The sequence below is a fragment of the Roseateles sp. genome, assembly GCF_965229315.1.
In the GTDB taxonomy this organism is placed as follows: domain Bacteria; phylum Pseudomonadota; class Gammaproteobacteria; order Burkholderiales; family Burkholderiaceae_C; genus Pelomonas.
In genome coordinates, this window is sequence record NZ_CBDDJA010000002.1 from 926,838 (window position 1) to 1,040,250 (window position 113,413).

Sequence of the window (113,413 nt, forward strand, 5' to 3'; positions counted from 1 at the left end):
CCCGCCAGCGGCGCCAGCGCCAGGACAGCGGCGCCGGGCTGGTCGTGTCGTCCAGATGGGGCACGCAAGGCGAGAGCACGGCATTGCTGGCAAAGCTGGCCTGTTCGGCGACGCTGCCGCCGCGCTCGAAGACGTGCACCCGCAAGCCCTGTGCGGCCAGTTCGTAGGCGGTGGCCACGCCGGCCAGGCCCGCGCCCACCACCGCGACGCTGCGGCTCACCAGCGCACCTGGCGCACAGCCGCGGTGGGGGCGTCGGCGCGCACGGTGAGGCGCCGTCGGCTGAAGAAGGCCATGGTTTGTGTATACTCTGCGGGTTTTGCCGGGGGATGCAGCTGTCTGGGCTGCGCTCGACCCGGGAAAAACGGTTGTGAGGGGTGTGCTGCCAAGGAAATTGGCGCTGCTCGTTGCAACAAATCGCAAACCGGCCACGCAAAGGTGTTGCGGTCTGCGGCAGTCCGGGAACAGTCGTTTCCAGATGCTGCAACGCAATTCGGGCCGGATTTTAGACACAACCTTCGGAGTAAGACCCATGTCTGTCACGATGCGCGAGATGCTGGAAGCCGGCGTCCATTTCGGCCACCAAACCCGCTTCTGGAATCCCAAGATGGCCCCGTATATCTACGGCCATCGCAACAAGATCCACATCATCAACCTCGAGAAGACGCTGCCCGCGTTCAACGATGCGATGAAGTTCGTGCGCCAGCTCGCTGCCAAGCGCGGCACGATCCTGATGATCGGCACGAAGCGCCAGGCCCGTGAAGTGGTCGCCCAGGAAGCGCAGCGCGCCGGCATGCCCTACGTCGATGCCCGCTGGCTCGGCGGCATGATGACCAACTTCAAGACGGTCAAGACCTCGCTGAAGAACCTGAAGGACATGCAGGCCCAGGTGGATGCCGGCACGCAGCCCGCCATCAAGAAGGAAGCCCTGCTGTTCCAGCGCGACATCGCCAAGCTGGAAAAGAACATCGGCGGCATCCAGGACATGACCGCGCTGCCCGATGCCATCTTCGTCATCGACGTCGGCTATCACAAGATTGCCGTCGCCGAAGCCAAGAAGCTCGGCATCCCCGTCATCGGCATCGTGGACACCAACCACTCCCCGATCGGCATCGACTACGTCATCCCCGGCAACGACGACTCGGCCAAGGCCGTGGCGCTGTACGCCCGCGCCGTCGCTGACGCCGTGCTGGAAGGCAAGGCCAACGCCACGAACGAAGTGCTGGCCGCGGTTGCCCCGGCTGGTGACGAGTTCGTCGAGGTCTCCGAAGAGGCCTGAAGCCCTTCCGTCCTGTCTGAAAAGGGGCCGTCACGGCCCCTTTTTCCAACCAAATTCTGGAGAAGAGAAATGGCTGCTATCACTGCAAGCATGGTCGGCGAGCTGCGCGCCCGCACCGACGCGCCGATGATGGAATGCAAGAAGGCGTTGACCGAGGCCGATGGCGACCTGAGCCGCGCCGAAGAGATCCTGCGCGTCAAGCTGGGCAACAAGGCCGGCAAGGCCGCCTCGCGCATCACGGCCGAAGGCATCGTGGCCTCGGCCGTCGTGGGCGGCAATGGCGCGCTGATCGAAGTGAACTGCGAGACCGACTTCGTCTCGAAGAACGACGCCTTCCTGGCGTTCGTCGGTGCCCTGGCTGGCCTGGTGGCCGAGCACAACCCCGCCGACGTGGCCGCCCTGTCGGCGCTGCCGCTGTCGCAGGAGGGCTTCGGCCCGACGGTCGACGACGTGCGCAAGGGCCTGATCGGCAAGATCGGCGAGAACATGACGATCCGCCGCTTCCAGCGCTACACCGGCAGCAAGCTGGCGACCTACCTGCACGGCACCCGCATCGGCGTGGTCGTCGAGTTCGAAGGTGACGACGTCGCCACCAAGGACGTCGCCATGCACATCGCCGCGATGAAGCCCGCCGCGCTGTCCAGCGCCGACGTGCCGGCCGAGCTGGTGGAGAAGGAGCGCAAGATCGCCACCGAGAAGGCGGCCGAATCCGGCAAGCCGGCCGACATCGTCGCCAAGATGGTCGAAGGCTCGGTGCAGAAGTTCCTGAAGGAAGTCTCGCTGCTGGACCAGGTCTTCGTGAAGGCCGCCGACGGCAAGCAGACCGTGGGCGCCCACCTGAAGGCCGCCAACACGACGGTCAAGGGCTTCACGCTGTATGTCGTCGGTGAGGGCATCGAGAAGAAGGTCGATGACTTTGCGGCCGAAGTGGCGGCCCAGGTGGCAGCTGCAAAGGGTCAGTAAAGACTCTTGCTAAATGAAAGGGCGCCAAGTTGGCGCCCTTTAAACTTGCGGCCCACCAGCGGCCTGTCGAATTCCGAGGACACCATGCCCGCGTACAAGCGCATCCTGCTCAAACTCTCCGGCGAAGCCCTGATGGGCGACGACGCCTATGGCATCAACCGCGCGACCATCGTGCGCATGGTGCAGGAGATTCGCGAGGTGGCGCAGATGGGCGTCGAGGTCGCCGTCGTCATCGGTGGTGGCAACATCTTCCGTGGCGTGGCTGGCGGCGCGGTCGGCATGGACCGCGCCACGGCCGACTACATGGGCATGCTGGCGACGGTCATGAACTCGCTGGCGCTGGCCGACACGATGCGCCAGGAGGGCATGACGGCCCGCGTGATGTCGGCCATCGCCATCGAGCAGGTCGTCGAGCCCTACGTGCGGCCCAAGGCGCTGCAGTACCTCGAAGAGGGCAAATGCGTCATCTTTGCGGCCGGCACGGGCAACCCCTTCTTCACGACCGACACGGCCGCGGCGCTGCGTGGCGCCGAGATCGGTGCCGAGATCGTGCTGAAGGCCACCAAGGTCGACGGTGTCTACTCCGCCGACCCCAAGAAGGACCCCGACGCGACGCGCTACTCGCGCATCAGCTTCGACGAGGCCATCGCCCGCAACCTGCAGGTCATGGACGGCGCCGCCTTCGCGTTGTGCCGCGACCAGAAGCTGCCGATCAAGGTGTTCAGCATCTTCAAGCCCGGCGCGCTGCGGCGTGTCGTGCAGGGCGAGGACGAGGGCACGCTGGTCCACGTTTGATTCAGTCTTAGTCAGTTGGGGACAGCGCTGCTCGCTGACGCTCGGGTGGCCCGTCCCGCAAGGAAATCAAGATGAGCATTGCCGACATCAAGAAGAACGCCGAAGGCCGGATGGCCAAGTCCGTTGAATCGCTGAAGGGCGAACTGCACAAGATCCGTACCGGCCGCGCGCATCCGGGCCTGCTGGACCAGGTCAGCGTCGACTACTACGGCTCCCTGGTGCCCATCTCCCAGGTCGCCAATGTGACGCTGCTGGACGCCCGCACGATCTCCGTGCAGCCCTGGGAAAAGGGCATGGGCGCGAAGATCGAGAAGGCGATCCGCGAGTCGGACCTCGGCCTGAACCCCGCATCGCAGGGCGACCTGATCCGCGTGCCGATGCCGCCGCTGACCGAAGAGCGCCGCCGTGACCTGACCAAGGTCGTGCGCAACGCCGGCGAAGACGCCAAGGTGGCGGTGCGCAACCTGCGCCGCGACGCCAACGAGCAGGCCAAGAAGCTGCTCAAGGACAAGGAAATCGGCGAGGACGACGAGCGCCGCAGCCTGGACGAAGTGCAGAAGCTCACCGACCGCGTGATCGCCGAGATCGACAAGCTGGTCGCGGGCAAGGAAGCCGAGATCCTCGCGGTTTGAGCGCCCTGCCTGCCGTGATGCAAGAGCGCCTGGCGCCGCCGCGCCATGTGGCCATCGTCATGGATGGCAATGGCCGCTGGGCCAAGAAGCGCTTTCTGCCGCGCTTCTTCGGCCACAAGCAGGGCGTGGACGCGCTCGTCAAGATCGTGCAGGCCTGCATCGACCGTGACATCGAGTTCGTCACCGTCTTCGCGTTCTCCAGCGAGAACTGGAAGCGCCCCAGCGACGAAGTCTCCGGCCTGATGGGGCTGGTGCTGGCCGCGGTGAGCCGCTACCTCGCCAAGATGGGTGCGATGGGCGTGCGCATCCGCATCGTGGGCGACCGCGACGCGGTGTCCGACAAGCTGCGCAATGCCTGGAACGAGGCCGAGACCAGCACCGCCCACAACACCCGGTTGACGCTGAACGTCGCCTTCAACTACGGCGGCCGCTGGGACATCGTGCAGGCCTGCCGCAAGGCCATCGAGGCCGGGGTGCCGGTGCATGAGTTGACCGAGGCGAAGCTCTCGGAGTTCATGGCCATGAACTACGCGCCCGACCCCGACCTCTTCATCCGCACCGGGGGGGAGGTGCGCATCAGCAATTTCCTGCTCTGGCAGGCGGCCTACACCGAATTCGTGTTCTCGGACTGTCTGTGGCCCGAGTTCGGGGAGCGGGAGCTGGATGCGGCGATCGCCGCCTTCCACGAGCGCGACCGCCGCTTCGGCGGCGTCAAGGAGACGTCGTCCGCGGCCTGACGCCGCAGAGGACATGGCCATGCTCAAGACCCGCGTCATCACCGCCATCGTGCTGCTGGCCATCCTGCTGCCGGTGCTGTTCCAGGCCTCGCCCTGGCCCTTTGCCTGGGTTACCGTCGTCATGATCGGCGCGGCCGGCTGGGAATGGGCGCGGCTCAACGGTCTCCCCGGTACCGGCGCCATCGCGGCCGGCGTGGCGCTGGCGCTGGTGTGTGTGTGGACGCTGCTGCTGGGCGGCTTGAACGCGCCGCCGGCCTGGGTCTGGATGCTGGCCACCGCGGTGTGGGTGCTGGGCGGGGCGTATGCGCTGCGTGCCGGGCCTTCGGGCTGGCCTCAGATCGCGCGTGGCGGTCGGCTCGCCCTGGGCGCGTTGCTGCTGTGGGGCGCGTGGCTGGCCATCGTGCAGGCCAAGGTGCATGGCATCAACTTCATCCTCTCGGTGTTCTGCCTCGTCTGGATGGCGGACATCGCCGCCTACTTCTGCGGCCGCGCGTTCGGCAAGAGGAAGCTCGCGCCGGCCATCAGCCCCGGCAAGAGCTGGGAGGGCGTCTGGGGCGGCCTGGCCGGCGTCGTCCTGCTGGGCTTCCTCTGGGTGCATGTCATCGACGTGAAGCTGGCTGTCGACTCGCCCAGCCTGTTCACGCTGCTGGTGCAGCGCCATGGCATCGTCTCGCTGCTGGCGCTGGTGTTCCTCGGCGCGATGAGCGTGGTGGGTGACCTGTTCGAATCGCTCGTCAAGCGGGCTGCCGGTGCCAAGGACAGCAGCGGCCTGCTGCCCGGCCATGGCGGCGTGCTGGACCGCATCGACGCGCTGCTGCCGGTGTTCCCGCTGGCCCTCGCGCTGATCAGCCTCTGAATCCACCATGACCCGCCAACGCGTCTGCGTCCTCGGCTCGACCGGCTCCATTGGCGTCAACACGCTGGACGTCATCGCGCGCCATCCCGAACGCTACGAGATCGTCGCGTTGAGCGCCATGAGCCGTGTCGATGACCTGCTGCAGCAGTGCCTGGCGTGCAAGCCGCGCTTTGCCGTCATGCCCGAACGCGAGGCCGCCGCGAAGTTGCGTGAGCGTCTGCGCGAGGCCGGCAGCCCCACCCAGGTGCTGGACGGCGCGCAGGCGCTGGCCGACATCGCTGCCCACCCGGATGTCGACACCGTCATGGCGGCCATCGTCGGCGCCGCCGGCCTGGCGCCGGCCATCGCCGCGGCGCATGCCGGCAAGCGGCTGCTGCTCGCGAACAAGGAAGCCATCGTCGTCGGTGGTGCGCTGTTCATGCACGCGGTCGAGCAGGGCGGCGCGACGCTGCTGCCCATCGACAGCGAGCACTCGGCCATCTTCCAGTGCCTGCCCGAGGACCGCGCGGCCTGGGGCGAGCGCATCGACCACATCGTGTTGACGGCTTCTGGCGGGCCGTTCCGCTCTCGGGACCCGAAGACGCTGGCCGACGTGACGCCCGACCAGGCCTGTGCCCATCCCAACTGGGTCATGGGCCGCAAGATCTCGGTCGACTCGGCGACCATGATGAACAAGGCGCTGGAGGTCATCGAGGCGCGCTGGCTGTTCAACCTCACGCCGGATCAGATCCGCGTGGTGATCCACCCGCAAAGCATCATCCACTCCATGGTGGTGTGCCGCGACCAGTCCGTGCTGGCCCAGCTCGGCACGCCCGACATGCGCGTGCCCATCGCCTACGGCCTGTCCTTTCCCGAACGCATCACCTCGGGCGCCAGCCGGCTGGACCTGCTGACCACGCCCAGCCTGTCGTTCGAAGAGGCCGATGCCGTGCGCTTCCCGGGCCTGCACCTGTCGTGGCAGGCCCTGCGCGCGGCCGAGGGCAGCACGACGGTGCTGAATGCGGCCAACGAAATTGCCGTCGACGCCTTCCTGAACGGCCGGCTGCGCTTCGACCGCATCCACGCGATCAACGCCCAGTGCCTGGCCGACGTTCAACCCGGCGATTGCGCCAGCATCGAGGCGCTGCTCGACCTCGATGCCCGCACCCGCGCTCACGCCCGCCAATTGCTGTGACGACGATCCTCGCCTTTCTCGCCGCACTGGGCCTGCTGATCGCGGTCCACGAGTGGGGGCACTACCGTGTCGCCCGCGCCTGTGGCGTGAAGGTGCTGCGCTTCTCCATCGGCTTCGGCCGTGTCATCTGGCGCCGGGTCGGCCGGGATGGCACCGAGTTCACGCTGAGCGCGCTGCCGCTGGGCGGCTACGTGCGCATGCTGGACGAGCGCGACGGCGCCGTCGCCCCGCACGAGCGCGAGCAGGCGTTCAACCAGCGCCCGCTCCGGCAGCGCGCGGCCATCGTCGCGGCGGGGCCGGCCGCCAACTGGGTGCTGGCCATCGCGCTGTTCGCAGCCGTGGCCTGGCTGGGCAGCGAGCAACCCAAGGCGCTGATGGGGACGCCGCCGGCCGGTTCGCTGGCCGAGCAGGCCGGCCTGCGCGCGGGTGACTGGGTGCGGCAGGTGTCTGCGGACGGCCAGGGCTGGGAGGACGTCGATGCGCTGCCCGATCTGCAGTCGGCGGTCGCACGCGCACTGGCGCTGGGCGAGCCCCTGCACCTGTCGGTGACCGATGCGCAAGGTCATGCCTTGCGCAACCTGCGGCTGGAGATGGAACGCCTGGCCGGCCGCGCGCCCGACGCGCAACTCTTCAACGACATCGGCCTGGTGCCGTTTGGCGAACCGCTGATCACCAAGGTGACGGCCGGCGGCCCTGGTGCGGATGCGGGGTTGCAGGCGGGGGACCGTGTGCTGTCCATCGACGGTCAGGCCGTGGCGGATGCCGGTTTCCTGCGTGAGGCCATCCGCGGTGCCCACGACGGCGATCAACCGCGCACGATGGCGTGGCGGGTGGAGCGCGGCGGTCAGGTCGTGGCATTGCAGCCCACGCCCCGGCTCGCGGACGATGCGGGCCGCCGGGTCGCGCGGCTGGAGATCGGCCTGGGCTCGGCGCCGGAACGCGTGATGGTCAGCTACGGTCCGGTCGATGGCCTGTGGCGCGGCGTGCAGCAGAGCTGGGACATGGCCGCGACGACCGTGCGGCTGATGGGCCGCATGCTGGTCGGTGAGGCTTCCCTGAAGAACCTCAGCGGGCCGGTGGCCATTGCCGACTATGCCGGCCAGTCGGCCCGCGCCGGCCTGGTGCCTTATCTCGAGTTCCTCGCGAAGATTTCGCTGAGCCTCGCCGTGCTGAACCTGCTGCCGCTGCCCATGCTTGACGGAGGGCACCTCATGTATCATCTTTTCGAGGGTCTGAGTGGCCGCCCCGTCTCCGAATGGTGGCAACGGCAACTGCAGCGAGCTGGTGCGCTGATCCTGATGCTGATGATGGCCTTGGCCCTTTCCAACGATGTTGTCACCCGTCTCACGGGCTGGCACTGAAACTCCCGTTCCCCATGTCCTTTTCTTTCAGTTCGGGAGCGAAACGTCGCCCCTTCCGCCTCGGCTTGCTGGCTCTGGCTGTCACGGGGATGTTCCAGTCGGGCCTGGCCTGGGCTGTCGACCCCTTCGTCCTGAAGGACATCCGCGTCGAAGGCCTGCAGCGTACCGACCCGGGTACCGTGTTCGCCTCGCTGCCGTTCCGCATCGGCGACACCTACAACGATGAAAAGGGCGCCGCCGCGCTGCGCGCGCTGTTCGCCACCGGCCTCTTCAAGGACGTGCGCATCAGCATCGACGGCACCGCCGTCGTCGTCATCATCGACGAGCGCCCCATCATCGCGAACGTGAACTTCATCGGCCTGAAGGAGTTCGACACCGAGGCGCTGAGCAAGTCGCTGAAGGATGTCGGCATCGGCGAAGGCAAGCCGTTCGACAAGGCGCTCGCCGACCGCGCCGAGCAGGAACTCAAGCGCCAGTACCTCACCCGCAGCCTGTACGGCGCCGAGGTCACGACGACGATCACCCCCATCGAACGCAACCGCGTCAACGTCAGCTTCACGGTGACCGAGGGCGAGCCGGCCAAGATCGCCGAGATCCGCATCCTGGGCAGCAAGGTCTTTTCCGAGAGCACGCTGCTCGGCCTGCTGGAGCAGACCAGCAGCGGCTGGCTGACCTGGTACACCAAGACCGACCGCTACTCGCGCGCCAAGCTCAACGCCGACCTGGAAACCATCCGCAGCTACTACCTGAACCGTGGCTACCTGGAGTTCAACGTCACCTCCACGCAGGTGACGATCTCGCCGGACAAGCAGAGCATCAGCATCGCCATCACGGTCAGCGAAGGCCAGCCGTACACCGTCAACGCCATCAAGCTCGAAGGCGACTTCGTCGGCCGTGAGGACGACTTCAAGTACCTCGTGTTCATGCGCCCCGGCCAGGCCTACAACGGCGAAGCCGTGGCCGCGACGACGCGGGCCTTCAGCGACCTGTACGGCACCTACGGCTACGCCTTCGCCCGCGTGGACAGCCGCCCCGAGATCAACCGCGAAACGGGCCAGGTGGCCGTCACCTTCGTGGGCGAGCCGCAGCGCCGCGTCTACGTGCGCAAGGTCATCATCTCGGGCAACTCGCGCACGCGGGACGAAGTCATCCGCCGTGAGTTCCGCCAGTTCGAGGCGGCCTGGTACGACGGCCAGAAGATCAAGGCCTCGCGCGACCGCGTCGAACGCCTGGGCTACTTCAAGGACAAGGAAGTCTCGATCGACACCCAGGAGGTGCCCGGCGCCCAGGACCAGGTCGACGTCATCCTGACCGTCACCGAGCGCCCCACCGGCGCCATCACCGTCGGTGCCGGCTACTCCAGCCAGACCAAGCTGTCCTTCACCGGCTCCATCCGGCAGGACAACGTGTTCGGCTCCGGCAACTACCTGGGCATCGATGTCGCGACGGCCCGCACCGGCCGCCAGTTGCAGGTCAGCACGGTGGACCCCTACTTCACCGTCGACGGCGTGTCGCGTTCGCTGGACGTGTTCTACCGCACCACGCGCCCGATCAACACGCTGGGCGAAGAGTACGAATACATCACCAAGGGCGGCTCCATCCGCTTTGGCGTGCCGTTCTCCGAACTCGACACCGTGTTCCTCGGCATCGGCTACGAGCAGACCGACATCACCACGTCCAAGGGTCTGCCCAACAGCTACCTGCTGTTCGTCAACCAGTTCGGCCAGCACAGCAACTCCATCCCGCTGACCGTCGGCTGGCAACGCGACAGCCGCGACAGCGTCATCACACCGATGCGTGGCAGGTACCAGCGTGTCAACGTCGAGCTCAGCGCCATCGGCGACGCCCAGTTCGCGCGCCTGAACCTGCAGTACCAGCAGTACTTCGACATCACCAACAAGATCACGCTGGGCATCAACAGCGAGCTCGGCTGGGGCGTGGGGCTGGGCGGCAAGCCTTATCCCATCTTCAAGAACTTCTACGGCGGCGGCCTGGGTTCGGTGCGCGTGTTCGAGGCCGGCTCGCTGGGCCCGGTGGACGTGACCGGCTCCTACACCGGCGGCAACCGCCGCTTCAACACCAATGCCGAGCTCTACCTGCCGGTGCCCGGCAGCGGCAACGACAAGAGCTTCCGCATCTTCGGTTTCGTGGACGCCGGCAACGTCTGGGGCGACCAGGAAAAGATCAAGGCCGACAGCATCCGCGTGTCGGCCGGCGTGGGCCTGTCCTGGATCTCGCCGATGGGCCCGCTGCGCCTGAGCTACGGCAAACCCATCCGCAAGCAACCCACGGATAGAATCGAGAAATTCCAATTCCAGATCGGGACTGCATTCTGATGATGAGCAAGCTCTTGCAATCGGTGGCCCTGGCCGCTTCGATGATGGTGGCCGCCACGGCGGTGCAAGCCCAGGAACTGAAGATCGGCTACGTCAACAGCGAGCGTGTGCTGCGCGAGGCCAACCTGTCCAAGGCCGCCCAGATCAAGCTGGAAGCCGAGTTCGGCAAGCGCGAGAAGGATCTGCGCGACCTGGAAACCAAGCTGCGCGGCGCGGCCGACAAGCTCGAGAAGGAAGCGCCCACGCTCTCCGAAGCCGAGCGCAACCGCCGTCAGCGCGACGTGGTCGAACAGGAACGTGACCTGCAGCGCAAGCGCCGCGAGTGGCAGGAAGACCTGACCCAGCGCAAGAACGAGGAACTGTCCGCCGTGGTCGAGAAGGCCAACCGCGTGATCAAGCAGATCTTCGACGCCGAGAAGTACGACCTGATCCTGCAGGATGCGATCCACTTCAGCGCCCGCGTGGACATCACCAAGAAGGTGATCGACGCGCTCAATGCGCAGAAGTAACTCGCCAGCCCCATGAGCTCGACGACCGTCGCGCTCTCCGAGTTGATCGCCGCCTTGGGCGGCGATTTGCTTGGTGGCGCCGACATCCGCATCACGGGCATCGCGCCGCTGGACGAGGCGGGCGAGGGCAGCATCGCCTTCCTCGCCAACCCGCGCTACCAGGCCCAGCTTGCGACGACGCGCGCCGCCTGTGTCATCGTCGCGCCGGCACTGGCCGACGCGGCCTCTGCCCGCGGCGCGGCCATCGTCACGCCCGACCCCTACCTGTACTTCGCCCGCCTCACGCAATGGTGGGCGGCGCGTAGCCGGCCGGCGGCGACTGAAGGTGTGCATCCCAGTGCCATCGTGTCGCCCGACGCGACGCTGGGGCAGGGCGTCGAGATCGGACCGCTGGCGGTCATCGAGGCGCATGCCGTCATCGGCGACCACGCCCGTATCGGCGCGCACTGCATCGTCGAGCGCGGCGCGGCGGTGGGCGAGCACACGCGCCTGGCGCCACGCGTGGTGCTGGGCCATGGCTGCCGCATCGGCGCGCGTGGCATCGTGCACAGCGGTGTCGTCATCGGCGCGGACGGCTTCGGCTTTGCACCGTCCAAGGACGGCTACGTGAAGATCGAGCAGCTCGGCGCCGTGACCATCGGCGACGACGTCGAGATCGGCGCCAACACCTGCATCGACCGCGGCGCGCTGAGCGACACGGTCATCGAGGACGGCGTGAAGCTGGACAACCTGATCCAGATCGCGCACAACGTCCACATCGGCCGCAACACGGCCATGGCGGGCTGCGCGGCGGTGGCCGGCTCCACGACGATAGGCGCCAACTGCACCATCGGCGGCGCGGCCAACATCATCGGCCACCTGACGCTGGCGGACGGCGTGCACATCTCGGCCGCCACCACCGTCACGCGCAGCATTCCCTTGCCGGGCGTCTACAGCGGCCCGCATCCCTTCGAAGAGAACTCGAGCTGGCAGAAGAACGCGGCCACGCTGCGCCAGCTCCACACCCTGCGCGACCGTGTGCGCGCGCTGGAGAAGAAATAAATGACCGAACCCACGACCCCGACATCGACCACGCCTGCGACGACGATGGACATCCACGAGATCCTCAAGCGCCTGCCGCACCGCTACCCCATCCTGCTGGTGGACCGCGTCGTGGAACTGGTCAAGGGCGAGCGCATCCGCGCGCTCAAGAACGTGTCGATCAACGAGCCCTTCTTCCTCGGCCACTTCCCGCACCGCCCGGTCATGCCGGGCGTGCTCATCCTCGAAGCGCTGGCCCAGGCTGCGACGCTGCTGGCCATCGAGAGCGTGGGCATCACGCTGGACGAGAAGTCGGTCGTCTACTTCGCCGGCATCGACGGTGCCCGCTTCAAGCGCCCGGTCGAGCCCGGTGACCAGCTCGTGCTGGAGGTGACGCTGGGCCGCGCCAAGGCCGGCATCTACAAGTTCAACGCGCGTGCGCTCGTGGGCGACCAGCTCGTCGCCGAAGCCGAGCTGATGTGCACCATGCGTCGTCTGCAAGACTGATGCGCATCCACCCGACCGCCATCGTCGACCCTGCCGCCGAGCTGGACCCGTCGGTCGAGGTCGGTGCGTATTCGCTGATCGGCCCGCACGTGAAGATCGCGGCCGGCACCAAGGTCGGCCCGCACGTCGTCATCGAAGGCCACACCACCATCGGGCGCGACAACACCTTCTTCCAGTTCGGCTCCATCGGCGCGGCCAACCAGGACAAGAAGTACGCCGGCGAGCCGACCACGCTGGTCATCGGCGACCGCAACACCGTTCGCGAGTTCTGCACGCTGAACGTCGGCACGGTGCAGGACCGCGGCGAGACCACGGTCGGCAACGACAACTGGATCATGGCGTACTGCCACCTGGCGCACGACGTCGTCATCGGCAACGACTGCGTGCTGGCCAACAACGCCACGCTGGCGGGCCATGTGCAGGTGGGCGACCACGTCACCATCGGCGGCCTGACCGGCGTGCTGCAACGCATGCGCATCGGCGACCACGCCATGATCGGCTTCCAGGCGCATGTGGCGCAGGACGTGCCGCCCTTCATGACGGTGGACGGCAACCCGCTGGCCGCGCGCGCGGTCAACATCGTGGGCCTGAAGCGCCGCGATTTCAGCGCCGAGCGCATCAGCGTCATCCGCCAGGTCTACAAGCTGCTCTACCGCAGCGGCCACACGCTGGACGAGGCCAAGACGGCGATTCAAGCGCTGCAGGGCACGGAAGGCGGCGCGGCCGACGGCGACATCGCCAACATGCTGGCCTTCCTCGCCGCCTCCACCCGCGGCATTGTCCGCTGATCGTGAAGCCCCTCGTCCAAGGCGTACCTTGGCCGGCCTTGCAGGCCGCGCTGCAGCATGAGCCGCAGCTCTTCGGCAGGCACATGCCGCCCACCGGGCGCCATGTGTCCGGCCGAAGCCCCCGCGGGGACGGCGATGCTTGCCGGCTCGACCGGCAAGCACATCGCCAGTGCGGGCCGGCTTGGGAGCGGCGCTGCGCACGGCCCGCTGGCTTCCTGTCTCGCTGGGAGAGCTGACGTGCAGACGGCGCCCCGCCTCGGCATGGTGGCCGGCGAGGCCAGCGGCGACCTGCTGGCCAGCCTGCTGCTGCAGGGCCTGCGTGCGCGCTGGCCCGGGCTGAGCAGCGAAGGCATCGGCGGCCCGAAGATGATCGCCCAGGGCTTCGAGACCTGGTGGCCGCACAGCAAGCTGTCCATCTTCGGCTACGTGGACGCGCTGATGAACCTGCGCGAGCTGCTGACCATCCGCAAGCAGCTCGGCAAGCGCCTCATCGCGGACCGCCCCGACGTCTTCATCGGCGTCGATGCGCCCGACTTCAACTTCGGGCTGGAGACGCGGCTGCGCCAGGCCGGCATCAAGACCGTTCACTTCGTCTGCCCGTCCATCTGGGCCTGGCGGCCGGAGCGTGTCGAGACCATCAGGCGCGCGGCCGACCACGTGCTGTGCCTGTTCCCGTTCGAGCCCGGGATCCTGCACAAGGCCGGCATTGGCGCCACCTACGTCGGCCACCCGCTCGCCGACACTATTTCGGCGGAGCCGCCGCGTGCAGCATCTCGCGAGGCGCTGGGCCTGCCCGAGGGCGACACGGTCATCGCGCTGCTGCCGGGCAGCCGCAGGAGCGAGATCCAGTACATCGCCCCGGCGCTGATCGGCGCGGCCCAGCGGCTGGCCCGGCCGGGCCGCCGTTTCGTCATGCCCGTCGTGCCGGGCCTGCGCGCGCTCGTGGAGCCGCTGCTGGGCGGCGTGGACATCCAGCTCATCGACGGCCAGTCCCATGCGGCGCTGGCCGCCTGCGACCTGACGCTGGTGGCCAGCGGCACGGCCACGCTGGAGGCCGCGCTGTTCAAGCGCCCCATGGTCATCGCCTACCGTATGAACGCGCTGAACTGGTGGCGCATGAAGGGCCGCGGCCTGCTGCCCTGGGTGGGGCTGCCCAACATCCTGGCGCGCGAGTTCCTGGTGCCCGAACTGATCCAGCACGACTGCACGCCCGAGAACCTGGCCCGCGAGGCCGAGGCCTGGCTGGCCGATGCACCCCGCCGTGCGGCCGTGCATGAGCGTTTCGTCCAACTCCACCAACTGCTGCGCCAGGACACTGCGCAGCGCGCCAGCGATGCGATCGCGAGCCTCCTGCGTGCCTGAACAGGTCAGCCTCGACTGGACGCCGCCCGGCCTCATCGCCGGCGTGGACGAGGCTGGCCGCGGGCCGCTGGCCGGCCCCGTGTTCGCCGCGGCCGTCATCCTCGACGAGCTGCAGCCCATCCCGGGCCTGGCCGACTCCAAGGTGCTGACCGCGGCCAAGCGCGCCAGGCTGTTCGATGAGATCCGCGCCAAGGCGCTGTGCTGCTGCATCGCGCAGGCCAGCACCGAGGAGATCGACCGCATCAACATCCTGCAGGCCACCATGCTGGCCATGCAGCGTGCGGTGACGGGGCTGCGCCTCAAGCCGGCGCTGGTGCGCGTGGACGGCAACCGCCTGCCGGTGCTGCAAGTGCCCGCCGAGGCCATCGTCAAGGGTGACGCCACCGTGCAGGCCATCTCGGCCGCCAGCATCCTGGCCAAGGTCGCGCGCGACCTGTTCTGCGAGCAGATGCACCAGAGCCATCCGCAGTACGGCTTCGCCACGCACAAGGGCTATGGCACGCGCGAGCATCTCGCCGCGCTGAAGGCCCACGGCGCCAGCCCCTGGCACCGCCGCAGCTTCGCGCCGGTGCGTGAGGTGTGCGTGACCGTGCGCATCGGCGCGGACCCGGCATGAAGCTCGACCACGTCACCTCGCGCGACAACCCGGCCCTGGTGAGGCTGCGCAAGATCGCGGCCGACCCCGGCGGCTACCGCAAGACCGGCAGCGTCTGGATCGAGGGCGACCACCTGCTGCGCGCGGCGCTGCAGCGTGGCTGGCGGCCGGCGCTCGTCGTCATCACCGAAGCCGCGATGCAGGACGCCGTGCTGGGCGCGCTGACCGAATCCGCGGCGCGCGTGCTCGTCGTGCCGGCGCCTCTGTTCAAGACGCTCAGCGGCCTGGAGTCGCCCGCGCAGATCGGCGCCGAGCTGACGCTGCCCGTGGCGCCGGCCATCGACGCCCAGGCCGCCAGCGTCGTGCTGGACCGCCTGCAGGATGCCGGCAACGTCGGCGCCATCCTGCGCAGCGCGGCAGCCTTCGGTGTGCGGCAGGTGCTGGCCCTCAAAGGCACGGCCGCGCTGTGGTCGTCCAAGGTCGTGCGGGCCGGGCAGGGCGCCCACTTCGGGCTGCGCCTCATCGAAGGGCTCGCGGCCGACGATCTCGGCGCGCTGACGGTGCCGCTGGTGGCCACCAGCTCGCACGACAGCCAGCCGCTGCACCGCGTGGCATTGCCGTCGCCCTGCGCCTGGGTCATGGGCCACGAAGGGCAGGGCGTGTCCGCCGATCTGATGGCCCGCTGCGCGCTGCGCGTGGGCATCCCGCAGCCGGGCGGCGAGGAGTCGCTGAACGTGGCCGCGGCCGCCGCGATCTGCCTTTACGAGAGCGAACGCCAGCGCGGCTGATCGCTGGCCATCACCATCGGCACCGCTGGGCTTGCAATCGAGAATGATTCTCATTACAGTGACGGCATGCCTGCCCACCTCAACCCGCCGAAACCGCTGGCAGCCCCACCGGCCTTGACCCCCGGCCCGGGCCAGGTCCGCCACATCGACAGCGGCTCGCTGCTCGGCCCGCGCGGCGAGGTGCTCATCGTCCACCAGCAGCAGGTCTACCGCCTGCGCGTCACGTCCCTGGGCAAGCTGATCCTGACCAAGTAAGTCCTTCCCGTTCCCATCCCCCGCGCCAGCCAGCCGCTGCCAGCCCGCGCCTCCCACCGGAGTCCCCGTGCTGAAGACCGCTGTTGCGCTGGCCGTTGCCTGCGCCTGTGCCTGCCTTGCCGATGCATCGCATGCCCAAACCCCACCTGACGCAGCGACCGAGCTGCCCGAACTGACCAACACCGCCACCCGCGGCGACCGCCGCGTGGACGAGGTGCCCGCCACGGTCAGCGTGTTCAAGCCCAACCCCGGCGTCCGCGACCTGCGCGAACTGCTGCGCGACGAGGTGGACCTCGCCGTGCGCGCGGCCAACCCGCGCTTCACGCTCGCCGGCAGCTCCATCGGCCGCGCCGGCAACGAGGGCATCAACATCCGTGGCCTGGAGGGCAACCAGGTGCTGATGCTGGTGGACGGCATCCGCATGCCGCAGGCCTTCAGCTTCGGCCCCTTCGCCACCGGCCGTGCGAGCCTGCTGAACCTGGAAGGCGCGCAGCAGCTCGACGTGCTGCGCGGCCCCGCGTCCACGCAGTTCGGCAGCGACGGCCTGGCCGGTGCGCTGGCCGTGCGCACGCTGCGCGCGAGCGACCTGCTCAAGCCCGGCCGCGACTTCGGCCTGCGCGCCCAGACCGCGGCCTACAGCGGCGACGACGGCGTGGGACTGAACCTCGCGGGCGCCTGGCGCAGGGGCGACTGGGACTGGCTGCTGCAGGGCGCCACGCGCCGCTCGCACGAGCTGGAGAACCAGGGCACGGTCGGCGGCAGCGGTGCCACGCGCACCCAGGCCGATCCGCTGGACCGTGAGCGCCACACGCTGCTCGGCAAGGCGGGCTACCGGCTGAATGCGCAGCAGCGCCTGGAGGCGACGGTGGAAGGCGTTCGCCAGCACGACACGTACGACGTGCTGTCGGCCCGCACCGCGACCACCGTGGACCTGAAGGCCGACGACAAGAGCCGCCGCAGCCGCGCGTCCCTCGCCTGGACGCTGGACGATCCCAACGCGCAGTGGCTGCAGCAGGCCAGCGTGCAGGTCTATCACCAGGACTCGCGCGTCGCGCAATACGCGTTCGAGGACCGCACCAGCACCGACCGCGTGCGCGACAACCGCTACGACGAGACGCTGACCGGCCTGTCCGCCACCGGCCAGATCGGCTGGGGCGCGCAGCGCATCACGCTCGGCCTGGACGCCAGCCGCAACACCGTGGCCGGCCTGCGCGACGGCGTCAATTTCTCGGCCGGCGACACGTTGCCCTCCAAGCCCTTCCCCGACACCGACTACCGCCTCGTCGGCGCCTTCGTGCAGGGCGAGTTCACGCAGGGCGACTGGCAGTTCGTGCCCGCGCTGCGCTACGAGCACTTCTCGCTGAAGCCCTCGGCCAGCGGCTACACCGGCGCGCTCGTCAACCTCGGCGACAGCGCCGTGACGCCGCGCCTGGGCGTGCTCTGGAAGGCCGCACCCGGCTTGACGCCCTATGCCCAGTGGGCCAAGGGCTTCAAGGCGCCCACGCCGTCGCAGGTCAACAGCGGCTTCAGCAACGTCGTGCAGGGCTACAAGTCCATCGGCAACCCGAACCTGAAGGCCGAGCGCGCCGACAGCCGCGAGATCGGCCTGCGCGGTGACGTGAGTGGCTGGCGCTGGCAGCTCACCGCCTTCGACAACCGCTACGACGACTTCATCCAGCAGGACACCGTCGCCGGCACCGGCACGACGACCGATCCGCTGGTGTTCCAGTCCGTCAACCTCGACGACGCCCGCATCCGCGGCGTGGAAGCGAAGGTCAGCGGCCAGATCGACAGGCAGTGGCGTCTGGGCTTGGCCTATGCGCGCACCCGTGGCGACTACGACCGCAAGGGCGTGCGCCACGCGCTGGACACCGTCGAGCCCGCCAAGGCCTCCGTCAGCCTGCGCCAGCAGCGCGCCGACTGGCACTGGGAAGCCACCGTGCTGCGCGCCCAGGCCAAGCCCGCCGGCCGCGTCGATGCGGTGAACCCCTTCCTGCCCAAGGGCTACACGGTGCTGGATCTCGCGGCCGGCTGGCAGATCACGCCGGTGTGGTCGCTGCAGGCGCGCATCGACAACGTGACCGACCGCACCTACTGGCGCTGGGCCGACGTGCGCGGCCTCGCCGCTACGAGCCCCGGCCTCGACTCGTACACCGCCACGGGCCGCCAGTTCGGCCTCGTGCTCCAAGCTGAACTTTGAAGGAGACCCGCATGGACCTGCGCCAGGCCTATCTCGACGCACGCGCCGCCGGCGCCACGCGCCACCGCGACATCGCCGCCTCGCTCGGCATCACCGAGGGCATGCTGATCGACGCCCACGTGGGCGCGCCGAGATCTGGACATGAGAGCGGCCTGCAGGCCCAGCGCCTGAAGCGCGACTTCCCGCGCCTGCTGTCCGAGCTGAGTCGCGCGGGCGAGCTGATGGCGCTGACGCGCAACCCGCACTGCGTGCACGAGCGCACCGGCATCTACGAGCACGTCAGCGCGCAGGGCGCGCCGGGCCGCGAGATGGGGCTGGTGCTGGGCGACGAGATCGACCTGCGCCTGTTCTACAGCCAGTGGGCGCACGGCTATGCGGTCAGGGAGGGGGAGCAGCAGAGCCTGCAGTTCTTCGACGCCCAGGGCGTGGCCGTGCACAAGGTCTTCACGCGGCCTGCCACGCGGCTGGCCGCCTGGCAGGCGCTGCGCGAGGACTGGGCGGACGGCGACGCACCCGCGCCGCAGTGGCAGCCGGCGCCCGAGCCGGCCCCCGCCGAACCGGTGGCGGTGGACGCCGCCGCCTTCCGTGCCGGCTGGGCCGCGCTGCGCGACACGCACGAGTTCTTCGGCCTGCTGCGCAGGCACGGCCTGCGCCGCGCCGACGCGATGCGGCTCGCGGCGCCCGAGTTCGCGCAGCCGGTGGACCTGCATGCGGCGCGCGTCGTGCTGCAGGGCGCCGCAGCCAACGGCACGCCCATCATGGTGTTCGTCGGCAACCCCGGCGTCATCCAGATCCACGGCGGCCCGGTGCAGCGCATCGCCGTCATGGGCCCGTGGCTCAACGTGCTGGACCCGCGCTTCAACCTGCACTTGCGCGAAGACGCCATCGCCCAGGCCTGGGCCGTGCGCAAGCCGACCGCCGACGGCCTCGTCAGCTCGCTGGAGCTGTACGCGCAGGATGGCGAACTCATCGCCCAGTTCTTCGGCCACCGCAAGCCCGGCCAGCCGGAACGCTGCGCCTGGCGCGAGTTGCTGGACGCGCAGGTCGACGACCCGGCCTGGAACGAAGCAACGGCGGGGTGCGCAGCATGAAGCGTCGCTCGCTGCTGAGCGCCGCGCTGCTGCCGGCTTTCGTCCATGCGCAGCCACAGCCGCGCATCGTCAGCGTCGGCGGGGCCGTCACGGAGACCGTCTTCGCGCTCGGCGCGCAGGGCCAGCTCGCGGGCGTCGACACCACGTCGCTGTTCCCCGTCGATGCGACAAAACTGCCCCAGGTCGGCTACGCCCGCACGCTGTCCGCCGAAGGTGTGCTGGCCCTGAAGCCGCAACTGCTGCTGGCCAGCGGCGAGGCCGGCCCGCCGCTGGTGCTGGCGCAGCTCAGGAGCGCCGGCGTGCGCGTGGAGGTGCTGGACGACCAGCACCGCTTCGACGGCGTGCTGGCGCGCACCCAGCGCATCGGCGCGCTGTGCGGCCGCGAGCGCGAGGCCGCACAGCTCGTCGCCCGCCTGCAGCAGGACTGGGCCGCCCGCCCCAAGCCGCCCGCAGGCGCCCCGCCGCGCGTGCTCTTCGTGCTGGCCCATGCCGCCGGCCAGCTGCGCGTGGCGGGCGAAGGCACCAGTGCCGACGCGATGCTGACGCTGGCCGGCGCCCGCAACGCCTTGGCCGGCGTGCAGGGTTACAAGCCGCTGACGGCCGAGGCTGCGCTGCAGGCCGCGCCCGACGTCGTCCTCTGCACGACCCAAGGCCTGGACGCGCAGGGCGGCGCCGACGGCCTGCTGAAGGCGCCGGGCCTGGCGCTGACGCCCGCCGGCCGCGCGCGCCGCGTGGCGAGCATGGAGGCGCTGCTGTTGCTGGGCTTCGGCCCGCGCCTGCCGCAGGCCGTGGCCGAGCTGACGGACCGGTTGCATGGACGCACTGCTTAAGGCCCCGCGCTGGCCCGCGCTGCCGGGCTGGCCGCTCGCAGTCGCGCTGCTGGCCGTGGCCGTCGTGTTGGCGGCCAACAGCGGCGCCATCCCGCTGGGCCTGGCCGATTGGCAGGCGCTGCTGGGCGGCGAGCAGACCCAAGGTGCCATGGTGCTGGCGCAGCTGCGTCTGCCGCGCGTGGCCTTTGCCGTCGTCGTGGGCGCGGCGCTGGGCCTGGCGGGGGCGCTGTCGCAAGGCGTGTTCCGCAACCCGCTGGCCGAACCGACGCTGCTGGGCATCCCCAGCGGTGCCGTCTGCGCGGTGGCGCTGATGCTGACCGTGCTGTCCGCCTGGGCCGGTGGCCTGCCGGCGGCGTGGCGGCCGTTCGCGGTGCCGTTCGCGGTGCCGGTGGCGGCGCTGGGCGGCGCCTGGGTCATGTGCGGGCTGCTGCAGGGCGTGGCGCGGCTGCTGGTGCCCGGCGCCGTGGCCGGGCTGCTGCTGGCGGGGCTGGCGCTGAACGCGCTGGCCATGGCGGTCGTGGGCCTGTGCACCTACCTGGCGACGGACGAGCAACTGCGCAATCTCACCTTCTGGCAGCTCGGCTCGCTGGCGCTGGCGAGCTGGCCCGTCGTCGCGGTGCTGGGCGTGGCGGTGGCCGGCGCGCTCGTCATGTCGCGCCGCTGGGGCCAAGCGCTCAACGCGCTGGCGCTGGGCGAGGCCGTGGCCGCGCAGGTGGGCGTGCCGGTGGTGCGCATGCGGCGCATGCTGGTGCTGACGCTGGCCGTCCTCAGCGGCCTGGCCGTGGCCTGGTGCGGCCTGATCGGCTTCATCGGCCTGCTGGCGCCGCATGCGGCGCGCGGGCTGGTCGGCGCGGATGCGCGGCGCGTGCTGCCGGTGGCCGCGTGGTTCGGCGCCGTGCTGCTGCTGCTGGCCGACACCGCGGCGCGCACCGTCGTCGTGCCGGCCGAGCTGCCGGTGGGCATCCTCACCGCGCTGTTTGGCGCGCCGGTGCTGTTCGTGCTGCTCAAGCGGGCGCAGCGCGAGATCGGAGGCGGCTGGTGACGCATCACATGCTGTTGCTCGAAGAGGCCATGCTCACGCGCCACGGCCAGCGCTTCGGCGGCTTCGACCTGCGCGTTGACCCGGGCGAGCGCGTGGCGCTGCTGGGGCCCAGCGGCGCGGGCAAGTCCACGCTGCTGAAGCTGATGTCCGGCGACATCGTGCCCACGTCGGGCCGCGTGCTGCTCGACGGCCAGCCCGTTGCCGCCATGGACCCACTCCAGCGCGCCCGCCGCCGCGCGGTGCTGCCGCAGTCGCACCAGGTGGCTTTCGGGCTGCCGGTGGAGCTGGTCGTCAGCCTGGGCCGCTGGGCCGGTGACGATGGCGGCCGCTGGGTGCGCCAGGCGCTGTCCTGGGCCAGCGCCGGCCATCTGCTGGGGCGGCGCTACGACCAGCTCTCCGGCGGCGAGCAGGCGCGCGTGCAACTGGCCCGCGTGCTGGCGCAACTCGCCGACGTCGAACGCGGCCTGCTGCTGGTGGACGAGCCGCTGGCGTCGCTGGACCCCGGCCTGCAGCTCGAACTGCTGGACACGCTGTCCCGCTTCTGCCGCGAGCGCGGCCACGCGCTGGTGGCCGTGCTGCACGACCTCCAGCAGGCGCTCGGCGGTTTCGAGCGCCTGCTGCTCGTGCGCCGTGGCCAGGTGCAGGCCGATGTGCCGGCCGGCACCGCCGCGCTGCCGGCGCTGGAAGCGCTGTTCGGCCTGCGTCTGCAGGCCTTGCAGGTGCCCGACGGCGGCTGGGCCTTGTGCGCACGCCGGCCGGAGACGGCGGCGTGAGAAGCGCGCCGCTGCTGGCCGTGGCCGCGCTGCATGGCGCGGTGCTGGTGGCGCTTTGGCCCGGGCTGCAGCGCGCCAGCGCGCCGGCCGCACGGCGGGAGCTGGCGGTGCGGTTGCTGCCCGCTGCGGCGGCGCCCGCCATGCCCGTGCCGCGTGCCGCGCAGCCCGTGTTGACGATGCCAGCCGTGGCGCCCGTCGCGCCGCCCGGCTTCGATGTGCAGGCCGACGCCCGCCCCGTGCCCGCCACCGGGGTTGCGGCCACGGCGGCGCCGCTTGCGGTCGACTACGTCGCGCCGCCCGCGCCGCGCGCGCCGAGCGGCGAACGCACTGCCGACGCGCCGCCGCTGCAATCCGCCCGCCGCGCCGCCTGCCCGCCCGCGCCGCACCCGCTCGCGCTGCGCGAGCGCGGCATCGAAGGCGTCGTGCGCCTGCGCGTCTGGGTGGACGAGCTGGGCCGCGCGGGCCAGGTCTTGCTGGCTGCCAGCAGCGGCTGGCGTCTCTTCGACGACGCGGCCGTGGCGCAAGCCCGCCGCTGCCCTTTCCAGCCGGCATTGCGGGGTGAGCAGCCCGTCGGCAGCTGGGTGGAGTTCCCCGTCCGCTTTGCCTTGGAGACCTCATCAAATGGCTGAAGCCTGTTGCGCCGCTCATGCCGCCTCGCCGCTCCTCAACGGTTCACGGCGCCGCCGCCTGTGGGAGCTGGGCAGCCACGCGCATTGCCCCGTCGTCGGCGTCTGCGTGCCGCTGGCGCGCGTGCGCGTGCTGGCGAAGAAGCTGCTGGTGCTGCAGGGCGATGAAGACGACTACACGCTGCACTGCAGCCTCGTCACCGCGGCAGCGCGCCGCAACGCGGTGGCCGAGGCGCTGCAGAAGGACCTGGAGCAGCGCTTCGTGATCGACGTGCGCGCGGCCGCCCAGGCCAAGTGCCGCGACACGCTGATGACGTGGTGGCGACACCGCGCGGCCCGCGGCGAGATCGCGGGCGCGCTGTGGGCCACGCTGACGCACGCGCGCTGCGACGAGTGGCTGGAGATGCGCGTGCTGGGCCAGGTGCACATGCTGCAGCACCAGGTGGGTGCCGCGCAGCGCGTGGACCTGGCTCGCCACCGCGAGCTGGCCGCGGAGCACCAGGCGCTGGCACGCGAGTACGGCGAGGTGCAGCGGCGCGTCACGGCCTGGAGCCTGGAGCGCGCCCGCGAGCAGCAGGCCTGGGAGCAGGAGCGCATGCAGCTGCGCGCCGCGCAGATCGGCCTGCAGACGCAGCTGGGCCAGGCGCAGGAGCAGCTGCAGCGCGCCCAGGCCGAGCGGCCCGGCCTGCCCGAGCGCGAGGCGCTGCAGCAGCGCCTGGCCGAGCAGGTCGAGCGCAACCAGGCCTTGCAGCGCGAGATCAACCGGCTGACCTCGCGCACGCCAGCCAGTGCCGAGGCCGCGCTGCCGGCTGTGGAAGAACCGGCCGTCGTGGCGCCAGCCGAACCGGTGCGGCTGGAACGCCGCGTCGTGCTGTGCGTGGGCGGGCGCGGCGGCAGCGTGCCGCACTACCGCCAGGCCGTGGAGGGCTGCGGGGCGCAGTTCCTGCACCACGACGGCGGCAGCGAGCACAAGCCGGCGCAGCTGGAGCCCCAACTGGCCGCGGCCGACCTCGTCATCTGCCAGGCCGGCTGCATCAGCCACGACGCCTACTGGCGCGTGAAGGACCACTGCAAGCGCCACCACAAGCGCTGCGTTTTCGTCGAGACGCCCAGCCGCAGCGCCTTCGAGCGTGCGCTCGCCCAGGCCGCGGTCGCCGAAGGGACAAACGCGCAGGCCTGAGGGGAAGCCCCCACCAAGGGGGCAAACTTGCTGCCGCAAACTGCACCCGTTTGCAGTGGAGACCGCCATGCCCCCCGCCGTTGCCTCGCCCCATCAGCTCGCGCGCCGCGCCATCGCCCTCGTGCTGGCCGGCGGCCGCGGCTCGCGGCTCAAGCAGCTGACCGACACGCGGGCCAAGCCGGCGGTCTACTTCGGCGGCAAGTTCCGCATCATCGACTTCGCGCTCAGCAACTGCGTCAACTCGGGCATCCGGCGCATCGGCGTCGTCACGCAGTACAAGAGCCATTCGCTGCTGCGTCATATCCAGCGCGGCTGGAGTTTCCTGCGCGCCGAGCTGAACGAGACGGTGGACCTGATGCCCGCGCAGCAGCGCGTGGACGAAGAGAGCTGGTACCGCGGCACGGCCGACGCGGTGTTCCAGAACCTGGACATCATCCAGAGCACCGGCGCCGACTACATCGTCGTGCTGGCCGGCGACCACGTCTACAAGATGGACTACTCCAGCATGCTGGTGGACCATGTCGCCAGCGGCGTGGGCTGCACGGTGGGCTGCATCGAGGTGGGCAAGGCCGAGGCCAGCGCGTTCGGCGTGATGGCGGTGGACGGCGAGCGCCGCATCACATCCTTCCAGGAGAAGCCCGCCGACCCGCCCGCCATGCCCGGCCGCGAGGGGGTGTGTCTGGCCAGCATGGGCATCTACGTCTTCGATGCGGCCTACCTGTACCGCCTGCTCGCCGAGGACCTGGCCGACCCCGGCTCCAGCCACGATTTCGGCAAGGACGTGATCCCCAAGGTCGTGGCCGAGGGCCAGGCCGCGGCCCACCCGTTCGCCATGAGCTGCATCCTCAACCCCAATGGCGCGCCGCCGTACTGGCGCGACGTGGGCACGCTGGACGCCTTCTGGGCCGCCAACCTGGACCTCGCCTCCATCAGCCCCGAGCTGGACATCTACGACACCGACTGGCCGATCTGGACCTACCAGCGCCAGCTGCCGCCGGCCAAGTTCATCCCCGACCACAACGGCATGCACGGCATGACGGTGAACACCATCGTCAGCGCCGGCTGCATCGTGTCGGGATCGCACGTCGTGCAGTCGGTGCTGTTCAACAACGTGCGCATCCGTTCGTTCTGCAACATCCACCAGAGCGTGCTGCTGCCCGGCGTGGCGATAGGCCGCAACTGCCGGCTGACCAAGGTGATCGCCGACCGCGCCTGCGACATCCCCGACGGCCTGGTCGTCGGCGAGGACCCGAAGCTGGACGCGGCCCGCTTCGAACGCACCGACAACGGCGTCGTGCTCATCACCAAGCAGATGCTGGCCAGACTGTGAAGCCCCTCGTCCAACGAGCCTTGGCCCGGCTGCGGCGCGGCCCGGCGCTCGGCCCGCCAATGGCACATCGCGCGAAGGACCGCTGAGATGCGTGTCCTGCAAGTCAGCGCGGAGCTGTACCCGCTGCTCAAGACCGGCGGCCTGGCCGACGTGGCCGGTGCGCTGCCCGGCGCGCTCGACCAGGCGGGCGCGGATGTGCGGCTGCTGCTGCCCGGCTTCCCGGCGTTGCGCGAATCGCTGGTGAAGGAATGCGCGGTCGCGCCGCTGGCGCTGCCCTGGGGCGAGGGCCGGGCGGCGCTGCTGCGCGGGCAGCTGGCCGGGCTCGGCGACGCCACCGTCTACCTGCTGGACGCGCCGGGCCTGTTCGAGCGTCCCGGCAACCCCTATGCCGACGAGGCCGGCGTGCCCTATGCCGACAACCACCGCCGCTTCGCGCTGCTGGGCCTGGCCGCCGCGCGGCTGGCCGAGGGCATCGACGCGTCCTGGCTGCCGCAGCTCGTGCACGCCCACGACTGGCATGCGGCACTCGCCTGCGCCCACCTGGCCGCCAGCCGCGCGCGGCTGCGCTCCCGTGCCCGCAGCGTCTACACCGTGCACAACCTGGCCTACCAGGGGCTGTTCCCCGCGCCGCTCTTCTGCGAACTGGGCCTGCCACCGGATCAGTACGCCATGGACGGCCTGGAGTTCTACGGCCAGGTGAGCTTCATGAAGGCCGGCCTGCACTTCGCCGACGCCATCACCACCGTCAGCCCGAGTTACGCGCGGGAGATCCAGACGCCCGAGCAGGGCTGCGGCCTGGACGGCCTGCTGCGCCACCGCGCTGGCGACCTGCACGGCATCCTCAACGGCGTGGACTACGCCGTCTGGTCGCCCGCCCACGACCGCAGCATTGCGCAGGCCTACAGCCTGGACCGCCCCGAAGGCAAGGCCGATTGCAAGGCCGCGCTGCAGCGCGACTGCGGGCTGGCCGTGAAGCCCGACGCGCTGCTCTTCGGGGTGGTGAGCCGGCTGACCGAGCAGAAGGGCCTGCCGCTGGTGCTGCAGGCGCTGCCCGACCTGCTCGACGCCGGCGGCCAGCTCGTCGTGCTCGGCAGTGGCGACGCCCGGCTGGACCAGGCCTTTGCCGAAGCCGCCGCCCGGCATCCCGGCCAGGTGGCACGCCGCACCGGCATGGACGAGGGCCTGGCCCATCGCATCTACGCCGGCAGCGACGTGGTGCTGGTGCCCAGCCGCTTCGAACCCTGCGGCCTGACGCAGCTCTACGGCCTGAGCTATGGCACGTTGCCGCTGGTGCACCGCGTGGGCGGGCTGGCGGACACGGTGGTGGACTGCACGGTGGAGGACCTGGCCGCCGGCCTGGCGACGGGCTTCGTCTTCGACGCCTTCACGGTGGAGACCTACCGGCGCGCGCTGCGGCGGGCGTTCGTGCTGTGGAGCCGCCCCGAAGACTGGGCCGGCGTGCGCCGCACCGCGATGCAGCAGCACTTCGGCTGGGATGACGCGGCGCGGCGCTATGTCGAGGTCTACCGCGGCGTGCTGTGCGGCTGAGTGACCTGTGGCTGATCCCGCGGCATGGGTGGACACTGCGCGGTTTTCACACCGCCCTGCCGCCATGAGTCCACGCCGCCATCCACTGACCCGCCGCCTCGCTGCGGCCGCACTGCTGGCCCTTGCGCCCGTCTGGTGCCACGCCTGGGGCCAGGAAGGCCATGCCATCGTGGCCGAGATCGCGCAGCGCCGCCTGACCCCGGCCGCTGCCGCCGCTGTGGCCAAGTTGCAGCCCGGCGCCAGCCTGGCCTCGGTGGCGAGCTGGCCCGACAACATCCGAGGCGAGCGCAAGGACACCTTCAACTGGCATTTCGTCGACATCCCGCGCGGCCATCACGAGTACGACGAAAAGGTCCACTGCGCGCCCTCCGACAAGGGCGACTGCATCGTCAACGCGCTGCGCCGCGCCCAGCAGGACCTGCGCTGCGCGCCGACCGAGCTGGTGCGCCAGGAGGCGCTGCGCTTCGTCGTGCACTTCGTGGGCGACCTGCACCAGCCGCTGCATGCCACCGGCGATCTGGAGGGCGGCAACGGTTTCAAGGTGCATGGCAGCCTGCACGGCCAGACCTGCAAGGGCGCCTGCGCGCTGGAGAGCGGCAACCTGCATTCGCTGTGGGACTCGGGCCTGATCCGCCGCACCGTCTGGGACTGGGGCGCCTACGTCGACCGACTGGAGAAGACGCTGCTGGCCACGCAGGATTTCGACCTCAAGAGCGGCGGCGACCAGCCCGCCGACTGGGCCATCCAGTCCCATGCCGTGGGCGAGCTGGTCTGGAACGACACGCTGATCCCCGCCGACGGCACCATCACCGACGCCTACTACGCCGCCGTGCTGCCGGTGCTGGACCAGCAGCTGGCGCTGGGCGGCCTGCGCCTGGCACGGCTGCTGAACGAGACCTTCGCCGCGCCGTCATGCAGTGCGCCCGTCGAGACCACCCCCTGGCCCAGCGCCGAGAAGGGGCTGAAGCCGGCGGCCAACCTGGGCGAGCTGAAGGCGCAGTTCCAGGCCTACCAGCACCGCCCGGCCGGGGGCGGACCGAGCGGCTACGAGCGTGACCAGGCCCAGCCTGCCGAGGCCGCCACCGCCTACGTGACGGCCCGCGCCAGGCAGGTGCCCAAGCCGGCGCTGGTGCTGGACATCGACGAGACCTCGCTGGACAACGGGGCGCAGATGGCCCAGAACGACTTCGGCTACATCATCAACGGCGACTGCACGCCGGTGCCCGGCACTGCCTGTGGTGCGCTGGCCTGGGACGCACAAGGCCGCGCCCCCGCCATCGCGGCGACGCTCAAGCTCTACCGGGCCGCCCGCGCCGCCGGCGTGGCGGTGTTCTTCATCACCGGCCGCAAGGAAGCCGAGCGTGCCGCCACCGAAGCCAACCTGCGCTCGGCCGGCTACGACGGCTGGGCCGGGCTGGTGCTGCGCCCGGACAGCTCGCACAGCGTCTATTCGGCCGCCAGCTTCAAGGCCGGGGAGCGGGCCCGCATCGTCATGCAGGGCTACCAGATCCTCGCCACGGTGGGCGACCAGCCCAGCGACCTGTCGGGCGGCTACGCGGAGAAGGCCTTTCTGATGCCCAACCCGTTCTATCGGATTCCCTGATACCTGCGCAGACGATGGCCGCACGTCGGACGACCTTCTTCGAGAAGGTGGGCGACGCCGATGGCGGCGTGGGCTACAGGCTTTGCCGACGGCACGGCCGGAACATCTGCTTCCTGGGCGGCATCAGCGATGACGTGAGGTGGGGTGCGGCCGTGGGGGAACTGAGCGCCACGGCAGGATCACAGTGCGAGCGCGGCCACACCTGCGCCGATCAGCGCCGCACCGGCAAGCCGCCAGCCGCGCTCCCCTTCCCCCAGCAACTGCCCGCCCAGCAACGCCGCGAACAGCATGGACACCTCGCGCGCCGGCGCCACGCGCGACAGCGGCGCCTCGCGCACGGCCAGCAGCACGAGGATGTAGGCCAGCGGGCTCAGCGCCGCGACGGCCAGCACGCCTTTCCAGGTGCGGCGCAGCTCCGGCATGAAGCCCTGGGGGTCGCGCAGCAGCACGGGCAACTGCAGCGGCACGCGCAGCACGTTGCCGAAGTAGTCCAGCAGCAGCGGCGACACGGCCAGCACCTTGACGGCGTAGCCGTCGACGACGGTGTAGCCGGCGATCAGCGTGCCGGTGGCCGCGCCCCAGTACAGGCCGTGGCGCCGGCGTGTGGCCGCGGTGGCGTCCTGCGGCACCCCGCGGCCGATGAGGCGTGGCCCCATCGTGATGAGCAGGATGCCGCCGACGACGCCCGCCAGCCCCAGCGTGCCGGCGGTGCCCAGGTGCTCGCCCAGCAGCAGCACGGCGGCCACGGCCGACAGCAGCGGGCCGCTGCCGCGTGCGATGGGGTAGACGACGGTCAGGTCGCTGGCGCGGTAGCCGGCCAGCAGGCAGTTGAAGTAGGCCAGGTGCATGGCCGCGCTGGCCACGAGGCAGAGCCATGCGGCGCCGGGCCATTGCGGCAGCTCGGCCACGCCGACCCACAGCACCGCAGGCAGCCACAGCACGGAGACGCCGGCCGAGCAGGCGAGCACGAAGTGCGGCCCGCCGCCCCACGTCTTGGCGGCGAGGTTCCAGACGGCGTGCAGGAGCGCGGCACAGAGGACGAGCGCCAGGGCGTGGGCCGGCATCGGACGGATCAGTACATCAGGCGGTCCGGCCGGATGTCGCGCAGGATGGTCGTCGCGATTTCCTCGATGGACTTGTGCGTGGAGGACAGCCACGAGATGCCCTCGCGCTTCATCATGGCCTCGGCCTCGTTGACCTCGTAGCGGCAGTTCAGCGAGTCGGCGTACTTGCTGCCGGGGCGGCGCTCGTTGCGGATGGACGCCAGGCGCTCGGGGTCGATGGTCAGGCCGAAGCACTTGCGGCGGTGCGGCATCAGCGACGGCGGCAGCTTGCGGCGCTCGAAGTCCTCGGGGATCAGCGGGTAGTTGGCCGCCTTGATGCCGTGCTGCATGGCCAGGTACAGCGACGTGGGCGTCTTGCCCGAGCGCGACACGCCCACCAGGATGACGTCGGCCACGTCGAGGTTCTTGCTGCTCTGGCCGTCGTCGTGCGCCAACGAGAAGTTGATGGCCTCGATGCGGTCGTGGTACTCCTGGCTCTGCGCCACGTCCGAGAACCGCCCCACGCGGTGGTTGCTCTTGATGCCGAACTCCTCTTCGAGCGGCTCGATGAAGGTGCCGAACATGTCCATCACGCGGCCCAGGCAGTGCTCGCGGACGATCTTCAGCACCTCGCGGTCCACGAGCGTGGCGAAGACGATGGGCCGCTCGCCCTCGCGCTCGCCCCATTCGTTGATCTCGGCGACGACGGCGTGGGCCTTGTCGGGCGAGTCGATGAACGGCCGGCGCACGTGGCGGGGCTTGATGGCGAACTGCGCGAGGATGGAGTTGCCGAAGGTCTCGGCGGTGATGCCGGTGCCGTCAGAGACGAAGAAAACGGTTCTGGCGGTCATGGCGGCTCGCGGTAGTCGATGCTCGGCCATGATAGCCAGCGGCTCCGACCAGCAGCCCCGGCCCGCCACCTCAATCGACGGCTTCCGGCTGGGCCTTGAGGCGGCCGATGAGTTCGCGCATCACGTCGCTTTCCGCGGCCGGCAGCTGCCCGGCGCGCAGCAGCGACTCGCGCTGGAGTTCGCGGATCCGCCACTCCAGCTCGCCCACCACCGTCAGCAGCTCCACCTGCAGCTCGGCGTCGAGCTGCTCGGACAGCACGGCCGAAAGCGCCTCGGGGTCGTGCGCGTCCAGGCCGGTGCTGGAGAAGGCGGTCTGGATGCGCAGCAGGCGCTGCAGGCCGGCCTCCAGCACGGCGCGCAGCGCGGGTCGGGCGGTGGCGATGTGGGCCTCGATCCAGGGCCGTGCCTCGCGAAAGCGCTGCAGCGTGGCGGCGATGCCGATGACGCGGGGGATGGCTTCCTCCACCGGTGCGGGCACCGACGCACGGGCCGCCGCGGTGGGCAGGGCGCCGGCGGCCGCGGCGGCGATGGCTTCGGTCAGCTCGCGGCTGAACTCGCCGGGGATGAGCTTGGTGGCCACGCTGGCGCGCGTCATCGGCGTCATGCCGTTCTCGATTAGCGCCATCAGCCACTCGGCGGCGGCCAGGATCTGGCCATTCGCCGGAAAGTCCGCGCCGCGCACGCCGCGCGGGTAGCCGAAGCCGTCCAGCCGCTCGTGGTGCAGCAGCACGGCATTGGCCACGTCCTTGCCGGCGCCCGGCATGTTGCGCAGCACGCGCTCGCCGATGACCGGGTGCGACGCGACGTGGCGCCACTGCGCCGGCCCCAGCGGCGTGCCCGGGCGCATGTACTGGGGGTCGATGTAGAGCTCGCCGACATCGTGCAGCAGGCCGGCCAGCGCCAGCATGCGGTGGCGCTCGGGCTCGCCCGGCAGCAGGCGCCGCGAAAGCGCCAGCGCCAGCATCGCGACGCCGGCCGTGTGCTTGAGACGATCGCCCTGGTGCTCGGCGTAGACGGTCAGCAGCGACTGCACCGGCCCGCTGAGCCTGAGCGTGGCCAGCGTCTTGGGCGCGCTGGGATAGAGGTCGTGCGAGCAGACGGCCTTCAGCAGCGGGTGCTGGTCGAACAGCGCTTCGCCGATGGGCCCGAAGGCCTCGGGCATGACGCCGTCGACGACCTGGATGCAGTCCTCCAGCGGCTTGCGCAGCTTGTGCATGAGCAACCGGTCGCGCACCTTGTCGCTGATCTGCGCGCCTTTGGCCAACAGCTTGATGCCGTTCTGGCCGATGATGTCCTCGCTGGCCTGCACGGGCCGCGACTCGGACACGTGCAGGACATGGTCCAGGTAATGGGGGTTGACGTCCTGGGACGCATTAGTGGCGTTCACCCGGTCATTGTGCACAGCGCCCGGAGTTACGCCGAGGTACGCAGCGCCTAGAATCCGGCGCAATTCCTCGCGATCACGCCCCATGCGCCGCCCCATCCTCCGAGAAGAATCCAGAAATGGGTGGAGCGCCGCCTGCCTTGAGCCCATGGGCTCGGCAGCAACGGTCATGGACGGCCCGGACGACGCGACGGCCCCGGTTTTTCAACCTCCCGGAGTTTCCCCATGTCCACCCTGTTCGAGGCGACCGCCCTGGTCGTACCGTTTGAGAACCTGAGGATGACCGACGTCGAGGCAGTCGGCGGTAAGAACGCCAGCCTCGGCGAAATGATCTCGCAGCTCGCCGCCAGTGGCGTGCGCGTCCCCGGAGGGTTCGCCACCACGGCGCATGCCTTCCGGCAGTTCCTCAAGCACGAGGGTCTGGACGCGCGCATCGCGGCGCGGCTGGCCACGCTCAACACCGACGACGTCCGTGCGCTGGCCCAGGCCGGCGCCGAGATCCGCGGCTGGATCGAGGCTCAACCCTTCCCGGCCGATCTGGAGGCCGCCGTGCGCGCGTCGTTCGCGCAGCTCACCGCCGACAACCCGGGTGTCAGCTTCGCCGTGCGCTCGTCCGCCACGGCCGAAGACCTGCCCGACGCGTCCTTCGCCGGCCAGCAGGAAACCTTCCTGAACGTCGTCGGCATCGAGGACGTGCTGCACAAGATGCGCGAGGTGTTCGCGTCGCTCTACAACGACCGCGCCATCAGCTACCGCGTACACAAGGGCTTCGCCCACAACGACGTGGCGCTGTCCGCCGGCGTGCAGCGCATGGTGCGCAGCGACCTCGGCTCGGCCGGCGTCATGTTCACCATCGACACCGAGAGCGGCTTCCAGGAGGTCGTCTTCATCACCTCCAGCTACGGCCTGGGCGAGACGGTGGTGCAGGGCGCCGTGAACCCGGACGAGTTCTACGTGCACAAGCCCGCGCTGAAGGCCGGCAAGCTGGCCATCATCCGCCGCAACCTGGGCTCCAAGCTGCTGCGCATGGAGTTCGCGTCACCCGAAGAGAAGGCCGCGTCCGGCAAGCTGGTGAAGACGGTGGACACGGTGCCCGAGCACCGCAACCGCTACTCGCTGAACGATGCCGAGGTCACCGAACTGGCGAAGTACGCCCTCATCATCGAGCAGCACTACGGCCGCGCGATGGACATCGAGTGGGGCCGTGACGGCGTGGACGGCAAGATCTACATCCTGCAGGCCCGCCCGGAGACGGTGAAGAGCCAGTCGGCCGGCCAGGTCGAGCTGGCCTACAAGCTCAAGGCCCACAGCGCGGTGCTGGCCGAGGGCCGCGCCATCGGCCAGAAGATCGGCACCGGCCCCGTGCGGCTGGTGGACAGCGTGGCCGAGATGGAACGCGTGCAGCCGGGTGACGTGCTGGTCACCGACATGACCGACCCGAACTGGGAGCCGGTCATGAAGCGCGCCTCGGCCATCGTCACCAACCGTGGTGGCCGCACCTGCCACGCGGCCATCATTGCCCGTGAGCTGGGCATCCCGGCGGTGGTCGGCTGCGGCGACGCGACCGAGACGCTGAAGGACGGCCAGCTCGTCACGGTGGCTTGCTCCGAGGGGGACACCGGCTACATCTACGACGGCCTGCTGGAGACCGAGGTCAGCGAGGTGCACCGGGGCGAACTGCCGTACTGCCCCATCAAGATCATGATGAACGTCGGCAACCCGCAGCTGGCGTTCAACTTCGCGCAGATGCCGTCGGGTGGCGTGGGCCTGGCGCGGCTCGAGTTCATCATCAACAACAACATCGGCGTCCACCCCAAGGCCATCCTGGACTATCCCAACATCGACGCCGACCTGAAGAAGGCCGTCGAGTCGGTCGCTCGGGGCCACGCGTCGCCGCGCGCGTTCTACGTCGACAAGCTGGCCGAGGGCATCGCCACCATCGCGGCGGCGTTCTTCCCGCGCCCGGTCATCGTTCGCCTCTCGGACTTCAAGAGCAACGAGTACCGCAAGCTCATCGGCGGCACGCGCTACGAGCCGGACGAAGAGAACCCGATGCTGGGCTTCCGCGGCGCCAGCCGCTACATCAGCGGCGAGTTTCAGGACGCCTTCGCGATGGAGTGCGAGGCGCTCAAGCGCGTCCGCAAGGACATGGGCCTGACCAACATCGAGATCATGGTGCCGTTCGTGCGCACCGTGAAGCAGGCCTCGCGCGTGGTCGACATGCTGGCCGAGCGCGGCCTCAAGCGCGGCGTGGACGGCCTGCGCATCATCATGATGTGCGAGGTGCCCAGCAACGCCATCCTCGCCGAGCAGTTCCTGGAGCATTTCGACGGCATGTCCATCGGCTCCAACGACCTGACGCAGCTCACGCTGGGCCTGGACCGCGACTCGGGCCTGGAGCAACTGGCCGGCGACTTCGACGAGCGCGACCCGGCCGTCAAGGCCATGATCTCGCGCGCCATCCGAGCCTGCCGCGCCACCGGCAAGTACATCGGCATCTGCGGCCAGGGCCCCAGCGACCACCCGGACTTCGCCGAGTGGCTGGCGGAGGAGGGCATCGTGTCGATCTCGCTGAACCCGGATTCGGTCATCGACACCTGGCAGCGCCTGGCCGCCAAGTAAACGGGCGTTGTCTCGATGGCCCGGGTTCTTCTTGAGGGAACCCGGGCTTTTTATTGCGCATCATCGCGACCGTGTCCCGCTCGCCGCACCGCCACCTCCACCGCCGCTACGCGCTGTTCACGCTGAGCTTCGTGGGCCTCGTCCTGGGCCTGGGGCTGGCGGAGCAGCGCGGCATGCCCAAGGCGTGGATCGGTTACAGCTTCCTGATCGCCACGGTGGCGATCTATGCCGTCATCGGCATCCTGTGCCGCACGACCGATCCGGCGGAGTACTTCGTCGCCGGGCGGCGCGTGCCACCGCTGTACAACGGCATGGCCGCCGGCGCGGACTGGATGAGTGCCGCCACCTTCATCGGTCTGGCCGGCACGCTGTACGCGAGCGGCTACGCGGGCCTGGCCTATGTGCTGGGCTGGACGGGCGGCTTCGTGCTGGTGGCGTTGTGCATCGCGCCCTACCTGCGCCAGTTCGGGCAGTTCACCCTCGGCGACTTCCTCGCCGAGCGCTTCGACAGCCGGGCGCTGCGGCTGGTGGGCGCGAGCGCGGCCATCCTGGTGTCGTTCGTCTACCTCGTGGCGCAGATCTACGGCGTGGGCCTCATCACGACGCGGCTCACGGGCCTGGGGTTCGAGGTGGGCGTGTTCGTGGGCCTGGGCGGTGTGCTGGTGTGCTCGTTCCTGGGCGGCATGCGCGCGGTCACGTGGACCCAGGTGGCGCAGTACCTCATCATGATCGTGGCTTACCTGGTGCCGGTCATCTGGCTCAGCGTCAAGCAGACGGGCTGGCCGCTGCCGCAGCTCGTCTACGGCCAGCAACTGCACCAGCTGGCCGAGCGCGAGCGCGAGTTGATCAGCGACCCCGGCGAGCTGCAGGTGCGCGCCATCCACCAGCAGCGCGCCGATGCGGCCGCAGCCAAGCTGACCGACGTGCCCAGGGCGCTGGCCGACGAGCAGGGCCGGGCGGCCGCGAGCGTGGCCGCGCTGAAGGCCAAGGATGCGCCGCTCTCGCAGATCCAGGCGGCCGAGAAGCAGCGTGCCGCGCTGCCCAGCACGCCCGCCGAGGCCGAGGAGCGCTGGCGGCGCGAACAGGTCGGCGAAGCCCGGCTCGCGCAGCCGCTGTCGGGGCTGGCACCCCACACGCAACCCTTCGCCGGCAACCCCGACGGCAGCCCGCTGGAGCGTGACCAGGCCAGCCAGTCGCGGCGCAACTTCATCGCGCTGGTGCTGTGCCTGATGGTGGGCACTGCCGGCCTGCCGCACCTGCTGACGCGCTACTACACGACCAGCTCCGTCGCCACGGCGCGCGAGTCGGTCGCCTGGTCGCTGGTGTTCATCTGCCTGCTTTACCTGACGGCGCCTGCGCTGGCCGTGATGGTCAAGACGGAGGTGTTCAACAGCCTCGTGGGCACGAGCTTCGACCAGCTCCCGGCGTGGATACGACAGTGGCAGCGTGTGGACCCGACGCTGCTGTCGGCGGTGGACCTGAACGGCGACGGCCGCCTGCAGCTCGGCGAGTTGCGCCTGCACCCCGACCTCGTCATGCTGGTGATGCCGGAGCTGGGCGGCTTGCCCTACGTGGTCTCCGGCATGGTGGCGGCCGGCGGGCTGGCTGCGGCGCTGTCCACCGCGGACGGCCTGCTGCTGGCCATCTCCAGTGCGCTGTCGCACGACCTTTACTACAAGGCCATCAACCCCGAGGCGTCGCGCACGCGGCGGGTCACGCTGTCCAAGGCGCTGCTGCTGGCCGCGGCGCTGGCAGCGGCGGCCATGGCGGCCAGCCGGCCGGCCGACATCCTGGCCGTAGTCACGGCCGCGTTCTCCATCGCCGGGTCCACGTTCTTCCCGGCGCTGGTGGCGGGCGTGTTCTGGCGCCGCGCCAACCGCCAGGGTGCGCTGGCCGGCATGCTGGTCGGGCTGGCCGTGTGCCTGGCCTACCTCGTCATCGCCCATTCCGGCGCCCGGGCGATGGTGGGACTGGCGGGGCCCGTGCAGCTCTGGTGGGGCATACAGCCGGCGTCGGCCGGCGTCTTCGGCATCCCGGCCGGCGTGGTCGCGCTGGTGCTCGTGAGCCTGATGACCGCCGCGCCCACGCAGCGCGACCGCGATTTCGTCAGCGCCTTGCGCAGCAGGCCGGCGCGCTGACGCGTCTTGCCCCGAGACGGCGATTTGGGCATTCGCGGCTTCCAGGCTAGAATCTTTGGTTCCCCCTTGCCGTGCCACGTGTCGACGCCGTGGGGCGGCTTCCGCAGCCTGGCAGTCAATGTCGACAGCGCCAGGCTGGAATCCACAAGGAGTACGAATGCGTCACTACGAAATCATCTTGCTGATCCATCCGGATCAAAGCGAACAGGTTCCGGCCATGCTGGAGCGCTACAAGGGCCTGATCACCACCGGTGGTGGTGTGGTGCACCGGGTGGAAGATTGGGGCCGCCGTCAACTGGCGTACCAGATCCAGAAGCTCGCCAAGGCCCACTACCTGTGCCTGAACATCGAAGTCAGCAAGGAAACCCTTGTCGAGCTCGAGACCGGCTTCCGCTTCAACGACGCCGTGCTGCGCCACCTCACCGTGGTCCAGGACAAGGCCATCACGACCCCCTCGGTCATGATGAAGGCCGTCGAGCGCGAAGAAGCCCGCAAGGCGCCGCAGCAAGAAGCGGCCTGAGCCCAGGTCATCGCTAACGAACCAGGTTTTTCATACAGCGTGTCTTTGGCGTGAATCAACTTCACCTGAAGGCGCAGATCCAGCAACTCGGACAAGTTCGCTACACCCCCGCCGGGCTGATGGCCCTGGACGCAAGCCTCAAGGCAGAGTCCGAAGTCATCGAAGCCGGCAAGCCGCGCAAGGTCTCCCTGGAGATCAAGGCGGTCGCGGTGGGCGAAGTGGCCAAGCAGTTGCAGGCGCTGGGAGTCGGTGGCCAAGCGGTGTTCCGCGGCTTCCTGACCCACCAGCGCAACGGCCGGGGCTTCATCGCCCACGTGACCGTGATCGAACCCGCTGCTGCAGAACCCGGAAGTATTTGAATCCGGATAGATTTAACAGAGGTCCACTATGCCCCCGCCCCGTGGTAAAGGTCGTTTCTCCAAGGACAAGCGACCCAAGCGCAACCAGCAATCGCTGCTGTTCCGCCGCAAGCGTTTCTGCCGCTTCACCGTCGCCGGTGTCGAGAAGATCGACTACAAGGACATCGACACGCTGCGCGACTTCGTCGCCGAGAACGGCAAGATCACGCCCGCTCGCCTGACCGGCACGCGTGCGTTCTTCCAGCGTCAACTGACGGTCGCCATCAAGCGCGCGCGCTTCCTGGCCTTCCTGCCGTACAGCGACCAGCACAAGGTCTAAGGAGCTGACGACATGCAAGTGATCCTGCTCGAAAAAGTGTCCAACCTTGGCAACCTTGGCGACGTCGTCAAGGTCAAGGACGGCTACGCCCGCAACTTCCTGATCCCGACCAAGGCCGCCCGTCGTGCCACGGAATCGGCGATCAAGGAATTCGAAGTCAAGCGCGCCGAACTTGAGAAGGCTGCGGCCGCCAAGCTGGCCGAAGCCCAGAAGCTGGGCGAAGCCATCGCCGGCAAGACCGTCCGCATCGCCCAGAAGGCCGGTGTGGATGGCCGCCTGTTCGGTTCCGTCACCAACGCCGACATCGCCGACGCGCTGACCAAGCTGGGTTCGCCCATCGCCAAGTCGCAAGTGCGTCTGCCGAACGGCCCGCTGAAGACCGTGGGCGAGTTCCCGGTCGGCGTTGCCGCTCACACCGACGTCGTTGTCGAAATCACCGTCCAGGTGGTTGCCGAAGCCGAGTAATCTGGCTTCCCCCGATGGCGCGGCGCTACAAGGCGCTGCACCATCTCAAAGAAGGCCGAGGCCCCTTGGGGGTTTCGGCCTTCGGTCTTTCCGGGGTAAGTTGTCCCGCTCGGCCCACCGGCTGTTCCCAGCTCGTCCACAGCGTTATCCACAAGCGATGTCAGCGATCTTCCCCACCTTCTCCTCCGCCGCGCCGCAAGACGATGAGGTCGCGCGGCTGCGCGTGCCGCCGCATTCGGTCGAGGCCGAGCAGAGCGTGCTTGGCGGCCTGCTGATCGACAACTCCGCCTGGGACAAGGCGGCGGATCTGCTGACCGACAGCGACTTCTACCGCTTCGAGCACAAGCACGTCTACACAGCCATCGGCAAGCTCATCAACGCGGGCAAGCCGGCGGACGTGGTCACCGTGTTCGACGAACTCACGTCCGTGGGCCGCGCCGAGGAGTGCGGCGGCCTGGCCTACCTGAACGCGCTCGCGCAGAGCGTGCCCAGCGCCGCCAATCTGCGGCGTTATGCCGAGATCGTCCGCGAGCGCGCCATCCTGCGCAAGCTGGTCGCCACCAGCGATGAGATCGCCACCGCCGCGATGAACCCGCAGGGCCGGGCGGTGACGCAGATCCTGGACGAGGCCGAAGGCAAGATCTTCCGCATCGGCGAGGAAGGCTCGCGCAGCCGCCAGGGCTTCCAGAGCATGGACCAGCTCGTCGTGCAGCTCATCGACCGCGTCAATGAACTGGCCGAAAGCGGCGCGCAGGACGTGACCGGCGTGCGCACCGGCTTCTACGACCTGGACCGCCAGACCGCCGGCCTGCAGGGCGGCGACCTCATCGTGCTGGCGGCGCGCCCGTCCATGGGCAAGACGGCGTTTGCCGTCAACATCGCCGAGAACGTGGCCATCAACGAAGGCCTGCCGGTCGTCATCTACTCGATGGAAATGGGCGCCTCGCAGCTCGCGCTGCGGATGGTCGGCTCCATCGGCCGCATCGACCAGAGCCACCTGCGCACCGGCCAGCTCAAGGACGACGAGTGGGGTCGGCTGTCTGAAGCGGTGGACAAGCTCGGCAAGGCCAGCATCTTCATCGACGAGAGCCCGGGCCTGAGCCCGTCCGAGGTACGCGCCCGCGCGCGACGCCAGGCGCGTATCTGCGGCCAACTGGGCCTGATCGTCATCGACTACCTGCAGCTGATGAGCGGCAACGGCGGCGGCAGCGACGAAAACCGCGCCACCGTGCTGGGCGAGATCTCGCGGGGCCTGAAGGCGCTGGCCAAGGAGCTGAAATGCCCCGTCATTGCGCTGTCGCAGCTCAACCGCTCGGTGGAGCAGCGCCCCGACAAGCGGCCCATGATGTCCGACCTGCGCGAGTCCGGCGCCATCGAGCAGGATGCCGACATCATCATGTTCATCTACCGCGACGAGTACTACACCAAGGACGAGTGCAAGGAGCCGGGTGTGGCCGAGATCATCATCGCCAAGCAGCGTAACGGCCCGGTGGGCACGGTGAAGCTGATGTTCCAGCGCATGCACACCAAGTTCGAGAACCTCGCGCCCGGCTACGTGGGCGCGGAGCGCGACGAGTACTGAACGCGGCGCAGCGCCAGGCCTGCGTTGCAGCGAGCGAGGTGACGGAGTTGCCGCCAAACGCAAATCGTTCGCGCATCGACGGGTTTGAGTGCGTCTTGCACCGCGGCACGGCGGAGTAGAGTCGAAAGCACGCTTCGGAGTGCGCAAAACAAGGCAGTCACTCGCCCATGCAGTACTTGGCATCCAGTTATTCCCCGTGGGTCGTGGCCGCGTCGCTGCTGATTGCCAGCTTCGCGTCCTATGTGGCGCTCGACCTCGCCAAGCGTGTGCGCACGCGCGAGCGCGGCGTGGCGCTGAGCTGGTGGATAGGCGGCTCGCTGGCGATGGGCACGGGCATCTGGTGCATGCACTTCGTGGGCATGCTGGCGTTCTCGCTGCCCATCGCGCTGGGCTACACGGTCGCGCTGACCGTCGCCTCGTGGGTGGCCGGCGTGGCCGTTTCGGCCGTCGCCCTCTACGTGGCCAGCCATGGCGAGCTGACCTGGCGCAGCCTGGCCGGCGGGGCGCTGGCGATGGGGCTGGGCATCTGCGCAATGCACTACACCGGCATGGCCGCGCTGGACATGTCGCCCGGCATCGTCTGGAACCTGCGCGTGGTGGCCGCGTCGGCGCTGATCGCCGTGGGGGCTTCGGCCGCGGCGCTGCTGATCTTCTTCTGGATGCGCACGCTGGCCGAACGCCGTGCGGTGATCTTCCAGCCGCTGGCCGCCCTGGTGATGGGCATGGCCATCTGCGGCATGCACTACACCGGCATGGCGGCGGCGAGCTTTCCTGAGGGCACGGTGTGCCTGAGCGCGGACGCGCTGGGCGGGCCGCAACTCGGCATGATGGTGTCGGTGTCGTCGATCGCGCTGCTGACGATGACGCTCTTCACCTCCATGCTGGACGCGCGCATGCGCAGCTCGCTCAAGGTCGCCAACGTGAAACTGGCATCCGCCAACGAGGAGCTGCGCCGCCGCGCCTTCCAGGACCCGCTCACCGGGCTGCCCAACCGCATGCTGTTCGAGGATCGCCTGGCCCATGCGCTGCAGCGCCAGGCGCGTGCCGCCGAGCAGATCTCCGAGCGCAACGCCAGCAAGGTGGCGGTGCTGTTCATCGACCTGGACGGCTTCAAGCCGGTCAACGATTCGATGGGCCATGCCGCCGGCGACGTGGTGCTGCGGGAGGCCGCCGCCCGCGTGAAGGCCGCGGCGCGCGACGCGGACACGGTGGCCCGCATCGGCGGGGATGAATTCGTGCTGCTGATGGAAGACGTCACCAGCGTGGCGGATTGCGTGGGCCTGGCCCGCCGGGTCATCGCCTCGCTGACGGCGCCCCTGGAGATTGGTGGGCGGCGTGTGGCGCTGTCGGGCTCCATCGGCATCGCCGCGTGCCCCGACCATGGCGACAGTGACAACCTCGTCATGCGTGCCGACGCCGCCATGTACACCGCCAAGCGTGCCGGTGGGGGCACCTACGCGCTGTACGAGGCCCACATGGACGACGGGACGCAGGAGCAGCTCAACCTGCAGAACGACCTGCGCCATGCCATCGACAACGGCGAGTTGCAGCTGCACTACCAGCCCAAGATCGACGGCCAGCATGGCCAGATCCGCGGCGTGGAAGCGCTGCTGCGCTGGAACCACCCGGAGCGCGGCCTGTTGACCGCGGGGCTGTTCATCCCCATCGCCGAGCGCTTCGGCCTCATCGGCTCACTGGGCAACTGGGTCATCGACGAGGCCTGCCGGCAGATGCGTGCCTGGGCCGACATGGGCTTGCACATGCGCGTGGCGATCAATCTCTCGGTGCACCAGTTGCGCGAGGAAGACCTGGCGGCGCGCATCGGGGCGGCGCTGGACAGGAACCTGCTCGACCCGGCGCAACTGCTGTGCGAGATCACCGAGTCGGTGGCGATGGAAGACCTCAAGAGCACCCAGCGCGCCTTCGAGGCGCTGGAGCGCATCGGCGTGTTCCTGTCCATCGACGACTTCGGCACCGGTTATTCCAGCCTCAGCTACCTGCGCCAGCTGCCCGCCCGCCAGCTCAAGATCGACCAAAGCTTCGTCGCGGACGTGGAGGGCAGCGCCGACGCGCGCGCCATCGTCAGCGCGGTCATCCAGCTGGCCCACGAGCTGGGCCTGCGCGTGGTCGCGGAAGGCGTGGAAACCAAGGCCCAGCGCGACATCCTGCTGGGCCTGCACTGCGATGAACTGCAGGGCTACTACCTGGCCCGGCCGATGTCGGCCGAGACGCTGGAGGCCTGGACGGCAGGCCGCAAGCCGGCCGGCGCGGCAGACTTCTCGCCGTCGGTGCTGGGCGAGCAGCTGCAGTAAGCCGGTGGGGTCCACGCCGGGCTGACCCTGCCGGGTGCGCACGCGGGCGCATCCGACCTCAGAGAAACCGCGCCAGTTGCTCCACGTCTTCTTGAAAAAGCTGGCCTGCTTCGGCCGCCGCGACGCGCCCGTTGCGGCCCCGCACGACCGTGACGGGCAGCCCTTGCGGCTTGGGCAGCACCGCCTCGATGGCGGGTGTGATCCAGCCGCTGGGGAAGTCGTAGCCGCGCTTGTCCAGATAGGCTTTGGCGGTGGCCGCATCCTTGTCGATGGACAGGCCCAGCACCTGGAGCCCACGGTCCCGGTGGGCGCGCCACAGCGTCTGGATGTGCGGCGTGACCTGTGCGCAGAACGGGCACCAGCTCGCCCACCAGTAGACAACGGTGACGCGGCCATCGGCCTGCGCCGCTGTGAACACGCGGCCGTCCAGCAGCGTCAGGTCGGGCAACTGCAGCAGCGCGCCGATGGCGGGCATGTGCTTCAGGCGCTCTGCCGCGAAGGCGGCCGGGGCCAGCAGCCCCAGCCCCGCGCCGGCGCACCAGGTGCGGCGGTCCATCAGCGCATGCCGGCGACGAGCAGGCGTTCCTCGGCGGGCACGGCCTCGTCGCCGTCGAGCTCGACCGCCAGTTGCGTGCACACGGCACGGCACAGCATCGCGACCTTCTCGCTCTGCAGCCGGTAGTAGATCTGTGTGCCCTCGCGGCGCTTGCCCAGGATGCCCGCCCGGTACAGCGTGGACAGGTGCTGGGACATGTTGGGCTGCGTCGTCTCGATCTGCGCGAGCAGCTCCGACACGTTGCGCTCGCCATTGCAGACCGCGCTGATGATCTTCAGCCGGATCGGCGTGGCCAGCACGCCGAACAACTCGGCGGCAGATGCGAACACGCGGTCTTCCTCGTTGGGGATGGTGGCGTCGGTCATCACAGCGGCGGGCGTGGAACTTCGGAAAATCACTGTATCAGCAAGCGCCGATGTGTCGCCTGGCCCATGGAGAATGTGGCTGCCCCTTGACCTGCCTCAAACTGACCGACATGGACGAATCCGCGCTGCCCGCCCTCATGCACCAGATCCTCTGGGCGGCGTTCGGCCTGGCTGTGCTGTTCGGCGCGCTGAGCCAGCGCACGCGCTTCTGCACGATGGGCGCGATCTCGGACATCTACGCGATGGGCGACTGGCGCCGCGCGCGCATGTGGATGGTGGCCAGCCTCGTGGCCGTGCTGGGCTTCAACGGCATGGCGGCGCTGGGCGTCATCGACCCGGGCGCCAGCATCTACACCGGCCCGCGGCTGCTGTGGCTGTCGGCCGTCGTGGGCGGCCTGCTGTTCGGCTTCGGCATGGTGCTCGGCTCGGGCTGCATCAGCCGCAACCTCGTGCGGCTGGGTGCGGGCAACCTGAAGTCGCTGGTGGTGCTGGTGGTGGCGGCCATCGCGGCGGGGGCGACGCTGCGCGGCATCACCGCGGTCGCGCGGGTGGCGAGCGTGGAGAAGGTGTTCATGGAACTGCCCGGGGGGCAGGCGCTGCCGGCGCTGCTGAACGTGTCGCCCGTCGCCGTGGCCGCCGTGCTGGCCCTCGCGCTGGCGGCCTGGGTGCTGCTGTCGCGTGACGGCCGATCGGCGGACGTGTGGCTGGCGGGCGTGGGCGCGGGCGCGCTGGTCTCGGCGCTGTGGTGGGTGTCCGGCCACCTGGGTTTCCTGCCGGAAGACCCGCGCACGCTGGAGCCCGTCTACCTGGCGACCAACTCGCGGCACATGGAGTCGCTGAGCACCATCGCCCCCATCGCCTACGCGCTGGACTGGGTACAGATGTTCAGCGACCAGAGCAAGACGCTCACGCTCGGCATCGTCAGCGTGTTCGGCCTCGTGGCCGGCTCGGCGCTGATGGCCTGGCGCGAGCGCAGCTTTCGCTGGGAGGGCTTCGCCAACGTGGGCGACCTGGGCGTGCACCTGGCCGGCGCCGTGTGCATGGGCGTGGGCGGCATCGTCGCGATGGGCTGCACCATCGGCCACGGCATCACGGGCATCTCGACGCTGTCGCTGGGCAGCTTCATCGCGCTGGCCGCGATGGTGGCCGGCGCGCTGCTGGGGCTGAGGTTCCAGGAGTGGCGGCTGGACCACGCCTGAGCGGCGCCGTCAACGCGCGCGCGAGCGCTTCAGCAGCTCGCGCAGGTCATCGTCCGCCATCTCGCCGGGGATGCATCGCGGCCCCTTGGGTGGCTCGCCCAGCCAGCACGTCATCGGCACGACCTTGCGCGGCGTGAGTTGCGCGCGCAGGCCGCAGAAGTCCAGGATGACGGGGAAGCCGTAGCCGCGCCGCTCGACAATGCGGCGCACTGCGTCGGCCTGGTCATCGACGGCGATGGCGATCACGGCGGCGCCGGGCTCGGCGCGCAGCAACCGGTCCAGCCGCTCGTTGTGGCGCTGGCAGAAGGCGCAGTCGGTCGACCAGAACACCGCGAGCACCGGGCCGCCTTGCCAGAACGACGGCGAGATGGGCCGGTCGCGCACATCGCGCGCAGGCAGGCCGGCCGGGCAGTCGGCAAACAGTGCCTGCGCACCGGGTGTGGCCTGCGCGGTGCCCACCAGCAGCGCGGCGGCGATCCAGGCCAGCACCTTCATGGCGGGCTGCGCTCCATCAGCAGGTAGGTGTTGTAGGCGTTCATGCGGTTGGCTGCGCCGAACAGGGGCAGGCCTGCGAACGCCGACCAGTCGGTGCGCGCATAGGCGTCGTCGAACGGCTCCATGTCGGCCGCCGCGCGGCCCATGGTGTCGCGCAGGTATTGCAGGTAGTCGCGTGTCAGGCGCAGGTCGGCCAGCGTGGACACCGGGCCGTGGCCCGGCACGATGGCCGCGGGCGCCGTGTCGATGAGGCGGGCCAGCGCCGCGATCCAGCCGCGGCTGTCGGCCTGGCCGACAAAGGGAATGCGGCCACGAAAGGCCAGGTCGCCCGCGAACAGCACGCGTGAGCTTTCGACGAACACGGTCAGGTCTTCCGGCGTGTGGGCCGGGCCGACATGGCGGATCAGCAGCCGCTCGCCGCCCAGTTCCAGCGTCGTGTCGGCGCTGATCCAGCGGTCGGCCGGCACGAGGCGGGTCTGCGCGTCTATCCACGGCGCGAGCGTCTCGCGGCTGGCCTGCAGGCGCAGCCGGGCGGTGTCGGACTGCAAATACTCGCGTCCGGCCTCGTGCGCCATGACAGTGGCGCCGAGGTCCTTGAACACCTGCAGGCCGTACACATGATCCGCGTGGTAGTGCGTCAGGATCACGTAGCGCACCGGCTGCGGCGTGACGGCCTTGATGGCGGCCAGCAGCGATTCGGCCAGCGCGGGCGAGCCCAGCGCGTCGATGACGACGACGCCGGCCGGCGTGACCACCACGCCGGCGTTGGAGATGAAGTTGCGGTTCTGCGGCGAGCCCAGCGCGGCCTCGCCCTGGGCCAGCCAGACGTTGGGCGCGACCGGCTGCAGCGTCAGCGGCTCAGCCGCGATGGCCGCGCTCCACAGCAGCGCGCAGGCGAGCCCGAGCCAGCGCCGCATCAGTCGACGGCGGGGTATGTCGGGCCGAGCGCCGTGCCGTCCATCTCAGGGCTTGATGTACGCATAGCCCTGCTTCTGCAGCTTGGCGATGCGCACGACGCCGGACGGCGTGAAGTCGGCGTCCATGACGAACTGCTCCTTCTTCAGGCCGCGGTTCTTCAGCGTGATCTCGCAGACCTCGAAGCGCACGCCGCGGGCCTTCAGCGCCGAGATCAGCGGCGCGTACTCGGTGTCGTTGGTGGCGGCCCTGGCGCCTTCCATCAGCATGTCCACGCCTTCGGCGTGTGCGACAGCGGTGATCTGCGCGGTGGGGTCGCTGTCCAGGTGGTTGCGGATGTTGCGCAAGCCCTTGAGGCCTTGCGTGGCGGCGTTGTCGAAGTGGTAGACGACGAGGTCACCGGCCCAGGCGAGCGGGGTGGCGAGGATCATCGCGAAGAGGGCGAGCAGAACGCGTTTGCGCATGGGGGTCTCCTGGAAGGGGTCAATGGCCAAGCTCGATGCTATCGGCCACTGCCCGCACGCCGGCCAGCGCGCAGGCGTCGTCGGCCTCGCCGCCCGGCGCGCCGGACACGCCGATGGCGCCCGCCACCGTGCCCGAGGCTTCGATGACCTGGCCACCCGCGATGGCCATCACGCGCGGTGCCTGGCGGATGCCGCTCATGGGCTTGCCGGCCTGCGTCTCGGCGGCGAGCGCAGCGGTGGACATGCGAAAGCTCGCGGCCGTCCAGGCCTTCTGCGGCGCGATGTCCAGCGTGTGCGCGCCGGCGAAGCGGTCGCGCAGCAGCACCTGCACGTTGCCTGCGCGGTCCACGACAGCGACCGTGACCTGGTGGCCTGCGGCGCGGCAATGCGCCAGCGCGGCGCGCGCCGCGACCAGCGCCGTCTCGGGCGTGAGCTGCGGCACGTTGAACACGGGCGGTGCGTCGGCGGCGTGGGCCGCGCCGGCAAGCAGGGACAGGGCAGCGAGCAAGGTCTTCATGTCGAGGTCAGCCCCGGGTTGCCCTGCATCGCGACGAGGCGGGGCGTGTTGATCTTGCGCGGCTTCACGCGGCCATGCTGGTGGGCCAGCCAGGTCTCGACGTGCTCCCACACGGGCTTCACGCCGGGCGCGTTTTTCGCTTCTTCGGCGACCGGCGCCCAGCCGGCGACCTTGTAGCGCTTGTCGGCCTCGACGGGCCTGCCGTTCAGGCGCATGTCGGTCACGCGCCGGCCCATGGCCTCGGTCGGCGTCATCGTGTAGGTCAGGCCGCCCACGCGCACCATGTCGCCCCCCTGCTGGTAGTAGGGGTCGGGGTTGAAGAGGTTGTCGGCCACGTCCTCCAGCACCGTCTTGATGGTGGTGCCGGTCATCTCGGTCAGCGTGGCGTAGGGGTAGGTGATGGCGAGCTGGTCCATCAGCAGCTCGCGCGTGATGGGGGCGCCGGGCAGCAGGCTGGTGCCCCAGCGGAAGCCCGGCGAGAACGCGATCTCGGCCCCCTGCGTGTCCATCAGCGCGTCGCAGATGAGCTGGTCCCAGCTGCCGTTGAAGTTGCCGCGTCGGTAGAGCAGGCCGTCGGTCACGGCGAGCTGCTCGTTGAGCTTGGCCAGGTGCGGCGCGCGGATTTTGTCGATCAGCGCCTGCATGTCCGGGTCGGCGCGCAGCTGGTTGGCGAACACCGGCAGCAGCCGGTAGCGGAAGTCGGACACCCGGCCGTCTTTCACATCGAAGTCCATCACGCCGAGGAACTTGCCGTTGCTGCCGGCGTTGGTCACCAGCGTGGTGCCGCCGGCGTTCTTCACCGGCACGGCCACCGGCACGCCGTCGTGCGTGTGGCCGCCGAAGATGGCGTCGATGCCGCGCACGCGCGTGGCCATCTTCAGGTCCACGTCCATGCCGTTGTGCGACAGCACGCAGACGAGCTGGGCGCCAGCAGCGCGGGCCTCGTCCACCATCTTCTGCATGTTGGCGTCCTGGATGCCGAACTCCCAGTCCGCCACCAGGTAGCGCGGGTTGGCGATGGGCGTGTACGGGAAGGCCTGGCCGATGATGGCGACCTGCACGCCGTTGATGACCTTGAGCGTGTAGGGCTTGAACACCGGGTCGCCGAAGTCGGCCGTCTTCACGTTCTGGGCGACGAAGTCCACGCGGCCCTTGAAGTCGGTCTCGATGACTTCCTTGACGCGCGCCATGCCGTAGGTGAACTCCCAATGGCCGGTCATCACGTCCACGCCCAGCAGCTTGCAGGCGTCCACCATGTCCTGCGCGTTCGTCCACAGCGACGTGGCCGAGCCCTGCCAGGTGTCGCCACCGTCCAGCAGCAGCGCGCCGGGGCGGCTGGCCTTCAGGCGCTTCACCAGCGTGGCCAGGTGCGCGAAGCCGCCCACGCGGCCGTAGCGCCGCGCGGCGGTCTCGAAGTCCAGGCAGGTGAACGCATGCGCGCTCGCCGTGCCCGGCCGCAGGCCCGTGGCCTTCAGCAGGTGCTCGCCCACCAGGTGCGGCAGCTGCCCCTGCATGCCGCCCACGCCCAGGTTCACGCTGGGCTCGCGGAAGTACACGGGATTGAGCTGCGCATGGCAGTCGGTCATGTGCAGCAGCGACACGTTGCCGAACGGCGGCAGGTCATAGAGCTGCTCCTCGGCCCGGGCCGTGGCCGCCTCGGCGTGGCGGCCCAGCGGCATGCCGGCCACGGCCGCGCAGGACAGCACCTGCAGGAAATCTCGCTTGGACAGGGACATCGCGGCCTTACTGGTTCACCGGGGACTTGGGGTCCAGCAGCAGCGCCATCAGGTCGCGAATCTGCGCTTCGGTCAGCAGCTCGGCGTGGCCGAAGCGCGGCATCGTCGAGCAGGCCGAGTAGGCCTTGCTGTTCCACAGCTTGCCCCAGGTGTACTTCACGATGGCCGCGGAGGCCGGGTCCGCCGGGTCGGTGACGCCGCGCAGCTTGCCGTAGTTCCAGAGGCTGGGGCCGATGGTGCCGAAGGAGATCTCCTTCTTGTCCACCTGATGGCAGTTGTAGCACATGGCGCCGTTCTTGCCGGCCGCGGCGCTGGCGTCCGTCCAGGTCATGCCGCGGCCGTTCTGCGCCAGCTTCTCGCCTTCCTTCCAGTCACCGATGTACTGGCCGTCGGCAGGCCATTTGACGCTGGCGAGCTGCGCGGCCTCGATCTTCTTCGTGACGGCGGCCGATGGCGGCTTGGCCTGCGAGCAGGCCTTCTGCGCATCGTCCTGCGCGATGCGGTCCATCTTGGCGATGCCCTGCTCGCGGAACGAGGCCTGCATCATGGCGGCGGTCTGCTGGTCGAGCTGCTTGGCCGACTGCGCGTGCGCGGCGGCGGTGGCCAGCAGCGCGAGGGCGGTGAGGTATCGGATCTTCATCTGCTGTCTCCTCATGTGTTCATTGCGGGTCGCGACCTGCGGGCCGAGCGCGGGGCCGCCCCAAGCCGGCCCGTCGGGCGGTGTGCTTGCCGGTCGATCCGGCCAGCATCGCCGTCCCCACGGGGGACCGACTGGACTGGCCTGCGTTCAGCAGGGCCAGGTCAGGCGAGGGGCTCACCACCGTTCAACGCTTGAGTGCGGGTGCGATGGACTCGGCGCCCTTGGCGTTGACGCCCATGTAGACGCCCAGCGCCACGGTCACGTCGGACGCGAAGCCAGGGTAGGGGAAGCGCTGCTGGCGGAAGCAGTCGTTGAGCCGCCGCTGCATGCCCCACAGCTCGCCGCTGGAGACGCGGTACGCCGGCCAGGCCGCGAAGCCGATGCCGTTGCCGGGATTCCTGGTCAGGTCGGGCAGGTCCTGCAGCCGGATGCGCTTGCCCGGCTCGCCGTGGCAGCTCGCGCAGGCGAAGTCCATCGGCCCGCCGCGGTAGAAGAAGGCGCGCTTGCCGAGCTCGTAGAAGCGCTTCTCCTCGGCGTGCTTCTGCGGCAGCGCCATCTTCATGCCGCGCGACATGGACGACACCCAGGCGGCCAGCGCCGTGACCGAGGCCTGCTCGCCCTTGTCGAACGGTGTCTTCGCGATCTCGTCGGCGTCGAAGCCCTGCAGCGTCTGCATGCAGGTCAGCAGGCGCGACTCCAGGTCCTGCACCTTCTTCGTGTCGGGGAAGTAACGCGGCATCTGCACCCACGCGCCCTTGACGACGCCGGCACCCAGGCCCAGGTCGCATTGCTCCAGGCTCGCGTTCTTCGGGCCGCGCGGCGTCTTCCAGAGGTCTTCGCCCTTGGCCTCGAACAGCTCGGCCGGGTTGCCGTCCTCCAGCATCTTGCGGTACTCGGCGATGCCGTCGGACGCCGACTTGGATTCCTGGGCCAGCAGGGGCACGGTGGCCGCGGTGGCTGCGAGCGCCGCTGCAATGGCGGCGATGTTTCTTGTACGCATGTCTCCTCCGGTGGAGTGAAGGGTCAGGACACGGTGGCTTCGTCGGTGCGGGTCTCGCCCTTGTTGTCGCGCCAGGTCACGGCGATCTTGTCGCCGGCCTTGGCACCCTTCACGACGAACTGCAAAAACGGGTTCTTGGACACGGACGGGCCCCACTCGGCGGTGAAGACGGGCTTGCCGTTCAACTGGGCCGTCACCTCCTGGATGAACCAGGCGGGAATGGTCTTGCCGGCGGCGTCCTTGCGGAGGCCGGTCTCCATCTCGTGGCTCATCAGCACGCGGACGGTGGTCTTGTCGCCGGCCGCCTGGGCCCGGATGCGCATTGGATCTGGCATGGTGTTCTCCTGTTCAGTAGCTATTCAGTGGTCCTGCGGGCCGAGCGCCGGGCCGCTCCCAAGCCGGCCCGCGCTGGCGATGTGCTTGCGGCTCGATGCCGCGTGCATCGCCGTCCCCGCGAGGGGCGTCATCTCAGCCGCCGCAGCCGCCCAGGGTGACTTTCACTTCCTTCTGCGCGAACAGCACCTTGCCGTCGTTCATCAGGGCCACCGCGATCACGTTGGACGACTGACCCATCTTCACGCGCGTCGTGAAGGCGGGGTCGACGAATTCGCTGACGTCGAACGCGGCGGACAGCACGCTCGGGTTCTTCTCGACGAGGATGAGCAGCCGCTTCACGCCGGCCAGCGTGGTGGACGCGCCCACCGGCACGACGGCGCCGTTCTCGGCGATGTCGGGCGCCGTGATGGTGACGTCCTTGCTCTCGACGGGCGCGCCGGCGCCCAGCGTCTTCAGCAGGTCGGCCATGGACTTGGCCTCGAAGGCTGCGCCCGAGTAGGCGGCCTGGGCGGCCCTGGGCAGTGCGCTCAAGGCTCCCAGCATCAGGGCCACCTGCGCGGAGCGGGCAAGTGCGGTTCGACGGGTCAGCATGTGGGGGTCTCCTTGGGGTGAGGTTTCATCGGCTGGCTGCGCCGGTGGCGAGCCAGGTGGCGAGCGTTTTCAGGTCGGCATCCGGCAGCGGCTGGGCAGGCATGGGGATGGGCCCCCAGACACCTTGGCCGCCAGCCTTGATCTTGCCGGCAAGATGGTCCTGCGCGTCGCCGCGGCCGGCGTATTTGGCGGCGATCTGCTTGAAGCCGGGGCCGACCAGCTTCTGCTCCATGCCGTGGCAGGCCGTGCACGAGTATTTCTTCAGCAGTGCCAGAGCCGGGGCCGCGCCGCTGGCGGCCGGCGCCTGTGATGGCGTCGCGGCCACCGTGATCGGGCCCTCGCGGCGCGCACCGGGCGGACGCGTCGTGTCCACGCCGCGCTGCGGGCCGACGAGGCGCTGCTGCTCGGCCAGGTTGCCGTTGTTGTTGCGCGCGAAGTCGGGCAGCAGCGACGCGACCTTGGGCTCGGTGTCGCAGTCGTGCATGCAGGCGGTGGCCTTCACGTCCGGCGGGCTGGCCTTGCCCAGGCTCTTGCCGGGCCACATCGCATGTGCCGTGGTGACGCCGTTGCGGTTGGGCAGGCGCTTCTGCACGTCGGCGATGTTGGCGTCGCTCATCGTGAAGTCGTCCGGCACGATGCCGCCCAGGCTCAGCAGGTAGGCCGTGACGGCGTAGACCTCGTCGGTCTTCAGCGACTTGGGTGCGTTCCACGGCATCGCGCGGTTGATGTAGTCCCACAGCGTGGAGACGGTGGACACCTTCATCAGCGTCGTGCGGCCGGGGAAGGTGGCGTCGTTCAGGCGCGCGACGCGGCCGGTCTTGATGTCCTCGGCAGTCGTGCCGCCCACCAGCGGCATGAAGACCTCGTTGCTCTCGCCGAAGACGCCGTGGCAGGACGCGCACTTGGCCTCCCAGACCTCCTGGCCCTGGCCCACGGAGCCCGAGCCCTTGGGCAGGCCCTTGAAGTCGGGGCGCACGTCGATGTCCCACGCGGCGACCTCGGCCTTGGTGGCGGGGCGGCCGATGCCGGGGTAGGTCTGCGCGGCTGCCGAGCCCAGCGCCATCACCCCCACCAGCGCGGCGATGCATTCACGCCAGCTGCACATTGCGCACCTCGCCGCTTTCCTCCACCAGCCAGGACTGGATGGCGTTGTTGTGATAGATCGAGCGCGTGCCGCGCACGGCCCGCAACTGCCGCGCGCTGGGTTGCACGTAGCCGGTGTCGTCGCTGGCGCGGCTCTGCAGGACAGCGGGCTTGCCGTCCCACTGCCAGTCCAGCGTGAAACGTGTCAGGCACTTGCTCATCACCGGGTCCTGCAGCCGGGCTGTGCGCCAGTTGCGGCCGCCATCGGTCGTCACATCCACGCGCTTGACCTTGCCGCGGCCGGACCAGGCCAGGCCGCTGATCTGGTAGTAGCCCTTGTCCAGCAGCACCTGGCCGCCGGACGGCGTCGTGACCACGCTCTTGCACTCCTGCGTGCTGGTGTACTGGCGGTGCAGGCCGCCGGGCATCAGGTCGATGTAGTGGATGGTCTCGTCCTTCGTGCCGTAGGGCTGGTCGCCCACTTCCAGGCGGCGCAGGTACTTGACCCAGCTCACGCCCTGCACGCCGGGCACCACCAGGCGCAGCGGATAGCCCTGCTCGGGGCGCAGCATCTCGCCGTTCTGGCCGTAGGCGACGAGGACCTCGCCGCTCTCCACCAGTTCCATCGGCACGGTACGCGTCATGCTGGAGCCGTCGGCACCTTCGGCCAGCACGTAGCGGGCGCGCTTGTAGTCGACGCCGGCCAGGTCGAACAGCACGCGCAGCGGCACGCCGGTGAACTCGCTGCAGCTCAGCATGCCATGCGTGTACTGGCAGGTGGGCACGGCCACGTTGCCCCATTCCATGCCGGTGTTGGCGCCGCACTCGATGAAGTGGAAGCGGCTGACGCTGGGCAGGCGCATCAGCTCGTCCATCGTGAACACCATGGGGCGCTTGAGCAGCTTGTCGTCGCTGCCGTTGACCATCAGGCGGTGCCTGGACGGGTCGATGTCCCACCAGCCCTGGTGGTGGCGCTCGAAGTGCAGGCCGCTGGGCGTGACGACGCCGAACAGCGACTGCAGCGGCGCGAAGGACACCGAGGCCTGGGTCGTCTGCGTGAGGCCGGGGCTCTGCCGGCGCTGCACGTTGGCTTCGTACTTCGACGGCTTGCCGTAGCCATCCGTCACGACGGCCTGGCCCAGCCCCTTGCTGTGCTCGGGCAGCGTCAGGATGTTGGCGTCGCCCTCAGCGGATGCTGCGGACGCCGCCGTCGCCTGCGCCGTGGCGCTGCCGGCGACAGCGCCCGTCAGTGCCGCCGCGAACGCGCCGCGCACGAAGTCGCGCCGGCCCTGCTTGGCCTCGGCGAAGACGGTGCGTACACCGTCTGGTGTCAGGAAGCTCTCCGGTGCCTTGCGCAGGCGGCCGGAAGGCGAAGGGATGTCGGGGGTCGCGCTCAAGGCAGCTCCACGGTGGCTGGGTGGCGAGGCAGGGGTGACGAAGGGCGGGCGCCGCCGGCGCGCATGGCGAGGCGCTTCGGCGGACGTGACACGTCCTTGCGCATCGACGCCCGTATGCGGCCGGGCGCCAAGTACGCCGTGAGTTCGGTGCACGACATGGGTGTCTTGTCTCCTGTGAACGGGACTCGCGACCCGCCGGCCTTGCATCGGCGGCCTGCGCCAGACGGGCCGCTGATGTCGCCGTTTATTTATCAGTGATTGTTTATATTAACAACGACGGATCTTTTGTCGGCTGGTGAGAACCCTAGGGTGATGGCACCGGCAGCCGTTCAGCAGGCACGCCGATTGCCATTGACGCAGACCCCATCACGGAGCACCACCATGAGCATCCATCCCACCATTTCTTCGTCCAAGGTCGAAGGCACCAGCGTCTACAACCTGGCCGGCGAGAAGCTGGGCGCCATCGACGACCTGATCATCGACAAGCGCAACGGCCACGTGCGCTACGCCTCGCTGGCCTTCGGCGGCTTCCTGGGCATGGGCACGGACCGCTATCCGCTGCCGTGGAGCCTGCTGACCTACGACGTCGAGAAGGACGGCTATGTCGTCAACCTCGACATGGCGCAGCTCAAGGATGCGCCGCACCACGCGAAGGAGCAGGCGCCGGCCTACTCCGACGATTACGGTCGCGGCGTCTACGCCCACTACGGCACGCCCTGGCCCGTCTGAGCGCTCGCCGGGCGCGGGCTCCCTGGGCTCCCCCGGGCTACTTCTCGACCAGATGGGCCACCAGCAGGATGAGCTCGCCCACGTCGAACGGCTTGGACAGGTGGGCCTGGAAGCCGGCCATCAGTGACCGCTTGCGGTCTTCCGCGCGGGCGAATGCGGTGAGTGCCAGCGCGGGGACGCGCGCGCCCGGCGACTCGGCGGCGCGCAGCGCACGCATCATCTCGTAGCCGTCCATCAGCGGCATGCCCACGTCGCTGACGATGACGGCGGGCCGGGACGTCTGCACGGCCTGCAGCAGTGCCTCGGCCGACGCGAACGAGACGACATGGGCGCCCTGGTCTTGCAGCACGCGCTGCACCAGGCTGCGGGCGTCGGGCTCGTCGTCCACGACGAAGGCATGCACGCCGTCGAGCCGGGGCAGCGCGAAGTGTTCCGCGGTGCCGCTGTCTGCATGCGGGTGCTCGCGCGACTGCTCGTCGGCCTTCTGCAGGATGGACAGCGGCAAGGTGACGACGAAGCTCGCCCCCTGGCCCGGGCCGGCGCTCTCGGCATGGATGGTGCCGCCGTGCTGCTCGACGAGGTGCTTGCAGATCGCCAGGCCCAGGCCCAGCCCGCCGTGCGAGCGCGAGGCCGAACCGTCCTGCTGCGAGAACCGGTCGAAGACCTGCGGCAGGAACGAGGCCGGGATGCCGATGCCGTTGTCGCTGACGCTGAACTCGATGTGCGAGTTCACGCGCTGCAGCAGCACCTGCACCTTGCCGCCGGCCGGCGTGAACTTGATGGCGTTGTTCAGCAGGTTCCACGCCACCTGCTGCAGCCGCGCCGCGTCGCCGTTGGCCGTGGCGCGGCCCGGGTCCAGCAGCACCTGCAGCGTGATGCCCTTGGCGGCCGCCGCCGGCGTGACGGACTCCACCGCCGCCTGGATGACGTCGGCCACGGCCACCTGCTGCAGGTCCAGCCGCAGCTTGCCGGCCGTGATGCGGTTCAGGTCCAGCAGGTCGTCGATGAGCTGGACCTGCGCGCGCGCATTGCGGTCGATGACCTCGATGGCGCGCCGCATGTCGACCCGCTCGTCGCCGGGCCGCGCGCGCAGCAGCACCTGCGTCCAGCCGAGGATCGCCGTCAGCGGCGTGCGCAGCTCGTGCGACAGCGTGGCGAGGAACTCGTCCTTCAGCCGCGTGGCGCGCTGCGCCGCGATGCGCGCCTGCCGCTCGGCGGCGAGCACCTCCTCGTGCTGCCGGCTGCTCTGCTCCATCGCCTCGATGCGCAGGGTCTCGGTCATGTCGCGCGTCAGCTTGGCAAAGCCCACCAGTTGCCCGCTGCCGTCACGCAGCGCCGTGATCGTGACCTGCGCCCAGAAGGTGGTGCCGTTCTGGCGCAGCCGCCAACCGGTGTCGGTGAAGCTGCCGACCTCCTGGGCCTGCTGCAGTTCATGCGCCGGCCAGCCGCTGTCGCGCACGTCGGCGGGATAGAAGATGGAGAAGTGCTGGCCCAGGATCTCGCGGGCCGCATAGCCCTTGATGCGCTGTGCGCCCACGTTCCACGAGGCCACGCGGCCGTTCACGTCGAGCATGAAGATGGCATGGCCGCTCACCCCCTCGATCAGCAGCCGCAAGCGCTCCTCGCTGCGCCGCAGCGCTTCCTCGTGGTTGCGGCGCTGCGTCAGGTCGCGCGTGACCTTGGCGAAGCCCACCAGCCGGCCCGTGTCGTCGCGCATCGCCGTGATGACGACATTGGCCCAGAACAGCGAGCCGTCCTTGCGCATGCGCCAGCCTTCGTCCTCGAACGCGCCGTCACGGCCGGCCATCTCCAGCTCGTGCGCCGGCAGGCCGCGCGCCAGCGCATCCGGTGGGTAGAAACGCGAGAAATGCTGGCCGATGATCTCGTGCGCCTGGTAGCCCTTGAAGCGCTCGGCGCCGGCATTCCACGTCAGCACCTGTCCGGCGGGGTCGAGCATGAAAATCGCGTAGTCGCGCACGCTGTCCACCAGCAGCCGGAAGCGTTCCTCGCTCTGGCCCAGCGTCTCGGCGCTCGTGTTCATGTGCGTGTTCCCCGTCATCCCTGTGGCGCCCCGGGTGCCGCCTGTTGCCAGGCGCTGGCCAGATCCTCGCGTGAATGCTGCCACAGCGAAGGCGAGCGGCGCCGCCTTTTGACGGCTGATCACGGCCGATCACGGGTGCCGGCCGGCACCGGGCCGTGCAGGGGCAGGTTGGCAGGCGCTGCGGGCTCAGCGCCGCGCCATGGCGGCGCCGCCCCCGCGTCATGCCCGGGCCACCGAGGGCGCGGCCGGCAGCGGTCGATCTGCTGTGACCCGCCAGCGCTCCGCCGGGCCGGCGGGCGTGGGCTCGTGGGCGCCTGCGAGGGCTTGAGCCAGCAGCCGGTGCACGGTGTCGGCCGTGCCGGTCCACGAGTGCCGGGCGACCCGCCGCGCCATCTCCGCGAGCCGGGCGCAGCGTGCCAGCGTGCCTTCGGCCAGCACGGCTTCGCAGGCGCGCACAAAGCCTTGCGAAGACGCGATGGTGACAGCGGGGAAGTACAGCGCCTGCACGTCGTGCAAGGCCGTGCTGACGACGGGCAGGCCCGCGGCCATGAACTCCAGCGTCTGCGTCGGGCTCGTGAAGCGGGTGGGCGCGTTCAGGGCGAAAGGCATCAGCGCCAGGTCCCAGCCTGCCAGCAGGTGGGGCAGCAGGTCATAGGACTGCGAACCCAGCCAGTGGATGTTGGGGCGCTGCGGCAGGCGGGCCGGGTCCAGCCCGGTGACGGGGCCGGCCATGATGATGGACCACGCCGGATGGCGCTCGGCCAGCGCCGCGATGAGCCCCATGTCCAGGCGCTCGTCGATGACGCCGGCAAATCCCAGCCGGGCGCGCGGCAGGGCGGACTGCAGCGTGCGGGCCTGCTGCGCCAGCGGGCCGCGGATGTCCAGGGTGGCGGGCGAGAAGTGGCCCGGGTCGACGGCGCTGGGCAGGCAGTGGATGTTGTCGTGCAGGTGGCGGCGCACGTTGAACTGCGACGGCCCGGCCGTGAGCACCAGGGCTGCCTGTCGCATCAGCGCCAGGTCGCGGGCCTGCAGTTGCGGGCAGGCGCCATCGGCGGGCGACAGCTCCTCCATGCAGTCGTAGACCAGGCAGTCCGCACCCAGCGCGTTGGCCAGCGGCAGCGCCATCGGCGTGCACAGCCAGGCCACGGCCACGTGCAGCCGCCGCGCATCGATGTGCTGGCGCAGCAGTCGCTGCAGCGGGCCGTGCTGGCTGTCGTGGAACCCCGTGGCGCGCAGCGGCGTGCGGGGCGTCAGCACCGTGAGGTGCGGCGCAACCTCGGCCACGTCCAGGCGCGGGGCGCCGCGGTCGTGCTGCGGGGTCTCCACGAACAGCACCTGCCAGCGCTCGGCCAGCCGTGCCAGCAGATGTTGCGGGCGCCGGCCGGAGAGGCTCCAGCGCAGTGGCGAGACAACGAGCAGCACAGGCAGTGACATGGGGGCAGCGGCGGGTGGGCTTCCGCACATCCCGGCAAGCGCCGTTCCCGGTGGCCGGCATGCCAGCGCTTGGACATGACAGGCCTGGCTAAGCGTCCTGCAGCATTTGCAGGCTGGGCCGCAAACCGCCGCGCTGGACCGTCAGCCCGAGCGGAACCTGCCGGGTGACAGATGCTGCGGCTCGACGCCGGCGTCGGCCACGTCCTGCGGCAGCGCACGGCCCAACGCCAGCGCCGCGGCGGCGCGGCCCAGCGCGGGCGAGGTCTGGATGCCGTAGCCCCCCTGGCCCGCACACCAGAAGAAGCCTTGCGCCGAGGGCTCGAAGCCCACGACCGGCGAGCGGTCCGGGCTGAACACGCGCAGGCCGGCCCAGCGGTGGCGCACGCGCCGCACCGGCTGGCCGGTCAGCGTCTCGAAGCGGTCCACGGCGATGGCCACGTCCAGTTCCTCGGGCTGCGCGTCGCAGGGCGGGCTGGGCGTCTCGTCGGCGGCGGAGATCAGCAGCAGGCCGGCGTCCGGCTTGAAGTAGTGGCTCTCGTCGATGGCCACCACGGCGGGCCACAGCGCGGCGTCCATGCCGTCGGGCAGCTCGATGAGCACGGCGGTGCGGCGCAGCGGCTGCAGCGGCACCGGCGCAATGCCCGCCAGCGCGGCCACGGCGTCGGCCCAGGCACCCGCCGCATTGATGACCGTGGCGGCGCGAAAGCTGCCCGTGGCGGTGTGGGCCAGCCAGTTGTCGCCGTCGCGCTCCAGCGCCTGCAGCCCGGTGCCCAGGTGCAGTTGCGCCCCCAGCGCGCGGGCCTGGCGCAGGAAGCCCTGGTGCAGCAGGTCCACGTCGATGTCCGCAGACGTGGCGTCCAGCAGCGCGCCGGCCACGCGGTCGCGCTGCAGCAGCGGGATGCGCGCCAGCACGTCGGCCGCGCTCAGCGCCGTCGTGCAGTGGCGGATGTGCGCGTCGGCGATGAAGTCTTCGGCCAGCGGCTCCTGCCCGGGGCCGATGAGGAACAGCGTGTCGCGCTGGCGCAGCACGGCCTGCTTGCTCATGCCGTGCGGTGGTGCGACGAAATCGCCGAGGCTGGCGCGGGTCAGTGCCCGGATCGTGGCGTTGCCGTACAGGGTGGAATACAGCGCCGCAGAACGGCCGGTGGCGTGGTAACCCGCATGGGTTTCGGCCTCAAGCACGGCCACACTGCCCGCGCTCGCGAGTGACGCGGCCACGGAGGCGCCGGCGATGCCGGCACCGATGACGATGAAATCCACGTTCGTCGTTGTCGTTTGGCCCACGTCGCTTGCATGTAGTTTCCAAAATGGAAAATAAATGTACCATTACGAAAAACATTGGGCAATGCCGATTCGCGCGCCGATCCTGTTCATCGTGCGCCGTGACCAGGCTTAGAGGAGATCGTTGTGGACGCTTCCCTGCAACCCCGCGCCCCGGCGCAGTGGTTCGGCCAGCCGCGTGGCCTGGTGGTGCTGTTCCTGACCGAGGCGTGGGAGAAGTTCTCCTTCTACGGGATGAAGGCGCTGCTGATCTATTACATGATCCGGCACCTGCAGATCCCGCAGGCCGACGCGTCGCTGATCTACGGTGCCTATGCCGGCGGCGTGTACCTGACACCGATCTTCGGCGGGGTCATCGCCGACCGCTGGCTGGGCCGGCGCCGGGCCATCCTGATCGGCGGCGCGCTGATGGCGCTGGGGCATTTCACGCTGGTGTGGGAGTCGCTGTTCTTCCCCGCGCTGGTGCTCATTGCCCTGGGCAACGGGCTGTTCCTGCCCAACCTGCCCAGCCAGGTCGGTGACCTCTACGGCGAGAAGGACCCGCGCCGCGGCGGTGCCTACAACGTCTACTACGCGGGCGTGAACCTGGGCGGCATGCTGGCGCCACTGGTCTGCGGCACGCTGGGCGAGCTGTATGGCTGGCACGTGGGCTTCGGCGCCGCGGGCATCGGCATGTGCCTGGGGCTGGTCATCTACCTGCTGGGCTCGCGCCACCTGCCGCCGGACCGGCCGCGCTCGACCGAACCGGCGGCCAGCGCACCCGTGGGCACCGCGACCGGCAGCTTCGTGCCGCTGCTGCTGGTGGCGCTGGCCGTCGTCGTGTTCCGCAGCGCCTACGAGCAGAGCGGCAACACGATGGCGGTGTGGGTCGAGAGCGGTGTGGACCGCTCGCTGTGGGGCTTCACGGTGCCGATGACGTGGGTGCAGTCGCTGAACTCGCTGTTCGTGCTGGCGCTCACGCCGTTCGTCATCGCTGGCTGGCGACGTGCGGCGGCACGCGGACGCGAGCCGTCATCGCTGGCCAAGATGGCGCTGGGCGCGGCCGGCGTGGCGCTGTCTTACCTGGCGCTGGCGCTGCTGGTGGCCACGCATGGCGGCGCGCCGGTGCACATGCTGTGGGTGGTGGCCTTCTTCGTGATCTACACGCTGGGCGAGCTGTACATCCTGCCGGTGGGCCTGGGCCTGTTTGCCAAGCTGGCACCGCGCGGCATGGGCGCCACGGTCATCGCTGCCTGGTTCCTCGCGTCGTTCGGCGGCAACCTGCTGTCGGGCGTGGTGGGCCGGGCCTGGACGACGCTGGGGCCGACGAGCTTCTTCGTGGCGCTGGCCGGCATCGCGGGGCTGGCGGCGGCGGCGTTGCTGTCGCTGGCGCCGATGCTGCGGCGCGTGGAGGCCGCGCGGGCCGCGCAGTGACGTTCAGCGGCGCGTCGCCTTCGCCTTCGGCCTGGCGGTGCGTGCCGCCTTGGCCGCCGCCGGCGGCGCCGGTGCGGCCAGGCGTTGCGACGCTTCCACGAAGTGCTGCGTCATCTGGTCGTTGTGGCCGTTGCGCGGCGCGCAGGTGGCCACCAGGCGGCAGGTGCCCTCAGCCGCCTTCAGGTAGGCGTGGCCCATCTCGCTGTCGAAGAAGATGGAGTCGCCCACCTTCAGGATGACCGGTGCGTACAGCTCCGAATGGAAGGCGACCTCGCCGTCGATCACGTAGGCGAACTCTTCGCCAGGGTGGCGGATCAGGTCGCCGAACTCGGCCTTGAACTCCTCCAGTGTGCGCGCACGCACCTCGGCGATCAGCGGCGTGAAGCGCTTGTTCAGCAGCTCGGACGCGAGATAGGTCTGCTTGTAGCTCTGCGTGTCGACGACCTGGCCGTCGCCGGCGCGGTGCACCACGCGCCGGCCGCCGCCGCTGGCCGCCGGGCGCGCGCCCTGCGTGTCGTGCAGCAGCTCGGCCATGTCCACGCCCAGCCCCTTGCTGAGCAGCATCAGCTTGTCGTACGACAGCGAGACGTTGCCTTTTTCCAATTTGGACAACGTGGACACCGCCAAGCCGGTGCGCTCGCCGACCTGGGCCAGCGTCAGCCCGAGGCGCTTGCGCACGCTGCGGATGTGGTCGCCGGGAGAGGTGGTGGGGGAGGCCATGGGGATGCTGACGGTGTCGATTCATCTTAGGCCATGCCCGCGCGGGAGCAGTCCCCCTGCTTGCCCTGACACGAATCTGCTTTTCATATAAGGTTTACACCGATTGGAAATAGTTTTCCAAATTGGAAACTTTGTCCATCAAACAACCTTCTGACTCAGGAGATGCTCATGAGCCGGCCCATCCGCCTTGCCCGCCCTGGCATGCCGCATCAACGCCACAAGCTCGTGGCCCTTCTGACGACCCTGGTGCTGCCCTGCCTTGCGGCACTGTGTGCACCCGCAGCCTGGGCGCAGGCCGCGCCGGCCGCTGGCGATGCCCCTGCCGACAAGGACAGCCGTGACGTCGAGAAGCTGGATGTCGTGACCGTCACGGCCACGCGCCGTCGCGAGCCGGTGCGCGACGTGCCGCTGCGCGTCGAGACGCTGGGCGCACAGGCGCTGGACCGCGCCGGCGCTTCGTCGCTGAGCGACTACGTCGGCACGCTGCCCGGCGTGGATGTGAAGACTTCCGGCGGCCCGGGCCGCGGCGCCGTCACCATGCGGGGGGTGAGCGTCGGCGAGCAGCAGATCGCCACCGTGGGCATGTACGTCGACGAGGTGGCGTTCGGCTCCAGCAGTGCCTTCGTGGGCGGCGCCAACACGGCGCTGGACCTGTCGCTGCTGGACCTGCGCCACATCGAGGTGCTGCGCGGGCCGCAGGGCACGCTGTACGGCGCCGGCGCCATGGGCGGGCTGCTGAAGTACGTGACGAACGAGCCCGACAGCACGCAGTTCTCCGGCAAGGTGGGCGTGGGCATGCGCAGTGCACGCAGCGGTGCGCTGGGCCACACCGAGAACCTGGTGCTGAACGTGCCGCTGAGCCAGGACGTGGCCGCGCTGCGGGTGGCGGCCTTCAACGACCATGACGGCGGCTACATCAGGGCGGTGGGCAAGGCGGCGGGCGACCATGTCAACGACGGCAACACGCGCGGCGCCCGCGTCTCGGTCCTGATCGAGCCGACGGCCCGGATGAAGGTACGCCTGGCCGCCACGCAGCAGGACATCCAGCGCAACGGGCTGAACGTCGTCGAGTACGACGCCGCCAAGGGCCAGCCGGTCTACGGCGACCTGACGCGCCATCTCGACGTGGGCGAGGCCTACAAGACCCGGGTGCGCCTCACGTCGGCGGACGTCGAGTACGACTTCGGGTGGGCCAGGCTCAACGCCATCGCATCCACGCAGCGCTTCGACAGCGGCACCGGCCAGGACGCCACCGCGCTGCTGGGCAACAACCCGGCGTTCGATTTCGTGTCGCTCAACAACACGGTGGGCCTGCGCAAGCAGACGCAGGAGCTGCGCCTCACGTCACCGCGCGGCACCGTGGAGTGGCTGCTCGGCTACTACCGCGACAAGGAGGTCGGCCACGTCGGCCAGCGCCTGTGGGCGCAGGTGGCGGGCGGCGGCGGCGAGATGACCCTGACCACCACCGGCCAGCCATCCGAGTACCGCGAGCGCGCCTTCTATGGCGACGTGACGTGGAACGTCGACCCCGTGTGGTCGCTGACGCTGGGCGCCCGCGTGGCGAAGAACGACCAGGTCTACACCGTCTACGTCAACGAGGCGCTCAATTCCTCGGCACCGAGCGAAGACACCTCGCGCACTTACCTGGGCACCGTGCGCTACGCGCTGGACAAGCAGAGCAACCTGTACTTCCGCGCGGCCAGCGGCTACCGCCCCGGCGGCCCCAACTCGCCGGCCATCGACGCCAACGGCCAGGTCATCCCCGGCACGCCGACGATGTTCAGCCACGACACGCTGTGGAGCTACGAGCTGGGCTACAAGGCCGACCTGCTGGACAAGCGCCTGAACGTCGAGGCCGCGTTGTTCGACATCCGCTGGAAGGACTTGCAGCAGCCCAAGGCCGTGGGCGCCAGCACCATCGTCGTCAACGCGGGCCGTGCGCGCGTGCGCGGCCTGGAGCTGGCGGCGCGCTACCAGCTGGACGCGCACTGGAATCTGGACGCCAGCCTGGCCTGGACCGATCCCAAGCTGACCGAAGACGCGCCGGCCCTGGGCCCGGCCGGCTCGCGCATGCCCAACACCGCCAAGCTCGCCTACACGCTGGGCCTGCGCTATGTGTTCGACCTGTCCAACCACCCGTCCTATGCGGGGCTGAACATGCGCCGCGTGGGCCAGCGCAATGCCGGCTTCGACGCCGCCGGCAGCTCGGTGCCCAACTTCAGCCAGCCGGCCTACACGCTGGTGGATGCGCAATGGGGCATGGCGTTCGGCGCCTGGCAACTCGCCACCTTCGTGCGCAACCTGACCGACAAGCGCGCCATCCTCGGCGCGGACACGGCGCTGACGGCGTTCGGCCTGCCGCTCAACGTCACGAACGCAGCCCCGCGCACGGTGGGTGCGACCCTGACCTTCAACTTCTGATGTTGGATGCAAGCATGACGACCTTTTCCACCCGCCTGCGCGTGCTGGCGCTGGCACTGATCGGCGCCGCCGCGGCGCCCGCCTGGGCACAGACCGGGCCCGCCCCGGTCGCCTTGCCACCTGCGGCCGTCGCGCCGCCCGAGACCGGCGCCGCCGCCCCCGTGCCTGCGCGCAAGACCGGCGTGGCGCTCACCGCCACCGATGCCGAAGCCTGGCTCGACGGCCTGATGCCCAGCGCCCTGCGCGGCGCGCGCGTGCCCGGTGCGGTGGTCGTCCTCGTCAAGGACGGCCAGCCGCTGGTGCAGAAGGGCTACGGCCTCGCGGACTGGGACAAGAACATCCCGGTCGATCCGCACAAGACGCTGTTCCGCCCCGGCTCGGTCTCCAAGCTGTTCACGTGGACGGCCGTCATGCAGCTGGTGGAGCAAGGCAAGCTGGACCTGGACGCCGACCTGAACCAGTACCTAGACTTCAAGATCCCGTCGCGCAACGGCAAGGCGCTGACGCTGCGCCATGTGATGACGCACACGACGGGCTTCGAGGAGGTGGCGCGCGACCTGCTCACCTACGACACCGGCACCCCCGACCTCGGCAAGGTGCTCAAGCGCTACATCCCGCCCTACGTCTACGACCCCGGCAGCACGCCGGGCTATTCCAACTACGCGACCGCGCTGGCCGGCTACATCGTCGAGCGCGTCAGCGGCCAGCCCTTCGACGACTACATCGAGCAGCACGTGCTGTGGCCGCTGGGCATGCGCAACTCGACTTTCCGCCAGCCGCTGCCCGACGCGCTGAAGGCCCAGATGTCGCAGGGCTACATGAGCCAGGACGAGAAGCCCAAGGGCTTCGAGATCATCAGCATGCCGCCGGCTGGCAGCCTGTCGTCCACCGGCGCGGACATGGGCCGCTTCATGCTGGCCTACCTGGCGCAGGGCCGCCTGGGCGACGCGCAGATCCTGAGGCCGGAAACGGTCAAGCGGATGCACGGCCAGATCACGCGGCCGCTGCCGGACCTGCTGGGCATCGGCCTGGGCTTCTACGAGCAGAACATCAACGGCCGCCGCGTGCTCGCGCACGGTGGCGACACGGTGCTGTTCCACAGCGACCTGCTGCTGTTCGTGGATGAAGGCATCGGCCTGTATGTGTCCGTCAACTCGCCCGGCACCGGCGAGGGCAAATGGCTGCGCGACCGGCTGTTCGAGTCGTTCGCCGATCGCTACCTGCCCGACGCCCGCCCGGCCACCCGGCCCGAGGTGGACGAGGCCACCGCCAAGGCGCACGCCCGGCAGATGGCCGGCGCCTACCGCAACACGCGGCGCGAGGACTCGACCTGGCTGTCGGTGCTGCAGCTGCTCAGCCCGCTGAAGGTGCAGGCGCTGGACGACGGCCGCATCGCCGTCGACCTGGGCGGCGCGCGCAGCGTGTTCCGCGAGGTGAAGCCCTATTTCTGGGAAGAGGAGCACGGCAAGCGCCGGCTGCAGGCCGTGGTGGAGAACGGCAAGGTGAAGCACTGGGGCCTGGAGCCGTTCGTGTTCGCCTTCATCTTCGAGCCCGTGCCGTTCATGGCCAGCCCGGCGGTGCTGCTGCTGCTGGGCGCGGCCGTCGTCGTGCTGCTGCTGACGGCACTGCTGTGGCCCGTGGCCGCCGTGCTGCGCCGCCGGCACCGCGTGGCGGTGTCGCCGCCCCGGCCGGTGACCTGGGTGCGCATCGCCAGCGTGGGCGCGCTGGTGGCGCTGGGCCTGTGGGGCTGGCTGGTGGCGGTGCTGGAAGCCCTGGGCGACACCACGCTGCTGCTGCCGCTGGCGCAGGCCGCGCTGGCCGTGGCCGCGTTCGGCGGCCTGCTGGCGGCGCTGTGGCATGCGCGCACCGTGCTCAAGGCGGGCGACATGTCAGCCAAGGCGATGGCGGTCGTGTGGCTGCTGTCCTTCGCCGTGCTGACGGTGGTGGGCCTGTACCACCACATGATCGGCTTCAACCCGTACTACTGAGCGGATTCTTCCCCATGCGCAATGCCATGCGGCTCTTTCTGGGCGGGTTGGTGCACGAGTCCAGCAGCTTCTCGCCGCTGCCCACCAGCGTGCAGTCATTCCGCGAGGGCGTGCTGATCCACCGCACCGAGCCGCAGGCGCTGCAGCAGGTGGTGGCCCAGCCGACGCTGACCGGCGTCATCGCCGCCGCCACGCGGCAGGGCGACACGCTGCTGCCGGGGCTTTACGCCGAGGCGCAGCCGTCCGGGCCGCTGTCGCGTGCCGACTACGAGACGCTGCGCGACGAGCTGCTGGCCGACCTGCGCGCGTCGCTGCCGGTGGACGCGGTGCTGCTGGCGCTGCACGGCGCCATGCTGGCCGACGGCTACCCCGACTGCGAGGGCGACCTGCTGCAGCGCGTGCGCGAGGTGGTCGGCCCGGCCGTGCCGGTGGGCGCGCTGCTGGACCTGCACTGCAACCTCAGCCCGGCCATGCTGGACAGCGGCGCGGCGCTTGTCGCCTGCAAGGAGTACCCGCACATCGACTACGCGGCGCGCGGCGAGGAGCTGCACGCGATGCTGGCCGCGATGGTGCGCGGCGAGCTGGCGGTGAAGGCGCACGGGCGCCGCGTGCCCATGCTGGGCATCTTCGGCACCACGCTGCCGCCGATGAGCGATTTCGTCAGCCGGCTCAAGGCCAGCGAGGCGCTGCCGGGCATCGTCTCCGTGTCGGCGCTGCACGGCTTCCCCTGGGCGGACACGCCGCACACCAGCGCCGCCGTGATGGTGCTGGCGCATGACACGCCCGCCGGTGCGGACGCCGCCGGCCGGCTGCTGGACGAGCTGGCCGAGGCCTTCTATGCGCTGCGCGAGCCGGCCAGCGCGCGCCGCCTGCCGCTGGACGCCGCGCTCGACGAGGCCGTCGCCGCGATGGCGCAGGCCGGTGCGGGCCGCCCCGTCGTGCTCGCCGACACGGCCGACAACGCGGGCGGCGGCGCCGCCGGCGACAGCACCTTCGTGCTGCGCGAGCTGCTCAGGCGCGGCGTGCGCGACGTGGCGCTGGGCATGGTCTGGGACCCGCAGGCCGTGGCCATCGCGACGGCCGCCGGGGTGGGCGCGCGGCTGCCGCTGCGCATCGGCGGCAAGGTCGGGCCCATGTCCGGCGACCCGGTGGACCTGAACGTGGAGGTGCTGGCCTGCCGCAGCGACGCGCGCCAGCGCAGCCTCACGCCTGGCGGCAGCGACCCGCTCGGCCCGGCCGTGGCGGTGCGCGCGCAGGGCATGGCCATCGTGCTCAACAGCATCCGCCAGCAGGTGTTCTCGCCCGCCTGCTTCACGGAGCTGGGCATCGACCCGGCGGCGATGCGGCTGGTGGTCGTGAAGTCCACGCAGCACTTCCGCTCGGGCTTCGACGCGATGGCCTCGGCCGTGGTGTACGCCGACTCGCCGGGCAGCCTGCAGGCCAACCTGCACGAGCTGCCCTACCAGCACCTGCCGCGCCCGGTGTGGCCCGTGGACTGACCCACGCTACTGCGCCACCAGCTCCACGCGCCGGTTCTTCGCCCGCCCGGCGTCTGCCGTGTTGGCGGCCACCGGCGCGAAGCTGGCCACGCCGCGGGCGGACAGGCGCCGGGCGTCCACGTGGTGCTCCTGCACCAGCGCGTTGACGACGGCCTCGGCGCGCTGCTGCGACAGCGTCAGGTTGCCGGGCACCGTGCCCTGGTTGTCGGTGTGGCCGACGATGTGAACCTTCAGCGACGGCTGCGCCTGCAGCAGCCGGGCCATCTCGGCGAGCTGCGGCCGGGACTCGGGCTTGAGCACCGCCTTGCCCGTGTCGAAGTAGATGCCGTACAGCGCGACGCGGCCGTCCGCGCCCAGCGCCTTCTGCAGCGCGTCGGTGTTGACCAGCACCTGGCCACCCTCCATGGGCGCGGGCTCCACGACCAGCTGCACCACGGCCGGCGCACCCCAGATGGAATTGGGCTCGGCGACGAACAGCAACACGTGGCTGTCCTGCCCGGCGCGGCCGAGCTTCGCGCTGATGAAGCGCACGTCGCGGTCGATGGAGCCGGCCGGCGCCACGCCCTGGGCCTGCCACTTGCGCGGCCCCACGGCCTCGTTCGCGAAGCGGCCCTTGATGCCGGCCTTGTCGCAGGCCGCCATCTCGCAGGTGTACAGCGTCGTGAAGCCGGCCTGGGTCAGCGCGGCCTGGTAGTTGCGGAACACCTCCAGTGCGCTGCGGCCCTTGGGGGCGATGTAGAAGTAGCCGTTGACGCGGCCTTCCACGACCTGCGCCTGGTCCAGCGCCGCCGAGACCGGCACCTTCAGCGCGGCGAAGTTCTCCTGCGCCGCGTCCTGCAGCACGGCACCGGCGTAGCGCGACACCAGCGGGTGGTCGCTGGCGCCGCGCAGTTCGGTCGGCGCCTTCTGCGCATGGGCCGCGACGGCGGCGGCCAGCAGCAGCGGCACCGCGGCCCGGTTGCGGCCGCTCATGAGCCCGCCGCGCAGGTGTCGGCCAGCCGCGTCCAGCGCTCGGTCAGGCGGGTCGTCGTGGTGGCCGGGCCACCACCACCTTGCGCCGCCTTCAGCGCCGCGAGCTGCTGCCGCGCGGCGGCGGCTTCCTCGGGCTTGCCGGTGCGGATGGTCTCCTCGATCTGCGCATAGACCGGCGCCATCGCGTCGGCCGTGGCGTTGGGCGCGGGCAGCTCGGCGCGGGCCTTGGCCACGTCGGCCGGCGACAGGCCGCGCTGCGCCATCGCGATGGCCGCGGACGGGTCGTTGCCCGCCGCGCCGGCCGTGGCCTTGAACGTCATCTGCCGCTCCCAGGTGCGCGCGTCGAGCTGCTTCCACTGCTCCTGCATGCGGCCGGCCCGGCAGTCGGCCTGCAGGCTGGCGCCGCCGGCCTGCGGCCACCAGCGCGTGTCGCAACGCCCGGCTGGATTGGCCGGCGGCGTGGACACGGCCGGCACGCACCAGGTGACCGGGCCGCTGCCCGGATAGGTCTGCTGGCCGGCCGGCGTGCCGGGCGGGCCGGCGTGGGTGATGACGGTGCGTTTGCCTGTGGTGCCGTCCACGCGCTCGATGCGCTCCGACGTGGCGGGCCCGCTGCCGCTGCGCACGCTGGATTCGGCGTCGATGCGGTAGTGGCCGGGGGGCGGCGTTGCCGGTGCGGCTTGGGCCGCACCCAGCCAGAGCAGGGCGGCCAGGCATCCGAGGGGCGTCTTCGTCATCTTCGGGAAATCCTCCACATCAGGGTGCGGGCCAGTCTAGCGGCGGCCCCGGCGAAACCCTCTCCCATGAATACACATTGCAATACTTTTGAAATCGTCGCGCTTACACCTCGTAACCCCATGGTTTACCTGTCGTAACGGTTTACTCTGAACTAGGGGAGTGACGTTTTTCACGCCGATTGCCTAGACTGGCGCCGTCAGTTGATTGAGATATTCGTCACGCCAAGGCGTGTCAATCATCGCGGGAGCCATCGTCCATGTCGAATCATTCAATGAGGCTCGGTGCCTCATCCATGCGCGGCCAAGGCATGATGGAATACATCATCATCGTCGCATTGATCGCCGTGGCGGCCATCGCGGTGTATTCGGCATTCGGCAAGACGGCGCGCAACCAGAGTTCCGGTCTCGCCAAGGAACTCGCCGGCCAGAAGGCCGATACCGGTCTGGCGGCGGAATCGGCCAATGCCGCCGCGGGGCGTGCCAACGACCCCAACAAGGCTGGCATGGGAAATTACAACTACGCCAACGATGCCAAGTAGCGTGAGCCCTTCGTAATTTCAAGCCAGGTATCACGGCCACTGTTTTTTAAGTATTGACGGGCCCGCAGCAGCGGGCCGGTCGATGGGCGGCTTCGTCCGCATTCCTTGTCCGCTACGGTCTTTTCAGAGGAGCTTTCCCATGACCATCCGTTCGCAACGTTCGTCCAAGCGCAAGACCCTGGGCCAGGGGATGATGGAATACATCATCATCGTGGCCTTGATCGCCGTGGCCGCCATCGGCGTCTACAGCATGTTCGGCAAAACCGTCCGCAACCAGAGCGCCGGTCTGGCGAAGGAGTTGTCCGGCAACAAGGCCGATACCGCCATCGCGAATGCCAATACTTCGTCGGGCGATGCGCAGACGCGTGCCGACACGACCAAGGGCCTGGCCGAGTACAACAAGGACAACGACGCCAAGTAATCTGGCGGAGCTGACCATGGGGCTGATTTGTTCACATGCTTCAATGGTGCCGGTGGCGTCATGACGGATCAACATTCACGTGTTTTCCGCCAGGCGCCCACTGCGGCATCATGTCGCATGCGAGGGCAGGCCCTGATATTCGGCCTGGTATTCCTCAGCTGCGCGGGGCTGGTCGTCATCATGCTGTTCAACGGCAGTATGCTGGCGATCACGAAAAGCCAGTTGCAGAATGCCGCCGACGCCGGCGCCTACAGCGCCGCAGTATTGCAGGCCCGGGATGCGAATTTCTCGGCCTATACCAACCGGGCCATGATCGCCAACCAGGTGGCGGTGGCCCAGTTCGTCAGCATGAAGTCCTATTTCGAGGACGCGGCGCAGACCAAGCGGCGTGCCAACAGCACGCTGGAAGACACCGTCTACCGGGCATTCCCGTCGGCTGCGCCGGCCTGGGACATCGGCAAGAGGGCGCCGGTGGACACCGCCTACTCGGCCGTCAACTCGATGGCCGGCCCGGCCGTGAAGGCGCTGGACCTGCTCATCGGCGCCATGGACGAGGCCCAGCAGATCCACCACCTCGGCACGATGGCCGAGATGATGTTCGTTGCCGACGAGGTCGTGAAGAAGAACGACCCGCAGGCCCGCGTCACCACCAGCGCTTTCATGCTGGGCGACGCCGCCCTGCGCGTGAAGAACTGGGGCAACGACCAGACCCGGCGCCACAGCGCCAACGACGCGTCCAAGGAGGCTGACCGATTCGCGGACGCCGTCGTCAGCCGCGACAGCGAAGACCTGTTCATCCGCAACCGCGGCTCCATCCCCGTGCCGATGTGGGCCAGCACGGTCAAGCCCTACCTGTGCCCGCTGGCCGTCAGCACGTTCACGACCTTCGGCTTCACGCACTTCGGCGGCACCCTCCTGAGCAGCAACAAGAAGCGCTGGCTGGGGCTGGATGCGACGCAGGGCGGCGGCATGGTCACCTGCACGTGGATGGTGCCGTGCATCACCGGCCTGTGCCCGTTCACCATCACCATTCCGTTCCCGGACATCGGCACCACGGCGCCGTACCTCGGCGGCCATGGCGGCGCGGTGGCCGGCAAGGGCGGCGCCTACGGCGACGCCAACGGCTACAAGAACAACGCCACCGAAAGCATGCTGTACGGCTTTGCGCTGACGTCGCCGGCCGTCGTGCCCGCCAACTACCGCTATTGGGCCAAGGGCCCCGGCACGACGCTGGACAGCGGCGGCGGCCTGCAGGACCACTACCGCGACATGGCCAGCCCGCTGACGGCCAAGCCGGCCAACCAGACGGCGCTGGAGAACGGCGGCAAGTTCCCCATCACCCTCGAGGTGGAACGCACGCAGGACACCATCCGCGAGTCCACCGTCATCATGCCGGGCGCCGACAAGCTGAAGCTGGAAGACGCGATGAAGGGCAAGACCCTGCGCGCGCTGGCCTCGGCCCATGCCTTCTTCTACCGCCCGCGGTTGGACGACCTGAAGCAGTTCACCCGCAACGGCTGGAAGCGCGGCGACAGCAAGACCGAGTACCAGAGCCTGTTCAGCCCCTACTGGCAGGCGCGCCTGGCGCCCACCACCGTTGCCGAGGAGGCCGCCGCGGCGGCAGCCCAATGAGGTCGCTCCACCGTTCCCACCGGGTGCGCGGCGCGGCGCTCGTCGAGTTCATCGTCATCGCCATCTTCGTGCTGGTGCCCCTGTACCTGGCCACGCAGGCCATCGCCAAGCTGGGCGACGTGCGCGCTGGCGCCCAGGCCGTGGCGCGGTATGCGACCTGGGAGCGCACCGTCTGGTACGACGACACCACGTCCGTCTACGCCAGCAAGAACGCACCCAACCAGAAGAGCGCCGCCGCCATCCGCCAGGAGGCCCTGGTGCGCGTGTTCAACGACCGCACGAGCGGCTTCAAGTACAGCGCCAACGACAAGAACACCACGGGCCTGGCCCATGGCACCGACCCGATGTGGCGCGACACCGCCGGCAAGGCCCTCGTGACCGACCCGGCCGGCCTGCACCTCACCGCGACCGACCAGAAGCCGGCCAAGGACTTGCTGGCCACCGCCATCGGCCTCATCAACAAGATCACCGTGCCGAGCGTGACCGGCACGCTGGCGCCGCCGGTGCCCACGCAAACGCTGGCCGTGGTGGACTTCAAGCTCGACAAGGTGGGCAAGGACAGCGACGTCTACAAGCGCCTGTGGTCCAAGAAGGCCGGCCTGGAGGCCGACTGGGACGGCCTGGACTACGCCGCCAGCGGCGCCATCCTGAGCAACACCTGGGCCGCCAATGCCTCCAGCGGCACCAAGGGCATGGTGTCGGCGTCCGTGCCGACGGCCAACGGCCTGGGCACCGCACTGACGGTCGCCACGGGCGCCGCGCTGGCGGCCTGGGACCCCACCGAGATTCCGCGCATCGACATGGGCCGCATCGCGGTCGACGTCGTCCCGCCGGACCGACTGAAATGAAACCCCTCGCCCAGTCTCGCCCCGCTGAACGCGGGCAAGCCCAGTCGGTCCCCCAGGGGGACGGCGATGCTTGCCGGCTTGACCGGCAAGCACATCGCCAGTGCGGGCCGGCTTGGGAGCGGCCCGGCGCTCAGCCCGCAAGACTCGCGCGTCGTGGTTGCAGCGAACGCGGGATGCGCAACTGATGAACAACACGATGACGGACCGCGATGACGATGCGAGCGTTGCTCCGACCCCTGGCCGGCCTGGTGCTGGTGGCTGCCGTGGCCTGCGAGGCGTGTCCGCAGGATGTGCCTTCGGGCCTGAAGGGTGAGCCCGTGGGCCAGGAACTCGTCGTCAACGGGCTGCCCATGACGGTGCGCCAGGTGCAGGGCCGCGGCGCGTCGGCCGAGTTGCTGGAGCGGCTCACCAAGGAATGGGAGCAGGCCGGCTACGAGGTCAAGCGCAGCCGCGCCGGCCACTGGGACGTGCTGGCCGCGCGCAGCGAGCAGTGCCTGACGACGCTGCAGCTCATCGACCGTGACGGCATGTTCGGCTACTTCGGCGTCAGCCGGCCGCAGAAGACGCAGGCTTGGCTGCCCAAGGATTTGGGCGTGGCGCTGCCCGGCGGCGTGCAGCTCAACTCCGTCGTCAGCGGGCTGGACGGCGGGCGGCGTGGCCACACCATCGGCTTCTCGTCGCCGCGCGGCATCGACGACCTGGACCAGTTCTTCCTGCGCCAGCTCGGCAGCAAGGGCTGGCAGGGCGTGTCGTCGCACGAGGTGCGCAGCGGCGCCGCGCAGCGCGCACGCATCGTCTCGGCACAGAAGGCCGGGGCCGAGTTCTCGCTGGTGCTGTGGGAGGAAGACCGCAGCAGCCGCGCCCTGCTCAACCTGTCGGAGCCGCCATGACCCCCCGCCCACGCACCGCCCGGACCCGGCCCAGCCGCTGCCGCGGCCAGGCCATCGCCGAATACACCGTGGTGCTGATGCTGACCACGCTGGTACTGGTCGTCGCCGCGGCCGAGCCCGCCGTCATCGACGAGATCCTCGACGCGGTGAAGAGCTTCTTCAAGGCCTTCTCGTACGCCCTGTCCATCCCCGCCCAGCACGGCATCTGAGTCACCAGAGCAACCCATGTCCGTCAGCCTCGCACGTCTCAAGAACCCCTGGGTGCTGCTGCTCTTCGCAGCGGGCCTGGCAGCCCTCGTGGCCTACATCGCCTACGTCTACCTGCAGCAGCGCGAGCAGCGCATCAAGGACGAGGTGGCCGCGCGTGCCTCGCGCAGCCAGACGCCGCGCGTGGCCGTCGTCGTGCCGCGCACGGACGCGCCCGTGGGCACCGGGCTGGATCAGGGCCTGTTCGTCGCCCGCGACATCGAGCAGGACCTGGTCTACCCCGACACCGTCATGGCGCGCGACTTCGACAGCGTGCGCGGCCAGCGCCTGGCCCGCCCGGTGCTCAAGGGCCGGCCGCTGCGGCTGACCGACCTGCAGGCGCCCGAGGTGAACGATGTCGCCAGCCTGCTGCCGGCGGGCACGCGCGCCGTCACCATCGAGATCGACAGCGTCAACTCCATCGCGCAGACGCTGCGCCCGGGGCACCGCGTCGACGTGTTCCTGATGTCCAAGGTTGACAAGGCCAAGGACAGCGAGATCGCCGAGATGCGCCTGAACCAGGCCACGCTCTTCATGCAGAACCTGACCGTGCTGGCCACCGGGCAGGAGTTCCAGGATGTGGCCGGCGGCGACGCCGAGCGGCTGTCCAAGATGGTCCGGCCCGGCGAGGTGCAGGGCGCGCGCGAGAAGGGCTTCGACACCATCACCGTGCTCGTCACCCCCAAGGAGGCCGCGCGCCTGCTGGTGGCGCAGAAGATGGGGAGCTTCCGCGTGGCGCTGCGCGGCCGCAAGGACGAGGATGCCGTCGCGATGCGGGCCACCACCGGCACCGACGTGCTGCCGGTGTCCGCCGGCCGCGGCGAGGGCGTGGAGTTCATCGTCGGCGGCAAGGGCAGCAGCGGCGCCGCGCTGGCGTCCAGCCTCGTGCCCGTGGGCCTGCCCGACCGGCCCGGCTCGGCGCGCGTGACCGACAGCAGGGCCGACATGAAGGCCGCCGTGCTGCAGGCCATCAACGACATCGCCCAGCCGCGCGGCCGTGACGAGGCCAGCCGCTCATCTATGCCGCCTTCGTCCTCCTCCGACCACAGCCCCGCCACGATGCGCTGAAGCGCCACCCCACCATGACGCTCAACGCCCCCGGATTCATCGCCACCCTCTGCGCCACCCTGCTGCTGGCGGCGCCCGCCCTGGCCGCCGACGTGCCGCCGCCCAAGGCCGTCCCTGCACCAGTCAACCCGCCGGTCGCCACACCGGTCGCCACACCGGTCGCCACACCGGTCGCGGCGCCGGTCATTGCGACGCCCACCGCGCTGCCCGTCACCCGGGCGGCGCCCGCCGTCCGCGCCGCGCCCGTCGCCACCGCGGCCCCTGCCGTGCGCGCCGAAGCGCTGCCCATCGCCGACGTGAACCTCGCGCTGGGCGAGATCCGCATGCTGCCGGTGCAGGGCAAGGTGCGCCGCATCGCCGTCGGCAACGGCGCACAGGTCAGCGCCACGACGGTGGACGACAGCCTGATGCTGATCGGCGAGCAGGTCGGCACGACGATGCTGATGGTGTGGTCCGACCGTCAGGTGCAGACCTTCCGCGTGAAGGTCGTGGCCAGCGACTTCGCCGCCACGCGCCGCCTCATCGAGAACGTGCTGCGCGACGAGAAGGGCGTGAGCCTCGACGAGTACGACGCCAAGCTGGTCGTGTCCGGCACGGTGCACAAGGAAACGCTGGCGCAGCTTTCCGAGGCCGTGAAGAACGTGCCCGGCGTGGTGCTGAACCTGAAGACCGACCCCGGCAGCCCGCTGGTGCGGTCGGTGCTGTTCCGGCTGCACTTCGTGGAGGTCAACAAGGCGCTGCTGGAGAAGGTCGGCATCCAGTGGAGCAGGGATGCCAACGGCCCGGTGATCGCGGCCCAGACCGCGCCGATCAAGGAGAAGGTCTACCGCAACCTGCCGCCCGCCAAGGAGGGCGACAACCTGCTGGACCCGGTGCCGCCGTTCGTCACGCGCAACGGCCACACGACGGGGCTGTTCTTCGGGCTGGCCACGTCCATCGCGTCGCGGCTGAACCTGAGCGTGGCCGATGGCGACGCGCGCGTGCTGGCCTCGCCCGAGCTGACGGCCAAGAGCGGCGGCAAGGCACGGCTGCAGGTGGGCGGCGAGATCCCCATCCCGCTGGCCGGCGCGTTCGGCACGCAGACGGTGGAGTTCAAGCCCTACGGCATCATCTTCTCCATCGAGCCCACCATCGACGCGGGCGACGTCATCACCGCCAAGCTCTCCACCGAGCTGTCGCAGATCGACCCGGCCATCTCGGTGGCGGGCATCCCGGCCTTCCTGACGCGTTCCACGTCCACCGAGATCAGCGTGAAGCCGGGCGAGATGGTGGCGCTGTCCGGCCTCATCAACGGCGAGCTGTCCAACGCCATCGACAAGGTGCCGGGGCTGGGCAACATCCCCATCCTGGGCCGGCTGTTCCGCTCGGACGATTTCCGCAGCAAGAAGACCGATCTGGTCGTGCTGCTGGAGCCCGAGATCATCACGGCCGGCCAGGGCATGGCCGAGGACGTGCGCCGCCGCGGCGCCGACAACAAGGCCGAGTTCGAACGCCGCGCGGGCGGGCCGCTGGCGCCGCCGCCCAACCCGCCGGTTTCCCAGGGCGTGCCCGCGGGCGACGCCAACAACTGAGGGCCGCGCGATGTTCAGAGTCCAGGTGTTCAAGGGAGAGGCCGTCGTCGGCGATGCACAGAGCGACACGCCGAGCTGCTTCATCGGCAAGGACGCCGGCGCGCTGATCGCGCTGAAGGGCTGGCGCGTGGGCCGCCGCCAGGTGCAGTTCAACCTGCGCGAGGGCACGCTGTTCCTGAAGGATGGCGGCGGCCTCGTGCCCATCAAGGTCAACGGCAACGTCGTGCACGAGCACGGGCCGCTGGCGAGCAACGACGTCATCGAGGTGGGCGACTACACGCTGCGCGTGAGCCTGGCCGACGCGAGCGCACGCAAGGTGCTGCCGCTGCCCACCAAGCCCGCCGCGCCGGCCGATACCGAGGCCCGGCCGGCCGTCGTGGGCAAGCCCGTGCCGGGCGAGAAGAGCCCGCTGGAAAACGAGCGCGGCATGGAGCTGCGCGGCCTGCTGCACCGCCGCCTCATCGAGGCGATGGACCTGCGCCGCGTGAACGTCTCGCGCATGGGCGACGCCGAGCTGCGCGCCGCGGTGCACAAGCTCATCGACGAACTGATCGAGACCGACCCGTCCTTCGTCGACCTGCTGGGCCATCGTGAGCAGCTGCGCAACGTGGTGCTCAACGAGGTGGTGGGCCTGGGGCCGCTGGAGTCGCTGATCGCCGACGAGACGGTCACCGAGATCATGGTGAACCGCCACGCCGAGATCTTCGTCGAGCGCAACGGCCGCCTGACGCGCTCGGAGATCTCGTTCTCCAACGACGCGGCCGTGCTGGCAGCCATCGAGCGCATCGTCTCGCCGCTGGGCCGGCGCATCGACGAGGCCTCGCCCATGGTGGACGCGCGGCTCAAGGACGGCTCGCGCGTGAACGCGGTCATCCCGCCGCTGGCGATCAAGGGCCCCAGCCTCACGATCCGCAAGTTCTCCAAGCGCAAGCTGACGTCGGACGACCTGATCCGCTTCGGCTCGGCCAACCGGGAAATGATCGAGTTCCTGCGCGTGGCCGTGGAGCGGCGCGCCAACATCGTCATCTCCGGCGGCACGGGCTCGGGCAAGACGACGCTGCTGAACGTGCTGTCCAACTTCATCCCCGACGACGAGCGCATCGTCACCGTGGAAGACGCCGCCGAGCTGCAGCTCACCCAGCCCAACCTGGTGTCGCTGGAGGCACGGCCGGCCAACATCGAAGGCCGCGGGCAGATCGCCATCCGCGACCTGGTGAAGAACTGCCTGCGCATGCGGCCGGACCGCATCGTCGTCGGCGAGTGCCGTGGCGGCGAGGCGCTGGACATGCTGCAGGCCATGAACACCGGCCACGACGGCTCGCTGACAACGGCCCACGCCAACACGCCGCGCGACTGCCTGTCGCGGCTGGAGGTGATGACGCTGATGAGCGGCCTGGACATCCCGGTGCAGGCCATCCGCGAGCAGATCTGCTCCGCTGTGAACATCATCGTGCAGCAGACGCGCTTCTCCTGTGGCACGCGGCACGTCACCTACATCACCGAGGTGACCGGCATGGAGCGCGACGTGGTGCAGATGCAGGACATCTTCGCCTTCAAGCAGGCGGGCTTCAGCGCGGACGGCAAGATCCGCGGCGAGTTCGTCGCCACCGGCCACATCCCGCAGCTCTACCAGGACCTGATCCAGCGCGGCATCGACGTGGACATGAGCATCTTCCGCCAGGGCGAGGTGCTGGAGTTCGGGCCCGCGCGGCGCGGCAGCGGTGCCTGAGGACAGGCCATGGACGACCTCCTCATCGCCATCGTCGTGATCTTCATGCTCGGCCTCGGGCTGATCTGGGCGGCGCTGCATTTCGGCGGCCGCTGGATGCGCCAGCGCCAGACACGCGACGCGAGCGCCGCGGCGATGGCGCTGGAGGAGATGTTCATCTTCACCGGCGCGCAGCGCCTGCAGGTCATCAACCTCGTCGTGCTGATCCTGTCGCCGGTGGTGGCCTGGTTCGCCACCGGCAACATGGTCATCGTCGCCCTCTGCGTGGTCGCGGCCTTCGTGTCGCCGCGCTGGGTGGTGCGCTGGCTGGCGCGGCGGCGGCTGCACCAGTTCGAGCAGCAGCTGCCCGACGCGCTGCTGATGGTGACGGGGGCGCTGCACGCCGGCGCCAGCCTGACCATCGCGCTGGAGAGCGTGGCCAGCGAGGGCAAGCCGCCCATCTCCCAGGAGTTCGAGCTGCTGCTGCGCGAGCTGCGCCTGGGCGTGGACTTCAGCGTGGCGCTGCGCAACATGGAGCGGCGCGTGCCGCTGCAGGACTTGTCCATGGTGACGGCCGGCATGGCGCTGTCGCGCGAGGTGGGCGCCAACCTGGCCGAGACGCTGGAGTCCATCGCCAAGACCATCCGCGCCAAGCTGCAGATGGAGGGCAAGATCCGCAGCCTCACCGCGCAGGGAAAGATGCAGGGCATCGTCATGGCCTGCCTGCCGCTGTTCCTCATCCTGGTGCTCAAGACCATGGAGCCCGAGGCGATGGCGCCGCTGTTCACCACCTGGTACGGCTGGGTGGTGTCGGGCGTCATCCTGGTGGCCGATTTGATCGGCTACTTCTTCATCCGCCGCATCACGGCCATTGACGTCTAGAGAATGAAGCCCCTCGTCCAAAGAGTACTTTGGCCGGTCTTGCAGACCGCACTGCGGCAGGTGCCGCAGCTCTTCGGCAGGCACATGGCGCCCACTGGGCGCCATGTGTCCGGCCTCAGCCCCCGAGGGGACGGCGATGCTCGCGGCATCAAGCCGCGAGCACATCGCCATACCGGGCCGGCTAGGGAGCGGCCCGGCGCTCGGCCCGCAGGATGCGCGCGCGGCTATCGCCGCAAATGTGGAACAGGACGCTGACATGGAACAGATCCTCGTTGCATTGCTGGTGGGTATCGCCTTCGTCGTCTTCGCTGCGGCGGTGGTGTTCAGCGCCAGCCGGCTCAAGTCCGAGGTGCCCGACGAGGACCGCGAGTTCCTCGACCCGCTGCCGCGCGCGTTGCGCATGCTGTGGCCGCTGGTGCGCTTCATGGACTACCACGTCAGCCAGCGCATCCCGGACAAGCTGGTGTCCGGCCCGGCCGAGGCGCTGCGGCTGTCGGGCCTGCTGTACCTGATGAGCCCGCGCCAGTTCATCTCGCTGTGCCTCATCAGCCTGCTGGGCTTCGCGGCCATCACGGGCGTGCTGTCGTCGGCCGTGGACATGTTCAGCTGGTTGTACGTGGGCATCGCAGCGGCCTTCGGCTACGTGTACCCGCGCATCTGGCTGCGCGATTCGCTGAAGAACCGTCAGAAGCTCATCGTCCGCGCGCTGCCCACCTACCTGGACTTCCTGACCATGGGCGTGGAGGCGGGCCTGAACATGGCGGGCGCCATCTCGCAGGCCGTGGCCAAGGGGCCGGCCGGGCCGATGAAGAGCGAGCTGAGCCTGGTGCTGCGCGACCTGCGCTCGGGCCTGACGCGCAGCGAGGCGCTGCGCCGCATGGACGAGCGCGTGCGCGTGCCGCAGGTGTCCAGCTTCGTCAGCGCCGTCGTGCAGGCCGAGCGCATGGGCGCGAGCCTGGGGTCGACGTTCCGCTTCCAGGCCGAGCAGCGCCGCGTGGAGCGCTTCCAGCGCGCCGAGAAGCTGGCGATGGAGGCCCCGGTCAAGCTCATCTTCCCGCTGGTCGTGTTCATCTTCCCGATCACGTTCGTCGTGCTGATGTTCCCCATCGCGGTCAAGTTCCTGCAGTCCGGGATCACCGTCTGATGCTGAAGCAAACCATGAGCAGCGAGGACATGGCCGGCCGCGCGCTGCCGCTGGAGCTGCGCCGCACCGAGACCATGCTGGAGCGCATGCGCGGCCTGCTGGGCCGCCCGCCGCTCAGGCATGGCCAGGCGCTGCTGATCGACGGCTGCAACATGGTGCACACGGTGGGCATGGGCTACGCCATCGACGTGGTCTTCGTGGACCGCGCGGGCGTCATCCAGCGCGTGTGCCCGGCCGTGGCGCCGTGGCGTGCGCGCAGTTGCCTGCGGGCGCGGCGCGTCATCGAGCTGGCCGCGGGCGAGGCCACGCGGCGCGGCTGGCAGCGCGGCATGCGGCTCGCGTTCGCGGCGGACGGGTCATGAGGCGGCCGGGGCGGCGGTTGTGGAAGCAGGGCGGCCAGTCGGCCACCGAGTTCCTCGTCGTCTTCCCGATGCTGATCTTCCTGGTGCTGGGCGTCATCCAGTGGGGCCTGCTGTACCAGGCGCGCGCGGTGCTGAACCACGCCAGCCTGCTGACCGCGCGTGCCGGCGCCGTGCACAACGGCAACAAGGGCGAGATGAAGAAGGCGCTGGCCGCGGGCCTGACGCCGCTGTTCGCCAGCGAAGCCTCCATGACCGGCTTCGCCACGGCGCGCGCGAAGGCCTTCACGGAGATCTCGGTGGCCAACCTGGCCAGCATCGACGTGCTGAACCCGACGGCGCAGGCCTTCAGCGACTTCGGTCAGGTGCGGCTGGACGGCGCGGCCGGCGGCGACCGTGAGATCCCCAACGACACGCTGAACTTCCGCAACCCCACCCCGGGCACGGCGTCGGGCATCTCGGTGCAGGACGCCAACATCCTGCATGTGCGCGTGAGCTACTGCTACCGCCTCATCGTGCCGGTGGTGGGCCGCATGATCCACGCGGCCGTCAACGCGCTGCCGCTCAGCCACACGCTGCAGGCCAACGGCATGAGCGACCCCTTCAGCGTCGGCGACGGGCCGCTGGTGGACTCGTGCACACGCCCGCTGGTCAGCGGCCCGCGCATCCGTATCCAGAGCGAGGCGGTCGTGCGCATGCAAAGCCCGTTCTACAGGAGCAATCTGTGAAAGTCTGGTCCACCCTGCTGCTCGCCACCTGCACGGCCCATGCGGCGCTGGCGCAGACCCTGGAGGCGCGGCGCTACCGCACGTCCGACGGCGTCGAGGTGCTGACCAGCCGGCCGGCGCCGGTGTCCGCCGCAGCGTCGGTGCCGATGGCCGCGATGGCGGCGCCTGCGCCGTTGCCCGCCGCGCCGGCGCAGCCCGCGCAGGCACAGCGCGTGCCGGCCGGCGCGCAGATCGACCGGGACCGCGAGCGCTTCAGCATCCTCAATGCCGAGCTGATGACGGAGGCCAAGGCGTTGTCCGCCAAGCGTCAGGCGCTGGCCTCGCCGCGCGCGAGCCTGGATCTGACGAGCGAGCAGCTGCAGGCGCTGCGCGACAACATCGCCCGGCACGAGGAGAACATCCATGCGATCAACCGCGAGATCCGCCGCCTGCCGGCATCCGCCGTGAGCGGCCCGATGGCCGGCCTGCAGTCGGCCGCCTTCAAGCGCCTGGCCGCCGCCGACGAGGCGATCAAGGCGCGCTGAGCGACGGCGGTGCGGGCGGGTGGCTCGGCCGGCCATCACGGCTGGCCTGCGCGCCAAAGACTGTATATATTGACAGTATGTCGCCAGCCCCCATCCGCATCGCCGCCGCCCAGTCCGTCCTCGTCCCCGTCGACTCGATCAAGGGACGCGGCAGCGCCACGGCCATGCCGCACCGCTTCGAGCAGCGCCAGCGCGAGCGCTACGACGACGGCTGGGGCACGCTGGACCAGGATGCCGCCGAGGAGCACCTGCCCGTCGCCACGCAAGTCATCGAGGAGCACGCCAAGACCATCGTCTCCAGCAACCAGTCGCCGGACATCTCCTTCGACTACTCCATCAACCCGTACCGCGGCTGCGAGCACGGCTGCATCTACTGCTTCGCGCGGCCCACGCACAGCTACCTGAACCTGTCGCCGGGGCTGGACTTCGAGACTCGCATCGTCGCCAAGGTCAATGCCGCCGAGCGGCTGCGCGAGACGCTGGCGTCGCCGCGCTACCAGCCGCGCTCGCTGGTGCTGGGCACGGCGACCGACGCCTACCAGCCCGTCGAGCGCAGGCTGGGCATCACCCGGCGCATCGTCGAGGTACTGGCCGAATGCGGCCACCCGTTCTCGGTCGTCACCAAGAGCAGCGGCATCGAGCGCGAGCTGGACCTGATCGCGCCGATGGCCGCGCAGGGGCTGGTGTCGGTCTACCTGTCCATCACGACGCTGGACAACGACCTGGCCCGCATCCTGGAGCCGCGCGCCGCGTCCCCCGCGCGGCGGCTGCGGGCCATTCGGGCGCTGGCCGATGCCGGCGTGCCGGTGGGCGTCAGTGTGTCGCCCGTCATCCCGTTCATCAACGAGCCCGAACTGGAGCAGATCGTCGACGCCGCGGTCGCGGCCGGCGCCAGCAGCGCCTTCAGCATCCCGGTGCGCCTGCCGTGGGAGGTGAACCCGCTGTTCCAGGACTGGCTGGCCCGCCACTTCCCCGACCGCGCCGAGCGCGTGATGGCCCGCATCCGCGACATGCGCGGCGGCAAGGACAACGACGCCCGTTTCGGCAGCCGCTTCACGGGGGAGGGCGTGTGGGCCGAGCTGCTGCGCGCCCGGCTGCGCCGCGTGGCGTGCAAGCACGGGCTGCGCATGGAGCGCCGGCCGGTGGCGCTGGGCCTGTTCCGCCGGCCGGTGAAGCCGTCGGCGCAGGGCAGCCTGTTCTAGCGCGCGGGGCCGGGCCCGCCCGGTCAAGGCGTCAGCGCCGGCAACCCGCGAGCAGGTCCCACTCGGGCTTGTAGACATCGGCCCGTGCGCCCACCCAGCCCATGGCCGTGTGGAACAGGTTGTCGTGCGAGGCCGGCTGGTCGCGCAGGCCGTCCAGGCAGCCGGGCTTGAGCGACGCGGCCAGGGCGCCGGCCTCGGGCAGCCACAGGATCATGGGCACCTGCGTCTGCTCCACGGGCGCCATCGCGTAGGGCATGCCGTGCAGGTACAACCCGTTCTCGCCCAGCGACTCGCCGTGGTCGGAGATGTAGAGCATGCCGACATCGAAGGCCTGCTGCGTCTGCAGCCAGGCGACGGCGCGTGCCAGCAGCCGGTCGGTCGTGGCAATGGTGTTGTCGTAGCCGTTGACGACCTGCTGGCGCTCGCACTGCTGCAGCGCGTTGCTGCGGCATTCGGGCTGGAAGGGCTTGAGGTCGGCGGGCGAACGCTTGAAGTACGCCGGGCCGTGGCTGCCCATCTGGTGCATGACGAGCACCAGGCCGCGCTTGACGCGTTCGGGGTCGAGCGCGGCGATGCGCTGGTCCAGCCCATGCAGCAGCGACTCGTCGAAGCATTCCTGGTCGCCCAGTTCGTCCTTGCTGCACAGGCCGGCCGGCAGCGGTGCGGCACCGTCGGGTAATCGGGAGGTGGGGCTGTTGGGCACGCGGTCGCACAGGCCCTTGCAGCCGCTCTGGTTGTCCAGCCACAGCACGGCCAGGCCCGCGCGCTGCAGCACGTCCAGCAGGTTCTCCTGCGTGCCCTTCAGGTCGACGAAGGCACTGCGGCCCAGCGGCGAGAACATGCAGGGCAGCGAGGCGGCCGTGGCCGTGCCGCAGGACGTGACCTGGCGCAGGCTCACGAGGCTGGTGGCGGGCAGCTTGGCCAGCTCGGGGTTGGTGGTGCGGGCGTAGCCGTTCAGGCTGAAGTTCATCGCCCGCGCGGTTTCACCGACGACCAGCAGCAGCAGCGGCGGCCTGGTGCCCTCGGCACGAGGCAGCAGGTGCGCGTCCGCGCCGATGACGGCCGGCGGGCCGCTGGGCGTGGCCTGGCGGCGCAGCAGCGCGGCGCTGACCGAGTAGACGCCGTTCAGCGGCGTGACCATGTAGCGCAGGGTCTTGTAGTTGCGCATCGTCGACGACAGGTCCGCGAACACGCTCAGCGCCAGCAGCACCATGGCCGCGAGCGCGAGGCCGAACGAGGCGATGTTGCCGCCCAGCCGCTGGGCGACCGCCTGCGCGGGTGCCGTGGGCCGGCGCAGCAGCCACCAGGCGGGCAGGGCGCCCAGCAGGAGCAGGCTCACGAGCAGCCGCCAGCTCAGCAGGTCGCGCGTCTCGCGGGCGTCGGTCTGCAGCATGTTGGTGACCATCGTCGGGTCGAACACGATGCCGTAGCTGCCGATGAAGTAGGCCAGCGCGCCGGCCGACAGCAGCAGCACGACGAGCACCACCTGGATGAGACGCGGCCAGGCCAGCAGGCTCAGCAGCGCGCCGGTGGCGGCGATGACCATGCTGGCGAACGCGACCATGAACACGCCGCTGACGTCGGCCATGGCGTGCAGCTGGGTCCACAGCGGCCAGTTCGCCAGCAGCCCCATCCACAGGGCGGCCAGCCAGGCCTGGGTCAGGGGACGCGAGGTGTCGGGGCGGAACCAGGCCAGGAGGCGCTTGGGCAGGGACATGGAGAGTCGGCGGGAGCGAAGAAGAAGGCCGCGGCATTCTCGCGGCTGTCCGGACCGTGCGCCGTCGGGTGTTTCGCCGGGCTTGTCAGGCCTGTGCCGGGACCCACCGCGGGGAAGCCGCGGCCCGGCCGGTGGCCCGCCAGGTAACAAAAAACCGCAGGCCCCGCCGGCGATGGCGGGGGCACTGCGGCCATGCCGGCGGCGGGCCGGGCTTACTTGAACAAGTCCTTGACGCGGTCGGTCCAGCTCTTGGCGTTGGGCGAGTGCTTCTCGCCGCCCTTCTTCAGCGACTCGTCGAGCTCCTTGAGCAGCTTCTTCTGGTGCTCGGTGAGCTTGACGGGCGTCTCGACGGCGATGTGGCAGTACAGGTCGCCCGGGTAGCTGGAGCGCACGCCCTTGATGCCCTTGCCGCGCAACCGGAAGGTCTTGCCGTGCTGCGTGCCCTCGGGCAGCTCGATCTCGGCCTTGCCGCCCAGCGTGGGCACCTCGATGCCGCCGCCCAGCGCCGCGGTGATCATGGACACGGGCATCGTGCAGTGCAGGTCGTCGCCGTCGCGCTCGAAGATCTCGTGCTGCTTGATGCGGATCTCGATGTAGAGGTCGCCGCTCGGGCCGCCGTTCACGCCGGGCTCGCCATTGCCCGCGGAGCGGATGCGCATGCCTTCGTTGATGCCGGCCGGGATCTTCACTTCCAGCGTCTTCTGCTTCTTCACCTTGCCCTGGCCGTTGCAGGCCGTGCAGGGGTCAGGAATGATCTTGCCGCTGCCGTGGCAATGCGGGCAGGTCTGCTGGATGCTGAAGAAGCCCTGGCGCATGTGCACCGTGCCCGAGCCCTGGCAGGAGCCGCAGGTCTTGGCGCTGGTGCCGGGCTTGGCGCCGCTGCCGCCGCAGGTCTCGCAGTTCTCCCAGCTCGGGATGCGGATCTGCGTTTCCTTGCCGCGTGCGGCCTCCTCCAGCGTGATCTCCATCGCGTAGCTGAGGTCGCTGCCGCGGTAGACCTGCTGGCCGCCACCGCCGGGTCGCCGGCCGCCCTGGCCGCCGAAGATGTCGCCGAAGATGTCGCCGAAGGCCTCGGCAAAGCCGCCGAAGCCCTCCGCACCCGGGCCGCCGCGGCCGGCCCCCATGTTGGGGTCCACGCCGGCGTGGCCGTACTGGTCGTAGGCCGCGCGCTTTTGCGCATCGGACAGCATCTCGTAGGCCTCCTTGGCCTCCTTGAAACTCTCCTCGGCCTTCTTCGCCCCGTCGCCCTGGTTGCGGTCGGGGTGGAACTTCATGGCCAGCTTGCGGTAGGCCTTCTTGATGTCCTCGTCAGTCGCGTTCTTGGCGACGCCGAGGATTTCGTAGTAATCGCGCTTGGAAGCCATGCTTGCCGCGTCTCTCTTCAAGGGAAAAAGCCCGAGGGCGCTTCTGAGCGCTCCCGGGCCGTGAAGTCATCGAAGGACTACTTGCTGTCCTTGACTTCCTTGAACTCGGCGTCCACGACGTTGTCGTCCGCCGCGTGCTTGGCTTCCGACTGCGGCGCCGCCTGGGGCTGCTCGCCCGCACCGGCCGCCGCGGCGGCTGCCGCCTGTGCGCCCTGCTGGTCGGCGTAGATCTTCTCGCCCAGCTTCTGGCTCGCGGTCATCAGCGCTTCGGTCTTGGCCTCGATGTCGGCCTTGTCCTCGCCCTTGATGGCTTCTTCCAGGTCCTTGGCGGCGGCCTCGATCTTCTCCTTCTCGGCCGCGTCCAGCTTGTCGCCATGCTCGGAGAGCGACTTGCGCACGCTGTGCACCATGCCGTCGGCCTGGTTGCGGGCAGTGACGAGTTCGACCTTCTTCTTGTCCTCGGCCGCGTTGGCTTCGGCATCCTTCACCATCTTCTCGATCTCGGCCTCGGACAGGCCCGAGTTCGCCTTGATGGTGATCTTGTTTTCCTTGCCGGTGCCCTTGTCCTTGGCGCCGACGTGCAGGATGCCGTTGGCGTCGATGTCGAAGCTGACCTCGATCTGCGGCGTGCCGCGCGGTGCCGGCGGGATGCCTTCGAGGTTGAACTCGCCCAGCGACTTGTTGGCCTGGGCCAGCTCGCGCTCGCCCTGGTAGACCTTGATGGTCACGGCCGGCTGGTTGTCGTCGGCGGTGGAGAAGGTCTGCGAGAACTTCGTCGGGATGGTCGTGTTCTTCTTGATCATCTTCGTCATCACGCCACCCAGGGTCTCGATGCCCAGGCTCAGCGGGGTGACGTCCAGCAGCAGCACGTCCTTGCGCTCGCCGCCCAGGACCTGGCCCTGGATGGCGGCGCCGACGGCCACGGCCTCGTCGGGGTTCACGTCACGGCGCGGTTCCTTGCCGAAGAACTCCTTGACCTTGTCCTGCACCTTGGGCATGCGGGTCATGCCGCCGACCAGGATCACGTCGTCGATGTCGGCCAGCGCCACGCCAGCGTCCTTCACCGCGGTGCGGCAGGGGGCGATGGTGCGCTCGATCAGTTCGTCCACCAGCGACTCCAGCTTGGCGCGGGTCAGCTTGACGTTCAGGTGCTTGGGGCCGGACGCGTCGGCCGTGATGTAGGGCAGGTTGACGTCGGTCTGCGACGAGTTGGACAGCTCGATCTTGGCCTTCTCGGCGGCTTCCTTCAGGCGCTGCAGGGCCAGCACGTCCTTGGTCAGGTCGACGCCTTGTTCCTTTTTGAACTCGGTGACGATGTAGTCGATGATGCGCTGGTCGAAGTCCTCGCCGCCCAGGAAGGTGTCGCCGTTGGTGGACAGCACCTCGAACTGCATCTCGCCGTCCACGTCGGCGATCTCGATGATGGACACGTCAAAGGTGCCGCCGCCGAGGTCATAGACGGCGATCTTGCGGTCGCCCTTGCCGTGCTTGTCCAGGCCGAAGGCCAGGGCCGCGGCGGTGGGCTCGTTGATGATGCGCTTGACGTCCAGACCGGCGATGCGGCCGGCGTCCTTGGTCGCCTGGCGCTGGGCGTCGTTGAAGTAGGCCGGCACCGTGATGACGGCCTCGGTCACTTCCTCGCCGAGGTAGTCCTCGGCCGTCTTCTTCATCTTGCGCAGCACTTCGGCGCTGACCTGCGGGGGCGCGAACTTCTTGCCGCGCACTTCCACCCAGGCGTCGCCGTTGTCGGCGGCGGCGATGGTGTAGGGCATCAGGTCGATGTCCTTCTGCACTTCCTTCTCGGCGAACTTGCGGCCGATCAGGCGCTTCACCGCGTACAGCGTGTTCTTCGGGTTGGTGACCGACTGGCGCTTGGCCGAGGCGCCGACGAGGATCTCGCCGTCTTCCTGGTAGGCAATGATGGACGGCGTCGTGCGCGCGCCTTCCGCGTTCTCGATCACGCGGGTGGTGTTGCCTTCCATGACCGCCACGCACGAATTGGTCGTGCCGAGGTCAATGCCGATGATCTTTCCCATGGGTAACTCCTGAAGAATTTGTTGGATGTAGCCGAGTTGTGGATAACTCGCGCCGTTTCAAGTGACGGCGGGTTGTGAATATCAGCGCGGCGCCGCCACCGTGACGAGCGCGGGACGGAGCACGCGGTCGGCGATCAGGAAGCCTTTTTGCAGCACGGTGACCACCGTGTTGGCGTCCTGCTCGGCCGGCACCACGGAGATGGCCTGGTGCTGGTGCGGGTCGAACTTGGTGCCGGCGGCCGGGTTGATCTCGACGACCTTGTTGCGCTCCAGCGCGCTGGCCAGCTGGCGGCGGGTGGCGTGCACGCCCTCCAGCACGGTCTCGACCTTGGCGTCGGGGGTGGCCGTGTACGACACGATGGCGGCCTCCATGCTGTCCATGACCGGCAGCATGGCTTCGGCGAAGGCTTCGACGGCGAACTTGCGGGCCTTGGCGACATCCTCGTCCGCGCGGCGGCGGGCGTTCTCGGTCTCGGCCTTGGCGCGCAGGTAGGCGTCGCTCATCTCGGCCAGGCGGCCTTCGAGCTCGGCGATCTTGATCTCGGGGTTGAGTTCGGCGGCCGTGGGCTCGCCGGCGGCAGCGGCATGGGCCGCGTCTTCGGGCAGTGGGGTGTCGGGCTTCATGGCAGCAAAGAGGGAACCGCGTCCACATGAGGCGCGATGCCCTGGTTTCAAGAGGGGAATTGCAGGCGAATTATCCGGGTCAACCCGGACTGTCCGGCGCGTCGGCGTCATCGAGCGAGGCCGACCAGCGGTCCCAGTCCGCCAGGCGGCGGCGGTCCTGCTTGGTGGGGCGGCCCTGCTGGATGGTGTCGGCCGGCTCTGGCGCCAGCCGGCGCGCTTCGGCGGCGGCCTCGCGGGCCGTGATGCTGGCGGCGGTTTCGGCGTACAAGGCCTGCGCCTGCGGTGCCGGGCCGCGCTGTTGGGACAAGCCCTTGACCTCCACCTCGCGCGTCAGCGTGCCGATGCGGATGCTGAGCACGTCGCCGGCCTTCACGTCCCGGGCCGGCTTGACCGGCTGGCCGGCCACGCGCACCCGGCCGAGGTTGATCTCGTCGACGGCCAGCGCTCGGGTCTTGTAGAAGCGCGCCGCCCAGAGCCACTTGTCCAGGCGCATGCTCGGCGGCGCTTCGCTCACTCCCGCGCTCCGGCAGCCAGCGCGCGCTGGCGTTGCAGGGCCAGCGTGTCGGGGTGGGGCGGCGTCGTCGGCCAGCCCTGCAGGTGCTGCTCGGCCACGCTGGCGAGCGCCCGCATGCCGGCTGGGTGGTCGTTCAGGCACGGGATGTAGCTGAAGCGCTGGCCGCCGGCCGCCAGGAAGGCGGCGCGCGCCTCCTGGTTGATCTCTTCCAGCGTCTCCAGGCAGTCCGCCGAGAAGCCGGGGCAGATGACGTCGACCGACTTCAGGCCGCCCTGGGCCAGCGTGATGAGGGTGGGTTCGGTATAGGGCTCCAGCCACTTGGCCTTGCCGAAGCGGCTCTGGAAGGTCACCTGCCACTCGCCGGCCTGCAGCCCCAGCGCCTCGGCCGCAGCCGGCCGGTCTTCAGGCATTCGCAGTGGTAGGGGTCGCCCAGGTGCAGCGTGCGTTCGGGCATGCCGTGAAAGCTCATGACGAGCTTGTCGCCACGGCCCTCGCGCTGCCAGTGCTCCCGCACGGTCTGCGCCAGCGCACCGATGTACCCGGCGTCGTCGTGGTAGCGGTTCACGAAGCGCAGCTCGGGCAGGTGGCGGGTCGTGAGCGTCCAGCGGGCCACGTCGTCGATGACGCTGGCCGTCGTGGCGCCGGAGTACTGCGGGTAGGCAGGCAGCACGAGCACGCGGCGCACGCCGTCGCGCTTGAGGGCGTCCAGCGTGGCGGCGATGGCCGGCTCGCCGTAGCGCATGGCGAACACCACGCGCACGCGCAAGCCGTGTTCGCCGAGCAGTCCTTGCAGCAGCTTGGCCTGCTTGTCCGTCCAGACCTTCAGCGGCGAACCCTCGGGCGTCCAGACGGTGGCGTACTTGGCCGCGGACTTGGCGGGCCGCACGCGCAGGATGATGCCGTGCAGGATGGCCAACCAGATCAGCCGGGGGATCTCGACGACGCGCGGGTCGGCGAGGAACTGGGCCAGGTAACGGCGCAGTGCCGGCGCCGTCGGCGCGTCAGGTGTGCCGAGGTTGCACAGCAGGACGGCCGTGTCCGGGCCGGTGGCGTCACCGTGGCGCCGCGGCGGTTCGGGGAGGAAGGGCATTTTTTTGTTGTGCCGCCATCAGCGGTGAATGAATGTGGCGTGCCGAACGCCTGTTGGCCGCGGCCTCATCGTCTCGAACGCGGGCCGCCAAACGGCTGGGGTTCCGTGTCGTAGAAGTGCAGCACCTCGAAGCGCACGCAGGGCGACAGCTCGTCGGCCGGCGGGCCGCCCAGGCCGATGACGCCGCTGCCGTGCAGCGTGCACGAGCCGCGCTTGAGGCTGAGCAGTTCGCCCGAGTCGCCGAAGCGCACGTAGGTGCCGTTGTAGGAGAGGTCGGTCAGCTCGAAGCTGCTGCCCTGCCAGTCGATGCGGGCGTGCGAGCGCGACACGCGCGCGTCGGTGATGCAGTAGGTGGCCTGCACGCTGCGGCCCAGCACGATGGGCATGGCGCCGATGTCGAAGACGCGGTCCAGATCCTGCCAGATCAGGCGCATGCCGTCGGGTTCGACGGAGCGCATGGGTTCGCCGAACTGCGTGGCGGCGGAGTCGGCGCCCGGCAGCGTGGCGTTGTCCATGCGGTAGACGTGTACCGGCTCCACACGACCGCGCACGGAGATGCGGTCCAGGCTGCGGAAGCGACCCTTGGACGCATGGTGCAGCCCGGCCAACACCTCGGTGGTGATGAGGATTTCGCCGTCGCCGGCATGGTCGATGAGCCGCGCGGCGACGTTGACCGCGTCGCCGAAGCAGTCACCGTTCAGTTCCACGACCTCGCCGCGCGCCAGCGCGACCTGCAGGCGCAGTGCGAGCAGGGCAGGGTTGCTCTGGCGGCGTGCGCGCTGCACGGTCTTCTCGAGCAGCTCCTGCATGCGCTGGGCCGCGCGGACGCCGTCGCGCGGCGTCTCGAAGGCGGCCATCAGGCCGTCGCCCAGCGTCTTGATGAGCTGGCCGCCGCTCTCCAGCACCGCACCGCTGATCTGCCCCACGGTCTGCGTGACCATGCCGCTGGCCTCGGCGTTGCCGAGGGATTCGTACAGCCCTGTGCTGCCGCGCAGGTCGGCAAAGAGGACGGTGCGCTCGCGGATCGCGGTCATGGGCAGGATTATCGGACGTAGAAAAGGCCGGACGAGCCGGCCTTGATGATTCGCGCTCGGCTTGTGCCATGCCTCGCTGCGCGAGTCATGGCGCAAGCTCCGTGGGGTTCGCTGCGCGAGCCCCACCGCCTGGCGGCGGTCACGTCTCTCTCCAACCTTTACAGGTTGTCGAGATACGTACGGAGCTTGTCCGAGCGGCTGGGGTGCTTGAGCTTGCGGATGGCCTTGGCCTCGATCTGGCGGATGCGCTCGCGCGTGACGTCGAACTGCTTGCCGACTTCTTCCAGCGTGTGGTCGCTCTGCATCTCGATGCCGAAGCGCATGCGCAGCACCTTGGCTTCGCGGGGCGTCAGGCTGTCCAGGATGTCCTTCACCACGTCGCGCAGGCCGGCCTGCATCGCGGCCTCGATGGGCGCCGTGTTGTTGGTGTCCTCGATGAAGTCGCCCAGGTGGCTGTCGTCGTCGTCGCCGATCGGCGTCTCCATGGAGATCGGCTCCTTGGCGATCTTCATGATCTTGCGGATCTTGTCTTCCGGGATCTCCATCTTCTCGGCCAGCGTCGGGGCGTCGGGCTCGAAGCCGAACTCCTGCAAGTGCTGGCGCGAGATGCGGTTCATCTTGTTGATCGTCTCGATCATGTGAACCGGGATGCGGATGGTGCGGGCCTGGTCGGCAATGCTCCTCGTGATGGCCTGGCGGATCCACCACGTCGCGTACGTCGAGAACTTGTAGCCGCGGCGGTATTCGAACTTGTCCACCGCCTTCATCAGGCCGATGTTGCCTTCCTGGATCAGGTCCAGGAACTGCAGGCCGCGGTTGGTGTACTTCTTGGCGATGGAGATCACGAGGCGCAGGTTGGCCTCGATCATTTCCTTCTTCGCGTCACGAGAGGCCTTCTCGCCCTCGTTCATCTTCTTGTTGATGTCCTTCAGGTCGTCCAGCGGCACGACGGCCTTGGCCTGGATGTCCGTCAGCTTCTGCTGCAGCTCCTGCACCGGCGGCAGGTTGCGCGCCAGGATGGTGCTGTAGGGCTTGCCCGCCGCCACTTCCTTCTCGGCCCACTTGAGATTGAGGATGTTGGGCGGGAAGGTCTTGATGAAGTGCTCTTGCGGCATGCCGCACTTGTCGACCACGATCTTGCGCAGTTCGCGCTCGTAGCGGCGCACGTCGTCGACCTGGCTGCGCAGGATGTCGCACAGCTTTTCAATCGTCTTGACCGTGAACCGGATGGTCATCAGCTCGGCGCTGATGGCCTGCTGGGCCTTGTTGTACGAGGCCGACTTGTAGCCTTCCTTCTCGAAGGCCTTGCGCATCTTGTCGAAGGCCGTCGACATGGAGTCCAGCTTCACCAGCGCGGCGTTCTTCAGCTCTTCGAGCTTCTTGGTCAGCGCCTTGGAGCCGCCGTTGCCGTCGTCGTCGTCTTCCTCGTCGAACTCGTCGAAGTCTTCTTCGGCCACATAGTCGTCGGCCTCGTCGGCGGCGACGAAGCCGTCCACCACCTCGGAGATCTGCATCTCGCCGGCGCGGATCTTGGTCGCGAATTCGAGGATGTGGGCGATGGTCGTCGGCGACGCCGAGATCGCCAGCATCATGGCCTGCAGGCCGCCTTCGATGCGCTTGGCGATCTCGATTTCGCCTTCACGGGTCAGCAGCTCGACCGTGCCCATCTCGCGCATGTACATGCGCACCGGGTCGGTGGTGCGGCCGAACTCGGAGTCCACCGTCGACAGCGCGGCTTCGGCGGCTTCTTCGGCTTCCTCTTCGGTCGACGTGGCCGTCGTGTTGCCCTGGATCAGCAGCGTGGCGGCGTCGGGCGCCTGCTCGTAGACCGCGATGCCCATGTCGTTGAGCATGGACACGATGGCTTCGAGGATTTCCTCGCTGACCAGCTTCTCGGGCAGGTGGTCGTTGATTTCCTGGTGCGTCAGGAAACCCCGCGTCTTGCCCATCTTGATGAGGGTCTTCAGCTCGCTGCGGCGCTTGAGGGCTTCCTCTTCGGTCAGCGCGGTCTCTTCCAGGCCGAACTCGCGCATCAGCGCGCGCTCCTTGGCGCGGCTGACCTTCATGCGCAAAGGCTTGGCCTTGGGCGTGTCTTCCGCGACGACGGCGGCGGTCTCCTCGACTTCGGGCTCTTCGCCCTCCAGTTCGGCATCGACGTCGGACAGGTCCACGTCTTCCTCGACGACCTTCTTGCCGCCGGCCTTCTTGGACTCGGTTTCCGCCTTGGGCTTGCGACCGCGCTTGGGCTTGTCCTCTTCCGTCGCGGCAGTCTTGGCCGCCTTCGCGGCCGGCTTGACTGCTGCAGCCGCCTTGGCGGTCTTGGCGGGCGCCTCGGCGGCAGCCTTCACCGCCGTCTTCTTCTTGGGCTCTTCGGCGGGGGCGGGGCTGGCCTTGGGCGCGGTCTTCTTGGCGGTCATGCAGGTCCTTCGGGTTTGCGCGGTCAAATCAAAAATGCAGCAGCCACCGCTGCCTGCCCGGGCACGGACTGAAACCGGCGGGGCAGGGGGCGGTGGCTTTCGTCGCCAGGTATCACCCGATGATCGGGCGAGGGACCCAGGCGTGGCGCGAACAAGCTGGCGTGATCGTTTGGTATGCAGAGCTGGCGGATGTGTTGGCCATCAAAACCCTCAATGGGTTGCCCAGTGTCGCTGGGTGGCCGGGTCCGGCAAGTCTCTGCCGTCACTCTTGTTGACGCGCGCGGAAAACGTCAGATTATCTGCGAAATTCATCGACAGGTCAAAAAGGGCGGCCTCAGCTGCGCGTCACCCCGTGATGGGCACGCAAGGTGGCCATCAGTTCGAGCGCGCGGCGCCGGTCCTCGTCCGTGGCGCTGCCGCCCGCCGTCGCGGCCAAGGCTTGCTGGCGTTGCCGGCGCAGCTGCCCGATGGCGATCTCCAGGTCGCCCGCCGGGTTCTGCTCCTCCACGCCCAGCTCGCGGCTGGGGCGCGACAGCCTGGCCGCGGCGGCCGACAGCCCATCGGCCAGCAGCCCGGCTTCGATGACGGCCCACGGGCTGGCGCCGTGGTGGGTGAGGTGCCGCTCCAGCCACTGGATCAGCTCGCCGTGGATGCCCGGCAGATCGTGCATCAGCGCGCGGTCCTCGTCGGCCAGCGCATCCCACAGTTCGCTGTGCAGCAGCAGCAGGCGCGTCGCGCTGTCGGCGTGCGTGGCGGGGGCCGCGCGCGGGCCGGCAGGGCGGATTTCTTCGCCGCGCTGCCGGTTCTTCCAGTCGCCCTTGGGCTTCCACTCGCCCTTGGGCTGCCAGCGCGGGCGCTCGGCAGGGCCCGCCGGCGCTGCCGCGGCGGCGGCAGGGGCCACCGCTTCGCCCAGCCACAGCGCTTGCAGTTCGCGCTCCGGCATCTGGCCCTGGCGGGCGATCTCGCCCAGCAACTGGCGGCGCAGCAGGCCGTCCGGCAGCAGGTTCCACAGCGGACGGGCCTGGTTGAGCATGCGGGCCCGGCCTTCGGGCGTGCCCAGGTCGCAGCCGTCGCCGGCCACGGTGATGAGCTGGCGCGACAGCGGCACCGCGCCTTCCACGCAGCGCTCGAACGCCTCGGCGCCCAGCTCTCGGACGTAGGAGTCGGGGTCGTGCTCGGTGGGCAGGAACAGGAACTTGACGGTGTGCGTCTCGGTCGCGTGGGGCAGGGCGGCCTCCAGCGCCCGCACGGCGGCGCGGCGGCCGGCGGCGTCGCCGTCGAAGCTGAAGACCACCATGTCCGTGTGACGGAAGAGCTTGTGCACGTGCTCGGCCGTGCAGGCCGTGCCCAGCGTCGCGACGGCATTGCCGATGCCGTACTGGGCGAGTGCCACGACGTCCATGTAGCCTTCCACGACCAGCGCATAGCCGCGCTGGCGCATCGCCTGGCGGCCCTCGAACAGGCCGTAAAGCTCCTTGCCCTTGCTGAAGACCGGTGTTTCCGGCGAATTCAGGTACTTGGGCTCGCCCTTGTCCAGCACGCGGCCGCCGAAGCCGATGACCTCGCCCTGCACATTGCGGATGGGAAACATGATGCGGTCGCGGAAGCGGTCGTAGCGCTTCGCGTCCTCGCCCGGCTCGACCTCGGGCGAGATGACCAGCCCGGACTCGACGAGCTGCGGGTCGTCGTACGACGGGAATCCGCTGGCCAGCGCGCGCCAGCCCTCGGGGGCGTAGCCCAGTTCAAAGCGCTTGGCGATCTGCCCGGTCAGTCCGCGCCCCTTCAGGTAGGCCACGGCGCGGGGCGACTTGCGCAACTGGGCCTGGTAGTGGCCCGACGCGCGGGCCAGCACGTCGGTGAGGCTGTGCTGCCGGGCTTTCTCGGCCTTGGCGCGCTCGATCTGCTCCGGGCTGCGGTCCTCCTGCGGCACCACCATGCCGACCTGCTGGGCCAGGTCCTCCACCGCTTCCACGAAGGTGGCGGCGGTGTGCTCCATCAGAAAGCCGATGGCGTTGCCGTGCACGCCGCAGCCGAAGCAGTGGTAGGTCTGGCGGCTGGGGCTGACGATGAAGCTGGGGCTTTTCTCGCCGTGGAAAGGGCACAGGCCCTTGTGGTTGATGCCGGCTTTCTTCAGATCGACGTGGCGGCCCACGACCTCGACGATGTCGACGCGGGACAGCAGGTCCTGGATGAAGCCTTGGGGAATCACCCCCGCAGTTTAAGGAGGCGCCTGGGACGAGGCCGTGGGCGTGCGCAATTGCCCGGCCCAGTCGCCGTTGCCGAACGCCTCCATCCAGCCCGGCAGTGCCATGGGGTGCATGGCGACGGCGATGCCATTGCCCTGGCCCAGGCGGCAGCCCAGGCGCAGCAGCTCGCGGGCGTGGGCGCGGCTCTCCACGCCCTTGGCCAGCACGGCGCAGCCGATGTTGCGGGCCAGGCCGATGACGCTTTCCACCAGCGACAAGTCCTGCGCGTCGCCCAGCATGCCCTGCACGAAGCTGCGGTCGAGCTTGAGCGTGTCCACCGGCAGGCGTTTCAGTGACGACAGGCGCGAGTAGCCCGCGCCGAAGTCGTCCAGCGCGATGCCCACGCCCAGGCCCAGGCAGCGCTGGATCAGCGCCTGTGTGGCGGCCGTCTCGGCCAGTGCGTCGGCCTCCAGCACGTCCAGGTGCAGCAGTGCGGCCGCCTCGGGGGGCTGGCGCTGCACGAGTTCCTGCAGCCGCTGCGGGAAGTCGTGGCGGCGCAGTTGCCTGGCGCCGACGTTCACGCTGACCGGCAGCCCCTTGCCGCCGTTGACGCCGGCACGCGCCCAGGCGCCGGTCTGCGCCAGCGCCTGCTCGATGACCCAGTCGTCGATCTGCACGGCCAGGCCGGTCGCCTCCACCAGCGGCAGGAAATGTGCCGGTGCCAGCAGCCCGCGCTCGGGGTGCTGCCAGCGCAGCAGCGCCTCCACGCCCATCACCTGGCCAGTGCGCAGGTCGATCTGCGGCTGGTAGTGCAGCAGCAGCTCATTGGCGTCCAGCGCGCGCTGCAGGCGGGCGACGGCCAGCAGGCCGGCCTCGTCGCGCTGGTCCAGCGTGGGGTCGTGGAACTGGATGCCGCCGCGGCCGGCGCGCTTGGCGCGGTACAGCGCATGGCCGGCGTGGCGCAGCAGCGTCTCCGGGTCGGCATCGTCCAGCGGGTAGAGCGTGGCGCCCATGCTGGCGCCGATTTCGAGCGCCAGGCCGTTGCCGACATGGCTTTCGCGGATGGCGACGGGCAGCGACAGCACACCCAGCAGCCGCTCCATCGCGCGCTGCGCCTCCTCGGGCGTCTGGATGCGGATCAGCAGCGCGAATTCGTCGCCATGCAGGCGGGCCAGCTGGTCGGCCGTGTCCGCTGCGGCGGCACCGCGCGTGCCGCGCAGCGTCGCCTTCAGCCTTGCGCTGAGCTGCAGCAGCACGGCGTCGGCGACGAGCTGGCCGTGCTCGGCGTTGACGCGGGCGAAGTCGTCCAGGTCGATGATGCAGACGACCAGCTTGAAGCCGTCCCGCAGCGCCGTGGCCATGGATGGCTGCAGCAGCCGCACGAATTCGTCCCGGTTGGGCAGGCCGGTGGCGATGTCGAAGCGCCGGCTGCGGCGCAGCAACTCCTGCTGGTGCAGGCGCTCACCCAGGTCGGTCAGGCTCAGCAGCCGCCAGCGCGGGCCGACGCCCTCGGGCTCCGGCACGGGACTGAGCCTGGCGGCGAAGGTGCAGTGGCCGCCGTCGTCCAGCGTGGCGCGCAGTTGGCCGCTCCAGGTGCGGCCGGCATTCAGCTCGGCCTGCAGCGCGCCCGGGTCGTGGCCGCTGCGCTGCAGGTTGGCCACGCTCAGCGGCGCGGCCAGGCGGCCGATCAGCGCCTCGCGCCGTGCATGCAGGATGTCGCAGTAAGCCGGGTTGACCTCGACGATGCGCCACTGCGTATCGACGATGGCCAGGCCCTCGCCGGCTTGCTGGAAGAGCGTGGCGGACAGGCGCTCGCGTTCCTCGGCCGTGTGGCGCCAGCTCATGTCGGCCAGCGTGACGATGAGGCTGCGCGCATGGCCGCGGCGGTCGCGCTGCGCGACGTGGGCCTGCAACTCGTGCCAACGCCAGTCGCCGCCGTCGGCCGCCAGGCGCAGCGACAGGCTGAGCCGTGCGCTGTCCGCCAGCTTGAGCAGGTCGCGCAGCATGCGGCGCACGCGCTCGCGGTCATGGGGGTGGGCCAGCCGCACCCAGTCCAGCGGGCCGCTGGCGGTGGGGGCGTCCGCCGAGGTCGTCAGCGCCAGCCAGCGGGCGGACGCATGGCGGCGGCCTTGCGGCAGCCGCCATTCGGCCAGCGCCAGGCCTTGCGCGTCCAGCGCGCTGCGCCAGCCGTCGTCGTCGCGGCGCTGGTGCTGACCCAGCGCAATCAGGCTCAGTGGCAACACGGCCAGCGCGGCGCCGAGCGCGAACGCCGCGGGCGTGGCCGGCGCGCACAGTGCCCACAGCGCCAGCAGGCCGGTACCCAGGAGCGCATTGGCCCTTGGCGAGGCCTGCAGGGCATGCAGGCACAGCAGCAGATGGGGCAGCAGCCAGGCAGCGCCGGCTTCAGGCATCCAGGCCAGGCCGAGCTGCGCGGCGACGGCTGCCGCCGCCAGCACGCGGCCCGTCCAGCGCCCGCCCGGGCGGGGCCGTTGCATGCTGGCCTGCAGCACCGTGCCCATGCTCAGCAGCGCGAGCATCCAGGCGCCGGTCAACGCCAGCGCGTCGGCAAGCGCCCCGCTGCCGGTGATGCCGTCCGCCAGCAACGCGCCGAACGCGAAGGCGCCCGCCAGCAACGGTGCCGCCACGCCCGCCAGCGTGCCGAAGAGGCCGACATCGCGCCAGCCGTTCAGCCTCCCGCTCAGCCGCAGCCGGCGCAGCAGCGTGCGATTCAGCGCAACGGCCAGCAGCGGCAGGGCCAGCGCACTGAGCACGGGCGCGCTGACCAGCAGGTCCAGTGCGCCCAGCCGGCTGCCGGCCGGGGGCTTGAACAACAGCGGCAGGCCGCCGCCCAGCAGCATGCCCGCCATCACCAGCGGCAGCACCCAGACGCTGAGGCGCCAAAGCGCCAGCAGACCGAGCGCCGCCAGCAGCATCGGCACGAACCCGTCGTGGGCGGGCATTGCACCCGCAGGCTGGGGCAGCCGCAAGAACGCCGGGAGCACGTCACTCGCGAGGCTCCACGCGGTGACGAGCCCGCCGCCCAGGCCGGCCAGCGCGGCCCAGCCGACACGGCGCAACCTGCGCCAGCCGCGCCGGTCATGGATGCGGCGCGGGCCGGCCGGCGATGCCGTGGGGGGCGGTTGGCCGGCACCCAGGCCTGGCGCGCCTGCGCCGGGTTCGGTGATGCCGGCACGCAGGTCCATCACTCAAGCCGCCGCCATGCCCGGGGCCTGCAGACCGCAGGCGTCAAAAAGGCATTTGTTTGGGTGAGGGTGGGCAAACATGGGCTGAATCTCGCTGGGCCAGATCCTGCGTGATCTCAGGCAAAACCCTGATGATTGCCGGGGGCATCATGACGAAAGGCACCTGCGTCAGTTTAGAGGTGCACGCACCGGCAATGAAAAGGGCCATCCCGAGGATGGCCCTGATTCACGGGGGTGCCCGTCTTGAAGCTGAGTGGGAGGTTTCGTCAAACCATGGCGAACCGCACCCCAATCATATTGGCAGGCCGTCAAAACGCCATCAAAGGGCGTTCCGAAGGCCTGCAAACCCTGCTTAGACCGAGAAATCGGTCAGCTTGGCGCCGCCGGCGACTGCCGCTTTCAGCCATTTGGGCTGAAGGCCGCGGCCGCTCCAGGTTTCGCCGGTCGCCTGGTTGCGATACTTGGCCGCCACCTTGGAGACCTTGGCCGGCTTGGGCACGCGCATGCTCAGATCTGCGACCGACAGGCCATATTCGCTCATCAGGGACTTGACCTTGGCCACCGCCTCGCTGCGCTCGCGATCCTTGGTTTGGCTGATCTGGGCGTCGAGCGCTTCGCGCTGGGCCAGGAGTTCTTTCAGAGTGGACATGCTGCTATTCCTCGTGCGATTTCAGCGTGGAGACTCTCGACATCGGTGCCGAGGCCTCGGAGGTGCCGGGCCAGGTGTCAATCCGTGGCCGTAGCGATTATCTCCGCGTCGGAATTAAATCGCGTGTCGGGAATTCAGGCAAGGGGTTTTGTCGGCTGGTGGCGACGGGTTTGGATTCCACGGTTCGAATTCGACCGGCCCCGGGAGTTTGAATGCGCGCCGCTGAATGCCGCCGGCATGCGGGCCGCGTGTGTGCATGGCCCGGCATCCGTGATATTGCCACCGCGTTGCAAATGGTGATGGCGGTTGCCTGGATTTTCTGCCGTCCGGCGCCGAGTCATCGCGGGACGCGTCGCCAGCCGCGCGTTTGCAGGCCCTTGCTCAGTTTGTCGGCGGCACGTAGCCGGCCACCGTTTCGGCGCCTGCACCAAAGAAAAACTGCTCGGCCTGGCGCATCAGGTATTGACGCGCACGCAGGTCGGCGAGGTTCAGCCGGTTTTCGTTGACCAGCATGGTCTGGTGCTTCATCCAGGCCGCCCAGGCTTCCTTGCTGATGTTTTCCCAGACCCGCTTGCCGAGTTCCGTGTGGGCGGGATAGGGCGGGAAGTCCAGCCCTTCGGCTTCCTTCTTCAGATAGGCGCATTGGACGGTGCGGGGCATGGCAGCTCTCCTGGGATAACAAAAAGCGAAAACGGCCGGCACTTTAGCGCGCCGGCCATTTGAGGAAGGGACCAGGGCTTAGTTGAATCTCTTGACCAGCACCAGCGAGCGGCGATCCCAGTTGTATTTGCGCTTGCGTTCCTCCGGCAGCCATTCGGGGTCGACCTGCTGGAAGCCGCGCTTGATGAACCAGTGCATCGTGCGCGTCGTCAGCACGAAGATGCTGTCCAGCCCCATGGCCTTGGCGCGCTGCTCGATGCGCTTGAGCAGCCGGTCGCCGTCGCCCTGGCCCTGCACCTCGCCGGAGACGGTCAGTGCCGCCATTTCGGCCGTGTGGGCTTCGACGTAGGGGTACAGCGCCGCGCAGCCGAAGATGACGCCGTCGTGCTCGATGACGGTGTAGGCCTCGATGTCGCGTTCGATCTCGGTGCGGCTGCGCTTGACCAGCGTGCCGTCGCGCTCGAAGGGCTCGATGAGCTGGATGATGCCGGCCACGTCGTCGGACGTCGCCTCGCGCAGGCTTTCGAGCTTCTCGTCCACGACCATGGTGCCGATGCCGTCATGGGTGTACACCTCCTGCAGCAGCGCGCCGTCCACCGCGAACGGGATGATGTGCGAACGCTCGACACCGGCGCGGCAGGCGGCGGCGCAGTGGCGCAGGTAGAAGGCGGCATCCGTCGGTGCCGGATAGGGCGCGACCTTGGACAGCATGCGCTCGGCGTCGGCCAGGGCCAGTTCGGTGTCGATGGGGCTGTCGGGATCGGCCGGGTTCTCCGGCACGCCGGCCGATTCGCAGACGAACAGCAGCTTGTCGGCCTGCAGCGCGATGGCGGTGGACGTCGCGACGTCCTCCATGCTCAGGTTGAACGCCTCACCCGTGGGCGAGAAGCCGAAGGGCGACAGCAGCACGATGGCGCCGATGTCGATGGCGCGCTGGATGGCCGCAGCGTCCACCTTGCGCACCAGGCCCGAGTGCTGGAAGTCCACGCCGTCCACGATGCCGACGGGGCGTGCGGTCAGGAAATTGCCGGAGAAGACGCGCACGGTCGCGTTGGCCATCGGCGTGTTGGGCAGGCCCTGGCTGAAGGCGGCCTCGATCTCGAAGCGCAACTGCCCGGCCGCCTCCTGGGCGCAGTCCAGCGCCACGGCGTCGGTGATGCGCATGCCGTGGCTGAAGCGCGGCGACTGGCCCTTGGCGATCAACTGCTCGTTGACCTGGGGCCTGAAGCCGTGCACCAGCACGATCTTGATGCCCATCGCATGCAGGATCGCCAGGTCCTGCACGAAGGCATTGAGCTTGCCGGCGGCGATCAGCTCGCCGGGCATGCCGACAACGAAGGTCTCGCCACGGTAGGCGTGGATGTAGGGTGCCACGGCACGGAACCAGGGCACGAAGGTGTGGGGAAAGACAAGACCGGTCATGCCGCGAATTGTGGCCCGGACGCGGCGCGCGGGCGGGTCGCTTCCTGCACTTGACGCCGTCATGTTCGCCACTGAGGATGACCGCTCCACCCACCCGGAGACCGCGATGAAGGACTACAACGACGTCTACACGACCCCTGGCGCCTTCAGCTGGACCGAGCTGTCCAGCAGCGACGCCAAGGCCGCCTGCGATTTCTACGGCAGCCTGTTCGGCTGGACCTACGACACGATGAACCTGGGCGAGGGCGACTATCACGTCATCAAGGCCGGCGAGGTCGCCATCGGCGGCATCATGAAGCAGCAGCAGCCCGGCCCGGCCGTCTGGGGCTCGTACGTGACGGTCGAGTCCTGCGACGCCACCGTCGAGAAGGCCCGGGGCCTGGGCGCCCACGTGCTGGCCGGCCCCTTCGACATCCCCACCATCGGCCGCATGGCCGTGCTGCAGGACCCGCAGGGCGCCGTCATCCAGGTCATCAGCTACGCCCCGATGCCGACTTGAGCGGGTGCGGGACAATCCCGCCGCAATGAATCCTGAACGATCCGAGAGCCGGTTGCCTCAACCGGCTCTTTCCATTTCCTTCCCTGAATCGCTGCCCGTCTCGGCCCGCCGAGACGAAATCGCGCAGGCGCTTGATCAGCACCAGGTCGTCATCGTCTGCGGCGAGACCGGCTCGGGCAAGACGACCCAGCTCCCGAAAATCGCGCTGGCGATGGGCCGTGGGCGGCTCAACGGCGGCGGGCTGATCGGCCACACGCAGCCGCGGCGCATCGCCGCCAGCAGCGTGGCCAAGCGCATTGCCGAGGAGCTGAAGACGCCGCTGGGCGATGTGGTGGGCTACAAGGTCCGCTTCCAGGACCGGCTGGCCAAGACCGCGTCGGTCAAGCTGATGACGGACGGCATCCTGCTGGCGGAGACGCAGAGCGACCCGCTCTTGCGGGCCTACGACACCCTCATCATCGACGAGGCCCACGAGCGCAGCCTCAACATCGATTTCCTGCTGGGCTACCTGCGCGAGCTGCTGCCGCGCCGGCCGGACCTGAAGATCGTCGTCACGTCCGCCACCATCGACGCGGACCGGTTCGCCAACCATTTCGCGTCCAGCAAAGGCCCGGCGCCGGTGCTGACCGTGTCGGGGCGCCTCTTCCCGGTCGAGCAGCGTTACCGGCCATTCGAGGAAAGCCGCGAATACGACCTGAACAACGCCATCACCGACGCCGTGGACGAGCTGTGGCGCGAGGGCGGCGGCGACGTGCTCGTCTTCCTGCCCGGCGAGCGCGAGATCCGCGAGGCGGCCGAGGCGCTGCGCAAGCACCACCCGCCTGGCGTGGAGATCCTGCCGCTGTTCGCCCGGCTGTCGCAGGCCGAGCAGGACAAGGTGTTCGAACCGCATGGCCAGCGCCGCATCGTGCTGGCGACCAACGTGGCCGAGACCTCGCTGACGGTGCCGGGCATCCGCTACGTCATCGACCCGGGTCTCGCGCGCGTGAAGCGCTACAGCTACCGCAACAAGGTGGAGCAACTGCTGATCGAGCCGGTCAGCCAGGCCGCAAGCAACCAGCGCGCGGGCCGCTGCGGGCGCGTGGCCAACGGCATCTGCATTCGCCTGTATAGCGAGAAGGAATTCAACGAGCGGCCCAAGTTCACCGACCCGGAAATCCTGCGGTCGTCACTGGCGGGCGTCATCCTGCGCATGAAGGCGCTGCACCTGGGCGAGGTGGAGCGCTTCCCGTTCCTGGAGCCGCCGCGGCCCAAGGCGATTGCGGACGGCTACCAGCTGCTGGCGGAACTCGGCGCGACGGACGACAACAACGAGCTGACGCCGCTCGGCAAAGAGCTCTCGCGCCTGCCGCTGGACCCACGCGTGGGACGCATGATCCTGGAGGCCCGCACGCGCGACGCGCTGACCGAGGTGCTGGTGATCGCCTCGGCGCTGAGCGGCCAGGACGTGCGAGACCGGCCGATGGAAGCGGCCCAGGCCGCCGACGAGAAGCACAAGAAATTCGACGACGAGAAGTCGGAGTTCATGGGCTACCTGAAGCTGTGGAAGTGGCTGGGTGAAAGCCGAGGTGGCGACGGCGAACACAAGCTGTCCGCCCGCAAGCACGAGCAGCTGTTGCGCGAGAACTTCGTCAGCCCACGCCGCGTGCGCGAGTGGCGCGATGTGCATTCGCAGTTGCACACGGTCGTCGCCGAGCTGGGCTGGCGGCTGAACCAGAGCGACGCGACCTACGAGCAGGTGCACTTGTCGATGCTGGCCGGGCTGCTGGGCAACATCGGCCAGAAGAGCGACGACGAGGACTGGTACCTCGGCGCGCGCGGCATCAAGTTCTACCGCCACCCGGGCGCGCACCTCTCGAAGAAGCCGGGCCGCTGGATCGTGGCGGCCGAGCTGGTGGACACGTCGCGCCTGTACGGCCGCGGCATCGCCAACATCGAGCCGCAATGGCTGCCGCCCATTGCCGGCCACCTGATCAAGACGCAGCTGCTGGAGCCGCACTGGGAGAAGAAGGCCGCCGAGGTCGTGGCGCTCGAACGCGCGACGCTGTACGGCATCGTGCTGTACAGCAACAAGCGCGTGAACTTCGGCCGCGTGGACCCGAAGGCGGCGCGCGAGATCTTCATCCGCGAGGGGCTGGTCAACGACGACCTGCCGGATGAGCTGGTGCGGCAGTTGCCCTTCCTGGGCCACAACCGCCGCCAGATCGCCAAGGTCGAAGCGCTGGAGCACAAGTCGCGCCGCCAGGACGTGCTGGTGGACGACGAGCTGATCTACGCCTTCTACGACGACAAGCTGCCCGCCCACGTGTTCTCCGGCGCGACGCTGTTGAAGTGGTGGCGCGAGGCCAGCAAGAGCAACGACAAGCTGCTGCAGCTCAGCCAGGACGAGCTGATGCGCCACGAGGCCGCGGGCGTCACCAGCGAGGCCTTCCCCAAGGTCATCCGCCTGGGCGGCGTGGACTGCGCGGCGACCTACCTGCACGAGCCCGGCGACGCGCGCGATGGCCTGACGGTCACCGTGCCCATCTTTGCGCTGAACCAGGTCAGCGAGGAACGTGCCGAGTGGCTGGTGCCCGGCATGCTGGCGCAGAAGGTGACGGCGCTGCTGAAGAGCCTGCACCAGAAGCCGCGGGCCCGGCTCACGCCGCTGCCGGACTTCGTGGCCGAGTTCATCGCGCTGAATGGCTTCGGCCAGGGCGGCCTGCTGGACGTGCTGTTGAAGGCGGTGAAAGAGCGCACCCAGCTCGCCGTGCAGCGTAATGACTTCAAGCTGGAGCAACTGCCCGCTCACCTGTTCATGAACTTCCGTGTCGTGGACGAGCATGGCCGCCAGCTGGGCCAGGGCCGCCAGCTCGCCGCGCTGAAGGCAGAGCTGGGCGGGCAGGCGCGGTCGGCCTTCCAGGCGCTGGCGGCGCTGAAACTGCCCGCGGCCGCCGAGGCGCCCAAGCCGGCGCCAGCGCCGGTGACGGGCAAGGGCATCCGTGCCGAGATCGTCACGAAGAAGCCCGAGGCGGCGCGCGACGTCAGCCAGGCCTACACGGACTGGACCTTCGGCGAGCTGCCCGAGCTGCTGGAGGTCCGCAAGGGCGGCCAGACGCTGATCGGCTTCCCGGCGCTGATCGACAAGGGCGCGCACGTCGAGATCGAGGTCTTCGACGAGCCCGAGGTCGCCGCCGCCAAGCACCGCGCCGGCCTGCGCCGGCTCATCGCGCTGCAGCTCAAGGAGCCGCTTCGTTTTTTGGAGAAGAACATCCCCGACCTGCAGCGCATGTCCGTGCTCTACATGGGCCTGGGCACGGCCGAGGACTTGCGCGACCAGGTCATCGGCGTGGCGCTGGACCGCGCCTTCCTGGCCGACCCGCTGCCCGCCGATCAACTCGCTTTCAGGAAGCGCATCGACGAAGGCCGCAGCCGCCTGAACCTGATCGCGCAGGAGGTGGCCCGCGCCGTGCATGCCGTGCTGCAGGAACTGGCCAACGCGACCCGCAAGCTCAAGGACTCGCGGCCGGCGAAGGACGTGGCTGACGACATCACTGTGCAGCTGCAGCGCCTGGTGCCCAAGCGCTTCGCGCTGGACACGCCCTGGGCGCAGCTGCAGCATTTGCCGCGCTACCTGAAGGCCATCACCGCCCGGCTGGACAAGCTGCGCGCCGACGCCGCCCGCGACGCCAAGCTGATGAGCGAGGTCAGGCCGCTGGAGCAGCGCTACACGCGCCGTCTGGCGGAGCTCAAGGGTGTGCGCGATGCCCGGCTCGACGACTTCCGCTGGCAGCTGGAGGAGCTGCGCGTCAGCCTGTTTGCCCAGGAACTCAGGACACCCCAGCCCGTCAGCGTGAAGCGGCTGGACAAGGTTTGGGCGCAGCTGTGCGGTTGAGCGTGCACTGGGTCCGGTGGTTGGGCCGATGATCGGGGCGTGAGCTGCTGCACGCAGGGCTGGGATTGCCGCCGAAAACCGGGGCATTTCGACGCCTGCTTGCAAGCTAGCCCGCACCGGCCTGGAGTCCAATGCGCCCTATCTCCGTGACAGCTTCGCTGCCTTCTTCCTCATCGTGCCCGAAACCAGTCCCGCCGCACCGCCGCTGAAAAGCCTTGGCCGCTTCGAGCTGCGCGCGCTGCTGTCCAAGAGCGCGCGCAGCATGGTCTGGCTGGTGCACGACCCGCGCCATGGCCAGGAGCTGATGCTGTGCATGCCGCGCGAGCAGCCCAACAGCCTGGCCGCCATGGAGCACTGGCTGCGCATGGCGCAGGCCGGCGGGCGCGTGCAGCACCCCAACGTGGCGCCGGTGTTCGAGGTCGGCCAGGTCGAAAGCCGGCCCTATGTGGCCTACGAGCGCACGCTCGGCGAGACGCTGGAGGAGCGCCTTGCGCGCCAATCCGCGCCGCTGCCGCTGGAAGCGGCCGGGTGGGTGGCGCAGTTGCTCGAAGGCCTGGCCTTCGCGCACGAGTCCGGCCATGCGCACCGCGACATCCAGACGGCCAGCCTGGTCATCGATGCGAACGACAAGGTGCGCCTGATCGGCCTGGAAGTGGCCCAGGAGGTGTTCCCCGCCCACGTCGACTTCAACACCGTCACCCGCCGCGCCGTGCGCGAGTCTGCCGAGGAAGACGTGCTGTGCGTGGGCCTGCTGCTGCACCGCACGCTCAGCGGCAAGCCGGTGCTGGATCAGCGCGACCTGCAGGCCGTCGTGCAGCAGATGCAGCCGTCTTCCGGCTATCCGGGCCGCGAGATCGTGCGCCTGGGGTGGGAGACGCCGCACCCCATCCCCGACCCGCTGCGCGCCATCTGCAACCGCGCGACGGACCGCCAGGCCCGCCAGCGCTACCACCTGGCGCGCAGCTTCTGGCGCGCGCTGGACGGCTGGCGCCAGTCCGCCGCCCACGATGACGGCGGCCCCATCGTGCTGCTGCTGGACAAGCTGCAGCGCATCGGCCACCTGCCGACGACGACCACCGGCGTGCACCGCTTCACGGCCGGCTCGGGCCTGGAGGCCCAGCATGCCAGCGCGCTGTCGGAACTCGTGCTCAAGGACATGGCGCTGACGCTGGAACTGGTGCGTCGCGTCAACCATGCACTGAGGCAGGGTGGCCACCAGGGCGAGGCCATCCTGAACATGCAGCGCGCGATCCAGATGATCGGCCTGGACGGCCTGCAGGTCGCCGCCAACGCGCTCAAGCCCTGGCCGGGGCCGCTGCAGCCGGTGGCGGCCGAGATGCTGCGCCAGGTCATGGCCCGCGTCGTCAAGGCCGGTGAGGTCGCGCAGGCACTGCGCCCGGCGGGCTACGACGCGGAGGTGGTCTACCTCATCACCGTCATGCAGAACCTTGGCCGGCTGCTGCTTCAGTACCACTTCCCGGACGACGCGCAGCAGATCCGCCAGCTCATGCAGCCGCCCGAGCCAACCGAGGAACTGCTCAACCCGCCGAGCTTGAGCGAGCAGGCCGCCGCCTATGCCGTGCTCGGCTGCGACCTGGACGTGCTCGGCATCGCCGTCGCCCGTCATTGGGGCCTGGGCGACGAGCTGTTGCAGATGGTCCGCCGCCAGCCGCTGGATGCGCCGGTGCATGCCGCGCGCAGCGATGCCGACACCATCCGCCTGACCTGCAGCTTCGCCAACGAGCTGGTCGATGCGTTGGGCCAGCCCGAGCACAAGCGCCGCGCGGCGGTCGAAGCGGCGACACGCCGCTATGCGAAGCCACTGGGTATCGGCCTGCGCGAGGTCATGGCGGCGCTGAATCCCGCCGCGCAGCAGCCCTCGGCGCGTGCCGCCGCCAGCGCGGCGCCGGTGCAGCAAGCGCCGGCAGCGTCGTCGCTGCGAGAGCGCCTCACCCAACGCGGCGGCTCGTGACCGGCCCGCACCGTGGCTGAAGACCTGCCCCAGCTTGGCCGCTTCCGGCTGCTGCAGCGCCTGGGCGAGGGCGGGCAGGCCACGGTCTGGCTGGCGCATGACCCGCTGCTGGACCGCGAGGTCGCCGTCAAGCTGCTCAAGCCGGCTGCGGAACCCGGCAGCGTGGACGAATGGCTGCACGAGGCCCGCGCCGTCAGCCGGCTCACCCACCCCAGCATCGTGCCGGTCTTCGAGGCCGACACGCAGGGCGGCCAGTCCTACCTCGTCTTCGAGTACGTGGCGGGCGGCACGCTGAGCCAGCGCTTGCGTGCCGGCCCCAGGCCCGGCGCGGCCGAGGCGGTGACGATGATGCTGGCCGTGCTGGACGGCCTCGTGGCGGCGCACGCCGCCGGCCTCGTGCACCGCGACCTCAAGCCCAGCAACATCCTGCTCGACGCGCGCGGCCGGCCGCGGGTGATGGACTTCGGCATCGCGGCGCGCGTGTCCACCGACACGCGGCTGCAGGCCCGCATCGTCGGCACGCCGGGCTACATCTCGCCGGAGGCCGCGCGCGGCGCGCCGCCGCAGCCGCAGATGGACGTGTTCGCCGCCGCCGTCATGCTGGCCGAGATGCTGAGCGGCCAGCGCCTGAACCAGGACCCCGACCCCTGGCGTGCCATCCAGCGCGTGCAGACGACCGACCTGCACCTGCCCTCGGGCCTGGCCAGCGACGTGGACGACGCGCTGCGCGCCATCGTGCAGCGTGGCCTGGCGCGTGACCCTTCGGCGCGCTGGCCCAGCGCCATGCTGCTGCGCGACGCGTTGGCGGCCTGGCTGCGGCCGGTGGCGGAACCCGATGCCGACACCCACGAGGCGCCGGTGCTGGACTTCCTGCTGCGCCGCATGCGGCACAAGAGCGACTTCCCCGCGCTGTCCGACGCCATCAGCCGCATCCAGCGGCTCACGCAGTCCGAGAACGAGAGCCTGGCCAGCCTGTCCAACGAGATCCTGAAGGACGTGGCCCTGACGCAGAAGCTGCTGCGCCTGGTCAACACGGCTCAATACCAGCACGCGGGTGGCGGCGGCATCAGCACGGTGTCGCGCGCGGTGGCGCTGATCGGCTTCGCCGGCATCCGCAACCTGGCGCTGTCGCTGGTGCTGCTGGAGCGCATGGAGAACAAGGGCCATGCGCAGCGCCTGCGCGAGGACTTCCTGCGCTCACTCATGGCCGCATCGCTCGCGCGCGAGCTGTGCGCCAGCCCGCGCGAGGCCGAGGAGGCTTTCCTCGGCGCCATGCTGCACCACCTGGGCCGCACGCTGACGGAGTTCTATTTCCCGGAAGAGGCCGACGCGGTGCGCCGCCTCGCCGGCGCGGCCGAGGAGGGCCAGCCGCCGCTCAGTGAGGCCGCGGCCTCGACGCAGGTGCTGGGCATGAGCTACGAGGGCCTGGGCCTGGGCGTGGCCCGGCAATGGGGGCTGCCCGTGAGCCTGCAACGCTCGATGCGCCGCCCCGGCGGCGATGCGCCGGCCAAGCTCATCGAGGACAGCGCCGAGCGCCAGCGCTGGCTGGCCCGCGCCAGCAACGACATGGCGGACCTCATCCTCAACACGCCCCCCGAGCAGGCCCATGCCAGGCTGCGGGCGCTGGCGCAGCGCCATGCACGGGCGCTGGGCGTGAGTGCCGAGGCCTTCGAGCAGGCGGCGGACACGGCGCGCCAGCACCTTGCGCAGATGACCGAGGCGCTGGAGTTGCGGCTGCCGCGCGAGTCCCATGCGCAGCGTCTGCTCGCGCCGCTGGCCCCATCGCCGCATGACTCGCTGACGGCGCATGAACTCGCGCCCACGCTGGTGCTGGAGCGCACGGCTGTTGGCGCACCGGCAGACGCCGCCCACGCGAGCGAACTGCTGGCCGCCGGCATCCAGGAGATCACCGACGCCATGGTCGACAGCGCGCAGCTCAACGCAGTGCTGCGCATGATCATGGAGACCATGTACCGCGCCCTGGGCCTGCGCCGCGTCATCTTCTGCCTGCGCGATGGGCGCGGCCAGACGCTGACCGGGCGCCTGGGCGTGGGTGCCGACATCGAACGCCTGGCGCCGCTGCTGCGTGTAGACCTCACCGCGCAGCCGCCGGACCTGCTGGGCGCGATCTGCCTGAAGGGCGTCGACACACTGATCCAGGACGCGCGTGCCGCGAACATCGCGTCGCGACTGCCCGCGTGGTTCAACAGCGAGTTCGGCGCGCAGAGCTTCCTGCTGCTGCCGCTGATGCTCAAGGGCGCGCCGTTGGGCCTGATCTATGCCGACCATGCGCGGGCCGGCGCCGTGCAGGTCAGCGACAAGGAGCTGTCCCTGCTGCGCACGCTTCGCAACCAGGCCGTGATGGCCTTCCGGCAGGCGGCCGGCTGACGGCTGCATCCGCACCGGGGCTGTAAGGCCAGTCCCACAAATCTTGGCGCGACCCGCTGACGGTTGGCGCGCCGCTCCTGGCGAATACTGAATTGGCAATGTCGGCACCCCGCTGACACCGGCCACCGAGATGCCTTGGCGGCCGGCGCGATCAAAACCGCAGGAGTCCGCAATGAAATTCAATTCGACGCACGGCCAAGGTGTCCTCGCCCTGGCTCTCGCCCTGGCGCTGGCCGCCTGTGCCTCGGCGCCGCCGCCCAAGGAGCAACTGGCCGTCGCCAATGCCGCGGTGGACCAGGCCTCCAGCAATTCCGCCGATGCGCCGGCAGAACTCGCCTCGGCGCGCGACAAGTTGACCCGCGCCAACGCCGCGATGGCGGCCAAGGACTATGTCGCCGCGCGCCAACTGGCCGAGCAGGCGTCCGCCGACGCCGCACTGGCCCAGGCCAAGGCCCGTTCCGCACGCTCCGACCGGGCGCTGATCGAACTGCGCGAAAGCATCCAGCAGCTGCAGGCTCAGATCAACCGCTCGTGATCCGCACCAACGAACAACAAGGAACCCACACCATGAAGCCATTTGCCACCGCCCTGACCGCACTGGCCGCCGCGGCCCTCTTCGCCGGCTGCGCGAGCGCCCCGACCGTCACGCCCCAGCTCGAGCAGGCCCGCACGACGGTGTCGCGCGCGTCCGCCGACCCGGCCGTGTCCAAGTACGCCGCGCTGGAGCTGAAGAAGGCCACCGATTCGCTGCGCCGCGCCGATGAACTCAGCGCCAAGCGCGAGGCGCCCGCCGACATCGATTCCGCCGCCTACGTCGCCATGCAGCAGGCGCGCACGGCGATGACGCAGGCCAAGGCCGCGTCCGATGAAGACGCGATCAAGTCCGCCGAGGCCGACCGCGAGCGTGTGCGTGCCGATGCGAATGGCGCTGCTGCCCAGCGTGCGCGTGCCCAGGCCGCTGACGCCAATGCCCAGGCGGCCAATGCCAACGCGCAGGCCGCGATGGCCAGCGCCGATGCCAACAGCGCACGCGCCCAGGCGGCGGCCGCCCAGGCCAGTGCCGCGCAGGCCCAGCAGCAGGCTGCCGCGCTGCAGCAGGAACTGAACGACCTGCAGGCCAAGCAGACCGACCGCGGCATGCTGGTGACGCTGGGCGACGTGCTGTTCGAGTTCGGCCGCGCCGAAATCAAGCCGGGCGCGCAAGGGGCCATCACCAAGCTGGCCACGTTCCTGAGCCAGCATCCCGAGCGCCGCATCCTGATCGAAGGCTTCACCGACAGCGTGGGCAGCGACGAGGCCAATCAGGTGTTGTCGGAGCGCCGCTCGCGTGCCGTGGCCGACGCGTTGCAACGCGCCGGCGTCGACGCCAGCCGCATCGACACCCGCGGCTACGGCGAGCGCTACCCGGTGGCCAGCAACAGCAGCAACACCGACCGTGCGATGAACCGCCGCGTCGAGGTCTACATCTCGGACAACGACCGCCCGGTCCGCGCCCGCGGCTGAGTCATCGACATTCCTTTGCTCTTCACATCGACGGAGGTCGCATGAAGCACCCGATCCGAACCCTCGGCCTGGCACCCCTGACCGCCGTGCTCTCGCTGGCCCTGATGGGCGGCGCGGCGCAGGCCGCGCCCAAGGCGCCGTCGAATGTCGACAGCGCACAACTGAAGTACGAGCGCGAGAAGGCCGACTGCACGATGGGCCGCAGCAGCCAGCCCCGCAGCGTCTGCCTGAAGGAAGCCGGTGCGGCCTACGCCGAGGCCCGCCGTGGCCGGCTGACGTCCCCCGGCGATGACGCGTCGATTTACGCCGCCAACGCCGCCAAACGCTGCGAGGTGCAGAAGGGCGACATGCGCGACCTGTGCCTGCGCCGGGTGGCGGGCGAGGGTACCGTCAGCGGCTCCGTGGCCAAGGGCGGCAAGCTGGAGGAACTGAGCGTCATCACGACGGAACCGCCGGCTGCCGGGCCGGCCAAGCAGCCGCCCAAATGACCTCAAAGGTCGGCACTGTTGAAAGGCGGGTGGGTCACTCCACCCGCTTTTTTCATGGGCGGCTGCCGCGGGGGCAGCAAGGGGAGGGTGACGAGCCTGACCCCGGCACTGGTTGCAACGCTTAGGGCTGCTTGGTTCCCCACCTGACCCGGTTGGGCGCGCTTCCATGCGGGGAGGCCCGTCACTTCGCATTCTACCGGTCCCGGGCGACGTCCACGCTCAACCCGGCAGGAATTGCCGGTTGATGGACAAGTCCATCGCCAGCGCGAGCAGCGCGAGGGCGGTCAGGTAGCCCAGCAGGTGCAGGCGGGCTTGACTTATCGCCCAGTGGCCGCAGATCAGGTAGCCCACCAGCGCGATCAGCTTCAAGCCCAGCCACCAGTGGCGCATCGGGTTGTAGCCGATGCTGCCCCACAGGCTCAGGCCCGTGACGACGAGGCAGGCGTTGACGCCGAACACCAGCACCAGCAGCCGGGCGTCCTTGGCGATGGCCTGCAGCTTCGGCGTGCCGAACTGGAACAGCAGGCCGCGCAGGAAGAAGAGGCCGGCGCTGCACCAGGCGAGCAGCACATGCCACTGCACCATTTGCGAGTAGAACCACGGCACGAGCGGTCTGGCGCGGTTCAGCGCAGGTGCAGGTCGTCTTCGCTGAAGCGGATGCCCAGCGGCTCGATCAGCAATTGCTTCTCGCCCGCCTCGACCCTGCCGGCCACCCAGGCCTCGATGCCGCAGTCGCGTGCGACCTGCGCGGTGCGCTCGGCATCCTCGGCAGCCACGAAGATCGCGAAGCCCGCGCCCATGTTCAGCGTGGAATAGGCCTCGCGGTCATCCTGCCCGGCTTCCTTCTGGATGAAGGCCAGTACCGGCGTCTTGGGCGGCACGGTGTGGATGCGGTAGGTCAGCGCGCTCGGGTGGCGCAGCAGCTTGCGCCAGCCGTGGCCGGTGATGTTGGCGCAGTAGTGCGGCGCGATGCCGGCCTTCCACAGCGCCTCGGTGACGGGCGAGTACAGCGCGGTGGGCGCCAGCAGCGCTTCGCCGTAGGTCAGGCCTGGCTCGATCTCGGTCAGGTAGCCGTCGGGCAGCCGCTCCGCCAGCTTGCGCGCCAGGCTCAGGCCGTTGGCATGGATGCCGCTGGAGGCCAGCAGCACGATGGCGTCGCCCGCGCCCAGCTTGTCGCCGACGGACAGGCGTTCCTTGGGGTTGATGAGGCCGGTACACGACGCAGCCAGGTCGATGCGGCCGTCCTCGACGATGCCGGCCAGCGCCGGCGTCTCGCCGCCGCCCCAGGCGACCTGGCAGGTGTCGCAGGCCGCCTTCCAGCCGGCCACCAGCGCCTGCGCGCGCTGGGCGTCGCCGAACCAGTCGCTGCCGCCGGCGGCCCAGTAGGCCTGCACGACCAGCGGCGTGGCGCCGACGGTGATGAGGTCGTTGACGGCCATCGCGATCGTGTCCTGCGCAATCCCGGCGAAGAAGCTCTTGCCCGTCAGCTTCGCCATCTCGTCGGCCACCAGCGTTTTGGTGCCCAGGCATTCGACGATGGAGGCCATGTAGAACGGCCCCACGTCCACGACGTAGGCGGACTCTCCGCGCGATGCCTTCACCTCGCTGAAGCCGTGGCCGGCGAGGTGGGTGGCGGTGGCCGCGGCGGCGCGCTGCGCGGTGATCTTGAGCGGGTCGATCAGGTCGTAGTTGACACCGGCCTGGTCGTA

100 protein-coding genes, 1 other RNA gene and 1 pseudogene (2 of these 102 only partly in view) are annotated in these 113,413 nt (G+C 69.7%); 63 read left to right on the plus strand and 39 right to left on the minus strand.

Features of this window, described 5'->3' with window-relative positions; genetic code table 11:
• A protein-coding gene (locus tag ACO07H_RS09050) for an NAD(P)/FAD-dependent oxidoreductase (protein ID WP_422013267.1) crosses the window boundary here: on the minus strand, nt 1–220 show its start. The gene continues 1,037 nt to the left of window position 1, outside the view; 220 of the gene's 1,257 nt are visible here — the first part of the coding sequence; its start codon is at nt 218–220; its stop codon lies off the left edge, out of view.
• A gap of 310 nt (nt 221–530) precedes the next feature.
• Between ACO07H_RS09050 and rpsB the strand changes: the two genes are divergently transcribed.
• From rpsB to ACO07H_RS09185, 27 genes are all read left to right on the plus strand, one after another.
• A complete protein-coding gene (rpsB, locus tag ACO07H_RS09055; RefSeq protein ID WP_422013269.1) occupies nt 531–1,277 on the plus strand; it encodes a 30S ribosomal protein S2 in 747 nt (248 codons plus the stop codon).
• A gap of 69 nt (nt 1,278–1,346) precedes the next feature.
• Nucleotides 1,347–2,240: a translation elongation factor Ts gene (gene tsf, locus ACO07H_RS09060; RefSeq protein WP_422013271.1), complete on the plus strand. Its 894-nt coding sequence runs from the start codon at nt 1,347–1,349 to the stop codon at nt 2,238–2,240.
• Between the two features lie 84 nt (nt 2,241–2,324).
• Nucleotides 2,325–3,035: a UMP kinase gene (gene pyrH, locus ACO07H_RS09065; protein WP_422013273.1), complete on the plus strand. Its 711-nt coding sequence runs from the start codon at nt 2,325–2,327 to the stop codon at nt 3,033–3,035.
• Nucleotides 3,036–3,106: 71 nt separating this feature from the next.
• Nucleotides 3,107–3,667, plus strand: coding sequence for a ribosome recycling factor (frr, locus tag ACO07H_RS09070; RefSeq protein ID WP_422013275.1), 561 nt, complete (start codon nt 3,107–3,109; stop codon nt 3,665–3,667).
• Nucleotides 3,668–3,684: 17 nt separating this feature from the next.
• Nucleotides 3,685–4,404: a polyprenyl diphosphate synthase gene (gene uppS / locus ACO07H_RS09075; protein WP_422013277.1), complete on the plus strand. Its 720-nt coding sequence runs from the start codon at nt 3,685–3,687 to the stop codon at nt 4,402–4,404.
• A 19-nt stretch (nt 4,405–4,423) separates the two neighbouring features.
• Nucleotides 4,424–5,260, plus strand: a complete 837-nt coding sequence (locus ACO07H_RS09080; protein ID WP_422013279.1) for a phosphatidate cytidylyltransferase — start codon at nt 4,424–4,426, stop codon at nt 5,258–5,260.
• 7 nt (nt 5,261–5,267) lie between these two features.
• A complete protein-coding gene (gene ispC, locus ACO07H_RS09085; protein ID WP_422013281.1) occupies nt 5,268–6,434 on the plus strand; it encodes a 1-deoxy-D-xylulose-5-phosphate reductoisomerase in 1,167 nt (388 codons plus the stop codon).
• Nucleotides 6,431–7,795, plus strand: coding sequence for an RIP metalloprotease RseP (rseP, locus tag ACO07H_RS09090; RefSeq protein WP_422013283.1), 1,365 nt, complete (start codon nt 6,431–6,433; stop codon nt 7,793–7,795). Before ispC ends, rseP begins: the two co-directional genes overlap by 4 nt.
• A gap of 14 nt (nt 7,796–7,809) precedes the next feature.
• Nucleotides 7,810–10,131, plus strand: a complete 2,322-nt coding sequence (bamA, locus tag ACO07H_RS09095; RefSeq protein ID WP_422013285.1) for an outer membrane protein assembly factor BamA — start codon at nt 7,810–7,812, stop codon at nt 10,129–10,131.
• Nucleotides 10,131–10,640 (plus strand): OmpH family outer membrane protein, encoded by a 510-nt coding sequence (locus tag ACO07H_RS09100; protein ID WP_422013287.1) that lies wholly within the window; start codon nt 10,131–10,133, stop codon nt 10,638–10,640. The genes bamA and ACO07H_RS09100 overlap by 1 nt, the downstream gene beginning before the upstream one ends.
• 12 nt (nt 10,641–10,652) lie before the next feature.
• Entirely contained in the window at nt 10,653–11,681 is a 1,029-nt protein-coding gene (gene lpxD, locus ACO07H_RS09105) for a UDP-3-O-(3-hydroxymyristoyl)glucosamine N-acyltransferase (protein ID WP_422013289.1), read from the plus strand.
• Entirely contained in the window at nt 11,682–12,167 is a 486-nt protein-coding gene (gene fabZ, locus ACO07H_RS09110) for a 3-hydroxyacyl-ACP dehydratase FabZ (RefSeq protein ID WP_422013291.1), read from the plus strand.
• Nucleotides 12,167–12,955 carry an acyl-ACP--UDP-N-acetylglucosamine O-acyltransferase gene (gene lpxA / locus ACO07H_RS09115; protein WP_422013293.1) on the plus strand — a complete coding sequence of 263 codons (789 nt, stop codon included), beginning with the start codon at nt 12,167–12,169 and terminating at the stop codon, nt 12,953–12,955. The genes fabZ and lpxA overlap by 1 nt, the downstream gene beginning before the upstream one ends.
• Nucleotides 12,956–13,216: 261 nt before the next feature.
• The gene (lpxB, locus tag ACO07H_RS09120) at nt 13,217–14,317 is read left to right on the plus strand and encodes a lipid-A-disaccharide synthase (RefSeq protein ID WP_422018617.1); all 1,101 of its coding nucleotides are present in this window, start codon (nt 13,217–13,219) and stop codon (nt 14,315–14,317) included.
• Nucleotides 14,289–14,933 carry a ribonuclease HII gene (rnhB, locus tag ACO07H_RS09125; RefSeq protein WP_422013295.1) on the plus strand — a complete coding sequence of 215 codons (645 nt, stop codon included), beginning with the start codon at nt 14,289–14,291 and terminating at the stop codon, nt 14,931–14,933. Before lpxB ends, rnhB begins: the two co-directional genes overlap by 29 nt.
• Nucleotides 14,930–15,700, plus strand: coding sequence for a TrmH family RNA methyltransferase (locus tag ACO07H_RS09130; RefSeq protein ID WP_422013297.1), 771 nt, complete (start codon nt 14,930–14,932; stop codon nt 15,698–15,700). The genes rnhB and ACO07H_RS09130 overlap by 4 nt, the downstream gene beginning before the upstream one ends.
• Before the next feature lie 66 nt (nt 15,701–15,766).
• Nucleotides 15,767–15,955, plus strand: a complete 189-nt coding sequence (gene hemP, locus ACO07H_RS09135) for a hemin uptake protein HemP (protein ID WP_422013299.1) — start codon at nt 15,767–15,769, stop codon at nt 15,953–15,955.
• A 67-nt stretch (nt 15,956–16,022) separates the two neighbouring features.
• A complete protein-coding gene (locus ACO07H_RS09140) occupies nt 16,023–18,155 on the plus strand; it encodes a TonB-dependent receptor domain-containing protein (protein ID WP_422013301.1) in 2,133 nt (710 codons plus the stop codon).
• Between the two features lie 11 nt (nt 18,156–18,166).
• Nucleotides 18,167–19,246, plus strand: coding sequence for a hemin-degrading factor (locus ACO07H_RS09145; RefSeq protein WP_422013303.1), 1,080 nt, complete (start codon nt 18,167–18,169; stop codon nt 19,244–19,246).
• Nucleotides 19,243–20,076: a heme/hemin ABC transporter substrate-binding protein gene (locus ACO07H_RS09150; RefSeq protein WP_422013305.1), complete on the plus strand. Its 834-nt coding sequence runs from the start codon at nt 19,243–19,245 to the stop codon at nt 20,074–20,076. Before ACO07H_RS09145 ends, ACO07H_RS09150 begins: the two co-directional genes overlap by 4 nt.
• On the plus strand, nt 20,060–21,118 hold the full coding sequence (locus ACO07H_RS09155) for a FecCD family ABC transporter permease (protein ID WP_422013307.1): 1,059 nt from the start codon (nt 20,060–20,062) through the stop codon (nt 21,116–21,118). Before ACO07H_RS09150 ends, ACO07H_RS09155 begins: the two co-directional genes overlap by 17 nt.
• Nucleotides 21,115–21,891, plus strand: a complete 777-nt coding sequence (locus ACO07H_RS09160) for an ABC transporter ATP-binding protein (protein ID WP_422013311.1) — start codon at nt 21,115–21,117, stop codon at nt 21,889–21,891. Before ACO07H_RS09155 ends, ACO07H_RS09160 begins: the two co-directional genes overlap by 4 nt.
• Nucleotides 21,888–22,520 (plus strand): energy transducer TonB, encoded by a 633-nt coding sequence (locus ACO07H_RS09165; protein ID WP_422013313.1) that lies wholly within the window; start codon nt 21,888–21,890, stop codon nt 22,518–22,520. The genes ACO07H_RS09160 and ACO07H_RS09165 overlap by 4 nt, the downstream gene beginning before the upstream one ends.
• A complete protein-coding gene (locus ACO07H_RS09170; protein ID WP_422013315.1) occupies nt 22,513–23,697 on the plus strand; it encodes a DUF2325 domain-containing protein in 1,185 nt (394 codons plus the stop codon). Before ACO07H_RS09165 ends, ACO07H_RS09170 begins: the two co-directional genes overlap by 8 nt.
• 67 nt (nt 23,698–23,764) lie before the next feature.
• Complete coding sequence (gene glgC, locus ACO07H_RS09175) at nt 23,765–25,027, plus strand: glucose-1-phosphate adenylyltransferase (RefSeq protein ID WP_422013317.1); 1,263 nt, start codon at nt 23,765–23,767, stop codon at nt 25,025–25,027.
• An 87-nt stretch (nt 25,028–25,114) separates the two neighbouring features.
• Nucleotides 25,115–26,575 carry a glycogen synthase GlgA gene (glgA, locus tag ACO07H_RS09180; RefSeq protein WP_422013319.1) on the plus strand — a complete coding sequence of 487 codons (1,461 nt, stop codon included), beginning with the start codon at nt 25,115–25,117 and terminating at the stop codon, nt 26,573–26,575.
• 64 nt (nt 26,576–26,639) lie between these two features.
• Nucleotides 26,640–28,178 carry a S1/P1 nuclease gene (locus tag ACO07H_RS09185; RefSeq protein WP_422013321.1) on the plus strand — a complete coding sequence of 513 codons (1,539 nt, stop codon included), beginning with the start codon at nt 26,640–26,642 and terminating at the stop codon, nt 28,176–28,178.
• A gap of 179 nt (nt 28,179–28,357) precedes the next feature.
• On the opposite strand, the gene ACO07H_RS09190 is transcribed toward ACO07H_RS09185, so the two are convergent.
• The 3 genes from ACO07H_RS09190 to ACO07H_RS09200 form a co-directional block, all read right to left on the minus strand.
• On the minus strand, nt 28,358–29,242 hold the full coding sequence (locus tag ACO07H_RS09190; protein WP_422013323.1) for an EamA family transporter: 885 nt from the start codon (nt 29,240–29,242) through the stop codon (nt 28,358–28,360).
• A gap of 8 nt (nt 29,243–29,250) precedes the next feature.
• A complete protein-coding gene (gene ppsR, locus ACO07H_RS09195) occupies nt 29,251–30,072 on the minus strand; it encodes a posphoenolpyruvate synthetase regulatory kinase/phosphorylase PpsR (RefSeq protein ID WP_422013325.1) in 822 nt (273 codons plus the stop codon).
• A 70-nt stretch (nt 30,073–30,142) separates the two neighbouring features.
• Nucleotides 30,143–31,459 (minus strand): HD-GYP domain-containing protein, encoded by a 1,317-nt coding sequence (locus ACO07H_RS09200; protein ID WP_422013327.1) that lies wholly within the window; start codon nt 31,457–31,459, stop codon nt 30,143–30,145.
• 222 nt (nt 31,460–31,681) lie between these two features.
• On the opposite strand from ACO07H_RS09200, the gene ppsA reads away from it, so the two are divergent.
• The 8 genes from ppsA (at nt 31,682) to ACO07H_RS09240 (ending at nt 41,773) form a co-directional block, all read left to right on the plus strand.
• Complete coding sequence (gene ppsA, locus ACO07H_RS09205) at nt 31,682–34,078, plus strand: phosphoenolpyruvate synthase (protein ID WP_422013329.1); 2,397 nt, start codon at nt 31,682–31,684, stop codon at nt 34,076–34,078.
• 71 nt (nt 34,079–34,149) lie between these two features.
• Nucleotides 34,150–36,216, plus strand: coding sequence for a sodium:solute symporter family protein (locus ACO07H_RS09210; protein ID WP_422013331.1), 2,067 nt, complete (start codon nt 34,150–34,152; stop codon nt 36,214–36,216).
• A 157-nt stretch (nt 36,217–36,373) separates the two neighbouring features.
• Nucleotides 36,374–36,736: a 30S ribosomal protein S6 gene (rpsF, locus tag ACO07H_RS09215; RefSeq protein WP_422013333.1), complete on the plus strand. Its 363-nt coding sequence runs from the start codon at nt 36,374–36,376 to the stop codon at nt 36,734–36,736.
• A gap of 50 nt (nt 36,737–36,786) precedes the next feature.
• On the plus strand, nt 36,787–37,095 hold the full coding sequence (priB, locus tag ACO07H_RS09220; protein ID WP_422013335.1) for a primosomal replication protein N: 309 nt from the start codon (nt 36,787–36,789) through the stop codon (nt 37,093–37,095).
• A gap of 28 nt (nt 37,096–37,123) precedes the next feature.
• Nucleotides 37,124–37,414 (plus strand): 30S ribosomal protein S18, encoded by a 291-nt coding sequence (rpsR, locus tag ACO07H_RS09225; protein WP_422013337.1) that lies wholly within the window; start codon nt 37,124–37,126, stop codon nt 37,412–37,414.
• Between the two features lie 12 nt (nt 37,415–37,426).
• Nucleotides 37,427–37,879 carry a 50S ribosomal protein L9 gene (rplI, locus tag ACO07H_RS09230; RefSeq protein WP_422013339.1) on the plus strand — a complete coding sequence of 151 codons (453 nt, stop codon included), beginning with the start codon at nt 37,427–37,429 and terminating at the stop codon, nt 37,877–37,879.
• A 157-nt stretch (nt 37,880–38,036) separates the two neighbouring features.
• Entirely contained in the window at nt 38,037–39,461 is a 1,425-nt protein-coding gene (gene dnaB / locus ACO07H_RS09235; protein WP_422013341.1) for a replicative DNA helicase, read from the plus strand.
• A gap of 167 nt (nt 39,462–39,628) precedes the next feature.
• Nucleotides 39,629–41,773 carry a putative bifunctional diguanylate cyclase/phosphodiesterase gene (locus tag ACO07H_RS09240; RefSeq protein WP_422013343.1) on the plus strand — a complete coding sequence of 715 codons (2,145 nt, stop codon included), beginning with the start codon at nt 39,629–39,631 and terminating at the stop codon, nt 41,771–41,773.
• A 58-nt stretch (nt 41,774–41,831) separates the two neighbouring features.
• Here ACO07H_RS09240 and ACO07H_RS09245 read toward each other — a convergent pair whose 3' ends face one another.
• Both ACO07H_RS09245 and ACO07H_RS09250 read right to left on the minus strand, forming a co-directional pair.
• The gene (locus ACO07H_RS09245) at nt 41,832–42,329 is read right to left on the minus strand and encodes a TlpA family protein disulfide reductase (protein ID WP_422013345.1); all 498 of its coding nucleotides are present in this window, start codon (nt 42,327–42,329) and stop codon (nt 41,832–41,834) included.
• On the minus strand, nt 42,329–42,694 hold the full coding sequence (locus ACO07H_RS09250) for an ArsR/SmtB family transcription factor (RefSeq protein ID WP_422013347.1): 366 nt from the start codon (nt 42,692–42,694) through the stop codon (nt 42,329–42,331). Before ACO07H_RS09250 ends, ACO07H_RS09245 begins: the two co-directional genes overlap by 1 nt.
• Before the next feature lie 110 nt (nt 42,695–42,804).
• Between ACO07H_RS09250 and ACO07H_RS09255 the strand changes: the two genes are divergently transcribed.
• Nucleotides 42,805–43,893 (plus strand): YeeE/YedE family protein, encoded by a 1,089-nt coding sequence (locus ACO07H_RS09255; protein WP_422018618.1) that lies wholly within the window; start codon nt 42,805–42,807, stop codon nt 43,891–43,893.
• 9 nt (nt 43,894–43,902) lie between these two features.
• Here ACO07H_RS09255 and ACO07H_RS09260 read toward each other — a convergent pair whose 3' ends face one another.
• The 11 genes from ACO07H_RS09260 to soxC all read right to left on the minus strand — a co-directional run bounded on the left by ACO07H_RS09260 (nt 43,903) and on the right by soxC (nt 53,067).
• On the minus strand, nt 43,903–44,388 hold the full coding sequence (locus tag ACO07H_RS09260) for a TlpA family protein disulfide reductase (RefSeq protein WP_422013349.1): 486 nt from the start codon (nt 44,386–44,388) through the stop codon (nt 43,903–43,905).
• Complete coding sequence (locus ACO07H_RS09265; RefSeq protein WP_422013351.1) at nt 44,385–45,305, minus strand: MBL fold metallo-hydrolase; 921 nt, start codon at nt 45,303–45,305, stop codon at nt 44,385–44,387. The genes ACO07H_RS09260 and ACO07H_RS09265 overlap by 4 nt, the downstream gene beginning before the upstream one ends.
• 45 nt (nt 45,306–45,350) lie before the next feature.
• Nucleotides 45,351–45,767, minus strand: a complete 417-nt coding sequence (locus ACO07H_RS09270; protein WP_422013353.1) for a DsrE family protein — start codon at nt 45,765–45,767, stop codon at nt 45,351–45,353.
• Nucleotides 45,768–45,786: 19 nt separating this feature from the next.
• Complete coding sequence (locus tag ACO07H_RS09275; protein ID WP_422013355.1) at nt 45,787–46,284, minus strand: GlcG/HbpS family heme-binding protein; 498 nt, start codon at nt 46,282–46,284, stop codon at nt 45,787–45,789.
• Entirely contained in the window at nt 46,281–48,020 is a 1,740-nt protein-coding gene (gene soxB / locus ACO07H_RS09280) for a thiosulfohydrolase SoxB (RefSeq protein WP_422013357.1), read from the minus strand. The genes ACO07H_RS09275 and soxB overlap by 4 nt, the downstream gene beginning before the upstream one ends.
• A 7-nt stretch (nt 48,021–48,027) precedes the next feature.
• Complete coding sequence (soxX, locus tag ACO07H_RS09285) at nt 48,028–48,675, minus strand: sulfur oxidation c-type cytochrome SoxX (RefSeq protein ID WP_422013359.1); 648 nt, start codon at nt 48,673–48,675, stop codon at nt 48,028–48,030.
• Nucleotides 48,676–48,844: 169 nt separating this feature from the next.
• Nucleotides 48,845–49,660, minus strand: a complete 816-nt coding sequence (soxA, locus tag ACO07H_RS09290; RefSeq protein ID WP_422013361.1) for a sulfur oxidation c-type cytochrome SoxA — start codon at nt 49,658–49,660, stop codon at nt 48,845–48,847.
• Nucleotides 49,661–49,683: 23 nt separating this feature from the next.
• On the minus strand, nt 49,684–49,995 hold the full coding sequence (gene soxZ, locus ACO07H_RS09295; RefSeq protein ID WP_422013363.1) for a thiosulfate oxidation carrier complex protein SoxZ: 312 nt from the start codon (nt 49,993–49,995) through the stop codon (nt 49,684–49,686).
• 133 nt (nt 49,996–50,128) lie between these two features.
• The gene (gene soxY / locus ACO07H_RS09300) at nt 50,129–50,587 is read right to left on the minus strand and encodes a thiosulfate oxidation carrier protein SoxY (RefSeq protein WP_422013365.1); all 459 of its coding nucleotides are present in this window, start codon (nt 50,585–50,587) and stop codon (nt 50,129–50,131) included.
• Between the two features lie 25 nt (nt 50,588–50,612).
• Entirely contained in the window at nt 50,613–51,692 is a 1,080-nt protein-coding gene (locus ACO07H_RS09305; protein ID WP_422013367.1) for a c-type cytochrome, read from the minus strand.
• Entirely contained in the window at nt 51,676–53,067 is a 1,392-nt protein-coding gene (gene soxC, locus ACO07H_RS09310; RefSeq protein ID WP_422013369.1) for a sulfite dehydrogenase, read from the minus strand. The genes ACO07H_RS09305 and soxC overlap by 17 nt, the downstream gene beginning before the upstream one ends.
• Nucleotides 53,068–53,448: 381 nt before the next feature.
• Here soxC and ACO07H_RS09315 point away from each other — a divergent pair, with 381 nt between their 5' ends.
• Nucleotides 53,449–53,796 carry a PRC-barrel domain-containing protein gene (locus ACO07H_RS09315; protein WP_422013371.1) on the plus strand — a complete coding sequence of 116 codons (348 nt, stop codon included), beginning with the start codon at nt 53,449–53,451 and terminating at the stop codon, nt 53,794–53,796.
• Between the two features lie 37 nt (nt 53,797–53,833).
• On the opposite strand, the gene ACO07H_RS09320 is transcribed toward ACO07H_RS09315, so the two are convergent.
• From ACO07H_RS09320 to ACO07H_RS09330, 3 genes are all read right to left on the minus strand, one after another.
• Complete coding sequence (locus tag ACO07H_RS09320; protein ID WP_422013373.1) at nt 53,834–55,837, minus strand: PAS domain S-box protein; 2,004 nt, start codon at nt 55,835–55,837, stop codon at nt 53,834–53,836.
• A gap of 219 nt (nt 55,838–56,056) precedes the next feature.
• Nucleotides 56,057–57,271, minus strand: coding sequence for a glycosyltransferase (locus ACO07H_RS09325; RefSeq protein WP_422013375.1), 1,215 nt, complete (start codon nt 57,269–57,271; stop codon nt 56,057–56,059).
• 141 nt (nt 57,272–57,412) lie between these two features.
• Entirely contained in the window at nt 57,413–58,531 is a 1,119-nt protein-coding gene (locus tag ACO07H_RS09330; protein WP_422013377.1) for an NAD(P)/FAD-dependent oxidoreductase, read from the minus strand.
• A 147-nt stretch (nt 58,532–58,678) separates the two neighbouring features.
• Here ACO07H_RS09330 and ACO07H_RS09335 point away from each other — a divergent pair, with 147 nt between their 5' ends.
• Nucleotides 58,679–59,965 (plus strand): peptide MFS transporter, encoded by a 1,287-nt coding sequence (locus ACO07H_RS09335; RefSeq protein WP_422013379.1) that lies wholly within the window; start codon nt 58,679–58,681, stop codon nt 59,963–59,965.
• 3 nt (nt 59,966–59,968) lie between these two features.
• Here the strand turns inward: ACO07H_RS09335 and ACO07H_RS09340 are convergent, their stop codons facing one another.
• The gene (locus ACO07H_RS09340) at nt 59,969–60,685 is read right to left on the minus strand and encodes a helix-turn-helix domain-containing protein (RefSeq protein ID WP_422013381.1); all 717 of its coding nucleotides are present in this window, start codon (nt 60,683–60,685) and stop codon (nt 59,969–59,971) included.
• Nucleotides 60,686–60,853: 168 nt separating this feature from the next.
• Here ACO07H_RS09340 and ACO07H_RS09345 point away from each other — a divergent pair, with 168 nt between their 5' ends.
• The 3 genes from ACO07H_RS09345 to ACO07H_RS09355 are packed head-to-tail and all read left to right on the plus strand — an operon-like array spanning nt 60,854 to nt 66,593.
• On the plus strand, nt 60,854–63,106 hold the full coding sequence (locus ACO07H_RS09345) for a TonB-dependent receptor (protein ID WP_422013383.1): 2,253 nt from the start codon (nt 60,854–60,856) through the stop codon (nt 63,104–63,106).
• Nucleotides 63,107–63,120: 14 nt separating this feature from the next.
• Complete coding sequence (locus ACO07H_RS09350) at nt 63,121–65,094, plus strand: serine hydrolase domain-containing protein (RefSeq protein ID WP_422013385.1); 1,974 nt, start codon at nt 63,121–63,123, stop codon at nt 65,092–65,094.
• Between the two features lie 26 nt (nt 65,095–65,120).
• Nucleotides 65,121–66,593, plus strand: a complete 1,473-nt coding sequence (locus ACO07H_RS09355) for a M81 family metallopeptidase (RefSeq protein ID WP_422013387.1) — start codon at nt 65,121–65,123, stop codon at nt 66,591–66,593.
• Nucleotides 66,594–66,599: 6 nt separating this feature from the next.
• On the opposite strand, the gene ACO07H_RS09360 is transcribed toward ACO07H_RS09355, so the two are convergent.
• Nucleotides 66,600–67,565 carry an OmpA family protein gene (locus ACO07H_RS09360; RefSeq protein ID WP_422013389.1) on the minus strand — a complete coding sequence of 322 codons (966 nt, stop codon included), beginning with the start codon at nt 67,563–67,565 and terminating at the stop codon, nt 66,600–66,602.
• The gene (locus ACO07H_RS09365; RefSeq protein ID WP_422013391.1) at nt 67,562–68,302 is read right to left on the minus strand and encodes a hypothetical protein; all 741 of its coding nucleotides are present in this window, start codon (nt 68,300–68,302) and stop codon (nt 67,562–67,564) included. Before ACO07H_RS09365 ends, ACO07H_RS09360 begins: the two co-directional genes overlap by 4 nt.
• A 308-nt stretch (nt 68,303–68,610) precedes the next feature.
• Here ACO07H_RS09365 and ACO07H_RS09370 point away from each other — a divergent pair, with 308 nt between their 5' ends.
• The 15 genes from ACO07H_RS09370 (at nt 68,611) to ACO07H_RS09440 (ending at nt 82,064) form a co-directional block, all read left to right on the plus strand.
• Complete coding sequence (locus ACO07H_RS09370) at nt 68,611–68,841, plus strand: pilus assembly protein (protein WP_422018619.1); 231 nt, start codon at nt 68,611–68,613, stop codon at nt 68,839–68,841.
• A gap of 139 nt (nt 68,842–68,980) precedes the next feature.
• On the plus strand, nt 68,981–69,262 hold the full coding sequence (locus tag ACO07H_RS09375) for a Flp family type IVb pilin (protein WP_422013393.1): 282 nt from the start codon (nt 68,981–68,983) through the stop codon (nt 69,260–69,262).
• Between the two features lie 117 nt (nt 69,263–69,379).
• Nucleotides 69,380–70,894 (plus strand): pilus assembly protein TadG-related protein, encoded by a 1,515-nt coding sequence (locus ACO07H_RS09380; protein ID WP_422013395.1) that lies wholly within the window; start codon nt 69,380–69,382, stop codon nt 70,892–70,894.
• Nucleotides 70,891–71,742 carry a hypothetical protein gene (locus ACO07H_RS09385; RefSeq protein WP_422013397.1) on the plus strand — a complete coding sequence of 284 codons (852 nt, stop codon included), beginning with the start codon at nt 70,891–70,893 and terminating at the stop codon, nt 71,740–71,742. Before ACO07H_RS09380 ends, ACO07H_RS09385 begins: the two co-directional genes overlap by 4 nt.
• Nucleotides 71,743–71,966: 224 nt before the next feature.
• A complete protein-coding gene (locus tag ACO07H_RS09390) occupies nt 71,967–72,632 on the plus strand; it encodes a hypothetical protein (RefSeq protein WP_422013399.1) in 666 nt (221 codons plus the stop codon).
• Nucleotides 72,629–72,841: a hypothetical protein gene (locus tag ACO07H_RS09395; protein WP_422013401.1), complete on the plus strand. Its 213-nt coding sequence runs from the start codon at nt 72,629–72,631 to the stop codon at nt 72,839–72,841. Before ACO07H_RS09390 ends, ACO07H_RS09395 begins: the two co-directional genes overlap by 4 nt.
• Nucleotides 72,842–72,857: 16 nt before the next feature.
• The gene (gene cpaB, locus ACO07H_RS09400) at nt 72,858–73,946 is read left to right on the plus strand and encodes a Flp pilus assembly protein CpaB (RefSeq protein ID WP_422013403.1); all 1,089 of its coding nucleotides are present in this window, start codon (nt 72,858–72,860) and stop codon (nt 73,944–73,946) included.
• 14 nt (nt 73,947–73,960) lie between these two features.
• Nucleotides 73,961–75,517 (plus strand): type II and III secretion system protein family protein, encoded by a 1,557-nt coding sequence (locus ACO07H_RS09405; protein ID WP_422013405.1) that lies wholly within the window; start codon nt 73,961–73,963, stop codon nt 75,515–75,517.
• 10 nt (nt 75,518–75,527) lie between these two features.
• Entirely contained in the window at nt 75,528–77,246 is a 1,719-nt protein-coding gene (locus tag ACO07H_RS09410; protein WP_422013407.1) for an ATPase, T2SS/T4P/T4SS family, read from the plus strand.
• Between the two features lie 9 nt (nt 77,247–77,255).
• Nucleotides 77,256–78,107, plus strand: a complete 852-nt coding sequence (locus tag ACO07H_RS09415; RefSeq protein ID WP_422013409.1) for a type II secretion system F family protein — start codon at nt 77,256–77,258, stop codon at nt 78,105–78,107.
• Between the two features lie 256 nt (nt 78,108–78,363).
• Complete coding sequence (locus ACO07H_RS09420) at nt 78,364–79,251, plus strand: type II secretion system F family protein (protein ID WP_422013411.1); 888 nt, start codon at nt 78,364–78,366, stop codon at nt 79,249–79,251.
• Entirely contained in the window at nt 79,251–79,613 is a 363-nt protein-coding gene (locus ACO07H_RS09425; protein ID WP_422013413.1) for a DUF192 domain-containing protein, read from the plus strand. The genes ACO07H_RS09420 and ACO07H_RS09425 overlap by 1 nt, the downstream gene beginning before the upstream one ends.
• Nucleotides 79,610–80,338, plus strand: coding sequence for a TadE/TadG family type IV pilus assembly protein (locus tag ACO07H_RS09430; RefSeq protein ID WP_422013415.1), 729 nt, complete (start codon nt 79,610–79,612; stop codon nt 80,336–80,338). The genes ACO07H_RS09425 and ACO07H_RS09430 overlap by 4 nt, the downstream gene beginning before the upstream one ends.
• Entirely contained in the window at nt 80,335–80,862 is a 528-nt protein-coding gene (locus tag ACO07H_RS09435; RefSeq protein WP_422013417.1) for a hypothetical protein, read from the plus strand. The genes ACO07H_RS09430 and ACO07H_RS09435 overlap by 4 nt, the downstream gene beginning before the upstream one ends.
• Before the next feature lie 77 nt (nt 80,863–80,939).
• The gene (locus tag ACO07H_RS09440) at nt 80,940–82,064 is read left to right on the plus strand and encodes a PA0069 family radical SAM protein (protein WP_422013419.1); all 1,125 of its coding nucleotides are present in this window, start codon (nt 80,940–80,942) and stop codon (nt 82,062–82,064) included.
• 31 nt (nt 82,065–82,095) lie between these two features.
• Here ACO07H_RS09440 and ACO07H_RS09445 read toward each other — a convergent pair whose 3' ends face one another.
• From ACO07H_RS09445 to argA, 13 genes and pseudogenes are all read right to left on the minus strand, one after another.
• Complete coding sequence (locus tag ACO07H_RS09445; protein WP_422013421.1) at nt 82,096–83,781, minus strand: phosphoethanolamine transferase; 1,686 nt, start codon at nt 83,779–83,781, stop codon at nt 82,096–82,098.
• A gap of 212 nt (nt 83,782–83,993) precedes the next feature.
• Nucleotides 83,994–85,145, minus strand: a complete 1,152-nt coding sequence (gene dnaJ / locus ACO07H_RS09450; RefSeq protein ID WP_422013423.1) for a molecular chaperone DnaJ — start codon at nt 85,143–85,145, stop codon at nt 83,994–83,996.
• 77 nt (nt 85,146–85,222) lie between these two features.
• Nucleotides 85,223–87,181 carry a molecular chaperone DnaK gene (dnaK, locus tag ACO07H_RS09455; RefSeq protein ID WP_422013425.1) on the minus strand — a complete coding sequence of 653 codons (1,959 nt, stop codon included), beginning with the start codon at nt 87,179–87,181 and terminating at the stop codon, nt 85,223–85,225.
• Between the two features lie 81 nt (nt 87,182–87,262).
• Nucleotides 87,263–87,805, minus strand: a complete 543-nt coding sequence (gene grpE, locus ACO07H_RS09460; RefSeq protein WP_422013427.1) for a nucleotide exchange factor GrpE — start codon at nt 87,803–87,805, stop codon at nt 87,263–87,265.
• Nucleotides 87,806–87,884: 79 nt separating this feature from the next.
• Entirely contained in the window at nt 87,885–88,298 is a 414-nt protein-coding gene (locus tag ACO07H_RS09465) for an RNA-binding S4 domain-containing protein (protein WP_422018620.1), read from the minus strand.
• A gap of 17 nt (nt 88,299–88,315) precedes the next feature.
• Nucleotides 88,316–89,409, minus strand: a pseudogene (hemH, locus tag ACO07H_RS09470) (ferrochelatase).
• 65 nt (nt 89,410–89,474) lie between these two features.
• Nucleotides 89,475–90,443, minus strand: coding sequence for an adenylate/guanylate cyclase domain-containing protein (locus ACO07H_RS09475; protein ID WP_422013429.1), 969 nt, complete (start codon nt 90,441–90,443; stop codon nt 89,475–89,477).
• A gap of 158 nt (nt 90,444–90,601) precedes the next feature.
• Nucleotides 90,602–92,860: an RNA polymerase sigma factor RpoD gene (gene rpoD, locus ACO07H_RS09480; RefSeq protein WP_422013431.1), complete on the minus strand. Its 2,259-nt coding sequence runs from the start codon at nt 92,858–92,860 to the stop codon at nt 90,602–90,604.
• Between the two features lie 334 nt (nt 92,861–93,194).
• On the minus strand, nt 93,195–95,069 hold the full coding sequence (gene dnaG / locus ACO07H_RS09485) for a DNA primase (protein ID WP_422013433.1): 1,875 nt from the start codon (nt 95,067–95,069) through the stop codon (nt 93,195–93,197).
• 9 nt (nt 95,070–95,078) lie between these two features.
• Entirely contained in the window at nt 95,079–98,249 is a 3,171-nt protein-coding gene (locus tag ACO07H_RS09490) for a putative bifunctional diguanylate cyclase/phosphodiesterase (protein WP_422013435.1), read from the minus strand.
• A gap of 352 nt (nt 98,250–98,601) precedes the next feature.
• Entirely contained in the window at nt 98,602–98,898 is a 297-nt protein-coding gene (locus ACO07H_RS09495; protein WP_422013437.1) for an H-NS family nucleoid-associated regulatory protein, read from the minus strand.
• A gap of 381 nt (nt 98,899–99,279) precedes the next feature.
• A complete protein-coding gene (locus tag ACO07H_RS09500) occupies nt 99,280–99,558 on the minus strand; it encodes an oxidative damage protection protein (RefSeq protein ID WP_422013439.1) in 279 nt (92 codons plus the stop codon).
• Between the two features lie 78 nt (nt 99,559–99,636).
• Nucleotides 99,637–100,980: an amino-acid N-acetyltransferase gene (gene argA / locus ACO07H_RS09505; RefSeq protein ID WP_422013441.1), complete on the minus strand. Its 1,344-nt coding sequence runs from the start codon at nt 100,978–100,980 to the stop codon at nt 99,637–99,639.
• A 61-nt stretch (nt 100,981–101,041) separates the two neighbouring features.
• On the opposite strand from argA, the gene ACO07H_RS09510 reads away from it, so the two are divergent.
• The 7 genes from ACO07H_RS09510 (at nt 101,042) to ACO07H_RS09540 (ending at nt 111,704) form a co-directional block, all read left to right on the plus strand.
• Nucleotides 101,042–101,479, plus strand: a complete 438-nt coding sequence (locus ACO07H_RS09510; protein ID WP_422013443.1) for a VOC family protein — start codon at nt 101,042–101,044, stop codon at nt 101,477–101,479.
• A gap of 25 nt (nt 101,480–101,504) precedes the next feature.
• Nucleotides 101,505–105,353, plus strand: a complete 3,849-nt coding sequence (gene hrpA, locus ACO07H_RS09515; RefSeq protein WP_422013445.1) for an ATP-dependent RNA helicase HrpA — start codon at nt 101,505–101,507, stop codon at nt 105,351–105,353.
• Between the two features lie 175 nt (nt 105,354–105,528).
• A complete protein-coding gene (locus tag ACO07H_RS09520) occupies nt 105,529–107,325 on the plus strand; it encodes a serine/threonine protein kinase (protein ID WP_422013447.1) in 1,797 nt (598 codons plus the stop codon).
• A 12-nt stretch (nt 107,326–107,337) separates the two neighbouring features.
• A complete protein-coding gene (locus ACO07H_RS09525; RefSeq protein WP_422013449.1) occupies nt 107,338–109,713 on the plus strand; it encodes a protein kinase domain-containing protein in 2,376 nt (791 codons plus the stop codon).
• Nucleotides 109,714–109,885: 172 nt separating this feature from the next.
• On the plus strand, nt 109,886–110,248 hold the full coding sequence (locus tag ACO07H_RS09530; RefSeq protein WP_422013451.1) for a DUF4398 domain-containing protein: 363 nt from the start codon (nt 109,886–109,888) through the stop codon (nt 110,246–110,248).
• 32 nt (nt 110,249–110,280) lie between these two features.
• Nucleotides 110,281–111,216, plus strand: coding sequence for an OmpA family protein (locus tag ACO07H_RS09535; RefSeq protein WP_422013453.1), 936 nt, complete (start codon nt 110,281–110,283; stop codon nt 111,214–111,216).
• A 41-nt stretch (nt 111,217–111,257) separates the two neighbouring features.
• Entirely contained in the window at nt 111,258–111,704 is a 447-nt protein-coding gene (locus tag ACO07H_RS09540) for a hypothetical protein (RefSeq protein ID WP_422013455.1), read from the plus strand.
• A gap of 86 nt (nt 111,705–111,790) precedes the next feature.
• Here the strand turns inward: ACO07H_RS09540 and ffs are convergent.
• The 3 genes from ffs to ACO07H_RS09555 form a co-directional block, all read right to left on the minus strand.
• An RNA gene (ffs, locus tag ACO07H_RS09545) (signal recognition particle sRNA small type) lies at nt 111,791–111,887 on the minus strand.
• A 36-nt stretch (nt 111,888–111,923) separates the two neighbouring features.
• The gene (locus ACO07H_RS09550) at nt 111,924–112,289 is read right to left on the minus strand and encodes a SirB2 family protein (protein ID WP_422013457.1); all 366 of its coding nucleotides are present in this window, start codon (nt 112,287–112,289) and stop codon (nt 111,924–111,926) included.
• 38 nt (nt 112,290–112,327) lie between these two features.
• A protein-coding gene (locus tag ACO07H_RS09555; protein ID WP_422013459.1) for an AIR synthase-related protein crosses the window boundary here: on the minus strand, nt 112,328–113,413 show its 3' portion. 24 nt of this gene lie beyond the right edge of the window; only the last 1,086 of its 1,110 coding nucleotides appear in the window; its start codon lies off the right edge, out of view; the stop codon is at nt 112,328–112,330.

What these genes read in the sequence shown, in the direction of transcription:
- rpsB (WP_422013269.1), top strand. Translation starts at nt 531, where the DNA reads ATGTCTGTCACGATGCGCGAGATGCTGGAAGCCGGCGTCCATTTCGGC.
- tsf (WP_422013271.1), top strand. Translation starts at nt 1,347, where the DNA reads ATGGCTGCTATCACTGCAAGCATGGTCGGCGAGCTGCGCGCCCGCACC.
- pyrH (WP_422013273.1), top strand. Translation starts at nt 2,325, where the DNA reads ATGCCCGCGTACAAGCGCATCCTGCTCAAACTCTCCGGCGAAGCCCTG.
- frr (WP_422013275.1), top strand. Translation starts at nt 3,107, where the DNA reads ATGAGCATTGCCGACATCAAGAAGAACGCCGAAGGCCGGATGGCCAAG.
- uppS (WP_422013277.1), top strand. Translation starts at nt 3,685, where the DNA reads ATGCAAGAGCGCCTGGCGCCGCCGCGCCATGTGGCCATCGTCATGGAT.
- ACO07H_RS09080 (WP_422013279.1), top strand. Translation starts at nt 4,424, where the DNA reads ATGCTCAAGACCCGCGTCATCACCGCCATCGTGCTGCTGGCCATCCTG.
- ispC (WP_422013281.1), top strand. Translation starts at nt 5,268, where the DNA reads ATGACCCGCCAACGCGTCTGCGTCCTCGGCTCGACCGGCTCCATTGGC.
- bamA (WP_422013285.1), top strand. Translation starts at nt 7,810, where the DNA reads ATGTCCTTTTCTTTCAGTTCGGGAGCGAAACGTCGCCCCTTCCGCCTC.
- ACO07H_RS09100 (WP_422013287.1), top strand. Translation starts at nt 10,131, where the DNA reads ATGATGAGCAAGCTCTTGCAATCGGTGGCCCTGGCCGCTTCGATGATG.
- lpxD (WP_422013289.1), top strand. Translation starts at nt 10,653, where the DNA reads ATGAGCTCGACGACCGTCGCGCTCTCCGAGTTGATCGCCGCCTTGGGC.
- fabZ (WP_422013291.1), top strand. Translation starts at nt 11,682, where the DNA reads ATGACCGAACCCACGACCCCGACATCGACCACGCCTGCGACGACGATG.
- lpxA (WP_422013293.1), top strand. Translation starts at nt 12,167, where the DNA reads ATGCGCATCCACCCGACCGCCATCGTCGACCCTGCCGCCGAGCTGGAC.
- lpxB (WP_422018617.1), top strand. Translation starts at nt 13,217, where the DNA reads ATGGTGGCCGGCGAGGCCAGCGGCGACCTGCTGGCCAGCCTGCTGCTG.
- rnhB (WP_422013295.1), top strand. Translation starts at nt 14,289, where the DNA reads ATGCGATCGCGAGCCTCCTGCGTGCCTGAACAGGTCAGCCTCGACTGG.
- ACO07H_RS09130 (WP_422013297.1), top strand. Translation starts at nt 14,930, where the DNA reads ATGAAGCTCGACCACGTCACCTCGCGCGACAACCCGGCCCTGGTGAGG.
- hemP (WP_422013299.1), top strand. Translation starts at nt 15,767, where the DNA reads ATGCCTGCCCACCTCAACCCGCCGAAACCGCTGGCAGCCCCACCGGCC.
- ACO07H_RS09145 (WP_422013303.1), top strand. Translation starts at nt 18,167, where the DNA reads ATGGACCTGCGCCAGGCCTATCTCGACGCACGCGCCGCCGGCGCCACG.
- ACO07H_RS09150 (WP_422013305.1), top strand. Translation starts at nt 19,243, where the DNA reads ATGAAGCGTCGCTCGCTGCTGAGCGCCGCGCTGCTGCCGGCTTTCGTC.
- ACO07H_RS09155 (WP_422013307.1), top strand. Translation starts at nt 20,060, where the DNA reads ATGGACGCACTGCTTAAGGCCCCGCGCTGGCCCGCGCTGCCGGGCTGG.
- ACO07H_RS09170 (WP_422013315.1), top strand. Translation starts at nt 22,513, where the DNA reads ATGGCTGAAGCCTGTTGCGCCGCTCATGCCGCCTCGCCGCTCCTCAAC.
- glgC (WP_422013317.1), top strand. Translation starts at nt 23,765, where the DNA reads ATGCCCCCCGCCGTTGCCTCGCCCCATCAGCTCGCGCGCCGCGCCATC.
- glgA (WP_422013319.1), top strand. Translation starts at nt 25,115, where the DNA reads ATGCGTGTCCTGCAAGTCAGCGCGGAGCTGTACCCGCTGCTCAAGACC.
- ACO07H_RS09185 (WP_422013321.1), top strand. Translation starts at nt 26,640, where the DNA reads ATGAGTCCACGCCGCCATCCACTGACCCGCCGCCTCGCTGCGGCCGCA.
- ACO07H_RS09190 (WP_422013323.1), bottom strand. Translation starts at nt 29,242, where the DNA reads ATGCCGGCCCACGCCCTGGCGCTCGTCCTCTGTGCCGCGCTCCTGCAC.
- ppsR (WP_422013325.1), bottom strand. Translation starts at nt 30,072, where the DNA reads ATGACCGCCAGAACCGTTTTCTTCGTCTCTGACGGCACCGGCATCACC.
- ppsA (WP_422013329.1), top strand. Translation starts at nt 31,682, where the DNA reads ATGTCCACCCTGTTCGAGGCGACCGCCCTGGTCGTACCGTTTGAGAAC.
- rpsF (WP_422013333.1), top strand. Translation starts at nt 36,374, where the DNA reads ATGCGTCACTACGAAATCATCTTGCTGATCCATCCGGATCAAAGCGAA.
- rpsR (WP_422013337.1), top strand. Translation starts at nt 37,124, where the DNA reads ATGCCCCCGCCCCGTGGTAAAGGTCGTTTCTCCAAGGACAAGCGACCC.
- rplI (WP_422013339.1), top strand. Translation starts at nt 37,427, where the DNA reads ATGCAAGTGATCCTGCTCGAAAAAGTGTCCAACCTTGGCAACCTTGGC.
- dnaB (WP_422013341.1), top strand. Translation starts at nt 38,037, where the DNA reads ATGTCAGCGATCTTCCCCACCTTCTCCTCCGCCGCGCCGCAAGACGAT.
- ACO07H_RS09240 (WP_422013343.1), top strand. Translation starts at nt 39,629, where the DNA reads ATGCAGTACTTGGCATCCAGTTATTCCCCGTGGGTCGTGGCCGCGTCG.
- ACO07H_RS09245 (WP_422013345.1), bottom strand. Translation starts at nt 42,329, where the DNA reads ATGGACCGCCGCACCTGGTGCGCCGGCGCGGGGCTGGGGCTGCTGGCC.
- ACO07H_RS09250 (WP_422013347.1), bottom strand. Translation starts at nt 42,694, where the DNA reads ATGACCGACGCCACCATCCCCAACGAGGAAGACCGCGTGTTCGCATCT.
- ACO07H_RS09255 (WP_422018618.1), top strand. Translation starts at nt 42,805, where the DNA reads ATGGACGAATCCGCGCTGCCCGCCCTCATGCACCAGATCCTCTGGGCG.
- ACO07H_RS09260 (WP_422013349.1), bottom strand. Translation starts at nt 44,388, where the DNA reads ATGAAGGTGCTGGCCTGGATCGCCGCCGCGCTGCTGGTGGGCACCGCG.
- ACO07H_RS09265 (WP_422013351.1), bottom strand. Translation starts at nt 45,305, where the DNA reads ATGCGGCGCTGGCTCGGGCTCGCCTGCGCGCTGCTGTGGAGCGCGGCC.
- ACO07H_RS09270 (WP_422013353.1), bottom strand. Translation starts at nt 45,767, where the DNA reads ATGCGCAAACGCGTTCTGCTCGCCCTCTTCGCGATGATCCTCGCCACC.
- ACO07H_RS09275 (WP_422013355.1), bottom strand. Translation starts at nt 46,284, where the DNA reads ATGAAGACCTTGCTCGCTGCCCTGTCCCTGCTTGCCGGCGCGGCCCAC.
- soxB (WP_422013357.1), bottom strand. Translation starts at nt 48,020, where the DNA reads ATGTCCCTGTCCAAGCGAGATTTCCTGCAGGTGCTGTCCTGCGCGGCC.
- soxX (WP_422013359.1), bottom strand. Translation starts at nt 48,675, where the DNA reads ATGAGGAGACAGCAGATGAAGATCCGATACCTCACCGCCCTCGCGCTG.
- soxA (WP_422013361.1), bottom strand. Translation starts at nt 49,660, where the DNA reads ATGCGTACAAGAAACATCGCCGCCATTGCAGCGGCGCTCGCAGCCACC.
- soxZ (WP_422013363.1), bottom strand. Translation starts at nt 49,995, where the DNA reads ATGCCAGATCCAATGCGCATCCGGGCCCAGGCGGCCGGCGACAAGACC.
- soxY (WP_422013365.1), bottom strand. Translation starts at nt 50,587, where the DNA reads ATGCTGACCCGTCGAACCGCACTTGCCCGCTCCGCGCAGGTGGCCCTG.
- ACO07H_RS09305 (WP_422013367.1), bottom strand. Translation starts at nt 51,692, where the DNA reads ATGTGCAGCTGGCGTGAATGCATCGCCGCGCTGGTGGGGGTGATGGCG.
- ACO07H_RS09315 (WP_422013371.1), top strand. Translation starts at nt 53,449, where the DNA reads ATGAGCATCCATCCCACCATTTCTTCGTCCAAGGTCGAAGGCACCAGC.
- ACO07H_RS09320 (WP_422013373.1), bottom strand. Translation starts at nt 55,837, where the DNA reads ATGAACACGAGCGCCGAGACGCTGGGCCAGAGCGAGGAACGCTTCCGG.
- ACO07H_RS09325 (WP_422013375.1), bottom strand. Translation starts at nt 57,271, where the DNA reads ATGTCACTGCCTGTGCTGCTCGTTGTCTCGCCACTGCGCTGGAGCCTC.
- ACO07H_RS09340 (WP_422013381.1), bottom strand. Translation starts at nt 60,685, where the DNA reads ATGGCCTCCCCCACCACCTCTCCCGGCGACCACATCCGCAGCGTGCGC.
- ACO07H_RS09345 (WP_422013383.1), top strand. Translation starts at nt 60,854, where the DNA reads ATGAGCCGGCCCATCCGCCTTGCCCGCCCTGGCATGCCGCATCAACGC.
- ACO07H_RS09350 (WP_422013385.1), top strand. Translation starts at nt 63,121, where the DNA reads ATGACGACCTTTTCCACCCGCCTGCGCGTGCTGGCGCTGGCACTGATC.
- ACO07H_RS09355 (WP_422013387.1), top strand. Translation starts at nt 65,121, where the DNA reads ATGCGGCTCTTTCTGGGCGGGTTGGTGCACGAGTCCAGCAGCTTCTCG.
- ACO07H_RS09360 (WP_422013389.1), bottom strand. Translation starts at nt 67,565, where the DNA reads ATGAGCGGCCGCAACCGGGCCGCGGTGCCGCTGCTGCTGGCCGCCGCC.
- ACO07H_RS09365 (WP_422013391.1), bottom strand. Translation starts at nt 68,302, where the DNA reads ATGACGAAGACGCCCCTCGGATGCCTGGCCGCCCTGCTCTGGCTGGGT.
- ACO07H_RS09370 (WP_422018619.1), top strand. Translation starts at nt 68,611, where the DNA reads ATGATGGAATACATCATCATCGTCGCATTGATCGCCGTGGCGGCCATC.
- ACO07H_RS09375 (WP_422013393.1), top strand. Translation starts at nt 68,981, where the DNA reads ATGACCATCCGTTCGCAACGTTCGTCCAAGCGCAAGACCCTGGGCCAG.
- ACO07H_RS09380 (WP_422013395.1), top strand. Translation starts at nt 69,380, where the DNA reads ATGCGAGGGCAGGCCCTGATATTCGGCCTGGTATTCCTCAGCTGCGCG.
- ACO07H_RS09385 (WP_422013397.1), top strand. Translation starts at nt 70,891, where the DNA reads ATGAGGTCGCTCCACCGTTCCCACCGGGTGCGCGGCGCGGCGCTCGTC.
- ACO07H_RS09395 (WP_422013401.1), top strand. Translation starts at nt 72,629, where the DNA reads ATGACCCCCCGCCCACGCACCGCCCGGACCCGGCCCAGCCGCTGCCGC.
- cpaB (WP_422013403.1), top strand. Translation starts at nt 72,858, where the DNA reads ATGTCCGTCAGCCTCGCACGTCTCAAGAACCCCTGGGTGCTGCTGCTC.
- ACO07H_RS09405 (WP_422013405.1), top strand. Translation starts at nt 73,961, where the DNA reads ATGACGCTCAACGCCCCCGGATTCATCGCCACCCTCTGCGCCACCCTG.
- ACO07H_RS09410 (WP_422013407.1), top strand. Translation starts at nt 75,528, where the DNA reads ATGTTCAGAGTCCAGGTGTTCAAGGGAGAGGCCGTCGTCGGCGATGCA.
- ACO07H_RS09415 (WP_422013409.1), top strand. Translation starts at nt 77,256, where the DNA reads ATGGACGACCTCCTCATCGCCATCGTCGTGATCTTCATGCTCGGCCTC.
- ACO07H_RS09420 (WP_422013411.1), top strand. Translation starts at nt 78,364, where the DNA reads ATGGAACAGATCCTCGTTGCATTGCTGGTGGGTATCGCCTTCGTCGTC.
- ACO07H_RS09425 (WP_422013413.1), top strand. Translation starts at nt 79,251, where the DNA reads ATGCTGAAGCAAACCATGAGCAGCGAGGACATGGCCGGCCGCGCGCTG.
- ACO07H_RS09430 (WP_422013415.1), top strand. Translation starts at nt 79,610, where the DNA reads ATGAGGCGGCCGGGGCGGCGGTTGTGGAAGCAGGGCGGCCAGTCGGCC.
- ACO07H_RS09440 (WP_422013419.1), top strand. Translation starts at nt 80,940, where the DNA reads ATGTCGCCAGCCCCCATCCGCATCGCCGCCGCCCAGTCCGTCCTCGTC.
- ACO07H_RS09445 (WP_422013421.1), bottom strand. Translation starts at nt 83,781, where the DNA reads ATGTCCCTGCCCAAGCGCCTCCTGGCCTGGTTCCGCCCCGACACCTCG.
- dnaJ (WP_422013423.1), bottom strand. Translation starts at nt 85,145, where the DNA reads ATGGCTTCCAAGCGCGATTACTACGAAATCCTCGGCGTCGCCAAGAAC.
- dnaK (WP_422013425.1), bottom strand. Translation starts at nt 87,181, where the DNA reads ATGGGAAAGATCATCGGCATTGACCTCGGCACGACCAATTCGTGCGTG.
- grpE (WP_422013427.1), bottom strand. Translation starts at nt 87,805, where the DNA reads ATGAAGCCCGACACCCCACTGCCCGAAGACGCGGCCCATGCCGCTGCC.
- ACO07H_RS09465 (WP_422018620.1), bottom strand. Translation starts at nt 88,298, where the DNA reads ATGCGCCTGGACAAGTGGCTCTGGGCGGCGCGCTTCTACAAGACCCGA.
- ACO07H_RS09475 (WP_422013429.1), bottom strand. Translation starts at nt 90,443, where the DNA reads ATGACCGCGATCCGCGAGCGCACCGTCCTCTTTGCCGACCTGCGCGGC.
- rpoD (WP_422013431.1), bottom strand. Translation starts at nt 92,860, where the DNA reads ATGACCGCCAAGAAGACCGCGCCCAAGGCCAGCCCCGCCCCCGCCGAA.
- ACO07H_RS09490 (WP_422013435.1), bottom strand. Translation starts at nt 98,249, where the DNA reads ATGGACCTGCGTGCCGGCATCACCGAACCCGGCGCAGGCGCGCCAGGC.
- ACO07H_RS09495 (WP_422013437.1), bottom strand. Translation starts at nt 98,898, where the DNA reads ATGTCCACTCTGAAAGAACTCCTGGCCCAGCGCGAAGCGCTCGACGCC.
- ACO07H_RS09500 (WP_422013439.1), bottom strand. Translation starts at nt 99,558, where the DNA reads ATGCCCCGCACCGTCCAATGCGCCTATCTGAAGAAGGAAGCCGAAGGG.
- argA (WP_422013441.1), bottom strand. Translation starts at nt 100,980, where the DNA reads ATGACCGGTCTTGTCTTTCCCCACACCTTCGTGCCCTGGTTCCGTGCC.
- ACO07H_RS09510 (WP_422013443.1), top strand. Translation starts at nt 101,042, where the DNA reads ATGTTCGCCACTGAGGATGACCGCTCCACCCACCCGGAGACCGCGATG.
- hrpA (WP_422013445.1), top strand. Translation starts at nt 101,505, where the DNA reads ATGAATCCTGAACGATCCGAGAGCCGGTTGCCTCAACCGGCTCTTTCC.
- ACO07H_RS09530 (WP_422013451.1), top strand. Translation starts at nt 109,886, where the DNA reads ATGAAATTCAATTCGACGCACGGCCAAGGTGTCCTCGCCCTGGCTCTC.
- ACO07H_RS09535 (WP_422013453.1), top strand. Translation starts at nt 110,281, where the DNA reads ATGAAGCCATTTGCCACCGCCCTGACCGCACTGGCCGCCGCGGCCCTC.
- ACO07H_RS09540 (WP_422013455.1), top strand. Translation starts at nt 111,258, where the DNA reads ATGAAGCACCCGATCCGAACCCTCGGCCTGGCACCCCTGACCGCCGTG.
- ACO07H_RS09550 (WP_422013457.1), bottom strand. Translation starts at nt 112,289, where the DNA reads ATGGTGCAGTGGCATGTGCTGCTCGCCTGGTGCAGCGCCGGCCTCTTC.